The organism is Streptomyces sp. NPDC089799, from assembly GCF_040684755.1.
In the GTDB taxonomy this organism is placed as follows: domain Bacteria; phylum Actinomycetota; class Actinomycetes; order Streptomycetales; family Streptomycetaceae; genus Streptomyces.
In genome coordinates this window covers 54644-169986 of record NZ_JBFBGR010000003.1, presented here as the reverse complement: position 1 = coordinate 169986, position 115343 = coordinate 54644, and the positions used below count along the sequence as shown (strand labels likewise).

At 70.5% G+C, this 115343-nt stretch carries 89 protein-coding genes, 9 pseudogenes and 1 riboswitch (1 of these 99 cut by a window edge); of the genes and pseudogenes, 51 read left to right on the top strand and 47 right to left on the bottom strand.

Annotated elements, in window-relative coordinates; translation table 11 throughout:
• A protein-coding gene (locus tag AB0O36_RS03925; RefSeq protein ID WP_365103638.1) for a hypothetical protein crosses the window boundary here: on the bottom strand, positions 1-67 show its 5' portion. Its footprint begins 530 nt before the window's first position; 67 of the gene's 597 nt are visible here — the first part of the coding sequence; it begins with the start codon at positions 65-67; its stop codon lies off the left edge, out of view.
• Between the two features lie 103 nt (positions 68-170).
• On the opposite strand from AB0O36_RS03925, the gene trxA reads away from it, so the two are divergent.
• The gene (gene trxA / locus AB0O36_RS03920) at positions 171-584 is read left to right on the top strand and encodes a thioredoxin (RefSeq protein WP_365103635.1); all 414 of its coding nucleotides are present in this window, start codon (positions 171-173) and stop codon (positions 582-584) included.
• A gap of 41 nt (positions 585-625) precedes the next feature.
• Positions 626-2083 carry an NAD(P)/FAD-dependent oxidoreductase gene (locus tag AB0O36_RS03915; protein WP_365103633.1) on the top strand — a complete coding sequence of 486 codons (1458 nt, stop codon included), beginning with the start codon at positions 626-628 and terminating at the stop codon, positions 2081-2083.
• A 184-nt stretch (positions 2084-2267) separates the two neighbouring features.
• On the opposite strand, the gene AB0O36_RS03910 is transcribed toward AB0O36_RS03915, so the two are convergent.
• Entirely contained in the window at positions 2268-3623 is a 1356-nt protein-coding gene (locus AB0O36_RS03910; protein ID WP_365103970.1) for a phosphoribosyltransferase, read from the bottom strand.
• Positions 3624-3727: 104 nt separating this feature from the next.
• Entirely contained in the window at positions 3728-4492 is a 765-nt protein-coding gene (locus tag AB0O36_RS03905) for an NPP1 family protein (RefSeq protein WP_365103968.1), read from the bottom strand.
• 366 nt (positions 4493-4858) lie between these two features.
• On the opposite strand from AB0O36_RS03905, the gene AB0O36_RS03900 reads away from it, so the two are divergent.
• Together AB0O36_RS03900 and AB0O36_RS03895 are read left to right on the top strand one after the other, a co-directional pair.
• Positions 4859-6079: an RNA ligase gene (locus AB0O36_RS03900; protein WP_365103630.1), complete on the top strand. Its 1221-nt coding sequence runs from the start codon at positions 4859-4861 to the stop codon at positions 6077-6079.
• A 4-nt stretch (positions 6080-6083) separates the two neighbouring features.
• Positions 6084-7001, top strand: coding sequence for an AAA family ATPase (locus tag AB0O36_RS03895; RefSeq protein WP_365103628.1), 918 nt, complete (start codon positions 6084-6086; stop codon positions 6999-7001).
• Positions 7002-7016: 15 nt separating this feature from the next.
• Here AB0O36_RS03895 and AB0O36_RS03890 read toward each other — a convergent pair whose 3' ends face one another.
• The 4 genes from AB0O36_RS03890 to AB0O36_RS03875 form a co-directional block, all read right to left on the bottom strand.
• On the bottom strand, positions 7017-7652 hold the full coding sequence (locus AB0O36_RS03890; protein ID WP_365103625.1) for a VOC family protein: 636 nt from the start codon (positions 7650-7652) through the stop codon (positions 7017-7019).
• Positions 7653-7759: 107 nt separating this feature from the next.
• Positions 7760-8074 (bottom strand): DUF2087 domain-containing protein, encoded by a 315-nt coding sequence (locus AB0O36_RS03885; protein ID WP_365103623.1) that lies wholly within the window; start codon positions 8072-8074, stop codon positions 7760-7762.
• 64 nt (positions 8075-8138) lie between these two features.
• Positions 8139-12758 carry a caspase family protein gene (locus tag AB0O36_RS03880; RefSeq protein WP_365103621.1) on the bottom strand — a complete coding sequence of 1540 codons (4620 nt, stop codon included), beginning with the start codon at positions 12756-12758 and terminating at the stop codon, positions 8139-8141.
• Entirely contained in the window at positions 12755-13675 is a 921-nt protein-coding gene (locus AB0O36_RS03875; RefSeq protein ID WP_365103618.1) for a hypothetical protein, read from the bottom strand. Before AB0O36_RS03875 ends, AB0O36_RS03880 begins: the two co-directional genes overlap by 4 nt.
• Before the next feature lie 317 nt (positions 13676-13992).
• Positions 13993-14133: riboswitch (cobalamin riboswitch) on the top strand.
• Between the two features lie 41 nt (positions 14134-14174).
• Here AB0O36_RS03875 and AB0O36_RS03870 point away from each other — a divergent pair.
• The 3 genes from AB0O36_RS03870 (at position 14175) to AB0O36_RS03860 (ending at position 17073) form a co-directional block, all read left to right on the top strand.
• A complete protein-coding gene (locus AB0O36_RS03870; protein WP_365103617.1) occupies positions 14175-15182 on the top strand; it encodes an ABC transporter substrate-binding protein in 1008 nt (335 codons plus the stop codon).
• Between the two features lie 134 nt (positions 15183-15316).
• Positions 15317-16306, top strand: coding sequence for an iron ABC transporter permease (locus AB0O36_RS03865; protein WP_365103965.1), 990 nt, complete (start codon positions 15317-15319; stop codon positions 16304-16306).
• Complete coding sequence (locus tag AB0O36_RS03860) at positions 16303-17073, top strand: ABC transporter ATP-binding protein (RefSeq protein WP_365103615.1); 771 nt, start codon at positions 16303-16305, stop codon at positions 17071-17073. The genes AB0O36_RS03865 and AB0O36_RS03860 overlap by 4 nt, the downstream gene beginning before the upstream one ends.
• A gap of 61 nt (positions 17074-17134) precedes the next feature.
• Here AB0O36_RS03860 and AB0O36_RS03855 read toward each other — a convergent pair whose 3' ends face one another.
• The 6 genes from AB0O36_RS03855 to AB0O36_RS03830 all read right to left on the bottom strand — a co-directional run bounded on the left by AB0O36_RS03855 (position 17135) and on the right by AB0O36_RS03830 (position 21746).
• On the bottom strand, positions 17135-17797 hold the full coding sequence (locus tag AB0O36_RS03855; RefSeq protein ID WP_365103612.1) for a hypothetical protein: 663 nt from the start codon (positions 17795-17797) through the stop codon (positions 17135-17137).
• Positions 17794-18249 (bottom strand): DUF6114 domain-containing protein, encoded by a 456-nt coding sequence (locus tag AB0O36_RS03850; protein ID WP_365103610.1) that lies wholly within the window; start codon positions 18247-18249, stop codon positions 17794-17796. Before AB0O36_RS03850 ends, AB0O36_RS03855 begins: the two co-directional genes overlap by 4 nt.
• Positions 18240-18848: a DUF6230 family protein gene (locus tag AB0O36_RS03845; RefSeq protein ID WP_365103608.1), complete on the bottom strand. Its 609-nt coding sequence runs from the start codon at positions 18846-18848 to the stop codon at positions 18240-18242. The genes AB0O36_RS03850 and AB0O36_RS03845 overlap by 10 nt, the downstream gene beginning before the upstream one ends.
• 176 nt (positions 18849-19024) lie before the next feature.
• Positions 19025-19852, bottom strand: coding sequence for a MerR family transcriptional regulator (locus tag AB0O36_RS03840; RefSeq protein WP_365103605.1), 828 nt, complete (start codon positions 19850-19852; stop codon positions 19025-19027).
• Between the two features lie 29 nt (positions 19853-19881).
• The gene (locus AB0O36_RS03835) at positions 19882-21150 is read right to left on the bottom strand and encodes a methyltransferase (RefSeq protein WP_365103602.1); all 1269 of its coding nucleotides are present in this window, start codon (positions 21148-21150) and stop codon (positions 19882-19884) included.
• A 242-nt stretch (positions 21151-21392) separates the two neighbouring features.
• Positions 21393-21746 (bottom strand): tetratricopeptide repeat protein, encoded by a 354-nt coding sequence (locus AB0O36_RS03830; RefSeq protein ID WP_365103600.1) that lies wholly within the window; start codon positions 21744-21746, stop codon positions 21393-21395.
• 104 nt (positions 21747-21850) lie between these two features.
• Between AB0O36_RS03830 and AB0O36_RS03825 the strand changes: the two genes are divergently transcribed.
• The 5 genes from AB0O36_RS03825 to AB0O36_RS03805 all read left to right on the top strand — a co-directional run bounded on the left by AB0O36_RS03825 (position 21851) and on the right by AB0O36_RS03805 (position 27614).
• Positions 21851-22819 (top strand): pirin family protein, encoded by a 969-nt coding sequence (locus tag AB0O36_RS03825; RefSeq protein ID WP_365103597.1) that lies wholly within the window; start codon positions 21851-21853, stop codon positions 22817-22819.
• 846 nt (positions 22820-23665) lie between these two features.
• The gene (locus AB0O36_RS03820; RefSeq protein WP_365103595.1) at positions 23666-24946 is read left to right on the top strand and encodes a hypothetical protein; all 1281 of its coding nucleotides are present in this window, start codon (positions 23666-23668) and stop codon (positions 24944-24946) included.
• Positions 24943-26085 carry a hypothetical protein gene (locus tag AB0O36_RS03815; protein ID WP_365103593.1) on the top strand — a complete coding sequence of 381 codons (1143 nt, stop codon included), beginning with the start codon at positions 24943-24945 and terminating at the stop codon, positions 26083-26085. The genes AB0O36_RS03820 and AB0O36_RS03815 overlap by 4 nt, the downstream gene beginning before the upstream one ends.
• A 352-nt stretch (positions 26086-26437) precedes the next feature.
• Complete coding sequence (locus AB0O36_RS03810; protein ID WP_365103591.1) at positions 26438-26680, top strand: hypothetical protein; 243 nt, start codon at positions 26438-26440, stop codon at positions 26678-26680.
• Positions 26681-26804: 124 nt separating this feature from the next.
• A complete protein-coding gene (locus AB0O36_RS03805; RefSeq protein ID WP_365103962.1) occupies positions 26805-27614 on the top strand; it encodes a transposase family protein in 810 nt (269 codons plus the stop codon).
• 48 nt (positions 27615-27662) lie between these two features.
• On the opposite strand, the gene AB0O36_RS03800 is transcribed toward AB0O36_RS03805, so the two are convergent.
• Positions 27663-28514: an IS5 family transposase gene (locus AB0O36_RS03800; RefSeq protein ID WP_365103585.1), complete on the bottom strand. Its 852-nt coding sequence runs from the start codon at positions 28512-28514 to the stop codon at positions 27663-27665.
• 240 nt (positions 28515-28754) lie between these two features.
• Between AB0O36_RS03800 and AB0O36_RS03795 the strand changes: the two are divergent.
• Positions 28755-30130, top strand: a pseudogene (locus AB0O36_RS03795) (IS1380 family transposase).
• A 278-nt stretch (positions 30131-30408) separates the two neighbouring features.
• Positions 30409-30944 (top strand): annotated as a pseudogene (locus AB0O36_RS03790) (hypothetical protein).
• Here the strand turns inward: AB0O36_RS03790 and AB0O36_RS03785 are convergent.
• Positions 30901-31503: an IS5 family transposase gene (locus tag AB0O36_RS03785; RefSeq protein ID WP_365103582.1), complete on the bottom strand. Its 603-nt coding sequence runs from the start codon at positions 31501-31503 to the stop codon at positions 30901-30903. The pseudogene AB0O36_RS03790 and the gene AB0O36_RS03785 overlap by 44 nt on opposite strands.
• A 19-nt stretch (positions 31504-31522) precedes the next feature.
• A pseudogene (locus tag AB0O36_RS03780) lies at positions 31523-31687 on the bottom strand (transposase); the annotation flags it as partial.
• 285 nt (positions 31688-31972) lie between these two features.
• Here AB0O36_RS03780 and AB0O36_RS03775 point away from each other — a divergent pair.
• The 18 genes from AB0O36_RS03775 (at position 31973) to AB0O36_RS03690 (ending at position 57596) form a co-directional block, all read left to right on the top strand.
• On the top strand, positions 31973-32221 hold the full coding sequence (locus AB0O36_RS03775) for a hypothetical protein (RefSeq protein ID WP_365103580.1): 249 nt from the start codon (positions 31973-31975) through the stop codon (positions 32219-32221).
• Between the two features lie 1098 nt (positions 32222-33319).
• Positions 33320-33820 (top strand): GNAT family N-acetyltransferase, encoded by a 501-nt coding sequence (locus AB0O36_RS03770; RefSeq protein ID WP_365103577.1) that lies wholly within the window; start codon positions 33320-33322, stop codon positions 33818-33820.
• Positions 33821-33838: 18 nt separating this feature from the next.
• On the top strand, positions 33839-35167 hold the full coding sequence (locus tag AB0O36_RS03765) for a hypothetical protein (protein WP_365103574.1): 1329 nt from the start codon (positions 33839-33841) through the stop codon (positions 35165-35167).
• 15 nt (positions 35168-35182) lie between these two features.
• The gene (locus AB0O36_RS03760; protein WP_365103572.1) at positions 35183-36475 is read left to right on the top strand and encodes a PLP-dependent aminotransferase family protein; all 1293 of its coding nucleotides are present in this window, start codon (positions 35183-35185) and stop codon (positions 36473-36475) included.
• Between the two features lie 54 nt (positions 36476-36529).
• The gene (gene dpgA, locus AB0O36_RS03755) at positions 36530-37648 is read left to right on the top strand and encodes a 3,5-dihydroxyphenylacetyl-CoA synthase DpgA (RefSeq protein WP_365103569.1); all 1119 of its coding nucleotides are present in this window, start codon (positions 36530-36532) and stop codon (positions 37646-37648) included.
• 119 nt (positions 37649-37767) lie between these two features.
• A complete protein-coding gene (gene dpgB, locus AB0O36_RS03750) occupies positions 37768-38385 on the top strand; it encodes an enoyl-CoA-hydratase DpgB (RefSeq protein ID WP_365103566.1) in 618 nt (205 codons plus the stop codon).
• Entirely contained in the window at positions 38342-39676 is a 1335-nt protein-coding gene (dpgC, locus tag AB0O36_RS03745) for a (3,5-dihydroxyphenyl)acetyl-CoA 1,2-dioxygenase DpgC (RefSeq protein ID WP_365103563.1), read from the top strand. The genes dpgB and dpgC overlap by 44 nt, the downstream gene beginning before the upstream one ends.
• 32 nt (positions 39677-39708) lie before the next feature.
• Positions 39709-41535, top strand: a complete 1827-nt coding sequence (locus AB0O36_RS03740; protein ID WP_365103560.1) for a condensation domain-containing protein — start codon at positions 39709-39711, stop codon at positions 41533-41535.
• 55 nt (positions 41536-41590) lie between these two features.
• The gene (locus AB0O36_RS03735) at positions 41591-41791 is read left to right on the top strand and encodes an MbtH family NRPS accessory protein (RefSeq protein WP_365103557.1); all 201 of its coding nucleotides are present in this window, start codon (positions 41591-41593) and stop codon (positions 41789-41791) included.
• A gap of 31 nt (positions 41792-41822) precedes the next feature.
• Positions 41823-43325, top strand: coding sequence for an AMP-binding protein (locus AB0O36_RS03730; RefSeq protein ID WP_365103555.1), 1503 nt, complete (start codon positions 41823-41825; stop codon positions 43323-43325).
• 32 nt (positions 43326-43357) lie between these two features.
• The gene (locus AB0O36_RS03725) at positions 43358-45223 is read left to right on the top strand and encodes a non-ribosomal peptide synthetase (RefSeq protein WP_365103552.1); all 1866 of its coding nucleotides are present in this window, start codon (positions 43358-43360) and stop codon (positions 45221-45223) included.
• 98 nt (positions 45224-45321) lie between these two features.
• Entirely contained in the window at positions 45322-46809 is a 1488-nt protein-coding gene (locus tag AB0O36_RS03720; RefSeq protein WP_365103550.1) for a lyase family protein, read from the top strand.
• Complete coding sequence (locus AB0O36_RS03715; protein ID WP_365103547.1) at positions 46806-47756, top strand: kinase; 951 nt, start codon at positions 46806-46808, stop codon at positions 47754-47756. Before AB0O36_RS03720 ends, AB0O36_RS03715 begins: the two co-directional genes overlap by 4 nt.
• Positions 47746-50034: a pyridoxal-phosphate dependent enzyme gene (locus AB0O36_RS03710; RefSeq protein WP_365103544.1), complete on the top strand. Its 2289-nt coding sequence runs from the start codon at positions 47746-47748 to the stop codon at positions 50032-50034. The genes AB0O36_RS03715 and AB0O36_RS03710 overlap by 11 nt, the downstream gene beginning before the upstream one ends.
• 2 nt (positions 50035-50036) lie before the next feature.
• A complete protein-coding gene (gene ltaE / locus AB0O36_RS03705) occupies positions 50037-51071 on the top strand; it encodes a low-specificity L-threonine aldolase (RefSeq protein WP_365103542.1) in 1035 nt (344 codons plus the stop codon).
• Positions 51072-51186: 115 nt separating this feature from the next.
• Complete coding sequence (locus AB0O36_RS03700; RefSeq protein ID WP_365103539.1) at positions 51187-55278, top strand: amino acid adenylation domain-containing protein; 4092 nt, start codon at positions 51187-51189, stop codon at positions 55276-55278.
• Between the two features lie 37 nt (positions 55279-55315).
• Complete coding sequence (locus AB0O36_RS03695; protein WP_365103537.1) at positions 55316-56653, top strand: MFS transporter; 1338 nt, start codon at positions 55316-55318, stop codon at positions 56651-56653.
• A 115-nt stretch (positions 56654-56768) separates the two neighbouring features.
• Complete coding sequence (locus AB0O36_RS03690; RefSeq protein WP_365103534.1) at positions 56769-57596, top strand: phytanoyl-CoA dioxygenase family protein; 828 nt, start codon at positions 56769-56771, stop codon at positions 57594-57596.
• A gap of 236 nt (positions 57597-57832) precedes the next feature.
• Here AB0O36_RS03690 and dpgD read toward each other — a convergent pair whose 3' ends face one another.
• On the bottom strand, positions 57833-58618 hold the full coding sequence (gene dpgD / locus AB0O36_RS03685) for an enoyl-CoA-hydratase DpgD (protein WP_365103531.1): 786 nt from the start codon (positions 58616-58618) through the stop codon (positions 57833-57835).
• A 353-nt stretch (positions 58619-58971) separates the two neighbouring features.
• Here dpgD and AB0O36_RS03680 point away from each other — a divergent pair.
• Positions 58972-59133 (top strand): annotated as a pseudogene (locus tag AB0O36_RS03680) (pirin family protein); the annotation flags it as partial.
• Between the two features lie 1003 nt (positions 59134-60136).
• Here the strand turns inward: AB0O36_RS03680 and AB0O36_RS03675 are convergent.
• From AB0O36_RS03675 to AB0O36_RS03660, 4 genes are read right to left on the bottom strand one after another with little or no spacing between them, the layout of a single operon-like run.
• On the bottom strand, positions 60137-60970 hold the full coding sequence (locus tag AB0O36_RS03675) for a tryptophan 2,3-dioxygenase family protein (protein ID WP_365103528.1): 834 nt from the start codon (positions 60968-60970) through the stop codon (positions 60137-60139).
• Positions 60963-61910 carry a diiron oxygenase gene (locus tag AB0O36_RS03670; protein ID WP_365103525.1) on the bottom strand — a complete coding sequence of 316 codons (948 nt, stop codon included), beginning with the start codon at positions 61908-61910 and terminating at the stop codon, positions 60963-60965. The genes AB0O36_RS03675 and AB0O36_RS03670 overlap by 8 nt, the downstream gene beginning before the upstream one ends.
• Positions 61907-63190, bottom strand: a complete 1284-nt coding sequence (locus AB0O36_RS03665) for an aminotransferase class I/II-fold pyridoxal phosphate-dependent enzyme (protein WP_365103522.1) — start codon at positions 63188-63190, stop codon at positions 61907-61909. Before AB0O36_RS03665 ends, AB0O36_RS03670 begins: the two co-directional genes overlap by 4 nt.
• Positions 63190-63996, bottom strand: coding sequence for an SDR family oxidoreductase (locus tag AB0O36_RS03660; protein ID WP_365103520.1), 807 nt, complete (start codon positions 63994-63996; stop codon positions 63190-63192). Before AB0O36_RS03660 ends, AB0O36_RS03665 begins: the two co-directional genes overlap by 1 nt.
• Positions 63997-64954: 958 nt before the next feature.
• On the opposite strand from AB0O36_RS03660, the gene modA reads away from it, so the two are divergent.
• The gene (modA, locus tag AB0O36_RS03655) at positions 64955-65767 is read left to right on the top strand and encodes a molybdate ABC transporter substrate-binding protein (RefSeq protein ID WP_365103517.1); all 813 of its coding nucleotides are present in this window, start codon (positions 64955-64957) and stop codon (positions 65765-65767) included.
• Between the two features lie 94 nt (positions 65768-65861).
• Complete coding sequence (locus AB0O36_RS03650; RefSeq protein ID WP_365103514.1) at positions 65862-67850, top strand: ABC transporter permease; 1989 nt, start codon at positions 65862-65864, stop codon at positions 67848-67850.
• A 255-nt stretch (positions 67851-68105) separates the two neighbouring features.
• Here AB0O36_RS03650 and AB0O36_RS03645 read toward each other — a convergent pair whose 3' ends face one another.
• The gene (locus tag AB0O36_RS03645) at positions 68106-68693 is read right to left on the bottom strand and encodes a molybdopterin-dependent oxidoreductase (RefSeq protein WP_365103511.1); all 588 of its coding nucleotides are present in this window, start codon (positions 68691-68693) and stop codon (positions 68106-68108) included.
• A 395-nt stretch (positions 68694-69088) separates the two neighbouring features.
• Here AB0O36_RS03645 and AB0O36_RS03640 point away from each other — a divergent pair, with 395 nt between their 5' ends.
• The 4 genes from AB0O36_RS03640 to AB0O36_RS03625 all read left to right on the top strand — a co-directional run bounded on the left by AB0O36_RS03640 (position 69089) and on the right by AB0O36_RS03625 (position 72698).
• On the top strand, positions 69089-69787 hold the full coding sequence (locus AB0O36_RS03640; RefSeq protein ID WP_365103509.1) for a M24 family metallopeptidase: 699 nt from the start codon (positions 69089-69091) through the stop codon (positions 69785-69787).
• A gap of 104 nt (positions 69788-69891) precedes the next feature.
• The gene (locus tag AB0O36_RS03635; RefSeq protein ID WP_365103506.1) at positions 69892-70020 is read left to right on the top strand and encodes a hypothetical protein; all 129 of its coding nucleotides are present in this window, start codon (positions 69892-69894) and stop codon (positions 70018-70020) included.
• A gap of 145 nt (positions 70021-70165) precedes the next feature.
• A complete protein-coding gene (locus tag AB0O36_RS03630) occupies positions 70166-71179 on the top strand; it encodes a hypothetical protein (RefSeq protein WP_365103504.1) in 1014 nt (337 codons plus the stop codon).
• A gap of 148 nt (positions 71180-71327) precedes the next feature.
• Positions 71328-72698, top strand: coding sequence for a hypothetical protein (locus AB0O36_RS03625; RefSeq protein ID WP_365103501.1), 1371 nt, complete (start codon positions 71328-71330; stop codon positions 72696-72698).
• 105 nt (positions 72699-72803) lie between these two features.
• Here the strand turns inward: AB0O36_RS03625 and AB0O36_RS03620 are convergent, their stop codons facing one another.
• Positions 72804-73193, bottom strand: a complete 390-nt coding sequence (locus AB0O36_RS03620; protein WP_365103499.1) for a gamma-glutamylcyclotransferase family protein — start codon at positions 73191-73193, stop codon at positions 72804-72806.
• A gap of 179 nt (positions 73194-73372) precedes the next feature.
• Between AB0O36_RS03620 and AB0O36_RS03615 the strand changes: the two are divergent.
• The 3 genes and pseudogenes from AB0O36_RS03615 to AB0O36_RS03605 all read left to right on the top strand — a co-directional run.
• Positions 73373-73505, top strand: a pseudogene (locus tag AB0O36_RS03615) (sulfite oxidase-like oxidoreductase); the annotation flags it as partial.
• A gap of 217 nt (positions 73506-73722) precedes the next feature.
• Positions 73723-74358 carry a molybdopterin-dependent oxidoreductase gene (locus tag AB0O36_RS03610; RefSeq protein WP_365103497.1) on the top strand — a complete coding sequence of 212 codons (636 nt, stop codon included), beginning with the start codon at positions 73723-73725 and terminating at the stop codon, positions 74356-74358.
• Entirely contained in the window at positions 74345-75661 is a 1317-nt protein-coding gene (locus AB0O36_RS03605; protein ID WP_365103495.1) for a Dyp-type peroxidase, read from the top strand. Before AB0O36_RS03610 ends, AB0O36_RS03605 begins: the two co-directional genes overlap by 14 nt.
• Positions 75662-75678: 17 nt before the next feature.
• Here AB0O36_RS03605 and AB0O36_RS03600 read toward each other — a convergent pair.
• Positions 75679-76661, bottom strand: a pseudogene (locus tag AB0O36_RS03600) (ATP-binding cassette domain-containing protein); the annotation flags it as partial.
• Between the two features lie 394 nt (positions 76662-77055).
• Here AB0O36_RS03600 and AB0O36_RS03595 point away from each other — a divergent pair.
• The 3 genes and pseudogenes from AB0O36_RS03595 to AB0O36_RS03585 all read left to right on the top strand — a co-directional run bounded on the left by AB0O36_RS03595 (position 77056) and on the right by AB0O36_RS03585 (position 79029).
• A complete protein-coding gene (locus AB0O36_RS03595; protein ID WP_365103492.1) occupies positions 77056-77475 on the top strand; it encodes a TOBE domain-containing protein in 420 nt (139 codons plus the stop codon).
• An 87-nt stretch (positions 77476-77562) separates the two neighbouring features.
• Positions 77563-78156, top strand: a pseudogene (locus AB0O36_RS03590) (molybdopterin molybdenumtransferase MoeA); the annotation flags it as partial.
• A gap of 27 nt (positions 78157-78183) precedes the next feature.
• Positions 78184-79029: pseudogene (locus tag AB0O36_RS03585) on the top strand (M24 family metallopeptidase).
• 222 nt (positions 79030-79251) lie between these two features.
• On the opposite strand, the gene AB0O36_RS03580 reads toward AB0O36_RS03585, so the two are convergent.
• From AB0O36_RS03580 to AB0O36_RS03570, 3 genes are all read right to left on the bottom strand, one after another.
• Positions 79252-79449, bottom strand: coding sequence for a hypothetical protein (locus AB0O36_RS03580; protein WP_365103490.1), 198 nt, complete (start codon positions 79447-79449; stop codon positions 79252-79254).
• Between the two features lie 129 nt (positions 79450-79578).
• Positions 79579-80211 (bottom strand): 5'-nucleotidase, encoded by a 633-nt coding sequence (locus AB0O36_RS03575; protein ID WP_365103488.1) that lies wholly within the window; start codon positions 80209-80211, stop codon positions 79579-79581.
• Positions 80212-80453: 242 nt separating this feature from the next.
• Entirely contained in the window at positions 80454-84188 is a 3735-nt protein-coding gene (locus AB0O36_RS03570) for an ATP-binding protein (RefSeq protein ID WP_365103485.1), read from the bottom strand.
• Positions 84189-84563: 375 nt separating this feature from the next.
• Between AB0O36_RS03570 and AB0O36_RS03565 the strand changes: the two are divergent.
• A pseudogene (locus tag AB0O36_RS03565) lies at positions 84564-84683 on the top strand (pirin family protein); the annotation flags it as partial.
• A 79-nt stretch (positions 84684-84762) separates the two neighbouring features.
• Here the strand turns inward: AB0O36_RS03565 and AB0O36_RS03560 are convergent.
• Positions 84763-86244, bottom strand: coding sequence for an FAD-dependent oxidoreductase (locus AB0O36_RS03560; protein ID WP_365103483.1), 1482 nt, complete (start codon positions 86242-86244; stop codon positions 84763-84765).
• 148 nt (positions 86245-86392) lie between these two features.
• Here AB0O36_RS03560 and AB0O36_RS03555 point away from each other — a divergent pair, with 148 nt between their 5' ends.
• Positions 86393-86692: a hypothetical protein gene (locus AB0O36_RS03555; RefSeq protein WP_365103480.1), complete on the top strand. Its 300-nt coding sequence runs from the start codon at positions 86393-86395 to the stop codon at positions 86690-86692.
• A 9-nt stretch (positions 86693-86701) separates the two neighbouring features.
• Positions 86702-87256, top strand: a complete 555-nt coding sequence (locus tag AB0O36_RS03550) for a hypothetical protein (RefSeq protein WP_365103477.1) — start codon at positions 86702-86704, stop codon at positions 87254-87256.
• A gap of 111 nt (positions 87257-87367) precedes the next feature.
• Here AB0O36_RS03550 and AB0O36_RS03545 read toward each other — a convergent pair whose 3' ends face one another.
• From AB0O36_RS03545 to AB0O36_RS03515, 7 genes are all read right to left on the bottom strand, one after another.
• A complete protein-coding gene (locus AB0O36_RS03545; RefSeq protein ID WP_365103959.1) occupies positions 87368-89554 on the bottom strand; it encodes a prolyl oligopeptidase family serine peptidase in 2187 nt (728 codons plus the stop codon).
• 70 nt (positions 89555-89624) lie between these two features.
• The gene (locus tag AB0O36_RS03540; RefSeq protein WP_365103475.1) at positions 89625-91406 is read right to left on the bottom strand and encodes an N-acetylglutaminylglutamine amidotransferase; all 1782 of its coding nucleotides are present in this window, start codon (positions 91404-91406) and stop codon (positions 89625-89627) included.
• 186 nt (positions 91407-91592) lie between these two features.
• Complete coding sequence (locus AB0O36_RS03535) at positions 91593-92324, bottom strand: UdgX family uracil-DNA binding protein (protein ID WP_365103472.1); 732 nt, start codon at positions 92322-92324, stop codon at positions 91593-91595.
• A 333-nt stretch (positions 92325-92657) separates the two neighbouring features.
• Entirely contained in the window at positions 92658-95303 is a 2646-nt protein-coding gene (gene lanKC / locus AB0O36_RS03530; RefSeq protein ID WP_365103470.1) for a class III lanthionine synthetase LanKC, read from the bottom strand.
• Positions 95304-95364: 61 nt separating this feature from the next.
• Complete coding sequence (locus AB0O36_RS03525) at positions 95365-95493, bottom strand: hypothetical protein (protein WP_365103467.1); 129 nt, start codon at positions 95491-95493, stop codon at positions 95365-95367.
• Between the two features lie 104 nt (positions 95494-95597).
• Positions 95598-96350: a hypothetical protein gene (locus AB0O36_RS03520; RefSeq protein WP_365103464.1), complete on the bottom strand. Its 753-nt coding sequence runs from the start codon at positions 96348-96350 to the stop codon at positions 95598-95600.
• Entirely contained in the window at positions 96347-97735 is a 1389-nt protein-coding gene (locus AB0O36_RS03515) for a right-handed parallel beta-helix repeat-containing protein (protein ID WP_365103461.1), read from the bottom strand. Before AB0O36_RS03515 ends, AB0O36_RS03520 begins: the two co-directional genes overlap by 4 nt.
• Before the next feature lie 23 nt (positions 97736-97758).
• Here AB0O36_RS03515 and AB0O36_RS03510 point away from each other — a divergent pair, with 23 nt between their 5' ends.
• Together AB0O36_RS03510 and AB0O36_RS03505 are read left to right on the top strand one after the other, a co-directional pair.
• Entirely contained in the window at positions 97759-99000 is a 1242-nt protein-coding gene (locus tag AB0O36_RS03510; protein ID WP_365103458.1) for a Dyp-type peroxidase, read from the top strand.
• 138 nt (positions 99001-99138) lie between these two features.
• A complete protein-coding gene (locus tag AB0O36_RS03505) occupies positions 99139-101328 on the top strand; it encodes an SdrD B-like domain-containing protein (RefSeq protein ID WP_365103455.1) in 2190 nt (729 codons plus the stop codon).
• 121 nt (positions 101329-101449) lie between these two features.
• On the opposite strand, the gene AB0O36_RS03500 is transcribed toward AB0O36_RS03505, so the two are convergent.
• From AB0O36_RS03500 to AB0O36_RS03490, 3 genes are all read right to left on the bottom strand, one after another.
• A complete protein-coding gene (locus tag AB0O36_RS03500) occupies positions 101450-101905 on the bottom strand; it encodes a helix-turn-helix transcriptional regulator (RefSeq protein WP_365103452.1) in 456 nt (151 codons plus the stop codon).
• Between the two features lie 1698 nt (positions 101906-103603).
• Positions 103604-103897 carry an AzlD domain-containing protein gene (locus AB0O36_RS03495; protein ID WP_365103956.1) on the bottom strand — a complete coding sequence of 98 codons (294 nt, stop codon included), beginning with the start codon at positions 103895-103897 and terminating at the stop codon, positions 103604-103606.
• A 35-nt stretch (positions 103898-103932) separates the two neighbouring features.
• Positions 103933-104826, bottom strand: a complete 894-nt coding sequence (locus AB0O36_RS03490; RefSeq protein ID WP_365103449.1) for an AzlC family ABC transporter permease — start codon at positions 104824-104826, stop codon at positions 103933-103935.
• A gap of 67 nt (positions 104827-104893) precedes the next feature.
• Here AB0O36_RS03490 and AB0O36_RS03485 point away from each other — a divergent pair, with 67 nt between their 5' ends.
• The gene (locus tag AB0O36_RS03485) at positions 104894-105463 is read left to right on the top strand and encodes an XRE family transcriptional regulator (RefSeq protein ID WP_365103447.1); all 570 of its coding nucleotides are present in this window, start codon (positions 104894-104896) and stop codon (positions 105461-105463) included.
• A 53-nt stretch (positions 105464-105516) separates the two neighbouring features.
• Here the strand turns inward: AB0O36_RS03485 and fabG are convergent, their stop codons facing one another.
• The 9 genes from fabG to AB0O36_RS03440 all read right to left on the bottom strand — a co-directional run bounded on the left by fabG (position 105517) and on the right by AB0O36_RS03440 (position 114951).
• Positions 105517-106236 carry a 3-oxoacyl-[acyl-carrier-protein] reductase gene (gene fabG / locus AB0O36_RS03480; RefSeq protein WP_365103444.1) on the bottom strand — a complete coding sequence of 240 codons (720 nt, stop codon included), beginning with the start codon at positions 106234-106236 and terminating at the stop codon, positions 105517-105519.
• A gap of 197 nt (positions 106237-106433) precedes the next feature.
• Positions 106434-107516, bottom strand: coding sequence for a branched-chain amino acid aminotransferase (locus tag AB0O36_RS03475; protein WP_365103441.1), 1083 nt, complete (start codon positions 107514-107516; stop codon positions 106434-106436).
• Positions 107517-107649: 133 nt separating this feature from the next.
• Positions 107650-109245, bottom strand: coding sequence for an acyl-CoA carboxylase subunit beta (locus AB0O36_RS03470; RefSeq protein ID WP_365103438.1), 1596 nt, complete (start codon positions 109243-109245; stop codon positions 107650-107652).
• Positions 109246-110001 (bottom strand): 4'-phosphopantetheinyl transferase superfamily protein, encoded by a 756-nt coding sequence (locus tag AB0O36_RS03465; RefSeq protein ID WP_365103436.1) that lies wholly within the window; start codon positions 109999-110001, stop codon positions 109246-109248.
• On the bottom strand, positions 109995-111005 hold the full coding sequence (locus tag AB0O36_RS03460; protein ID WP_365103433.1) for a fumarylacetoacetate hydrolase family protein: 1011 nt from the start codon (positions 111003-111005) through the stop codon (positions 109995-109997). Before AB0O36_RS03460 ends, AB0O36_RS03465 begins: the two co-directional genes overlap by 7 nt.
• A gap of 1 nt (position 111006) precedes the next feature.
• A complete protein-coding gene (locus AB0O36_RS03455; RefSeq protein ID WP_365103430.1) occupies positions 111007-111429 on the bottom strand; it encodes a thioesterase family protein in 423 nt (140 codons plus the stop codon).
• Positions 111429-113330, bottom strand: coding sequence for an acyl-CoA dehydrogenase (locus tag AB0O36_RS03450; RefSeq protein ID WP_365103427.1), 1902 nt, complete (start codon positions 113328-113330; stop codon positions 111429-111431). The genes AB0O36_RS03455 and AB0O36_RS03450 overlap by 1 nt, the downstream gene beginning before the upstream one ends.
• 158 nt (positions 113331-113488) lie before the next feature.
• Positions 113489-114712, bottom strand: coding sequence for a beta-ketoacyl-[acyl-carrier-protein] synthase family protein (locus AB0O36_RS03445; protein WP_365103424.1), 1224 nt, complete (start codon positions 114710-114712; stop codon positions 113489-113491).
• Positions 114712-114951, bottom strand: a complete 240-nt coding sequence (locus tag AB0O36_RS03440) for a phosphopantetheine-binding protein (protein ID WP_365103421.1) — start codon at positions 114949-114951, stop codon at positions 114712-114714. The genes AB0O36_RS03445 and AB0O36_RS03440 overlap by 1 nt, the downstream gene beginning before the upstream one ends.
• Positions 114952-115343 lie beyond the last annotated feature (392 nt).

Here is a 115343-nt window from a genome sequence, read left to right as displayed (position 1 = left end):
TGTAGAACCCGACGCGCGCCCCTGCGGTCACAGCGGCCTCGGCAGTACCGGGAGAATCGGCGGTCACACCGTTCATCCTGCCCCTCCGGGCAGGCGGAATGCGGGCGGCACCCCGTCCGTTCCATCAGCAGACGCGCAACGGGCGCACCCCCTACGGAGGTCGGAAGACAGTGGCCACAGTCGAGCTCACCAAGGACAACTTCGACAGCACGGTCCGTGACAACGGATTCGTCCTGATCGACTTCTGGGCGGAGTGGTGCGGCCCCTGCCGCCAGTTCGCGCCCGTCTACGAGCGGGTCTCGGAGGCCAACCCGGACCTGGTCTTCGCCAAGGTCGACACCGAGGCGCAGCCTGAGCTCGCCGCCGCCTTCGACATCCGGTCCATCCCGACCCTGATGATCGTCCGCGACCAGGTCGCCGTGTTCGCCCAGCCCGGCGCGCTGCCCGAGCCTGCCCTCGCCGACATCATCGGCCAGGCCCGGGCCCTCGACATGGACGAGATCAAGGCGAAGATCGCCGAAGCGCAGGCGGAGTCCCAGGGGCAGTCCCCGGCCGGCGGGGACGGCGGCGCGCCGGACGCCTGACAGGCGTGCGGGCCGGGGCCGCGGCCGAGAGACTGGGCCCCATGACCGAAGCCGAGGAGTACGACGTCGTGGTGCTGGGCGCGGGGCCGGCCGGCGAGAACGTCGCGGACCGGACCCGCGCCGCCGGGCTCACCACCGCAGTGGTGGAGAGCGAACTGGTGGGCGGGGAGTGCTCGTACTGGGCCTGCGTCCCCAGCAAGGCCCTGCTGCGCCCCGCCCTCGCCAGGGCCGACGCCCGCCGCGTCCCGGGGCTCGCGGCGGCCGTCCGGGGGCCGCTCGACGCGGAGGCCGTCTTCGCCCACCGCGACTACTGGACCGGGCACTGGAAGGACGACGGCCAGCTCGACTGGCTCGCATCGATCGGCGCCCACTTCCACCGCGGCCACGGCCGCCTGGACGGGCCGCGGAGGGTGGTCGTCACCTCCGCCGAGGGCGAGCGCCACGTCCTCGCCGCCCGGCACGCGGTGGTCGTCGCCACCGGCAGCCGCGCCGTCGTCCCCGATCTGCCCGGTCTGGCCGGGGCCGGGGCGTGGACCAGCCGGGAGGCCACCTCCGCCCGGCAGGTGCCGCCCCGACTCCTGATCGTCGGAGGGTCGGTGGTGGCCGCGGAGATGGCCACCGCGTGGCAGGCCCTGGGCTCGAAGGTCACCGTGCTGGCGCGCGGGGACGGGCTGCTGCCGCGGATGGAGCCGTTCGCCGGGGAGCTGGTCGCCGACGCGCTGCGGGAGGCCGGAGCTGACGTCCGTACCGGAGTGAACGTCGAGGCCGTCGTGCGGAACGGCCACACCGGGCCGGTCACCGTCGTCCTGGAGGGCGGGGAGCTGGTCGAGGGCGACGAACTGCTGATGGCGACCGGGAGGTCGCCGCGGACCGAGGACATCGGCCTGGAGACGGTCGGACTGACGCCCGGGGACTGGATCCCGGTGGACGACAGCCTGCGCTCCACCACGCACGACTGGCTGTACGCCGTCGGGGACGTCAACCACCGCGTGCTCCTGACCCACCAGGGGAAGTACCAGGCCCGGATCGCGGGCGCCGCGATCGCGGCACGCACCGGGGCGGGCAGCGGCAGCGGGGCCTCCGGGGCGCTCGACTCCGCCCGCTGGGGCGCCCACGTGGCCACGGCCGACACGGCGGCCGTGCCGCAGGTGGTGTTCACCGATCCGGAGGCCGCCGCGGTGGGCCCGACCCTGGCAGCCGCGGAACGCGCCGGGCACCGGGTGCGGGCCGTGGACCACGACCTGGGCAAGGTCTCGGGCGCAGGGCTGTACGCGGACGGCTACCGCGGGCGGGCCCGGATGCTGGTCGACCTGGACCGCGGGGTCCTCCTCGGGGCCACGTTCGTCGGACCGGGCGCGGCCGAGCTGCTGCACGCGGCGACGGTCGCGGTGGCCGCCGAGGTGCCGGTGGAGCGGCTCTGGCACGCCGTGCCGTCGTTCCCGACGATGAGCGAGATCTGGCTCCGGCTGCTGGAGGCATACCGCGACGCGGAGGAGTGAACGCCGGGCCGGGCGGAGTCAGGGCCGGGCGGAGGCAGACCCGGGCGGAGGCAGACCCGGGCGGAGGCAGGGGTCGGCAAGCGGACGGGGCCGCCCGGTGGAGGCAAGCCCGGGTGGAGGCAAGCCCGGGTGGAGGCAGGCCCCCGGAGGCGGCCCGCTGCCACGCGGCGCCCGCCGTGCTCCGTCAGGCCGCGGCCGCCATGCCCGTCAGGTGGCCGAGGAACCAGCCCCGGGCGAGGTCGGAGACCTCGTCCAGGGCGCCGGCCTCCTCGAACAGGTGCGTGGCGCCGGGGATGACCTCCAGCCGGTTCTCGCAGCGCAGCTGCCGCTGCGCCTGCTCGTTGAGGTCCAGCACGGTCGTGTCCCGGCCGCCCACGATCAGCAGGGTGGGTGCCCGTACGGCGGCCAGGTGCGGCCCCGCCAGGTCCGGGCGCCCGCCCCGGGAGACGACCGCGCCCACGCCCGAACCGGCGGGCGCCGCGGCCGCGGCCTGCAGGGCCGCGGCGGCCCCGGTGCTCGCCCCGAAGTAGCCGAGCGGGAGCGCCGTGCGGGACCGCAGCCAGCGGGTGGTGTCCAGCAGGCGCCCGGCCAGGGTCTCGATGTCGAACACGTTGGCCCGGCGGGCCTCCTCGGCCGGGGTGAGCAGGTCGAAGAGGAGGGTGCCCAGCCCCGACCCGTTCAGGGCGGCCGCCACCGCCCGGTTGCGGGGACTGTGCCGGCTGCTGCCGGAGCCGTGGGCGAAGAGCACCAGCGCCCGGGCGCCGCCCGGCAGGGTGAGGTCCCCGGCCAGGGAGACGCCGCCCGCGTCCACCACGACCGGCCCGGAGGCGAGCGCCCCCGGCGCGGGCCGACCGGTCCGGGGCTCGTCCCCGGCCCCTCCGGCCGCCCCCTGCGGACCGCCTTCCGGCCCGGTGGCCCTGGCCAGCAGCGAGACGACCTCCTCGTCGGGGGTCTGGGAGAAGTCCCGGTACCATTCGCCGACCGCGCGGAAAGCGGGCGGCGCGTACAGGCACACCACCTCGTCGGCCTCGGTGCGCAGCCACGCCACCGCCTCCGGCGGCGCGACCGGCGCCGCCAGCACCACCCGGGCCGCGCCCTGCGCCCGTACGACCTCGCAGGCGGCGGCCGCCGTGGCGCCGGTGGCGATCCCGTCGTCCACCACGATCACCGTGCGGCCCCGCACGGGGACCCGCGAGCGGCCCTCGCGGAACCGGTGGGCCTGCCGCACCAGGTTCTCCTGTTCGGCCTGCTCCACCGCCGCGAGCTCCTGCTCCCCGGCCCGGCTGCTGCGCACGATGTCCTCGCTGATGATGCGCACGCCGCCCTCGCCTATCGCGCCGAACCCCAGCTCACGGTGGTAGGGCACGCCCAGTTTGCGGACCACGATCACGTCGAGCGGCGCGCCCAGGGCACGCGCCACCTCGAAGGCCACCGGGACCCCGCCGCGGGGCAGTCCCAGGACGACGGGCGCCTCGCGCTCCAGGTGCCGCAGGGCATCGGCGAGGCGCACGCCCGCGTCCGTACGGTCGGTGAAGAACATCGTCTCCACCCCCAATCCCGCCCCCTGTCCGGAGCTGGTTCCCCGGCCGGTTCCCCCGCCGGTTCCCCGACTGGTTCCCCGGCCGATTCCTCTGGGACCGGCGTCTACCCGTACGGGTCGAAGGGGATGCCCGCCGGCTTGGCCTCCGCGAGGTGGGACTGGAAGGAGCCGTCCTTCAGCCCGAAGTGCGCGCTGCCGAAATCGGCCTGGCTGAGCTTGTCGCGGAGGGTGGGGGGATAGCCGTCCCAGCCGACGAGCGTGGGGAACTGCCAGGTGCGCTTGTGGTTCTCCGGCGGTTCGTCGTTGTTGTTCGCGGCGCGGAAGCAGTGCGTGCCGATGCCGTCCTTGTGGTAGACGATCTTGGGGTGGTTGCCGTCCCAGCGGATCTGGTCCCGCGTGTGGATGTTGAAGTCGCCGTGGGCGGAGGTCGCGACGTACTTCGCCTCGTTGTTCTGGATCCACACCACCACGTGCTCCCAGTCGTGGCGGTGGCCGCCGAGGCTGATGCCGGGCAGCGCCTGGTCCTTCTCGAAGTACAGCCCGTAGATGACCGCACACCACCCGTTGTTGCAGGTGGCGCGGGAGTAGCCGTTGGTGTTGTCGAGGTCGGAGGCGTCCCGGCAGCTGCCGTCGAGGGCTCCGGTGGGCTTGAGGCCGCCGTTGAGGACCCCGGTCGGGCCGATGGCCGGCGTCGGATAGCAGCCGTCGGTGTCGTAGTCGTACGCCGGCTGGAACGCCAGCTCCATCGCGCCGGCGTTGCCGGGGAGGGCCGGCGGTGGCGCGGCGAAGGCCACCTGGGGGACTGCGACGACCAGGGTGAGGGCGGCGCCGACGACCACGCCCGTCCTCCGTATGTGACGTCTGCGTATGTGACGACTCGTCCGCACGGCATGCCTCCGGCCGGATGGGGTTGGGGGGTGGCGCGCGGGGACCGGCGGCGGCCGGGCTCCGCGCCCGCAGCATCATTGGCGAACCGGGTCCGCGGGACAAGGGTTTGCGCAGCAATTGGCTGTGTGGGAAGGCGAGTCGGCGATGGAGAAGCGCATCCGCCCGCCCCCGCCCGGGGACCCCCACCGCCCGGGGTTCCACCCGTGGTTCCACCCGGGTTCAGCCCGGGGCCCCCGGTGTCCGAGCCCCCCGCTAGACTCCCCGCGCACGACGCCCCACCGCTAATTCACTGTCGGCGGCCCCCTCCCGCACGAGAGGATGAAGCCTCACGAACCGGGAGGAACCCCATGAGCCAGGTGACCCTGACTCTCCATGACCTGATGCCCGCGCAGGACCTGGCGGACGCGATCGAGGCCGGACACGTCATCCGCAAGTCGCACCCCGAGCTGCCGCTGTCCATCTACACCTACTCGCGCACCTGCCAGTACGAGCGGAACTGGACCCGGGTGACCATGCGCTGCCGGGGGCTCGTCGCCGACGACGCCACCGGCGAGGTCGTCGCCCTGCCGCTGCCGAAGTTCTTCAACGTCGGCGAGCACGAGTCCGGTCAGCCGTACGCGCCCGCCCTGCCGGACGAGCCGTTCGAGGTGTACGAGAAGGTCGACGGCAGCCTCGGCGTGGTGTTCCACTACGCCGGCAGCTGGCGGGTCGCCTCCAAGGGCTCCTTCGGCAGCACCCAGGCCCTCTGGGCGCAGCGCCGCCTCGACCGCGCGGACACCTCCGCGCTCGTCCCCGGCGTGACCTACCTCGCCGAGATCCTCTACCCGCAGAACCGCATCGTCGTCGACTACGGCGACCGCCGGGACCTGGTGCTGCTCGCCGCCTTCGGCCGGGACGGGACCGAGATACCGCTGGCCGGCGCGGCCGCGCACTGGGCGGGCATCGGTTCCGTGGTGACCGTGCACCCGGCCATGCCCCTCGACGACCTGCTCAAGCTGACCGAGACCAACACGCTGCCCGGCGGCGGCGCGGCCACCGGCACGGACGCGGAGGGCTTCGTCCTGCGGTTCGCCTCCGGCGTGCGCGCCAAGGCGAAGATCGCCGAGTACGTACGCCTGCACAAGGTCCTGACCGGTGTCACCGAACGCGACATCTGGCGCAGCCACGGCATCCAGCGGTTCGCGGGAACCTCGGCGAAGCGGCTTGCGCAGGGGCTCGGCCTGTCCGTCGCCGAACTGGGCGGCATCACCTCCCAGGGGGGCCGTCCGCTGGACGCCCTGCTGGAGCAGGTGCCCGACGAGTTCGACGCCTGGGTGCGCGGTGTGATCGCGCGCCTGGAGGACGCGGCGGCGGCCCGGCAGCGGGCCATCGACGAGGCGTACGGGACCGTCGCCCACCTGGGCGCCGACCGCGGCGCGTTCGCCCGCGCCGTGAAGGCGTTGCCGGTCGAGCCCGGCATCAGGTCCGCGATGTTCCTGCGGCTCGACGGCCGCCCGACGGACCTGCTGGTCTGGCGCGCCGTACGGCCGGAGACGGCCGACCCCTTCACCACCGACGAGGAGAACTGAACCAGTGCCCGTAGTACACGTCATGACGGGACTCCCCGCCTCGGGGAAGACCACGGCCGCGCGCCGGCTGCAGGCGGAGTCCGAGGGCAGGATGCGCCGCGTCAACCTCGACGACCTGCGCACCATGCTCGACATACCGGCGCCCGAGCGCGGCCGTTCGCACGCGCACGAGCAGACCGTGCTGGCCGTCCAGGACGCCGCCGTCCGCACGGCGGTCGAGGGCGGCTTCGACGTGGTCGTCGACAACACGCACCTCACCCCGCACATCCCCAAGCGCCTCAAGGCCGCGCTGACCGGCCACGACGCGTCCTTCGTGGTGCACGACTTCACCGGCGTACCGGTGGAGGAGTGCGTACGGCGCGACGCCGGGCGGGAGCGGCCGGTGGGCGAGGAGATCATCCACATCCTCGCCGACAAGCACCGCAAGGCCACCAAGGGAGGATGGCGGCTCACCGCCGAATGGCTGGGCTCGCAGCCGTCCGCCGAGCCCTACGCCGCCGACCCGGCGCTGCCGTCCGCGGTGATGTGCGACATCGACGGCACGCTGGCGCTGCGCGGCGACCGCGGCCCGTACGACTTCACGCGCTGCGACCTGGACCTGCTCAACGTGTCGGTGCGCCAGGCACTGCGCGCGTTCCGCAGTGCCGAGGGGGACCGCATCGTCCTGCTGTCCGGGCGCAGCGAGGACCACCGGACGATCACCGAGGAATGGCTCGCCCGGCACGAAGTCCCGTACGACGAGCTGTGGATGAGGGCGTCCGGGGACGGCCGCAGCGACGACATCGTGAAGGCGGAACTCTTCGACGCCCACGTCCGGTACCGCTACTCGGTCCGGGTCTCGCTGGACGACCGGGACCGCGTCGTCGCCCTGTGGCGCCGGATGGGCCTGCCGACCTGGCAGGTCAACTACGGCAACTTCTAGGTCCTGTCCCCTCGGTCAGATCGTGACCGGGCCGTGGGCGGTGGCGAACTCCACCGAGACCAGGCCCGGTTCCTCGTCCTCGACCCAGGTGACGTCGATCTGGTCGAGGGGGTGGTCGGCCGGTTCGCCGAGGAATTCGGCGATGGAGGCGGCGTCGCCGGCGATGGAGACCCCGTGGATGGTGGTGGAGGTGCGCGGTTCGGCGCTCGGGCGCTCCTCGACGGGGACCAGCCACTGCAGGAAGTAGGGCAGTTGCGGGTCCTCCAGCAGTTCCAGCACGCCGATCTGCTTCCACCTCAGGTCGAACCCGTCGGGGCGGACACGGTGGCCCTCGGCCGAGGTGCGGCCGAGGCGGGCCTCGACCGGGGCGATGTCGTCGACGGAGACCACCCAGCCGAGCCAGCCGCCGCCCTCGGCGGCACGGCGCGCGACCGCCTGGCCGAAGGGTGCGCGGTCGGCGGCGGGGTGGTCGAGTGTGGTGACGACCTCGACGTAGGTGCCGCCGCTGAGCGGGAGGATGAAATTGCGGGTACCGAACCGCGGGTGCACGCCCCCGTCGACGAACCCGGCGCCGAGGGCCGATCCGATCCACTGGATGGTTGAGACGAAGCTGTCGCGGGCCACCGCATAGGACACGTGATCAAGTCGCACTGCGCCATCATCACCCGACAACCCGCACAAATCCCCACGCCACGCCCGCCGCCCCGGCCCGATCCGCCCTGCAGCACCATGCGCACCGCACGTCCGGGGGACGGGCTCTAGGCGGCCGCGGCCTCCGGAGCCCGCCGGTAGCTGCTCCCGTCGCGGGTCCGGACGAGGTGGCCGGCGATGACGAGGTAGCGGCGCAGGGCCGCACTGTCCTCGTGGACGGTGCGGATCGCGTCGTTCACCTCGGCCTCGGTGTACGCCCGCTCCGGCGCGAACAGGGTCTCGGTGAGGTGTGCGAGCAGCTGTGCGCGGCGGGCGGGCTTGCGGGGGATCGCCTTCAGGCGCCCGTCGGCGGCGAACAGGTCGGACACGGAGCGGGCGGCGCTCGCCGGACGGGCGGCGGTCGTGGACTGCTTCTCGATCATGCCCGGAGCCTCGCCCAGGGGCACGGCCCCGGGCAATCCGTTTTCCCCGTCCGGGCCGGCCCGCTCACCCCAGCCCGAGCCGCCTGCGCCACGCCGGGTCGAGCCCGGGGCGTACGAGGGCGAGTCCTTGCTGGGTGCCGATCGCCATGTCCAGGGTGGGGCTGCCCGGGAACAGGGCGAGGCAGGTGACCAGTGCGGGCAGGGGCATCGACCAGACCTGCTCGCCTTCCGGAAGGTGGCAGAGGGTCACTCCACGGGTGTCACCGACCGCCACGAGGGCCTCGCCGTTCGGAGCGGGACCGGCCCACAGGATGGCGGTGGCGGAGACCGGGAGCCGGCGGACGGTCAGCGGTGCGGCGGAGTCCCATACGGACACCGGAGTGGGATGGGTGTCGTCCGTGACCCGGTGGTCCAGTGTCACCAGCACCGGGGCGCCCCGGGCCGTCCTGAGCCAGCGCAGATGGAACGCGTGACCGGCGATCGCGTTCCGCGGTTCGCTCCTGACGCCGGAGCCGGGCTGCCTGGCACCTCGGACCGGGAAGCGCGCACCGGTGGTGACGTCGGTCACCGAGGTCGCCCCGTCCGTGCCCTGCTGGGCGATCCAGCGCGTTCCCGCCGGGCCGTTGTCCGGTACGAGCAGGGTGGTGCCGGGCAGCAGGGCGATGCCGTCCGCCCCCACCGGGCGTCCCGTGTCGCAGTCCCAGAGCCGGCCGGTCACGGGGGCGGTCGGTGTGCGCTCCCGCCGGACGGCCGTCATCAGGACGGCCGTTCCCGCCTCCGTGGTGAACGCGGCCGAGACCAGGTGCTCCCCGGCCGGCGCGACCCGGAAGGGCAGACGCAGCCTGCGCGTGCCGGACCCGTCCGGGTCGTGCAGGCTCAGCGTGCCGGACGCGGGGTCGAACGCGACGACCCGGACGGAGGGCCGCTGCACGGTCGGCGGGAGCAGCCGGTACTCCGGGCCGTCCTGCTGGTACCCGCCGACCGTGGTGCGGTGCTCCTGGTTCCCCTCCGGACCCCATCGGCGGAGGGAGTACTCGGCCACGTAGGCGCCGCGACCGTCCGCCGCCTCGGCGGCCCGCTCCTCGCCGCGGAATTCCGAGGTCAGCGAGTACAGCCTGCCGTCGGCCCCCTCCACACGGTCCCGGAAGGAGAAGGGCTCCGTGCCGGTCGGCCACCGGGCCGGCGGCGCCGCCGACCGGTCCAGGGCGGACGCGTCGAGGCGGGCCAGGTACGCCCACGCGTCGAGCAGGACGACTCCGCGGGCACCGCCCCAGGTCACCATCCGATCGGGATTCCTCGCCGTCTGCTCCGGAATCGGCGAATCCACCACGTCCGTCCAGGTCCACAGGCGTGCCGTGCCGTCGTTGCCCACGACGAGGAGTTCGGGACCGGAGCCGCCACGGCCGGAGAGGACGTGGAGCGCGCACACCGAGCTCTCGTGGCCGTGCAGGGACACGCCGACGGCCGCCCCGCTGAGGGTGTCCACCACGGTCGGCTGCGGTTCGAACCCGGTGGTCACCGCGTAGGTGCGGCCGTCGTGCCGGAAGGGCGCCAGGGTGAGGAAACTGCCGCGCAGCCGCGGCGGGACCGCAGGCCCGGTGCGCAGGGACAGGGTCAGCAGCGACGACTTGTCGGTGACGACCAGGGTGGGGTCGTCGGGGGCGGGGTCGTCCGGGGCGTCGGCCGTGAATCCACCCACGAGGTACTCGGCGGTGGTCCGGACCGGGGCTTCGGCCGTCCGCCCCGTGTCCGCGTCCAACAGGGTCAGCCGGGTGCCCGGTTCGCACAGGGCGACTGCGGCCCGGCCGCTCCTGCCGCGCGTCTGACGCGCGATGGCCGCCCCGGGCCGTCCCGTGAGCAGGACCTGTGCACCGCCGGACCCCTCCAGGGGGTACGCGGTGACCGTTCCCCGTACGGGATCGCAGACCAGGAGCCGGGCCCGGCCGTCGCGGTCGTGGCACACACAGGCGGTGGCAGGCGTCGTGGCCCCCCGGGCCACTCGGGCCTCCCGGGTGGGCCGGGCCTCTTGGGCGTCCCGGGCGGCCCCGGTGGGTACCTGCGCCACCCGCCTCCCCGTGGCCAGATCGACCACCACGACCACCGCCCCGGTCCGGCACACCGCGACGTGCGTTCCGTCGTGGAAGGCGCCGGTGCCGAGCAGGGCGGCGAAACCGGTGGACCGCATGGTCAGGACGGCGGTCTGGTCGCGCAGGTCCCAGACCCGCAGAGTGCCGTCCGCGTCCAGCGTGACCGCTTTCGAGGGCGCGCGCGGGTCGTGCACCAGAGCACAGCCGGTCACCCGGGAGGGGTGCGGCAGCAGCCCGGACCGCGACGGCGAATCGAGCATCCAGAGGTGTACGAGCCGGCTGTCGGGGGGCTTGGCCACCACCGCCCTGCCGCCGGGCAGGACCGTGTCGTCGACCGACCACCGATGGTCGATCACATGGGTCGAGTACGCGGCGCCGGCGTGCCGTCCCACCACGCGGTGCGGTGTCACCGGCCGCGGGTCCACGGCCAGCCGGCGGACGGAGGCGGCCCGTTCCTCCGCCCCGGCCGCGAGCCCGTGCTCCCCGTACGTCCGGGCCACGTACGCCAGCAGGGCCGGCCGGTCCGTTCCGGGCTCGGCGTCGGCCAGCAGGTACGCCGCCCGTTCCACCGCCATCGACAGCAGCGGACGGCGCGTCGCGTGCCGCAGTGCCGCGAGCAGCGGCACCGGGTCCGCGGCCAGGACGAAGCCGGCGTCGTCGAGCAGGTCGTCGAGCCGGCCGGCCGCGGCGGCGTGCGTGGCCAGGTGCGAGCGTACGTAGGCGGGCGCCCGGGCCCACTCCCCGTCCGGGACCAGGCCGCGCAGGACCCGGACGAAGCAGTCCTGGACGTCGGGGAGGTCGCGGAACCTCAGGGTGCGGGCCTTGATGTGGTCCGTCAGTTCCTGGTGGTACGGGCGGAAGTAGGTCGTGCCGTCCACCGGCGCGTGCGAGAGGTACGAGCCGTCGCCCTCCAGCAGCAGGTCGACGTCCGCCTCGGCCAGCGGGATGCCGGACAGCTCGGTCGCGGCCCGCAGCCAGGTCCGGCGCGGCAGCCCGTTGCCCTCGCCGAACGCAGCCGCGGTCAGCAGCGCCATCGTCGCCGTGTGCCGTTCGCGCGGCAGCCGCCGCAGGTACGTCTCGAAGGCGCCGCCCACGTCGGAGGGCAGCTGCTCCGCCCAGCCGGGTGCCGACGTGTCCACCAGCGGTCCGCGCAGCAGGGCGGTCGCGGTCATCCGGGCCACCAGGAAGCACCGGTCCGCACGCCGGGCGGCCTCGGCCGCGATCCGGCGGGCGGCCTCCGGGGCGCCGGCGTACGGGGCGCCCGTGTCCGTCAGGACCTTCGCCACGTACGCGGCGGTGCTGGTGTCCTCGGCGTACGCCGGCTCGTCGAGGTCGACGACCGAGACCCGCTCCCCGATGTGCGGCAGCATCTCGCGCCGGGCACCGACGACCAGGCGTACGCAGGGCACCGCGCCCAGCGGACGCAGCAGGTCCCAGGCGATCCGGCGGGCCTCCGCCCTGTCGCCGCCGGGACCGGCCTCGTCGAGGGAGTCGACGACGATGCGGAGCGGCCGGGTGCGGCGGGCCAGCGCGGCCAGCAGGGCCTCCGGGCAGGAGGCCCGGGCATCGGCCGTCGCGGCCAGCCGGGCGAGCACGGCCTCCATGGTCTGGTGACGGGCGTTGACCGAGGCGTCGGCGTGCCCGTCCAGGACCAGCCGGCCCAGGACCGCGGACTTTCCCGAGCCCGGGTCGGCCGTCACCACCAGCGGCGCCCGTCCGCCCCCGCCGGCCAGGTGGGCCCGTACGGCGGCGAGCGCGCGTTCCCGGCCGGTGAAGTACGAGCCGGGGTCGTGGACGTGTTCCACGCCGCGGCCGCGCGGGTCGAAGTGGGCGGCGAGGTCGGAGTCGGCGGCGGCGGGCCGGCCGTCCGGGCCGATCTCCGCCTGCGGGTCGAAGGCCGGGTTGGGGAAGAACGGCGGCCGCCGGGACTGGTCGAGGGAGGAGCAGGCGGCCCGCTGCGGGAGCCCGTCGGCGGCGAACGAGGCGGTGATCCGCTCGGCCAGCGCGGCGGGGGACAGGTGGCGCTGGGAGGGGCCGTCGCCCTGCCGCCAGGCTGCGGCCAGGCGGCCGGTGAACGCGCCGTCCTCCGAGGTCTCGCGCTGCCGGGCGGAGGCCAGCAGCCAGGTGCCGGAGCCGGGCTCGTCGCCGCGCGGGCGGAGGGACACGATCGCCTCGGTCACGCCGGCGATCTCCGGGCCGGCGGCAGCGGCGTGGCAGGCGTCCACGACGAACAGCACGTTGCGGACGGGGGATTCGGCCAGGATCTCGGCGAGCGCGGACAGCGAGAGCCATGATCCGGGCCGGCCGTGCCGGGAGTCGGCGCAGGCCAGCCGGTAGCCGCCGGGCGCGCGGTGGCCGTGGCCGGCGTAGTAGAGGACGACGGCGTCCTCCGGCTCCAGGGCGGCCGTCTCGCACCAGTCGGCGAGGGCCTCCTCGAAGCGGGCCGCGGCCGGGTCCAGCGAGACCCCGGCCAGCACCCGCTCGTATCCGGCGGCCGTGAACAGTTCTGCCACCGCCGTCACGTCCTCGTGCGCCCGCGGCAGCTCCGGGTCCTGGAGGTAGTGGCGGGTGCCGGCGGCGACGAGGAACCGCCTCACCGGTCCGCCGTGCGGACGGTGCCGTCCGCGCGCAGCCCGGCCGCCACGGCCCGGCCGGTCTCCGCCGCGGTCAGGTAGCGGGTCGCGTCGTGCATGTGGCTGCCGTTGTGCACGAGGAGGTCGGTCACCCCGTCGCCGTAGGAGGGCCGCAGCTCGCGCACCAGGGCGACGATGTCCGTGGAGTCGGCGATGTTGGTCCAGGTCCGGACCGGCCCGGGCCAGACCGCCCGCCGGTTCCCGTCCGGCGCGGGGTCCAACCGGTCCAGCACCAGCGAGCGCATGCCCAGCGGCGAGCCGATGGTGACGAACGCGGGAACGTCCCAGCCGGTGTGGTGCGTCCGGTCGCACAGGGTCTCGTAGGCGACCACCGAGCCCAGCGAGTGCCCGACGACCACCTTCGTGGCCGGGGTGATGCGCGCGGCCACCCGGGCCCGGGCCGCGCTCCGGACCGCCTGGTCGGAGAGGTAGGCGGTGAGCTGCTTCAGGTCGCCGATCAGTGCCCGGTCGAGCACCCCGCGCAGGAAGGCCGCGCCGGTCAGGGCGTCCAGGGCCGACCGTACGGAGTTCAGTCGCAGGGCCCGGGACGCCGCCCACCCCGCCGTGCCGCGGCTTCCGGGGGCGTTGGGTGCGGGCACGGCCGGGTCGGTGCGGGCGGCTTCCGCCCACCACTCCATCAGCAGCCGGAACTCGTCCTCGGTCTCGATGTCGGCTGCCTCGTACGGGAATTCGCCTCCGGCACGGGTGCCGTGCGGGCGGAACAGGTCCCCGTAGAAGGCGACGGACACGTCGTCGGAGGCGGGCACCGGGCCGTCGGACAGTCTTGCGCCGCCCACCAGTTCGGGCACCACGTCCCGGGCCAGGGAATCCTCGCTCAAGTACTGCTTGCCGACACCGTGGACGAAGACGACCGCGCTCAAGGACCCTCCCGGGACGAGGAATCCAGACTAGGGCCCGGCGGTGGCGAGAGGGGTGATTACGGCACCGAAGCGCTGCTCCGCGGGGGCCGGGGTCCGGGGTCCCGGCCAGCCGGAGTCACTCAGAACGACGCCCCGCTCGACAGACATGCCCATCCCCTCGGTCGTGCTCGACTCCGCACGCCACCGGTCCGTGACAGCGGTTTTCCGTTCAACTGCACTGTGCGCAGGCATACTTGTGCCCACACGTGCACTTGAACTGTGTTCAGATGTGACCTTAGGTCAGCCGTTGAACGCAGTGCAAGTCGGGTCCCGGGAGGTGTCTGGCAGACTGGGCGAGTCACCACAAGGCGGTGCGGACCAGGAAATCCGGTGTGACTCCGGTGCGGTCCCGCCACTGTGACCGGAACTCCCCCGTGGATTCCGGGAGTCAGACCCTGACGCGCCGCCTCAGCAACCCGCTTGACGAGGGGACGAGGATCCCCCGGAGAGGCCCGCTTCCGTGAATTCCCGCTCCCGTAAGGCCGTTCTGCGCGCCGCGCTGTCCGCCGCGCTGCTCGTACCCCTGATATCCCTCACCGCGTGCAGCGGTTCCGGTTCCGGCACCGACGACGGCGCCGCGTCGGCCGGCTCCGCGTCCGGATTCCCGTACACCGTCACCAACTGCGGTGTGGAGACCACCTACAAGGCGCCGCCGCGCCGTGCCGTGACGATGAACCAGCACGCCACCGAGCTGATGCTCGCCCTCGGCCTGCAGGACCGGATGGCCGGGACCGCCTACCTCGACGACTCCGTACTGCCCCGCTACCGGACGGCGTACGACGGCATCAAGGTGCTGGCCAAGGAGTACCCCTCCAAGGAGGTCCTGCTCTCGGCCAACCCCGACTTCGTCTACGGCGGATACTCCTCCGCCTTCGACAAGGCGGCGGGCCGCGACCGGGCGGGCCTGGAGAAGACCGGCATCCGCACGCGGCTGAGCATCGAGTACTGCACCCGCGGCCCGGTCGGCATCGAGCAGCTGAACTCCGAGATCACCGAGGTGGCCCGCACGTTCGGGGTCCCCGGGCGCGGACAGGACCTGATCGCCGACCAGCAGCGGCGGCTCGACGCGGTGGCCGCGAAGGTCGCCACCCGGCAGAAGCCGACCGTCTTCGTCTACGACTCCGGCGAGGGCTCCGCCTTCACCTCCGGCGGACACGGCATCGCCAACGAGATCGTGACCCGGGCCGGCGGCACCAACGTCTTCGCCGACCTCAAGGACAGCTTCGGCGACGTCCCCTGGGAGGAGGTCATCCAGCGGAAGCCCGAGGTCGTCCTCATCTACGACTACGGCGGCACCAGCGTCGAGGAGAAGAAGCGGCGGCTGCTGGACGACCCGGCGCTGGCCCAGGTCCCGGCGATCAGGGACAAGCGGTTCGTCGTGCTGCCGCTGTCGTCCGCCGTGCTCGGCGTGCGCGTGGCCGACGCAGTGGAATCGCTGGCGGGCCGGCTGCACCCCGGGGCGTCGTGAACCGCCTCACGGGCAGCGGGCGTTCCGACTTCCGGCCGAGGGCGAAACCTGGTCCGAGGCCGGGTCTCCGGTCGGGCCCGACACCGGCTCTCCGGCCGGGCCCCGGGTCGAGGAGGTCCGGGCTCGTCCTCGGGCTGCTCGCCGCCGCCCTGCTCGCCTCCGCCCTCGCCGGGCTCGCCCTCGGGCCGGTCCGGATCGCCCCGGGCGAGGTGCTGGACCTGGTGCTCGCCGGCCCCGGCCGGCCGGACGGCGCGTTCGCAGCGATCGTCTGGGACGTCCGGATGCCGCGGGTGCTGCTGGGCGCGATGGTGGGAGCCGGGCTCGCCGTCACCGGAGCCGTCCTGCAGGCGCTGGTCCGCAACCAGCTCGCCGACCCCTTCCTGCTGGGCGCCTCCTCCGGGGCCTCGGCCGGTGCGGTGCTGGTCATCGTGCTCGGAGTCGGCGCCTCGCTGAGCCTGTCCCTGCCCATCGCCGCGTTCGCCGGCTCCATGACCGCCCTGATCGCCGTCTACGCCCTGGCCCGCCGCGGCGGCACCATGACCACCGGCCGGCTGATCCTCGCGGGTGTCGCCGTGCAGTACGTACTGGCCGCCCTGACCAGCCTGGTCCTGGTGCTCTCCGCCCAGCCCGACCAGGTGCGCTCCGTACTGTTCTGGACCCTGGGTGGACTCGGCGGCGCGCGCTGGGACGAACTGGCGCTCCCCGCCGCGGTGCTGCTCAGCGGCACCGCCCTGCTGTCGGCCCTGGCCAGGCCGCTGGACCTGCTGCTCGCGGGAGAGGAGGGCGCGCGCACGCTCGGCCTGGACACCGGTCGGTTCCGGGCCGCCGTGTTCGTGCTCACCTCCCTGGTCATCGGGGTGCTGGTGGCGTACAGCGGGGCGATCGGATTCGTCGGGCTGATGGTGCCGCACGCCGCCCGGATGGCCGTCGGCGCCGGACACCGGTCGCTGCTCCCGGTGTCCGCGCTCGGCGGGGCGGTGTTCCTGACGCTGGCCGACCTGGTCGCCCGTACCGCCGCGGCACCCGAGGAGATACCCGTCGGCGTGGTCACCGCCCTGCTCGGCGGCCCCTTCTTCCTGTGGCTGCTGCGGCGGTCCTCCCGGGCGGAAGGAATCGCCGGATGACCGGGACGGAACTGCGCGTCGAGGGACTGCGGTTCGAGACCGGCGGGCACACCGTGCTGCACGGTGTGGACCTGACCGCCCGCCCCGGTGAGACCGTCGGCCTGGCGGGCCCCAACGGCAGCGGGAAGACCACCCTGCTGCGCTGCGTGTACGGCACCCTGACGCCCACTGCCGGGCGGATCGCGCTCGACGGCACGGACGTCGCCTCGCTGGGGGTGAAGGAGCGGGCCCGCCGGGTGGCGGTGGTCCCGCAGGACGCGACCGGCACCCTGGGCCTGACCGTCCGGGAAGTGGTCGCCATGGGGCGGAGCCCGCACAAGCGGTTCTGGGAACAGGACGGCCCCGAGGACGCGCGGCGCGTCGCCGGGGCACTGCGGACGGTCGGGGCGGAGGGGTTCGCCGACCGGCGCTTCGAGGAGTTGTCCGGAGGCGAGCGGCAGCGCGCGCTGCTGGCCCGCGCGCTGGTCCAGGAACCCGGTCTGCTGGCCCTGGACGAACCGACCAACCACCTCGACATCCGCTACCAGCTGGAGATGCTCGGGCTGGTCCGGGGACTGCCCGCGACCGGCCTGCTGGTGCTGCACGACCTCAACCTGGCCGCGTCGTTCTGCGACCGGCTGTACCTGCTCGCCGAGGGGCGGGTGGTGGCCGCCGGGACGCCGGGGGAGGTGCTGACGGAGGAGATGCTGGACGCGGTGTACGGCGTACGGACCCGGATCGGCGTCCATCCGACGACGGGCGCGCCCAGCATCGTCTACCTGCCGTGAGCTGCCGCGGCCGCCTTGGCCGCAGTGGGCTTCCGCGGGCTGCCGTCGGTGCTGACGGCGGTCAGGGCGCCACGGTGATCTGCTGCGCCGGGTCGGTGGTGTCGGAGACCTGGTAGACCGCGTTGAAGACGGAGGCGGTCGCACTGGTCGGGCAGCCGAACCCGCCGGTCACCTTGACCGGCACCGAGGCGTTGACGAAGGTCAGCGTGGGCGGGGCGCCGTTCGCCCAGGTGGCGGTGACGGGCGCCGGGGCGGTGGGGGCGGCGACGACGGTGCAGGTGGCCAGGCCGCTCGTACGGACCACCAGCCCGCCGGTCGGGACGGTCATGGTGCCGGTGCTCGGGCTTCCGTTCTGCATGGCGACCGTCCACGCGCCGCTGGTCGTCACGGTGGGGGTGACGCCGGGCATGCTCGACGTACAGGAGCTGTACGTGGGCGCGGAGATGGGGGAGGAGACGGCGCCGGCCGGGTTGTGGTTGCCGGGCGCGGCGGGGACGGTGCCGGTGGCCACGGAGACCGAGCAGGTCACGGTGACGGAACCGGCCTTCAGGGTGGCCTTGCCGGTGAGCTGGGCCTTGAAGGCGTGGCCGGCCGGGGTGACGGTGGTCGACCCGGCGGCGGGTAACACGGGTGCCGGGGCGGCGGTCGCGGTGGCGGCCGAACCCAGGATCAGGCTGCCGGCGGCGGCCAGACCGAGGGCGAGCGCGGTGGGCGTGCGGGTCATGGCTGGGCTCCTTGGGGATCGGAGTGCGCGGGGGCGGCGGTGCCCGGCGCGGGGGAGCGGGTGGGGACGGGTGCGGCGTTCGGGGTGGGGGTGCGTGCGGTGCGCGGCTGCCAGCCGAACATCAGGCCGCCGCCGAGGATGCCGAGGAGGGTGCCGATCAGGAATCCGCCGAGGTTGGACAGCACCAGGGCGGCGGTGGCGATGAGCGTGGTGAGGACCCCGGCGAGTCCGCGGTAGTGCGGGGCGAACCATGCGGACAGGCCGAGCACGATCATCACCAGGCCCATCAGGACGGACGGGATGCCCGCCACGCCCTGGGTGAGCATCACCTTGAGCGGGGCGAGGGGGAGTGCGCAGATCTCCGCCCCGGCGAGGACGGCGGCGAGTCCGCCCCAGAAGGGGCGGCTGCGCCGCCACCGCCGGAAGCCGGCGGCGCCGCGGCTCAGAAGCATTCCTTCTTGCCCTTGCTGATGTTCATGCTGAGCCCGGAGAGTTTGAAGGTGCCCGCGTTGGTCGCCCACGCGGTCTGCCGCAGATCGGTGATGGTGACGGAGTCGGCCTGCTGGGCGAAGAGGTCCTGCATGCCCTGGGCCTCGGTGGGTCCCTTGTCCAGGGTGGAGGCGTCGCGGCCGATCTCGATGTTGGTGAAGGTGGCGTTGCCGGAGAGCTGGGTGGCGTCCACGAACAGGTTCTTCGCCTCCACCGGGGTCTTCTTGCCCGCGGTCAGACCGAGAGAGATGTCCCCGATCACCGGGAGCGAAGTGACCACCGACTGGCAGAGGTCGGTGAGCTTGGCCTCCCGGATGGCGGTGACCGCGACCGGGATGAGTTCCTCGCGGGCGTTGACGTCCACGCTGCCGTACTGGGCGAAGCCCTCGCCCGTCAGGCTCTGCGCGGAGACCTTGAACTGCTGGCCCGAGACGGCGAAGGAGGCGGCGAGGGCCCCTTGGGCCAGGGCCACGCCGAGACCGGCGGTGACCGCGACGGCCGGGACGGTCAGGACGGCGAACCGCCGCCATTTCACCCGGCCGTCGCCTAAGTGATGTTCCACGACATGTCCCCCTTGTGATCGTTACTGACCGGTATGGGTTGTGTCGTTGAATGTAAGAGTGCCAATGGCGGTTGGCAAGGTTGTTCGACAGCCGCTTTTCGGCCAACTCCTACCGGCGGGTCGCCTGCGGCCCGACTGCACGCCACCCCTGGCCGACGTGCTCGCGGCCTGCGGTTCTACGGCTCCGTACGTCCGGATTCCGGACCGCCGGCACGGCCGGTACGCAGCAGCGCGGCGGCCTCCGCGTCCACCCTGCGGGCCATGGCCCGGGAGAACTCCGCGGCCACCACATCGCCCGCCACCGGCCGCAGCGCCGCCACCGCCGCCGTGATGTGCTCCAGCTGCGCGGCCGAAAGCCGCCCCAGCCCCGCCGGCCCGACCACATGCCGCCGGAACAGGCCCACGAACCGGTCCGCCAGCGCCGCCGCCTGGCTCTGCACGAACTCGCCGGCGTCCAGGATCTCGGTGAGCGGCACCCCCTGCCGCACCAGCGCGGCCGTCGCGTCCAGCAGCCGCCGGCTCGGGAAGGTCACCGCGTCCCCGTCGATGCGTACGTACTCCAGCTCGGCGGCGCGCCGCGTGTGCTCGGGCCCGGCTGCCGGGCCGAACAGCTCCCGCAGCTCGGCCAGGCTCATGGTGACCGGCTCCTCGTGCACCCAGTCGCGGGTCATCTCCCGCTCCAGGCCGAGGAGCCGGGCGATCCCGCCGCCCTGCTCCCACGCCTCCAGCAGCTCGGCGATCCCGTTCACCGTGTAGCCGCGGCCCAGCAGACCGTCGATCAGCCGCAGCCGGACCAGGTGCTCCTCGGAGTACCAGGCGATCCGGCCCTCCCGGCGCGGCGGTGGCAGCAGACCGCGCTCCTGGTAGTAGCGCAGGTTGCGCACCTTCACACCGGCCGCCCGGGCCACGTCCTCCCGGCGGTAGCGCACCCCGCCACCTGCGCCCCCGCCCGGGCCCCCGCCTGTGCCCCGATCCGTGCCCTCACCCGCTCCCTCGCTGCTCACGGGGGCGAGCCTAGCCCCGGGACCAGGGGTTACCGGTGAGTGCCGGAAGATCGGCCGGTGCCCTGCTTCACGGCCTTGAGCACCACGAACTTCGGGTCGCTCGCCACCAGTTCGCAGTTCCCGAAGAGGCGGCGCAGCCGCGCGTGGTACCCGAGGTGTCGGTTGCCGACCACCCAGAGCTCGCCGCCCGGCCGCAGGGCGCGGCGGGCCTGTGCGAACATCCGCAGCGCGGTGGCGTCGGTCGTCGCCTGGTGGGAGTGGAACGGCGGGTTGTTCAGCACCAGGTCCACCGAACCGGCCGACACCCCGGCGAGCCCGTCGCCGACCCGGAACACGGCGCCGTCGCTCCCCTGGCCCGTACCGCTCCGGACGCCGGGGACGTTGGCCCGGTACGTCGCCTCGGCCGAGGCCACGGCCTGGTACGACTCGTCGGTGAACAGCACCTCGGCCTCGGGGTGGGCGAGCGCGGCGGCGGTGCCGACGATCCCGTTCCCGCACCCCAGGTCGACGATCCGGCCGGGCCCCATCGGTTCGCCGACCGGCAGGTGTCGGAGGAAGAAACGAGTGCCGATGTCCAGCCGGTCGGCGCAGAACACCCCGGCGTGGTTGACCACGGTCAGCCCGGCGGCCGCCCCGGCGTCCGCGTCCGCGGTGTACGTGAGCGGCCACGGGTTCGGACCGGCGTCCTGATCCGATCGGGTGCCGTGACTGCCGTGACTGCCGTGACCCGCCTGCTCCGCTCCCGGCGAGCAGAAGATCAGCCGGGCCTTGCGCTCGGCCAGCGAGGTCCGCGTCGGCCCGAGGATCCGCTCGAACAGGTTCAGCGTGGAGGTGTGGATCTCCTTGACCATGCCGGTGCCCACCACCACCGACCCGGCGTGCAGCGCGGGCGCCAGCCGGTGCAGCTGGTCCTCCAGCAGCGCGAGGCTCTTGGGCACCCGCACCAGCAGTACGTCGATCCGCTCGGGCGGGGTGTCCCGCGTGGAGAGCAGCCGTACGGCCCCCTCGGCCACACCGGCCCGCGCCAGGTTCGCAGAGGTGGCCTCCCGGCCCAGGAACGAGTCGGTGATCTGCGTGATCCGCCCGGCGGCCGGCCCGGCGAGCGCGGTCACCAGCGCCCCCCAGCGGTCCCCGAGCACGGTGATCTCGCCGGCACCCAGCGCCACCGGGTCCCGGTCCCCGGTCCCGGTGGTGAGGTGCCGCAACAGGTACTCGTCGGCGGCGTCCCAGGCGCGCAGCCGGTCGCGGGGGTCCTCAGGGAAGCGGGTGAGCTCGTACGAGCCGAAAGGCGTGGTCAAACGGTTCATCGTGCCCCCAGGCTATCCGAGCGGGACGCCAGGGGTCGGACCCCGGGCTCCGCACCGGGCGTGGGCAGGCGTTCGCACGGCTACGGAGATCCCTCCGGACGAAGTCCGGGGGAGGCTCGCACGCCGGAGCGCCTCCCCACAGGGCACTCCCGCCCGGCCGAAGCCACTGCGGGGCCGGCCCCGGAGGTTCGGCCCCGCCGCCCCGCCGCTCGGCGCCCCGGCCTCGGCGCGCGTCACTCCTGAGGGAACTCCCCGCTCATCGCCGCGGCGATCCGCAGGTACGGCGCGGCCTCCGCGGCCCGCCCCTGCCGCTCCAGGGTCCGCCCGAGCATCAGCTGCGCGTAGTGCTCCACCGGCCAGCGCTCCAGGATCCCGCGGGGCTCCGCCTCGGCCCGGCCGAGCTGGGCCGAGTGGTAGTAGGCGCGGGCCAGCAGCAGTCGGGTCGCCAGCTGCTCCGGCGCCTCGCCGGCCAGCGGGTCCAGGATGCGTGCTGCCGTCGCGTACTCCTTCGCCTCGAAGAAGAGCTGTGCCCGCTCCCACCGCTCGGCCGCCGTCCCGTGGCCCAGGTAACCCGTCGACTCGCTCATCCCGTGCACCGCCTTCCTCCCGTTCCGGTCCGATGGCTCCAACACGTGCCGAAACTTGAACATTCCACCTAACGCGACCCCGGCGACGCGGCTACGTTGTGCTCATGAGCAATCTCGATCGCCAGCCCGCTCTCTCGACCTGTGGTGGCCGCGGCTTCGTCGTCGCCGAACCCGTACGCGAACTCCTCAGCCCGCGACGGGTCGTGCTCGGCGAGTCATCCCACGAGGTCCGCCGACTGCTGCCCAACCTGGGCCGCCGGATGGTCGGCGCCTGGTGCTTCGTGGACCACTACGGCCCGGACGACATTGCCGACGAGCCCGGAATGCAGATCCCCCCGCATCCGCACGCCGGCCTCCAGACCGTGAGCTGGCTGCACGAGGGCGAGGTGCTCCACCGCGACAGCGTGGGCAGCCTGCAGACGGTGCGCCCGCGCGAGCTCGGCCTGATGACCTCAGGCCGGGGCATCAGCCACTCCGAGGAGAGCCCCCGCAAGCACGCCCGCTACCTGCACGGCGCCCAGCTCTGGGTCGCCCTCCCCGACGCCCACCGGCACGTCGAACCGCACTTCCAGCACCACGCAGAGCTCCCGCACGTCACGGCCCCCGGCCTGACGGCCACCGTCATCCTGGGTACCCTCGACACGGCGACCTCGCCCGGCACCGCCTACACCCCGATCGTCGGCGCCGACCTCGCCCTGGCCGCCGGCACCGAAACCCGCCTCCCCCTGGAACCGGACTTCGAGTACGCCGTCCTCTCCATGTCCGGCGAGGCACACGTCGACGACGTCCCGGTCCTTCCCGGCTCGATGCTCTACCTCGGCTGCGGCCGCACCGAACTCCCCCTCCGCGCAACCTCGGACGCCTCCCTGATGCTCCTCGGCGGCGAACCGTTCGAGGAGGAGATCGTCATGTTCTGGAACTGGATTGGCCGGTCCCATGAGGATATCGCACAGGCCCGCGAGGACTGGATGAATGGGTCGAGATTCGGCGAGGTGAAGGGGTATGACGGCCCTCCGCTTCCGGCTCCCGACCTGCCCCCGACCCACCTCAAACCACGCGGCCGAGTGCGCTGACCTGCGGTAACTGGAGAGAGGTGGCTCTGCGGGGCGCGAGTCATACGCCTTCCGGTTGCTGAAGCTTCGGCGCCTCCGATCGCGCCCCGCGCTTGCCCTTCGATGGTGCGGGGCCGTCCCCTTCTGTGGGCGTCCGTGGGCGGGTGTGTGTCTACGAATGCTGACCCAATGCTGACTTTCCTGACGCTGCATCAGGTGGGACTCCGGGCAGGTACAGACGTCGAAGCGGCTTCGTCGGCGATCGGCGCTTGTCTGGAAGTTGTTCCCGGCTGCGTGCCTCTCGGCTTCCCCACTGCGCTCCGCAAGGGCCGGACCGAGAGTCTGATCGCTTGGGTGTTACTGCTTGTAGGAAGCCGACAACCCCTGCAGCGGTCGTCGCAGCGGCGTCCTGTCCCGAAGGACATCGACCTCGTTCCTGGCTTCACTCGGGATGTCGGCATGGGCGGCCTGGAGCCGCTTGCGAACGGAGCGGCATCTCGGGTGGTGCCAAGGCGAGGCGTGAGGGTCAAGGAGCCTTACCGCCAGCGTGGAGTCCGATCTCTCGGTGGCAACGCGCATGCGAGTCAGCAGCCCGACCGGCGCCCGAAATGGGAACCCGGTCGGGCTGCGTCGTGCCGACTGCGGCCGCCGCATGTCACCTGGCCCACACTCCGCGTGAGCACATATGTGCAATGTGGTCGCGCAGTTGGACTCCGTTGGTGCATCGTCTTGGGGATGCCTTCACCGCGCGTCGGAGGGGCAAGGTCGTGAGAACCCCTCTGAGGGCTCGGCGTTGAGCGTGCGGCTTACCGGAGGGCTGACCGAGCGGAGTGTGTGCTCGGCGTCCGTTGCGAACTTGGGGGTCGGATGGACAGGTTTGATGAAGGTCTGCGCTGCCAGGATGTTCACGCTGGCTTGCGCAACGTGGACCCAAACTCGGGCACGCTGACGCCTCTCGCGGACACCCAGCTGATCGGCATGGCAGCAAGCCTCGCCGCTCTTATCCGCGGCCAGGAGGTCATCGCTGATGCGCAGGCGCTCCGCGCCTTGGCTGCTGAGCAGCTTGACGTGAGTCATTTCGCTTTCGACTCCGTCGTCATGGCGCTTGACGAGCTGGGCTTCGTCGAAGGCGTCCAGCGGTCTGGCGGCAAGATCGTGAAGTTCACTGAAAATGTTCCGTACTACGACAACCTGTACGCCAAGCTGGGCGAGGCATGGAGGGACAGGCAGCCGTCCGAGGCGGAAGAGCAGATGATCCTCCTCGTTGACTCCCTTGCCGAAGGACCCATCCCTCAGGAGGAGACCGCCAAGCTCGTAGGGCTGGATGCAGCAGCCCTTCCTGGCCTGCTTGAGCTGGGTGAGCACTCCCAACTCGTCAAGCGCATCCAGGTGCCGGACGGAGACGTGCTCTACTCGCCGTTCTTCGGTTTCGAGAACCCTGAAGTCATGGCTGAGCTGATCCGTAACCACGGGGCCGGAGAGCTTGCGGATGCGTTTGCCGACGTTCGCGCTGAGCAGGGGCTCCCGGTGGGGAACGAGCAGCCTCTCCTTCAGGACGCCATTGCCCGTGGCCTCCTCATGGCCCCCGCTGTCGAGCGTCCGAACGGCGTTCTGCAACCGTTCGCGACGATGCCGTACATCCTGGATCACGAGCTCCTGCGGGGCCGGAAGCCGATTCTGGATAAGGCTCTCGCCCTGTTGGCATGCCTGCGGTGCGGACAGCACTTCGGTGGCAGCACCGACCTGCCGCCGAATGCTCTCATTGCCGTCATCGACAAGCTTCTCGACAAGAACCGCGGGTTCCTAAACCCGCACTCGTCACACCAACGTCAGTACCGGCTCGTCCATGCAGCCGGCCTGATCAAATTCGCCCCGGACTCGCGGCCGGGCGGGTCCTGGGTGACGCCGCAGTTCATCGACACCCGAGACAATCGGGAGGCTCTGCGGATCGCACGGGACCTGATCACCTACGGTGAGCAGCTCAAGGGCCGCGTGGGTGATGAGCAGGCCCGACGAACGCTTTCTCTGGGGCAGTCCTTTACGGCGCCCATGCAGACGATGCACCGGACCCGACCCAAGGCGCGCACGTCAGTGAAGCAATGGCAGAAGGTCATTGATGCAGCTCTCGGAAGGGGACGTGCGCGATGACCGAACTGGACCTTGGTCTCAAGGTCGCCTCTCGGCGGCTCCTCTGGCGGATGGGCTATACAACCCGCCTGGACGTGCAGCTTCGGGGAGTCGGCCTCACTAGCGATACGCTGGCGAACGGACCTCGTGGGCGGAGAACAAGTGCCCCAGAGGGGTTCACGGACCTGGACGTACTCGGTTACTCCATCGGAGGCGGCTTTCGCGTTCAGACCGCCATCGTCGACTGCAAGACGTCGAGTAAGGGTTCCACCAACCGCATGTTCTGGGTGCGTGGAGTGGCCGATTTCTTTACCGCCGATGCCGCCTACATGGTGCGCGAGAAGGACCTCACCACGGCCGCAAGGCAGCTCACCTCCCGCCTGAGAATCTCAGCACTGAACAGCAGCGAGGTCGGAAGCCTGGAGCAGCTGCATCCGATCGACCTCGACCTGGAAGCTGAGCCGCTCGCCTGGCTATTCCAGGAAGAGAGGGCAGTGAAGGTGCTCCGCGCCTTCGGAGGGCTGGACAAGCGACTCAAGTCCCTCCTCGAGTACCGCGAGTTCACGTACTGGATCAACGAGCAGTACCGCAACCCACTGCAGATGGTCGACGAGCTTGCGGCGGTCGCTGAGCACCTCGATCCCCGCAACCCCACCCACCTGGCACTCGTACTCGACTGCTCTTGGCTCTACCTGATTTCACTGAGCCACGCGGTGGAGAGCATGCGGGCGACCCACGTAGCTGATCACGATCTCGGCCTACAGGAACATCTCTTTGGGGGACCTGTTGGACTCCGTGAAAAGCAAGGGCTCTCCCAACTGCTAGAGACGATCAAGCAGAGTGGTGCCCTGCCCGAGCGGGTGCACGTTGGCCTGCTTCCCGATTACTACCCCCGTCTGCGTGAGCTTGCTGTACGGGTTCTCACACGACCCGACGCCGTGATGCCGGCCTTGCGTATGCTGGAGCTGGCAACGTCGGTGACAGCCCTGGGGCACCGCATCGAGAAGGCCGAGGACATGGGAGGGCTGTACGACGAGGTCGCTGCCAAGCGCGCAGCGGATGTCGTGGGCTTCCTGGTAGGTAGCGCCAACCTGAGCCCTGGTTTCCGTGCACGCGCTCGATCCCTTCTCCTGGGGGAGCCTGTACCGGAGGGGTCTTGAGTAATCGAAGAGGACACTGAGGTTTTCTCACACCAAATGATCTTCGTCGTGTCGAGGCGGGAACGGGGCTTGACTGGCTGCCGAGCCCTGGTTGCGGACAGGCCTGACGCCGAGCTGCGGGCGAGGGTTGCCGAGTTTACGGGGGATTGACACTTCTGCGACCAGGTTGCGCGTGGCGTACAAGCCACTCAGCAGTGTGACTGCCACCATGGCGACGGCAGCCGTATCGGCCCTCCTCCGGTGCGGTAGCAGCCACCGTCCATGGAATTCGTGTCCCGCAACGGAAGGCGATCTCGTCGTGTACATGATGCGCGAGGTGTACAGAGCCGAACGAGGGAAAGCGCCGGAGATCGTGGCAGCGTTCAAGACCCTCACCAAGGTCTTTGAAGAAGCCGGGTACACGAATCGGCGCATCTACGTCGACTACGCCGGCCCCATGGACACGGTCGTCTGCCAATGGGAATTCGACAGCCTCGACCAGTACTTCACCATGGAACGAGGGTCCTTCACGGACGAGAACGCGCAGTCGCTGATCAACACGCTGAACAGCAACGCGACATCCGGCTACAAGGAGATCTACGAGGTCATCCAGTAGCGGATCATCGAGGCAGGCCCCGACACTTTCAGCCGGGGCCGCCCACCCGTGAATGGACACACGTGAAGCCCCTGGTAGGACAGGTCTCCCTCACAAGATCGTCCGCTGAACCAGAGGCTTCATGTTGGTCACCTGTAGTGCCACGCTCGACGTCCCGCGCCACGTTGTCGAGTTTCTCGCCCGCCACCTGGCCGCTCACCGGCGCCGGATCGGCACCCCGAGAAGGTCCCGCGCGCTCGGGCCGTTCCGCCAGGCGGTGCTCGTGCTGCGCTGGTTCCGTGAGCGTGGTTGCGTGCACTGCCTGGCCCGTGACGCGGGTGTCTCCCAGGCCACCGGCTACCGCTACCTACACGAGGGCATCGACGTCCTCGCCGAGCAGGCCCCGGATCTGCACGACGTCCTCGCCCGCTGCCGGCGCGAGGGCACGACGCACGTGATCCTCGACGGCACGCTGATCGAATCGGACCGCCTCGCCGGCGTCCGCGACAACGGCAACGACCTGTGGTTCAGCCAGAAACACAAGGCGTTCGGCGGCAACATCCAGTTCCTCGCCGCGCCGGACGGCACCCCGCTGTGGGTCTCCGAGGTCGAACCCGGCAGCGTCCCCGACATCACCGCTGCCCGGATCCACGCCCTTCCCGCGCTGTACAAGGCGGCGGCCGACGGCCTGCCCACCCTGGCAGACAAGGGCTACATCGGCGCGGGCATCGGCATCCGCATCCCCGTCCGACGACCAAGAGGCAAGTCCGAACAAGCACTTCACGTGGACACCCGCATGTTCAACACCCTGCTGCGACACGTGCGGGCTCTGGGCGAGCGGACCGCCGCCGAGCTCAAGCAGCGGTGGCGAACTCTGCAGCACGTCACGCTCAGCCCCAGCCGGATCGGCGATATCGCGCGCGCCGCCCTCGCCCTCAACGGAATCTGGAAGTGATCATCGTTGAGAAAACCTCACTGAGCCTTAGCGCGACCGGCAAATGGATCACTTGAGGCGTCGGGTGGTGGGCCGACCGTCCCAGCGGTAGCGGATCGTCGAGCGTCGGATGAGCATGCGGAGCGTGACGAAGGTGGCGGCGAGGTAGAGGTAGAAGTCCACGACCGCGCCGCTCCTCTCGGTGCAGCGCCGGAGCTTGCCGTAGTCGTTCATCCACGAGTGAGTGCGTTCGACCACCCAGCGTTTGCCGGCCTGGATCGGGGCCGGCACTCCCTTGCGTGCGATCTTGGCCGTGAAACCCACCTCGGCTATCAGTGCACGCGACTTGGCACTGTCGTAGCCGCGGTCGAGGTTGACGTTGACGGTCTCCGGCATCGCGCCGACCTGCTCCTTCGCCGCGTCCAGGGTGGGCCCGAGCAGAGGGGAGTCGTGCCGGTTGGCCCCGTCGGAGACGATCCCGAGCGGGACACCGCAGGCATCGGAGGCTACGGATCGTTTCAGCCCCTGCTTGCCCCGGTCCACCGGTGACCGCCCGGCCTTGTCGCCGCCGGACGGGGCCTTGGTTATGCAGCCGTCCACCGAGATCTCGCTCAGCCCGAGGCCGATTATCCGGTCGTAGGCCTCAAGCGCCAGGGCGTGGACCTTCTCGGATATCCCCAGTTCAGCCCACTGTTTGACGCGCCGTCGGATCGTACGGTCGGAGCATCCGGGAGTGGAGATGCGCTCGTAGCCTGAGCCGTGGACCAGCGCGAGCACGACGTGCTCGAAGACTGTCCGGTCGGCGATCCGGCGCCGGCGGCAGCCCAGCGGGTGGTTCGCAGCGAACTCTCCCCGGGCGGGCAGGAGCGCAACGAACTGGTCCCAGAGGGGTTCGAGCATGCAAGATGGCAGCGCGGGCACGGCCGTCCTTCGTGATCACTGAGCGTAGAGAACTCCATGATCACGCGGACCCGTGCCCGCTCTGCATCCACCCCGCTCGATCACTCGCCAACGGCTGCCTATTGCCGGTCGGTCTTAGCCTCGGGCTTTCACGTGGCTGGGTGTCCGATGCATGACCGGAAACGCGAAGAGTGCTCCTGACCTGCAACGATGGGACTTGTCTAGGGTCCAGGTCGTCGCGTGGAAAGAAGCACTCCTCAGGTGAAGAAGCGTATCGGGTCCTATCCGCGTGTCCGCATCGAGGGCGGTGGCCGGGCGGTGGTCCCAGGCCGGAGGGGTGCTGCTGGTCGAGACGGTCCGCAAAAGCGGCCTGGACACCGCGATATCGGCGGCGCTCGCGCCGTGGCGGCGGCCTCGGGCGGTGCATGATCCGGGGAAGATCCTGCTGGATGTGGCCCTGGCGGTCGCGCTGGGCGGGGACTGCCTGGCGGATGTCGCGATGCTGCGGGCCGCGCCGGCCGTGTTCGGTCCGGTGGCTTCCGACCCGACGGTCTCCCGGCTCATCGACAAGCTCGCCGCGGACGGACCGAAGACTCTGACCGCGATCCGGTCGGCGCGGGCCGAAGTACGCGAGCGAGCCTGGAAGTTGGCTGGCACCTTGTCACCGGACGCCACCGGACGGGTGACCGTGGACCTGGACGGGGTGCTGGTCCTTGCCCACTCCGACAAGCAGGACGCGGCCGCGACCTGGAAGAAGACCTACGGACATCATCCGCTGATGGGCTTCGTCGACCATGGACGCGGCGGCACCGGAGAGCCGGTGGCCGCGCTGTTGCGGCCCGGGAACGCGGGCAGCAACACCGCCGCCGATCACATCACCGCCACCCGGCTCGCCCTGGCCCAGCTTCCCAAGCGATATCGACGAGGCCGCTCCACCTTGATTCCGCACCGACTCCGGCGGCGGCACCCACGAGTTCGTGGCCTGGCTCGCGAAACGGGGGAGGTGGCTGTCGTACTCGGTCGGGATGACCATCACCGACGCCATCCACCAGGCCGTCCTGAAGGTTCCCGCCTCCGCCTGGACGCCCGCCGTCGAACCGGGTGGAGAGATCCGCGAAGGCGCCTGGACCGCCGAACTCGACGGTGACGTCCTGAAGGGCTGGCCGAGGGGGATGCGGCTGATCGTCCGCAAGGAACGTCCCCACCCAGGCGCCCAGTTGCGCTTCACCGACGCCGACGGACTGCGGCTGACCTGCTTCGCCACCAACACCACCGACGTCCCGATCGCCGCACTCGAACTACGGCACCGCCAGCGAGCCCGCGCCGAGGACCGGATCCGCAATGCGCGCGCCACCGGCCTGCGGAACCTGCCTCTCCACGACACCGCGCAGAACCGGATCTGGCTGGAGATCGTCCAGCTCGCCCTCGACCTGCTGGCCTGGCTGCCGATGCTCGCCCTGACCGGCAACCCGAGGCTCTGGGAGCCCCGCCGCCTGCGACTGCGGCTGTTCTCCGCCGCCGCCCAGCTCGTCACCACCGGCCGCCGCCGGCACCTGAGATTCACCCACCACTGGCCCTGGACGGATGTGATCACCAGCGCGATCCAGCGGCTCGACGCACTCCCGAACCCTGGCTGACCAGCAACAACGGCCCACCCCGACGAACTCGAACCGCCCACCGGAGCCGTGGAACCCGGCGCACACCCGACGCGACAGCCGGGCCCTCGGCCTACCCGTCACTGACCCGACAAGCCGAAACGGACCGCCGGAGAATCCGACGGTCCGTCACGAAAGATCGAGGTTAGTGGCTGTTGTCGTTCCGAACCTGAGGGCGGTGTTTTCGCTGGTCAGGCATAGGGTCGGTGATTCGGTGGGAGTGGTGGCGTGTCGTGTCGTCGCTCCCCGGGAGGTTGCGGATGCCGTCAGTCGTCGGACTGCTGGAACAGCACGAGCTCGCCGCTCGCCGTCGAGTCGACGGGTTGCGTGAGGAAGCCGATCGCATCCAGGCCGAGCTGGCCGCGGCCGAGCAGGAATGGCAGGAGTGGGCGATCGCCCGCAGGCGAGTGGGCACGGTCCTGGCTCCGGACGGCGGCAACATCGCTGATGAGGAGGCAGCCCCGGCCCACGGGACGCGGACGCGGGCTCGGCGCCCAGGCAGGCGGCGAAACCGAAGTCGCAGGTGCCGGTGTGGCGTGAGGGGCTGGCCTGGTCGGTGCTGTCGGTGGACCATCAGCGCATCCTCGAGGCCGCCGCGGACCGGCACCGGCTCCATCACGGGCCGCTGCCCTGCCAGGAGTTGGCCGTGATGTTCGGCCTGGACGCGGTGCCGGCCAAGGTGGAGGCGCTGCGGTCGAAGGTGAAACGCCTGGTCGCGCGGGGCTGGCTGGCCGAACGACAGCCGGGCCAGTTCACCCTCGCCCATGGCCCGGCCGGGCAAGGCCGCGCGTCATGAGCAGGGTCATCGACCAGTAGACCATCGCCTCGGCGCTGGCGGTGCGGCGTTCGAAGTCGCGCACCAGACGGCGGGTGCGCATCAGGGGGGCGAAGAACCGCTCGACGATCCACCGCTTGGGCAGCACCACGAAGCCGCGCATGTCGTCGCTGCGCTTGACGATCGCCAGGACCAGCGCGAGCGTGGTGAGGCAGTAGGCGACGAGGCTGCCGGTGTAGCCGCCGTCGGCCCAGACCAGTTCCAGCCGATGGTGCACGTCGGCGACCTGCCCGAGCAGCACGCGGGCGGCGGTGCGGTCGCCCGTGTCCGCGGCGGTGACCATCACGCCCAGCAGCAGGCCGAGCGTGTCGACCACGACGTGCCGCTTGCGCCCGTTGACCAGTTTGCCGCGGTCGAAGCCGCGACTGTCCGATCCGGCGTCCGCCTTGACGGACTGCGAGTCGATCACACCGGCCGTCGGTGCCGCGTCCCGCCCTTCTCTCTCGCGGATCCTCGCGCGCAGCCGGTCGTGGAACTCCTTCAACCAGGCCGTGGTCGCGCCAGCGGCGGAAGAACGCATACAATCGGTCCCATGGCGGGAAGTCCCCGGGCATCGCCCGCCACTTGATGCCGTTGTCCACGAGGTAGCGGATCGCGTCCAGCATCGCGCGGTGGCAGTACGCCTCCGGCTGCCCGCCCCGGCCGCGCAGCCAGGCCGGCACCGGCAGCAGCGGCCGGACCTTCTCCCACTCCGCATCCGTCATGTCCGACGGATACCGCCGAACACGTTCCGGGTGATCGGCTGCGTTTCCGAACCGGTGGGCGACACAATCACACCCCGGAGACGCCGAGTTGAACTCCACCGGCGCGAGCACATAGAACTGCGGCAACAGGGTCTCCTGGATCGCGGTTGGCTTCGCAACCCCGAGCTACCAAGAGGCCCTGCCTTCATGCCCGCGGCCAGCGGCGATCACCCGATCGAGACTCCCGTTCGACGCACACCCCTCAAGATCGGAACGACAACAGCTTCTAAGGCCGGGGAGCATGCGTTGGCGACACAAGTGGTGTCCTGGATCATTGCCACGCAGGCCCAGCTCGGATTCCTCGAGCAGGCACATGTGGGGCTCGCGATGCCCACCGACCAGCACCGGGCCAGGGGCGAGCTCTGCAGTGTCCTCGCGGTGTTCCGCCTTGCCGAGCACGACCCCGTTGCAGCCTGGGCCGCGCTCGAACCCGTGCTGGAACGAGCCGCGCCCGTCACCCGCACCTCGCCTTCACGCCGGTCGCCCTCACCGTGACGGCTGCGGTGAGTGCGGCGGCTTCTTGAACTTGGCGGGTAGGTGGCGATGGAGCCGCGTCGCAGGCTCATAAACATCAACGGAAGATGGCTGGAATCTGGCACTGCATCAAACATTGAACGCAGCCGGACGACGGCTCAGAGCACTCCTGGGCACGCTGCCTCATCGTACGGAGGCGCGCACATGTTTGCACTTGCAGATAAATCAGCGGTGGCGGCCGCCTCTCGATCCCCCGCAACCCCAACCCACTTCCCTGTCCCAGCGGTTTGCGGTGTCCGGCATGTGATCGGCCTCCGCCCCGCTCTGGGCTGAGGTGGCAGGGCGAAGAGAAGGGAGAACGGTCGGGAGCGGGCCCGAGCGCCTGGGACCTCGCCCGGATGAGGCAGGGTGGAAGATGGCCGGAATTACGCCCCCAGGGCGGAAAAAATTGCAGCTCATGTGCCGGATGGATGTGTCAGACTTCCATCCGATGCGGGCTCGGACGCGCCGTTCCCCACAGCCGTAACGCAGGACCGGGGAGGGCGGCGTGTCCGAGCCCGCATCGTGACGGCCCCTCGGCATGGCCTGTGGACCAACTGGCCATGCCGAACCTGCTTCGTGGTGACGACCTTCATCGGTCGGGTCGCGGCAGGACGGGGGCCGCGACATGTGAGGCTAATCACGCTACGTAACGTGTTGCTCGTGCTAACTTCCTGTTCGTAGATCGTTAATGATCTTCAGGTCGGCCGAGCTGGACCTTGCCGGCGCCAACCATGAAGGCGCGGCAACCCACTTGAGGTGGGGTCACGGAGTGCTGACGCAACGGGGAACGGGGACTGTCATGCGAATTCTGGGTGAGCGGGTCGTGAGACCGGCCGACGTCGCGCTGAGTGCGCGACGGAACTGAAGCACGTTCAGGCCCGGTGCCGCATGCCCTGCGGATGCCGGTGCGCGCATCGGTGCCGATTCGTGGTGCCCGATGCCTACTGGAGCAGCCCAACCCCGCGATGGCGAGGGTGTGGACGGCTGCCGTCGAAGCGGACATAGGTCATGTCGCCATGCCCGGCGACCATCGAGGTCCTCCGTCCGCGCTGGGACGAAGCTTTGGGAGTGAACTAGTTGAAGCAGCTTGGACTTCAGCCGACTCAGCAAGTGGATTTGTGCCGAATGGTCGAGTTTGAGACCGAGCCCCACACTCGCTGCTGGCTGGGCGAGACGGGTGAGCACTGGCACCGTCGATCCATCTCCGATGAAACCCAGGAGCACCTCACGGCCATGCTGGACGGGGCCGCAGTCATTGGCTTCGTCGTCCTTGCCGGACTGGGCCGCGTTCCGTCGGTCATCGAGATCCGCCGAGTGGTCATCGGAGCCGAATGGCAGGGCGCCGGCCACGGCCGTGCACTGCTCCGAGCGGCCATCGAACGCGCCCGTACGCTGCACGGCGCGACGATGGTGTGGCTTGATGTCAAGCCAGGAAATCAACGAGCCCGCGCCCTGTATATGCAGGAGGGATTCCGAGAGGAAAGGCTCATTTCCGATGCGATGGAAGAGCCCGATGGCACTTTCTCGGACCTGATCATCATGACGCTGGACCTCCCACTGACTGAAAGCAGTCAGTGAGCTTGAAACGAGGGTGTCGTGCAGGATTCAATGACGGCCACATACAATGCGGCTTGCCGCGAGAGTGAAAGAGGAGCGTTCGACCTCACACGGGGTATCGTCGAGCGCCTTCCCTGGGTGGAGGAGAATCGACTCCTGCCCCGCCCGTTCTTCGTATCGCAGAACGAGATGCTCCGGTGCGTATCGGATCTGACGGATCTGTTCCACATCATGACTCAGCTTCCTGACCGCCTGTTCGGCGGTGACCGGGACGCGTACTGCAAGGCGCTTGGGCTGGAACCTGAAAAGATGGCCATGTTTCAGCGATTCGCCGGCCCTCCGGATCTGTACGGCCGCGCTGACCTGTACCACGATGGCCAGTCGTTCAAGTTGCTGGAGTTCAATATTCACAGTGCGTTGGGTGGTGTGATCACCTCCGAGGTATCTATCGACCACCTGCGTAACGAGCGCTTCCGCGAATTCTCCGTTGAACGAGAACTGACGCATGTCCATACCGGGGAAAATCTTGCACGGTGCCTTCTCTTGGCAGCCTCTACGATTGTCACGGGCGGCAGCGCTACCATAGCCTTGATAGAGGGAAACGGGGAGATCGAAAAATATCTTCACGAGTACCGCTCTCTTCAGGATTGCCTCCGTAAATTTGGAGTGGACCTGATCCTGGGCACTCTCGAAGAAATTGAGAACAGAAACGGAAAACTGTTTCTCCGGGGTCAACGGGTCCACGTAGTTCTTCGTTACTTCAGTGATCCCGATGTATTTTGTGATTCCCGCAGCGTGCGAGCCGTGGAAGAGATAATTCGATCGCATGAGCTGGGCAACGTGGTCCTTTGGACGACACCCCAGAGCGGCCTGTTCCATAACAAACGTTGTCTCGCAATGCTGTCCGGGAGCGCCGACGGCCCTGCCTTCTCGCATGCCGAGCGCCTGCTCATCGATCGGATGATTCCCTGGACGAGGATTCTCGATTCCAATTCCATCGGGGTGCACGAAGCCTGCATGGAAGACCAGGAAAACCTCATCGTCAAACCTGGTTCCAGTCATGGAGGCCAGGGGTGCGTCGCCGGATGGGAAGTCTCACGGGACGAGTGGCGTCAGGTCCTCTCGGCAGGAGCGGCGGCCGGTCACGTCGTCCAGCGTCGAGTGATTCCAAGGCCCGAGGAAGTCATTGATCCCGTGTCGGGTGCTGCCACGTCTTGGGATGCGGTGTGGAGTCCGTTTCTCATGCCGCATGGGTACGCAGGAGCATTTGTTCGCGCTGTTCCCACGGGCGTGAACGGTGTGATCAACATGGGGTCGTCCGGGGGTACCAGAACTGCAGGAGTGTTCGAGTATCCAGTTAATTCGTGAACAGGCGTTGGAGTGATGAAGCAACTGAAAATCGATGAGTTGAGTCGATCCGTCACCGCACCCATGAGCGAGTCCATCAACTTCCTCAACGAAGTGGCGCTCGACTTTCCTGACGCGATTTCATTCGCGGCCGGCAGGCCGTACGAAGGAAACTTCGACCTGGATCTCATCCATCACTATCTGGATACCTACTACGCACACTCGGTCGACCGCCAGGGCGGTGATGAGGCTGCCGCACGTCGAGAGATCCTCCAGTACGGGCGAACGAAGGGCATCATCAACGAGCTGGTCGCGGAGAACCTCCGAGTCGATGAGGGTATTTCCGTCGGTCCCGAGTCGATCGTCGTCACGGTCGGATGTCAAGAGGCCCTCACGACGACCCTCATGACGCTCCGTCGTGAGGAATCCGATGCGGTTCTCGCAGTCGCCCCATGCTACGTCGGACTGTACGGTGCTGCCGAGCTGGCCGGAATCAAGGTCCTGGAAGTCGGATCCGGCCCCCACGGAGTGGACCTCGACGATCTGGCCACGACGGTGCGGGAAGCGAGGGGGGCGGGTGTGCGCCCCAAGGTGCTCTATCTCATTCCTGACTTTTCCAACCCGAGCGGCATACGCATGAGCCGTTCTGACCGCGAGTCCCTCATGCGGCTGGCCCGTGAGCTGGAAATCTTGATCATCGAGGACAATCCGTATGGAATTTTTGACGATGGCGAGACTCTGCCGACCCTCAAGTCGATCGACCGCCACCAACAGGTCATCTACCTTGGTACTTACGCCAAAACAGGGATCCCCGGCGCACGAGTCGGGTTTGTGGTCGCGGATCAGGAACTTGTGCTTCCCGAGGGACGCCGAGGACTCCTGGCGGACCAGATAGCAAAGATCAAAGGGATGGTGACTGTCAACACCTCTCCGATCGCCCAGGCGATCATCGGTGGGAGGCTGTTGACGGACGGATTCGACCTCCGTCGGTCCAACCGTGCGGAAGTGGATGTCTATCGGCGTAACCGGAAACACCTCTTGGGTTGCCTCGCCGAGCGATTCCCCTCCTCAGGTACCTCTGGCGTCACTTGGAACGAGCCGACCGGTGGATTGTTTTGTCTGGTCACTCTTCCCTTTCCTGCGGGAGATGATCTGCTGCGCGTCAGTGCGGAAGAATTCGGTGTCCTATGGACCCCACTCCACCACTTCTATGCAGACGGCCGTCCGCGCCGGGAGATCCGTCTGTCCTTCAGTAACCTGACCGAGTGTCAGATCACTGAAGGGATAGCCAGACTGGCTGCCTTTGTGGCGGACCAGAATCAGCCCTGAAGCACTGCAGTCTTCCCGACTCACATCGAGGAGGAGCCAGGATTGGATACTCGGATGACCTACGCGAACACGCTGCCGCATGCCGGCGTGCTGGCCGATGCCCCACCCACGGCAATCGACACCCCGGATTTGGCGACCATCGCTGGGGTGGGAACCGCGGTACCGCCCACCGCCTACTCCCAACGCGAAATCCTGGACATATTCCAGATCGAGGATGCGAAGATCAGGTCCGTATTCCTGAACGGGGCCATCGAGCGGCGGAATCTGACGTTGCCCCCCGAGGGGCCGGACGGCTCCAGGGTCCTGGAGGAGCAGGGTGAACTGCTGGCCAAGCACAAGAGCCAGGGCGTCGCCATGGGGGCGGCCGCCTTGCAGAAGTGCCTGGAAGCGGCAAACGCGACGGTGGCCGACGTCAAATACCTGTGTTGTGTCACATCGACAGGTTTCCTTACGCCGGGCTTGAGTGCATTGCTGATCGAGGAGACGGGCATCGATCCGAGCTGCAGCAGGCTCGACGTCGTCGGCATGGGATGCAACGCCGGCCTCAACGCCTTGAATGCGGTAAATGGCTGGGCCAGGGCGAACCCGGGCGAGCTGGCTGTCATGCTGTGTGACGAATCGTGCTCGGCTGCCTACGTATTTGACGGTACGCTTCGGACATCTGTGGTGAACAGTCTCTTTGGCGACGGTGCCGCCGCAATCGCTGTGGTCGCCGGAGAGGGGTCTTCGCGAGGTCCCCGTATTCTTAAATTCTCCAGCTACATAATCACCGACGCGATCGATGCGATGCGCTACGATTGGGACTCTTCCCAGGATCGCTTCAGCTTCTATCTCGATCCGCATATCCCCTATGTCGTAGGCGGGCATGCCGAACGAGTGGTTGATCGACTCCTGGCCGGTACCGGGCTGGGGCGGACCGATATCGCTCACTGGCTGGTGCATTCCGGCGGCAAGAAGGTCATCGACTCGGTCGCCGTCAATCTCGGTCTGACCCGGCACGATGTCCGTCACACGGTCAGCGTCCTCCGCGACTACGGAAACCTGTCGAGCGGGTCCTTCCTTTTCTCCTACGAACGGCTGGCTCAGGAGAAGGTCGTGAACCCCGGCGAATATGGCGTGCTCATGACTATGGGCCCAGGATCGACCATCGAATGCGCGCTCGTTCGCTGGTGAGCCGTCACTGAACCGAACCGAACCGAAACGAATCGAGAGGCGTAACAACTGCTATGACCATGCCTAGCCCGGACCAGGCGGAATCTTTTCGGATCCTCAGCGTCGACGGATGCCAGCCGTTGAACGCCAAGGCCGTTGCGGCGGTCGCTGAGTTCTGTCAGCAGATCGAGGACGGACCGCGCCCGGTCGCGGGGATCGTGCAGCTGACGGGATCTCCGTCGGACAACGCATCGGACGATGTGACGCTCGCCCTGGTCAACAAGTGGGAGCGGGCTCTGCGGAGGCTGGAGCGACTGCCCGTACCCACGGTCAGCGTGCTCGCCGGCGACTGCGGGGGCACGGCATTCGAGTCGCTGATGGCCACCGATTACCGCATCGCCGTGCGCACCGCCAGCCTCGTCCCGCAGCGGGACTCCGAGGGCATGTGGCCCGGCATGTCGCTGTACCGCATCGCCAACCAGGTCGGTGTCGTCGCCGCACGACGAGTTTCCGTGAGTGAGGGCCCGATCGAGGCCACCCGCGCCCTGGAGCTGAATCTGATCGATGAAGTCGTCGAAGACATGACCGCGGCCCTCGACCGAGCCCGGGAAGTGTCGGGTTCGGCATCGCGCGAATACGGAGTGCGCCGACAGCTGATCTTCGACGCTGCCCATACGTCCTTCGAGAACGCGCTGGGCAGTCATCTCGCCGCCTGTGACCGAGTACTGCGACACGCTGCCGAGCCGCTGCGTGGATAGGCGCAGCCGGACCGAGGCCTCGCGCGTGGTCCTGGAGGCGGCGCAGCGGGAACAGGCGGTGCTGGCAGCGCTTCCGGACAGGCCGAAGCGGACCGCCGCCCAACAGGAAGAGGCCATCGAGGCGAAGAGCTGGGCACGCATGGCTCGACAAGCCTTCCTACAGGAGCATGCGGAGACCCTCTACGAGGATCTGACCGAGGGACGTCGCCTCGATCTGCGCCTGCCCGAACTGATGGAGGCCGCAGCGGACGCGGTACCGGGTCTCGTTCCCTCGCGCGAGCACATGGCTCTGGAAAAGGCCAGGCTGCAGGGCGAGAAGGAGGGGCGCGAAATCGATCAGGGCCTCCTGATCCGTGCGTTTCTCGCATCGCCCACTGCCGGGACCCACCTGGCGGAATCGATGCTGAGGCCGACCGAACGGGCCCTCAGCCTGCTACCGGAATTCCAGGCCAATGGGACGGTGGAGTTGCCCTCCGTCCACTTGGAGCGCCGGGGTACCGCCGCCCACCTGACGATGTGCAGGACGGATTGCCTCAACGCCGAGGACAACCAGCAGGTCGCTGACATGGAGACGGCCGTGGACCTCGTGCTGCTGGACAGCCAGGTCCACGTGGCTCTCGTACGGGGCGGCCCGATGACCCATCCGCGGTACCGCGACCGCCGTGTGTTCAGCTCCGGAATCAACCTGAAGAGCCTGCATGCGGGCGAGATCTCGCTCGTCGACTTCCTGCTCAAGCGGGAGCTCGGCTACATCAGCAAGATCATCCGTGGTGTTCTGGTCGAGCACGATCGGTCGTGGCAGTCCCGGACGATCGAGAAGCCCTGGGTGGCCGCTGTGGACACCTTTGCGATAGGTGGCGGTACCCAACTTCTGTTCGCCTTCGACCAGGTGCTGGCCGGTGCGGACTCGTACCTCTCACTGCCGGCGGCGCAGGAGGGCATCATCCCGGGGGCCGGCAACTTCCGGTTGGGCAGGCTGGCGGGGAGCCGTACGTCACGTCAGGTCATTCTCTCCGGCAGGAGGATATGGGCCACGGAGCCGGACGCCAGGTTGCTGATTGACGAAGTGGTGGACCCGGCGGAGCTGGGCGCTGCTGCTGAAAGGGCGCTGGATCGCCTGGACAATCCTGCGGTCTTGACCAACCGCAGAATGGTCAACTTGTCCGAGGAGCCGCCGGACTCGTTCCGCGCCTACATGGCGGAGTTTTCATTGCAACAGGCCGTCCGGCTGTACAGCGAAGACGTCATCGGGAAGGTCGGGCGATTCGCCGAAGCCGGACGCTCTCGGTAGCCAGAGTTCGGCAAAGTATTTTGGAGTGCGAAGTGACCCTCTCCGGGCGCGATTCAGATGAAATTATCAGGCGAATACTCGCGAGGAACGAGCGAGCTTTCGAGGGCGATCGCATCGTTCGTCAGAGCCGTCGCACGGGTGTGCCGGCTTCCGCCGCCCAGCGGCGCATCTGGTTCCTCCACCAGCTGGACGGAGACACCCCGTCCTACAACACGCCCTTGATGGTCCGGCTGGAGGGGAAGCTGTGTCGGGATGCTCTGCGACAGGCCCTCAATGCGGTCATCGACCGGCATGAAGGACTTCGTACGACGTTCGCGACCGTGGACGACGAAGTCGTCCAAGTCATCGCTCCGAGGCTCGAGATAGCCCTGCCGTACGTCGACCTGAGCGGCATTCCGGCCTCAGAACGGGAGGCCGAGCTCCAGAAGCAGGTCGAGGCAGAGGCGAACAGGCCGTTCTCGCTCGAATCGGAGCCGCTCGTCCGCGCAGCGGTCTGGGGCCTCACTCCTTCGGAGACCTGTCTCCTCATCAATATCCACCACATCGTCAGCGACGGCTGGTCGGAGGACATATTCCTCAAGGAGCTCGGCGACCTCTACTCCTCGCACAGCGTGGAGTCCGAAGGATGTGGGACGGCTCCCCGGGGCGCGAAGGACGAGGACTCTCTCGGCTACCTGGACTTCGCGGTGTGGGAGTCGGAGCGCATGCGGTCCGGTGCGTACGAGAGTCAGCTCTCGTACTGGTCTTCCGAACTGAGTTCCCTGCCCGGTGAGCTCGTACTGCCCTTCGACCGGTCACGGCAGGCCGGCGGCTCCACGAGGCTCGGCGGATGGGTCGACGTCGACGTGCCGCCGCAGCTACCGGCACGTCTGTTGGAGTGGCGGGCTCACACGTCCACCTTCGACGTGCTCACCGCGGCCTTCGCGGCGATGCTCCACCGGTGGTCAGGAGCGGATGACATCGTTATCGGGACACCCCTGGCCAACCGCGCCCGACCGGAGTGGGAGTCGGTCGTCGGCCTGTTCGTGAACACCGCCGCGATCCGGCTCAGCGTCTCTGCCGCGGATACGTTGTCGGAGGTACTGGCCCAGGTCAAGGAAAAGACCGTGCAGGCCCTGGCCCGGCAGGAAGCGCCGTTCGACCAGGTCGTCGACCTTCTGGGAGTGGATCGCCGGGCCTCGGTGAATCCGGTCTACCAGGTCATGTGCACGGTGAACCGGGCGCCGGCGAAGCCAGTTCTGCGCGGACTCGAAATAACGGAGCTGCAAGAACTGCGGACGCGAACGGCCAAGTTCGATCTCGAACTCAAGTCGTCCCATTGGGACGGGGGACTGAGGGTCTGGTTCGAGTATCCAGCGTCCCTCTTCGACCGGTCCACGGTGGAAGGGCTGGCCCGGGACTACTCGGCTGCCCTCTCGGCAATCCTCTCGCCTACCCAAGTCTCGGTCGGGGAGCTCAGGGCGACACACCGCCGACCGGTGTCCATGAGTGGCGAACACCTGTCGTCCGTTCCGGAGTCCGTGTCGTCGGCGGCGGAGGCAGATCCCGAAACCCTTGCTCGGCTCCTTTCCCTCTGGCACGAGGTCCTGGGAAATATCCCCATCGACAGGACCTCGCACTTCTTCGATTCGGGCGGGAACTCCCTCTTGGCCACGAGGCTCGTCCTGCGGGTTCGCCGGGAGTGGGACATCGAACCCACCGTAAGCGTGGTCTTCGACAAGCCAGTTCTGAGCGACCTGGCTGCTCACATCGATGTGTTGGTGCGGGAGGCAGGGGAAGAAGCCGCTTCCATTGAGGCAGAAATCGCTGAACTCAGCGAGGAGGAGCTCGACCTGCTCCTCGCAGCCGATGACCTGTAGGAACCGGGCACGGTGCAGACGTACGCATGACTGAAAGTGCGGAAAGGGCAGAAGTATGAGTGACGACCGTTCGGGCCAGATCTTCGAAGTCGTGACGAACCACGAAGAGCAGTATTCGATCTGGCCGGCGTCGAAGGAAGTCCCCGAAGGCTGGCGACTTGTCGGGAAGCGGGGCACCCGTGAGGAATGCCTGTCCCATGTGAGCACGGTCTGGTCGGACATGCGTCCGCTGAGCGCCCGCCTCGATCGATCCTGATCACAGTCACGATTCCTCTGAGGGGTTCGATATGTCATTCATGAAGACCCTCGTCGCCGCGATAGAGAACCACGGATCTTCCGTGGCGGTGGTCGAGCAGGACCAGCGCTTCACGTACAGGGAGCTCGATCGGGAATCCGCAGCCATCGCAGCAGGCCTTCGTAGCCAGGGAGTAGGGACGGGAGACATCGTCGGTGTCTTCGCCACCCGCAGCTGGAGACGGTGCACGGCGGTGCTGGGGGCCTGGCGGGCTGGTGCGGGCGTGCTTTCCCTGGACCCGACGATGCCTCCCGCACGGATCGAGCGGATCCTTCGAGGCGCCGTTCCCGCGGTGCTCGTCCACGAGCACCCGTCCACGGAGCTTGACACCCACATCCCGCAGCGGACGTGGGAGGACCTCAGGAAGGCTCCCGCGGATCACCGCCTGGTCGAGGGGGAAGTCGCCTATGCCATTGCGACATCGGGTTCTACGGGTACTCCCAAGACGGTGGTCGTTCCGTGGGTGACCCTCGCGGATCTCGGACGCTGGCACCTCGATCACTGGCGGCACGAGGACCTGCCGCACACGCTGCACTCCGCGTCGATCGGCTTCGACGTCATATACGAGGACATGGTCGCCACATGGCTGGCCGGCGCCGAACTCGTCATGGTGAGCGAGAGCGAGCGGCGGGATCCGTTCGCTCTGGTCGACCTCGTGAACTTCCATCGCACGGCACGGCTGTTCTCCCCTGTGGGTTCGCTGCACAGCCTTGCAATGGTGGCCGAAGCCCTGCCGGCGAAACTCCCCACACTGCGCGAGATCGCCGTGGCCGGGGAGCGTCTGGTGATCAACGAGGAGGTTCGGGCATTCTGCCGGACCTCCGGGATCGAGCTGGTCAACCAGTACGGACCCAGCGAGACGCACGTCGTCACCCAGTACCGGCTCGACGGAGATCCGGTGCGGTGGCCCGACCACCCGCCGATCGGGCATGCCGTGGTGGGAGCCGAACTGCTCTGTCTTGACCAGGGACAGCTCCGTCCGTTCCGGCAGTCCGAGACCGCAGAGCTCGTGGTCGCGGGCGACTGCGTGGGCCTCGGCTACCTCGGGGACGAAGTGCTCACCGCCGAGCGGTTCAGGACGCTCGAGCACCGTGACGGGCGAAGCCTTCGTTGCTACATCACGGGGGACCAGGTCTCCTTCGACGGAACGGACTTCCACTTCGTGGGGCGCCTGGACGATCAGCTGAAGGTGAACGGGTACCGCGTCGAGCCGGGTGAGGTCGAGGCGGCGATCCTCTCCGTAGCGGGGGTGCGGCGAGCCGCTGTCGTAGGCATCAAGAGCAACGGCGGCCTGAGCCTCGCCGCCTATTACACGCAGGAGCCGGAAACCCGGGTATCGGCGACGGACATTCGCCGTGCCTGTTCCTCACTCCTCCCTTCCCACATGGTCCCGGCGTCCGTCAACGAGATCGAGCAGTTCCCTCTCACGCCCAACGGGAAGATCGACAAAAAGGCTTTGCTGGCGATGCCAACGACGCCGCGTACCCAGAGTTGAAGACCGGAATCGAGAAAGAAGGAGTCAGGACTTTGGTCGGAACAGAGACGTTCGGGGATGCTCCGGCACCTGGCTATCTGCACCAGATGTTCGAGTCCCGGGTGGACGCGGCGCCGCATGACCTCGCGGTGGCCTTCGGGGACGACGTGCTCAGCTACATGGAGCTGGAGGTCAGGGCCAATCGCATCGCGAACCACCTCATCGGCCTCGGAGTCGATGCAGACGAGCCCGTGGCGGTCTGCGTGGATCGATCGCCGGCCCTGATCGCCGCCCTGCTCGGAATCCTCAAGGCGGGCGGCGCCTACGTGCCCGTCGACCCGGAGCTGCCGATGCACCGGGTCGACCAGATCATGCGTCAGGCCGGCGCACGGTTCTGCCTGACGGAGCAGCGCTACGAAGGACTCTTCGGCGAGTCCGTCACCGTCTGCCGCCTCGACGCGGACGAGGCCGCGATCTTCCGTGCGGCCGCAATCAGGCCCCGGGTCACCCTGACGCCGCAGAGCCTGATCTCGGTGTACTTCACGTCGGGTTCCACCGGCGTGCCCAAGGGTGTGGCCTGCCCCCACGGCGGCTGGTCCGACCGTATGGAAGTCATGCAGCGAACGCACCGGATCAAGCCGGGCGAAACGGTTCTGCACAAAACCACGCTCAGCTTTGACGACGCGGCATTGGAGCTCTTCTGGCCACTGGCCTACGGAGGCACCGTGGCGCTGCTCGCTCCCGGGCAGCACCGGGACCCCAAGGCGATCCTTGCAGCGGCCGCGCGGCACCGGACCGTCCTCCTCCAGGTGGTGCCCAGCATGCTCACCGCGATCCTGGACGCGGCCGATGCCGATGCGGTCGATCTGCCCGACCTGCGCAGCGTGGTGTCGAGTGGTGAGGCACTGCTGCCGGCGACGGTGGAGCGGTTCGTGGCCTCGATGTCGGCGATGCTCTACAACACCTGGGGTGCCACCGAGGTGTCCATCGACTCGACCAGTCACACCTGCTCCGCGGACGACGCCGGAGCTGGAGCGGCTGTGTGCATCGGCCGGCCGTTTCCACCCCACACGGTCCACGTGCTCGACGGAGACCTCGAACCGGTCGGTCCGGGCGAGAGCGGAGACCTGTTCATCGGCGGTACCGGGCTGGCGCGGGGCTACGTCGGAGATCCCTCGAAGACCGCGGACAGCTTCCTTCCGGACCCTTGGTCCCCGGGCGGACGCATGTACCGGACGGGTGACCGGGGCTACCGGGACCACGATGGCAATCTCCACTACCTGGGGCGCGCGGACCACCAGGTGAAGATCCGGGGCATGCGAGTGGAGTTCGGTGAAATCGAGTCGGTCATCACGCGGCACCCGAAGATCAAAGAGGCCGTCGTCGATGTCCACCGGTCTGCCAATGGCTTCACTCGACTCGTTGCCTACGCGACATTGATGCAGTCCGGTGAACCGGTCGAGGTGCCGGAACTCAGGGATCACATCTCTTCTTACCTGCCGCACTACATGCAGCCGTCCTCGATCAGTTTCCTGGAACGCTTCCCGGTGAATTCCAATGGGAAGATCGACAGGCGGAAGCTGGGCGAGCTGGACCTGACTCACACTTTCCGCGACGAGGACCACACCGCACCGGAAGGCCCCGTGGAAACCACGGTGGCCGAAATCTGGAGCAGTCTCCTCGACCTGGAGGATCCGAGCACGACTCAGGACTTCTTCCATCTCGGCGGGCAGTCGCTTCTCGCGGTTCGCCTCGTCGCCAGGATCGGTCAGCGGTTCGACGTCGATCTGACGCCCAAGGATGTCTACGACAACCCCACCATCGCGCGCCTCTCGGCAAAGGTCTCGCGGCTGCTGGAGGAAAAGATCCTTTCCTTGTCCCCGGAAGAGCTCGACGCTCTTCTGGATGGGCGTCCCTGAGGCATGTGGCATTCCAGTCTCTCGACAGGCCACGAGAAACCATCGATTTTGTTGCGGAGGTCCTTGACATGACGATCCCTCGGACTTCGGGGAACGCGATGAGCGGGCGCATTGCCGGCGGCCCCAGCCAGTTGCTGCATGACGAAGTCCTGCAGCCGCAGTATGAGTACGAGGCCACTCACCTGCTGCCTTGGTACATCCTGATCGAAAAGGTCCTTGCCGTGGAGTACCTCCGCATGGGACTGGTCAGCGATAAACAGGCGGCCTCTCTGGGGCAGGCCTTGGACCGTGCCCGAACCGAGCTGCCCGCTGCGGATCCGCAGGGAAACATGTCGGATATCGCGTTCGCGTTGGAGCGCTACACCGAAGCGACACAGCCGGAGACCGTGATCCACTGGCACGTCGACCGGAGCCGCAACGACCTGCAGGCTTCGGCCCAGATTCTCTTCGCATGCGAACGTCTGCGCTCCACCGCCGACCTGTTGATGCAGTTCGGGCGCGCAGCTCATCGCCTCGCCATGCAGCATCGTCACCACCCCATGCCCGGTTACACCCATTTCCAGGCCGCTCAGATCGTCACTCCGGGCTTCTACCTGGCCGCCCTCTCCGAACACGCCCTGCACACGTCGCGACGACTGCTCGCCACGTACGACTCCACAGCGCTCAGTCCGCTCGGCTCCGGCGCGATGGCGGGGCAGGAACTCGCCTGGGACCGCGAACGGATGGCCGGCTTGCTCGGCCTGCCGGCCCCGCAGCCCCATGCGTGGACGGGCGTCGCTTCACGGCACTGGGCCGCCGAGATCGCGGCCGAGCTCTCCCTCTTCGGCCTCGGCGTCAGCCGGTTCAGCACCGATCTGCTGACCTGGGGGAGCAGTGAGTACGGATTCATAGACCTCCCCGACTCGCTCAGCGGAATCTCTTCGGCGATGCCGCAGAAGAAGAACTTTCCGGTGCTGGAGCGCATCCGTGGCCGTAGCGGGCACCTCAGCGCCTTCCATTTCGACATGGTTCTCGGCCAGCGCAACACCCCGTACACCAACCTGGTGGAGGTGTCCAAGGAAGCAGGCGCTCACCTGAAGAGTGCCTTCGACACGACGGACTCGCTGCTGCGCCTCTTCACCGCGGTGTTGGACCACATGTCCTTCGACGTGGACCGTATGGCCGCCGCCTGTGAGAGGGACTTCTTCGGCGGTTTCACCCTGGCGAACCTCCTGACCACACGTGAAGGGATTCCCTGGCGCACGGCACAGGTGATCTCCGGGCAGTACATCGTCGCGGCGATGAACGCCGGCAGGACCCCGCGGGAACCGGATGCCGCGCTGCTCGTCGAGGCCGCCCGGTCGAACGGGCAGCAGGTCCGTCAGCCGGAGGGACTACTGGGTGACGCCTTCGACGTCGAGGGGAGCCTGTACGGCAAGCGAACGTCGGGATCGGTGCACCCCGACGCGGTGCTGGAACTGCTGGACCAGCAGCACGCCGAATTCGAGCGCCTCCGAGAAGAGTGGCAGCAGCGGGTGGACTTCAGCGCGGTGGGTGCCCTCGAAACGGACCGCCTGCTCGGCCTCGGAACGGAGGGCCCCGCGTGAATACGCCAGTGCTGGAGCCGGACGCGACGGCGACGGGCGTCGGCCGGTCGTTCGGCACCTTCGGAGAACTCCTGCAAGGGGTGCTGCCGGAGGAGGACCAGGACTTCCTTGTGACGTTCCCGATCGAGCGCTGGACGACGGCAGTCTTCCGTCCGAATGCCGGATCGCATGAGGTGACGGTCCGCCCGGCCTACAAGGAGAAGTCCCGGCTGCTCGTCAAGCACATGCTGGAGGACCTGGAGGTGCCGTGGGGAGGAGAGCTGACCCTGCACAGTGACCTTCCGGTGGGCAAGGGATTCGCGAGCTCTTCTGCGGACCTCGTGGCGAGCGCCCGGGCCGTTGCCGACGCGCTGGGCCGGCCGCTCGATGCGGAGAGCATCGAAGGCTATCTGCGGTGCATAGAGCCCTCGGACGGCGTCATGTATCCCGGAGTCGTCTCCTTCTACCACCGGTCGGTCCGGTTGAAGGAGGAACTCGGCGTACTGCCACCCCTCACGATTCTTGCTCACGACCAGGGCGGCGAGGTGGACACGCTGGGATTCAACCAGATCCCCAAGCCCTTCGACCACGAGGACAAGCTGGAGTACAGCAGGCTGCTGGCCGTGCTCGGTGCCGCAGTCCGCGAAGGAGACCTGCGCACCGTCGGTCAGGTTGCGACGAAGAGCGCCTTCATGAATGCGAAGCTGCGCCCTCACGCTGCGCTCTCCGCCATGGAGAGGGTCTGCCGGGAAGTCGACGGTCTGGGACTCGTACTGGCCCACAGCGGAACCATGCTCGGCATCCTTCTGCCGGAGCAGGACCCGGAGCACTCGACCAAGATCGCGCTGGCTCGGCGCCTCCTCGCTTCGGTTCCCGGAAGCCTGGAGACGTACCGCTCTCTGGGGCCGGACACCATTCGACAAAGCTCTCGCCCCCACACGTTCGAAGGAACGGCTCATGCTCTTTGACAGCGTCCACGCATCAATCGGTCATACACCGTTGGTCCGGCTTCGGATGGAATCCTCTCCGGGTACCGAGGTGTACGCGAAGCTGGAGATGCAGAACCTCTTCGCCATGAAGGACCGCGTCGCTTACCACATCGTCCGCGAAGCCAAGCGGACCGGGGCGCTGGCCGATGGGGCTCCCCTGGTGGAGAGTTCGTCAGGAACGATGGCCCTCGGCGTCGCCCTGGTGGGCGCCCTCCTCGGACATCAAGTGCACATCGTCACCGACCCTCGGATCGACCGCTTGACCCTGGCCAAGCTGCGCTCGCTCGGCTCAACGGTCCACGTGGTCCCGAAAATGACGTCACAAGGCTGGCAGAGCGCGCGATTGGAGCGCCTCGAAGAGCTGATGGCGGAGCTGCCGGGTGCGTTCTGGCCCCAGCAGTACAGCAATCCCGACAACCCCGGCGCCTACGCGGCGGTGGCCGAGGAGATCCTGCAGGACCTGGGCACGGTCGACGTGCTGGTGGGCGCCGTCGGCAGTGGCGGCTCACTCTGCGGTACGTCCCGGAGGATGCGGCGTGAACTGCCCTCGCTGCGCGTGGTGGGTGTCGACTGCGTGGGCAGCGTGCTGTTCGGCCAACCCGATCGTCCGAAGCGCTACCAGAGCGGACTGGGCAACAGTCTGTTGCCGGCGAACCTCGACCACGATCTGGTCGACGAGGTGCACTGGCTCAATGATCACGAAGCCTTCGCAGCGTCCCGCGATCTCGTACGGGACCAGGCGGTCTTCGCCGGCAACACCGCCGGGTCGGTGTACCAAGTGCTGCAACAACTCGCCCGTGAGGCGCCGAACGGATCACGCATCGTCGGGATCTTCCCCGACCGAGGAGATCGCTACACGGACACCGTCTACAGCGACGAGTGGTGGACCGAGAGCCGACTGGCCGAGATGGAACGCGCGACGGAACCCGAGTGGGTGGAGTACGGGACCCCCGTCCAATCCTGGTCCAGGGCGGTCGTGAAGCAGCCGAACGACGACCCGCGCTACCTGCTCTTCATCGAGTCCAACACCACGGGCACCGGCATGGCGGCGCTCGGTCTGGCGCGTGACCTGGGTCTTCGGCCGGTGCTCCTGACGGGACGCCCCGAGCGGTACGTCGGCTTGGAGGAGACGGGCAGCGAGGTCGTGACGTGCGACACCAATCAGCTGTCAGAGGTGCGTGCCGCGATCCAGAGCCGATTCCGGCGCACGGACCTGGCAGGCATCACCACGACCAGTGACTTCTACGTTCCGACCGTGGCCGAACTGGCCCAATGGCTGGGGCTGCCCGGAAACCCCGCGGAAGCGATGACCCTGTGCCGGGACAAGGCGGCGCTCCGGGCCCGCCTGGAGGAAGCCGGCGTCGGTCAGCCCCGCTTTGCCGTGGTCGGCGAGGACGCTGTGCGTGCAGCCGTGACGGACGCCGTGTCCGTTACGGGAATCCCCTGTGTGGTCAAGCCGGTCGACGACTCCGGATCTAACGGTGTCCTGTTGTGCGGGTCGGCCGAGGAGGCCGCTGCCCATGCAGAGCGGGTGCTGAGCGTCCAGGTCAACGTGCGCGGCATGCCGACCGCCCGCGAGGTGCTCGTCGAACAGTTCCTGGAGGGCCCTGAGTACAGCGTGGAGATGTTCACGGGAGCGGACGGCCACCACTGCGTCGGGATCACCGAGAAGACCGTCGGGGGCGACCCGTACTTCGTGGAGAACCAGCACGTCTTCCCGGCACCGCTCGACGAGCGGATGGCCGAGGACATCCGGTCAGTGGTCGGACGGGCGCTGGACGCCGTGGGCGTGCGTCTCGGTGCGACTCACACCGAGGTGAAGATGACGGCGAGCGGTCCGGCGATCGTGGAGATCAACCCGCGGCCGGCCGGTGGCATGATCCCCGAGCTGATCCGCCTGGCCACCGGAGTGGACCTGCTGGAGCAACAGCTCCGTTCGGCTGCCGGGATGCCGGTGTTCTGGAGCGGAGCGGCCCACGGCGCATGGGCAGGCATCAGGTTCCTGATCGCGGAAGAGAGCGGTGAGCTGCTCGACATCCGCGGGGTCGAGGACGCGCGTGCGGTGGCAGGCGTGTCGCAGGTCCGTCTGCTCGCCACCCCGGGCAGCCGTGTCCGGCCCGCCCGTAACTCGTACGACCGGCTCGGGTACGTCATCGCGCGGGCGGATTCGGCGGACGGCGTGCGCGGCGTTCTCGGCGACGCCATGGAGCGCCTCATCACCGACATCAAACCCTCGACGACCGCAGGAGAGAAGTAACCATGATCGAGCTGCGCAGTGACACCTTCACGTTGCCGACTGCCGAGATGCGTCTGGCGATGGAGCAGGCGGAACTCGGGGACGACGTGTACGGCGAGGACCCCACCGTGCTGGCGTTGGAGGCGCTCGCCGCCAAGGTGACGGGAATGGCCGCCGCCTGCCTGATGCCCAGCGGAACCATGGCGAACCTCGCCGCCATCATGGCCCACTCCCCGCGCGGTTCGAAGGTCCTCGTGGGCGCCGAGAGCGACATCTACGTCTACGAGGCCGGCGGCGCGACGGTGTGCGGAGGCGTGGTCTACGAGCCGATCCCGAATCAGCCGGACGGAACGCTCTCACTGGAGGACCTCGCCAAGGCGTTCCCGGACGACATGGAAGATCCGCAGTTCGCCCTTCCCTCGCTGATCTGCCTGGAGAACACGCAGAACCGGTGTGGCGGATCGATTCTTCCGCAGGAGTACCTGGCGCGGGTGGCCGACTTTGCGGCGGCGCGCGGCGTCGCCGTGCACATGGACGGCGCACGCCTGTTCAACGCCGCCGTTGGAGCGGACGTTCCGGTGGCCGACATCACGCAGTACGCCGACTCCGTCCAGTTCTGCCTTTCCAAGGGGCTGTCCGCACCCATCGGTTCCATCCTCGCCGGCGACGCCGACTTCATCGTCCGCGCACGAAGGATCCGGAAGATGCTGGGTGGTGGGATGCGTCAGGCAGGGTTCATCGCCGCTGCCGGGATCGTGGCCATCGAATCCGCCTCCAGGCTGTCCCAGGACCATGCGCTGGCGCGCCGCCTGGCCAGGGGGCTGGCTGAGATCGACGGCATCGACGTCCAGCCCGACTCGGTTCAGACGAACATCGTGATGTTCCGGGTCGGTGAGGACCGGTTCACGTGGCAGGAGTTCGTGGACGCGTGCAAGCTCCGGGGTCTCGCCGTCGCCGAGCTCGGACACGGCCGGATCAGGGCCGTGACCCATGCGGGCGTCGAAGAGCAGGACATCGAGGACGCACTGGAGATCGTGCGCGAGCTGCTGTCCGCCTGAGCGGTCCGGCCCCCTTGCCCGAGCCGCCGGATCCAGCACGGCGTTGTGTCGGGCCCCGACGACACAACGCCTGACCACCACAGAACCTCACACCGGGGATACCAGGAGCAGCAGCATGCACAAGGCATCCGTCGAGGACAAGCGCAAGGCACTTCTCGCGCGCAGACTAGGACAGCACCGCGGACAGAGCGGTGGCACGCGCGCCGTCGTCCCGGTGCCTCGCGACGGCATACTCCCTTTGTCGTACCAGCAGGAAGACTTTTGGTTCCTGCACCAGATGGCCCCGGAGCACGGCGTCTACAACATCGCGTACGCGTACCGCCTGAACGGTGAGCTCGACGTCAGCCGTCTCGAATACGCGGTCACGGAGCTGGTTGCACGCCACGAGCCCCTGCGCACACGCTTTGCCGAATCGGCGGGAGTTCCTCACCAGATCATCGAAGCCGCCCCGGATCCGACCGTGTTCCAGGTGGTGGAGCGTCCCGGTATGGACTCCTCGGCGCGTGACGCGTACGCGCAGGGCTTCGCCGAGGAGGCGGCGAACGCGTTGTTCGACCTGTCGACCGGACCGCTGTTCCGGTGCTCATTGGTGCGGTTCTCCGATACCGATGCCCTGCTGGTCATCGCCGCCCATCACGTGGTGACGGACGGGTGGTCGTTCGCGATCCTGTTCGAGGAGATCGAGTGCCTGTACCGAGCCGGTGCGTCCTCCGGAGCACCGGTGGTACCGGCGCCCGCGATCCAGGCGGTTGATCACGCCGCTTGGCAGCGGGACCGCTTCTCCGACGACTCGATGGCCCGTCAACTCGTTTACTGGAAGAACCAGCTGGCCGGAATGACGAGTCTGGAGCTGCCGACTGACTTCCCGCGCCCCGCCGAGGCGACGTGGAGCGGAGCCCTGGTCGAGCGGAGGTTCGATGAGAGCCTGGGCGGAGACCTCGAGCGCCTGGCACGCGCCGAGAACGCATCCCTGCTGGCCGTGCTCCTGGCCGGGTTCCTCACCGTGATGTCCCGGTACACGGAGGAAGAGGACCTTGCGGTCGGCTCCGTGTACAACGGCCGCTCCCGTGCCGAACTCGAGTCGACCGTCGGGCTGTTCGTCACGACCCTGATCCTGCGGGCGAATACGGGTGGTGACCCGGCGTTCCGGGAACTGGTGGCGCGTTGTCACGAGTCCGTGGCGGGTGCCCTCGGCAACCAGGACGTGCCGGTCGGCAAGATCGTGGACTTGCTGAAGCCGGTACGGGATTCGAGCCGGAATCCGCTCTACCAGATTGCCTTCTCGATGGACACGGAGAGGACGGCGGGGCCAGGCCTCACCCTTGAGGGCATCGCCGTGCAACCCGTCCAGCTGGCCACGAATCAGTCCCGCCTGGACATGACCGTGATCGTGAGCCTCGACGGGAAGGGCGCCATGGGCGTCCAGATCGAGTACAACACGTTGCTCTTCGAGCCCGCGCGGATCGAGGGGCTGGCCGAGCAGCTGCACCACGTTCTCGCCCAGGCCGTGCGGGCACCGTCCACCCCCATCGGCGAGCTGCAACTGCTGACCGAAGCGGAGCGCGTCCGGGCCGTACACGGATGGAACGACACGGACGTCGACAACGGTGCGGACGTGTGCCTGCACGACTGGATCGCCGAACGGATCAGCCGGACGCCGGCCGATGCGATCGCGCTCAGATTCGGGGAGGCGGAACTCGACTACGGGGAGCTCGACCGTCGCAGCAACCAGCTCGCGCATCACTTGGTCGAGCTCGGCGTCGGCCCGAACGTGCTGGTCGGTGTGGCACTCGAACGATCCTTCGAGCTCGTGATCGGTCTCCTGGCCGTCCTCAAGGCCGGCGGCGCGTACCTGCCGCTCGACCCCGACCTCCCCTCCGAGCGGCTCCGGTTCCTGCTGGCCGACAGCGGCGTACCGGTGGTCCTAGCCCAGCAGCACATCAGCGGCCGACTCGGGGACAGCAGCGCGCACGTCGTGACGCTCGACGGGGACTGGCCGGGCCTCGCGGGACGCTACCCGAGGTCACGCGTGGACCCCGGCACCACGCCGGGTGACCTCGCCTACGTGCTGTACACGTCGGGCTCCACCGGTGCTCCCAAGGGGGCGATGGTGGAGCACCGGGGCATCGTGAACTGGCTCCGGGCGATCCATGACGTCCTGGGTCTGCGTTCCGAGGACGTGATGATCCAGAAGGCATCGCTGACCTTCGATTCCTCGGTCTGGGAGGTCTTCGGTTCGCTCACCGCGGGATGCACGCTGGTCCTGCCGAAACCCGACGGACACCATGACCGGAGCTACCTGACGCGCCTGATCGCCGACGAAGGCGTGAGCGTGATCCATTTCGTGCCGTCGATGCTGCGGCACTTCCTGGAGGAACCCGGGGTGGCCGGGTTGCGCAGCGTCCGGGCGGTCTTCTGCGGTGGCGAGACCCTCGGCGCCGATCTTCGGAACGAGCTGTGGAGCAAGCTCGACGTCACATTGACGAACGTCTACGGCCCCACGGAGACCGCGCCGACCGCGACGGCCTGGACATGTCCCCCGGGCGATGCCGATCAGACCGTTCCGATCGGCCACATGATCGCCAACATGCGCGGATACGTCCTGGACCGGGCCGGACAGCCCGTTCCCCCCGGAGTTCCCGGGGAGCTGTACCTGGCGGGCGTCGGTGTGGGTCGCGGATATCTCAACCGACCCGACCTGACCGCGGAACGTTTCGTGCCGGACCCCTTCGCGACCCGGCCCGGGAGCCGTATGTACGCCACGGGGGACATGGTGCGCCGACGGCCCGACGGGGCACTGGAGTTCCTCGGCCGACGAGACGGCCAGGTCAAGGTGCGAGGAATGCGCATCGAGACCGGGGAGATCGAGTTCGCGCTTCGCCGGCATCCGGCCGTCTCCGCGGCGGCGGTCGCCGTACGGACCATCGCGGGCGGGGAACCTCAGATCGTGGCGTACGTCGTAGCGGTGCCGAGCGTCGACCTCGAACCGCAGATCCTGCGCGAGCACGCGGCCGCCCTGCTGCCCCACTACATGGTGCCAGCACGCTTCATGACCATGGAGGAGCTCCCCCTGACCATCAGCGGGAAGCTCGACTACGGCAAGCTCGTAGATCCTCCGGCCGAATCCCGCGTCGTGCGGTTCCCGCCGACGACGCGCACGGAGCGGATCCTCGCCTCCCTCTGGGCATCCGTGCTCGGCCGGTCCATGGAGGATATCGATTGCGCGGACACATTCTTCGAGCTGGGGGGAACCTCGCTGAACCTGATGGCGCTCATCGCGGGGATCCGGTCGAGGGTGGGCGTAGAACTGTCTGTGCGGGACCTCTATGCGGCGCCGGCCCTGCAGAACATGTCGAAACTCGTGGAGAGTCGCACCGGGCTCTCGGACCATGACAAGGCTGCGGCCTCTCCGCTCGTTGCGATCAAGCCATCGGGGAGCCGGGTCCCGTTCTTCTGCGTGCACGCCGTGGGCGGGTCGGCGGTCCCGTATTTCCCGATCGCCGACCTCCTTCACCCTGATCAGCCGTTCTACGGGCTGGAAGACACGTCGGGCCTGCTCCCGGCCGCCGCCTCGATCCCTGACATCGCGGCCGAATACGTCCGCCATGTGCGCACCGTTCGACCCGTCGGCCCCTACCTCTTGGGCGGTTGGTCCATGGGAGGCGCCGTGGCCTTCGAAATGGCGCGGATCCTGGCCGGCGAAGGTCAGGAGGTACGCCTCGTAGCGCTCCTGGACTCCTGGGTTCCACCGGGTCACGGCGAACTGCCGGCCTTGACCGAGCGCCTGGAGGCGTACCTGCACGACGTCGCGGCGATGCAGGGAGGCGCGGCGGAGCAGTGCACACTCCCGGCCCGGACCTCCGACGAGGATCTCGTCGGATTCGCCGTCGAAGTCATGAAGGGTGCCGGGCTGGCGCATGGAGAGATCGGCGATGTCCTGCGCGATCGCATCCATGTGTTCCTCCGGAACCAGGAAGCGTTCCTGACGCATCGTCCTGCGCCGGCCGACCTGGCCGTGGAGCTCTTCGCCACCGAGCACGCCCAGGACGAGGCAGTGGCCGAGCAATGGCGCGCCGTCGCTCTGCGGGGCGTGACGGAGCATGCCGTTCCTGGTGATCACTACTCGATGTTGAGCAAGACCCACCTGCCGTATCTGGTGCGATCCCTGCAAGCGCGTCTCGATGCGGCGGACACGCTCAGCCGCTGAACGGCCGGTGAGCGACCTAAATTTTAGGAGCATTTCTGTGTCAGATTCTCTGGACTCTTGGGAAGATTCACCGGGAGGTCTCCACAAGCCGACGAAGAAGAAACGGAGAACGCTCCTCTTCGCCAGTGATTCGATCTACCGGCTGCGGGACTTCCGTCTGCTCTTCTTCGGCTCGGCGATCAGCATGTTCGGCACAGAGGTGGGAAATCTCGCGGTGCCCCTGGTGGCGGTGATGTCACTGGATGCCACCGCGGGCCAGGTCGGCCTCCTGTCGGCCATGTCCACGGCGGCGTTCCTGCTCATCGGGCTGCCCGCAGGTGCTTGGGTGGACCGTCTGCGGCGCCGCCCCGTCATGATCCTCGCCGACTTCCTGCGTGCCGCCCTCTTCGCCTCCATTCCGCTGGCCTGGTGGCTGGACGTCCTCTCGTTCGGCTGGTTGATGTGCGTCGTGTTCGCCTGCGGCGTCCTCTCCGTCTTCTTCGACCTCTCGTCCCAGAGTTTCGTCCCCTCGGTGGTGAAGTCTGATCGACTCGTCGACGCCAACTCCCGTTTGGGCTCACTCGATGGATTCACCAGCATTGCGGGGCCGAGCCTCGGAGGCCTGATCGTCCAGGCCATCGGTGCCCCCCTCGCGGTATTGATCGATGCAGTGAGCTATCTTTGGTCGTCGTTGTGTATCGCGCTCATCCGGCACCGGGAAGAGAAAGTACGGCGAACCGAGGAGAAGCGCCTCCTGCGCGATGTCATCGAGGGTGTGAAGTTCGTCTGGTCGCACCCCTTGCTCCGCGCCCTTTCGCTTTCGGGCGCGATCACAAATTTCTCCTACCAGATCATCATCATCATGATGCCGGTCCTCTACCTGCGTGAGTTGGGCTTGACCGCAGGGTCGGTGGGAGTGTTCCTGGGCTGCGGTGGCGTCGGCGCACTGCTCGGCGCCCTCACCGCACGCAGTGCTGCGGAGAAGGTGGGGCACGGACGCCTACTGTGGACGCTGGACCTCGTCTCCGTGCCGTTCTGCCTGCTCCTGCCCCTTTCCGACAGGGGAACCATGCTGTGGCTCTCGTGCATCGCATGGGGGGTCATCGTTTCCCGCAACGGCATGAAGAACGTCATCGTGGTGAGTTTCCGGCAGACGGTCACGCCGGCTCGTCTGCTCGGCAGGATGAGCGCCACCATGCGGTTCATCCTGTTCGGCGCCCTCACCGCCGGCTCCGGCGTGGCTGCCGTCGTGGGAAGCCAGTTCGGCGTGCGGGCCGCACTGTGGGTCGGGTCGGTGGGGCTGGCCATGACGTGGATCCCCATCGTGCTCTCACCCCTGAGGGCGATGCGGTCGCTCCCCTCGGCCGTGCCGGACACAGAACCCGCTCCTGCCTGACAGGAACGGGCCTCGAGGGCGCGGGCGGCAGAAATGCCCACAGGTGCTTCCGCCACGAACAGTTGCTGCAGGGCCGCCGCGCACGGCGCCAATCAACGAACAAGGAGATACTTGCATGTCTGTTTTCACGGATTCGAGTGCGGGCCTTGACCTGCTGAAGTCCCGTTACGACCAGGAGGGCCACTGCGTCCTGCCCTACCGGTTCAGTGATGAGTCCGTCGACCTGCTGCGCCGGCGAGTGGCGGAGATCAGCAGCCAGACGAGGCCTGAGGTCGTTCACGAGAAGGACAGCGCCCTGGTTCGGGCCATCCACGGGTGCCACGAGTTCGACGAGGTCTGTGCGGCACTCGTCAGCCACCCGACGCTGGTGCGGATCGCGGAGGGCCTGATCGGTGGTCCGGTGTACGTCTACCAGTTCAAGGTCAACCTCAAGCAGGCCCGTGAAGGGGCCGCCTGGCCCTGGCACCAGGACTACGCCTTCTGGCGCGAGGAGGATGGAATGGAACGCCCCGACGCGGTCAACATAGCCATCCCGCTGGACGATGTGCATGAGGACAACGGGCCGCTGCTCGTCGTTCCCGGATCGCACACCCTGGGGCTGTTCGACCTTCCCGAACGCTCGGAGGAGAACTCGGACTGGCGGCAGCACGTCTCGAACGATCTCGCCTACACCGTGAGCACGGAACGCGCCGAGCGGCTGATCGCGGAACGGGGGAAGGCCTGGATCCTCGGGCGGGCCGGCAGCCTGCACGCGTTTCACCCGAGCATCGTGCACTCGTCGTCGAACAACTCTTCCGAGGACCGGCGCGCGTTGCTGCTCATCACTTACAACGCGGTCGACAACGCGCCCCGAAACCCCGTACGGCCGGACTTCCTCGTGGGCCGTGACACGAGGCCGATCCAGCCGCGTGACGACCACCGCCTCGTCCTGGACCCCCAGTGACGCGGAACGGGGAGGGACGTGCGGCGTCCGGGGGACGGGCCTGGCTGGGCAGGCTGAGGCGCGGCATACGTCGTTCCACGGACTTCCTCTGTTGTCCGGTCTGCCTGACGGCGCACGCCCGGGGTCTGCGGCCCCGCGGCCACGGCGGTATCGCCGAGGTTCCACCGGGCTGATATACCCGCCGGTGGGCGGCGGACGTCACGGATGTGCGTGCGCCGCCCACCGGCGACCGCTGGTCAGCGCGCTTCCCACCGGGGGGCGCGCTTTTCGGCGAACGCCAGGGGACCTTCCAGGGCGTCTCGGCTCAGCATGCGACGTTCCTCCCAGGGATAGCGCGCCGCGAACGCCTGCTCCAGGGACATGTCGGCGGACTTCGTGGCGGCCTCCTTGATGGCCCGTACGGACAGCGGCGCACACCTCAGGATGTCGGCCACCCAGCCGTCGACGCAGGCGTCGAGGTCTTCGGCCGGTACGACGTCGTTGACGAGACCGAGCTCGAACGCGCGCTGTGCGTTCATTGGCCGCCCCGTCAGCAGATGGCCCATGGCCGTCTTCCACGGCAATTGCCGGGACAGCCGAAACACCCCGCCCGCTCCGGCCATGAGGCCGAGTTTCGCCTCGGGCAGAGCAAAAGTCGAGTCCGTGGAGCAAACGACGATGTCGCATGCCAGCGCGAGTTCGAAGCCTCCACCCATGGCATATCCCTGGACTTTCGCGACGACCGGCTTGGCCAGGTCGAACCGCTCCGTCAGGCGGGGCCAGCCCGCCTTGCCCCGGCTGCCGAACGTGGCAGTGCTTGCCGTTCCCTCCTGGACGCGGCCGGCCAACTCCTTGAGATCCTGTCCCACGGAGAAGGCCCGATCGCCCGCACCGGACAGTACGGCCACCCATATGTCGTGGTCGGCTTCGAAGTCGTCCCAAACTCCGGCGAGTTCCTCATGCATGCGCAAGTCCATGGCATTGAGGACCTCGGGTCGGTCGAGTGTCACGCGGGCAATGTGTCCATCCTTCTCGTAGCGCACCCTCGAGAGTTTCGGGCTGGGCTGGGCGGCTGACCGATCGCCCGCGTCGTGGCTATTTGACATGGCGTCAACCATATCGAACCGGTTGTCGTGGAGGATTTTCTGGACAGGTCGGGAAACTGGGCTCGCCTACCGTTCGCCGAAGGTGGCGGCCGTGCGCTGGTGGGAGTGGTCCCATGTCCTTCGCCACTTCCACACCGACGCGGTCGCCCTTCGGAGTCTGCCTGGGCGAGTAAGGAGGTGGGGAGGTATGCCCCGACCAGGCAGTCTGCGGGAGATCCTTCCATGCTGACTTTTGCTGACTTTTAAGACCGTAACGCTCTGACCTGCGGAAACGTCGAGCGATTCAATGGTTCTGGAACTGGGTCTCAAGAAGTCATGAAGAGGTCGTTCAGGCCCGTGAGGACTGGATGAACGGAACCCGGTTCGGTGAGGTCAAAGGCTATGACGGGCCCCCGATCCCGGCCCCCGAGATCCCCCCAACTCACCTGAAACCACGGGGTCGTGTGCGATGACTATGTGATGGTTCGGGATCGAGGCCGGGGCCTCGCCGAAGGTAGGCGACGCCCGGTTCGCTGTGCTGTCCCGACCAGTGCGAAGCAAGTGTGAGGCGGAGCAGCAACCCGGGAAGTTTCTCATGTGTGACTCTTCGCGGCACGGTGTGCCAGGACCAATGCTGACCCTGGACAACTTGATTCTGAGCGCGGCGGGCTGACGCAGCCGGTCCTCAAACCCCTGCCGAGTCCGCCATCATTGGCCGCCTCCGTCATGGCGGCCTGCCCAGCGGTGTGGTGGTGCCTCGCCGTGTTCGTCCCGGAGGACGTTCCCCCGACGGGCTCCGAGGGCGGCCAGGCGGGTGGCTCCGGACGCATTGTGCGAAGTCGACATTGGCACAGTGGATCCGAACGATGCGGTCCGTGCCCGAGGGGTGGTACCCGAGGCCCTTTCTGCACCGACTGCCCTCGCCGACTGTGCTGCGATCTTTTGGCTGTCGGTCGTGGCGTGAGACAGCGGCGCCAGGTCAGCTCGCGGTCGCCGTTCGAACCCCGAAGGCGACCAGGACTGTCCCTGCCCTGCGGCTCATCCCACGCCGGAACCGGGGTGTGCCGATCGCCGTACGTGCGGTGGCGAGCGCAGTCGCCCAGCACAGCAACCACACCAGCAGGACCGTCATGTGCGCGAGCGCGAGGGCGGCGATCCGCGCTGCGACGGGGCTAGGGAGCGTGGGGAAAGATCGTGAGATCTCCCCGCACCATGAACCAAGACCCGCGGCTGCTCGTCTTGCGGGCGGCATGCCGGGCGGAGTCAGGACAATCGACCCAGCTGCGCGACGACCACGCTGATCCATCCGTATCCGGAACCAGTCGTCCCGCGCGGAGACGGCTCCCCGCAGAGGGGCCGCCAGGTCCCCCTGCGCGCAGATCGGGGGGTCATCGCGCAGGGGGCCCAAGCCGCTCCGGGAGCATGTGCGGGGCACCGTCGTGCCTCCAGGCGCCCCTCGCGGGCCGCAGCCGACTTTCAGGGTGCCGTCGGAGCCCCCGGTAGTGCCGCGGTGCGGGCCAGCCAGAGCTCCGGGAAGAAGCGCCGGTGCACAGCCGCCCGCAGATGGTTCACGCCGCTGCTGCCGCCGGTGCCCGGTCCGGCGCCGATCTGTCGCTCCACGAGCAGTGCGTGGCAGGCCCGCCACTCCGTCCACACCTCGTCCAGATCGACGAGCACCTCCGCCAGGTCCGCCAGTTCGGGCAGGTGCGCGGGCTGCCGGGGATCATTCCCGGTGTCGGTGGCACCGGTCAGAGCCGCCAGCCGTGCGTAGGCCTCTTGCCGGCCCTCTTCCGTCGCCGTCGTGAAACCGGTCTTGTCCAGCAGCCGGACGAACGCGTCCCACACCGTCGGCTCGGCGAGCCGGGCCCGCAGCCGTTCCCGTTCTTCCGGGCGCAGCCCGGCGATCAGGTGGTCGCCGTACGGTCCGCGAACCCAGTCCGAGCCGGCCAGCGCCGCGATCTCGACGTACTGCGCCGACTGCGCGCCGCTGCTGCTGCCGAGCACGCCCCGGAAAGCCCGGAACTCCCGGGGCGGCATGGTGCGCAGCGGATGGATTCCGGCGATCAGCGCCCGGGTGATGACCACGGCCCGTGCGAGCCGTGCCCGGGCCGCCCGCGGGTCGTCGTCCAGCATCCGGTCGCGGGCGTCGGAGAGTTCGCCGATCAGCTGGCGGAACCACAGCTCCTGCACCTGGTGGACGACGATGAACAGCCGCTCGTCGGGGACGCCGTCGGCGAGCGGTACCTGGAGCGCCAGCAGCTGGGGCAGCTTCAGGTAGTCCGGGTAGGTGACCTCGCCGGTGTCAGTCATCGGTGTCCTCCGGCGCGCGCAGACCGTACGAGGCGAATGCGTCCGCCGCGCCCGGCAGATCGAACGCGTCGACCTGGGCGCAGAGCCGGAGCGTGGAGCGGGAGACCGTCTGGATGCGGCCGATGCCGGCGTCTCCGCCGTAGCAGTCGGTGATGACCGCCTCGATCCGGTCCTCGTCCAGGCCGGCCAGCCGCAGCGACACCCGGACCGGCTCCACGTCCCAGTCCAGCGCGGCGCGGATCATCGCGGGCAGCGCCCGGGCGGCCAGGATCCGGCGGGGCCGGTCAAGGCGGGCCCACAGCTCCAGGAAGAAGGCGGAGAAGAACCGGTGGTGGCGTCCCTCGTCCTTGGCGTGGTCGCGCATGAGGTCGCGCACGGTGCTCACCACCGTCGGGTCCTGCGGCACCTCGTTCAGCACGGCCGTGATCAGCGTCTCGAAGACCACCGCCTGCAACTGCCCGGCCAGCAGCGGGTCCTCGGGCAGCAGCCGTCGCCCGCTGTCCTGGAGCGCCGTGACGAATCCGCCGTAGTCGACGTCGGGTACCTCGATGCCCGTGACGGCCGCGATCTGGTCCGCCAGGTCCAGGCTGTAGAGGGCGTGGTAGCCCTCGTCGCAGTAGACCTTGAAGGCGTCCATCCGCAGGGCAGAAGGGAAGTGCATGCCGGTGTTGCCGTTGGCGACCGGCTCCGCCGCTCCGTTGACCACCCGGGTCTCCAGGTGGGTGGTCGAGTGCAGGAACTGGTAGAGGTGGCGCACGGATATCTCACGGATCCGTTCCGGGGCCAGCGCCTTCACCTCGGGGTGGTCCAGGTGCGAGACCAGGGCGTGAGGGAAGAAGACCCGGCCCTGTTCGGTCTCCGCGTGGAAGATACGTCGGACTCCGCCCCGCACGCCCGCGCTCTCGTACCAGCGGTCCAGGGGGCTCGGTGCGCTGCTCATGGGCGGCTTCCGTTCGGTGAGGGGGAGGAAGGGGAGGACGGGGAGGGCGACGGGGCGGGCAGATGTGCCGCGATCCTGTGGACCGCCTCGGTGACGAGCGTGGCGTCGACCGCGTGGCACAGCCGGAACCAGCCGGGCTCCGGCGAGCGGAACGCCCCTCCGGGCAGGATGCTGACCCTGGTGGTCTCGAACAGTTCCGCCCACAGGCGCTGTTCGGCGTCGAAGCCGCTGCCGGGCAGCCAGGCACGCAGGTCGAGCCAGACGGAGAAACCCGCGTCGGCCGGGGCGTACGGGATGCCGTGCTCGTCCAGCAACGAGCACAGGTGCGCGTACGAGGAGGCCAGCCTGTGGCGTCCCTCCGCGAGGAAGGAGGTGGTCCAGGCGGGGTCGGCCAGCAGCTCGGCCAAGGTGTTCTGGGTGGCGGTGGAGACGGGCGCGAAGTAGGCCATGGCCCGGGCGGCGGACCGGACCTGGGGGTTGCGGGTGTGCAGTACGCCGGTTTTCAGGCCGGGCAGGGCGAAGTCCTTGGCGAAGCCCCAGACGACATGGGTGCGGTGCGCCCAGTGCGGGTTGACGGCCGGGTCGGTGGCGCTGGTGAACTCCCGGTCGCCGAAGGCCGAGTGGGCGTAGATCTCGTCGGAGATCAGGTCGACGTCGTGTGCGCGGGCCACCCGCAGCAGTGCGGCGAGGGTCTCGGGCGGGTGCGTTTCACCGATCGGATTGGACGGTGAGGAGACCGCGACCGCGCGTACCGTGACGCCCGTCGCGCGGGCTTCCCGCAGGGCGCGGTCGACGGCGGCGGGTGCCAGCCGGAAGCCGTCGGTGGGGGAGAGCGGGGCGGGCAGGATCCGGGCGCCGGATCTGCCGCCGAGGTCGGTGTCGAAGGCTCCGTAGTACGGCGCGGGCACCACGATCGCCTCGCCCGGGTCGCACAGCACGGACGCGATGGCGTCCAGGGCCCCGGTCGCGCCGCTGATCACGACCAGATCGTCCGGGTCGAGCACGGTCCGGCAGGTGGTGGAGAGTAGAGCGGCCACTCGCTCGCGCAGCACGGCGGTGCCGTGCAGGGGTGCGTAGCGGGCGGTCTGCTCGGTCATCGGGGGAAGCGCGGCGAGCCGGTCCCGCAGCAGGTCCCAGAGCAGGCGGTTCTCCGCGGTGCCGAGGTTGAGGTAGCCGTCGGGGCGTGCGTCGGGGTGGTAGGGCTCTGCCTCGGCGCGGAAGTGGGCGTCGGCGATCGCCGGGGTGTCGGCGAGCAGCCGGGCGGCCTGGCGGGAGACCATCACGACCGCCCGGTGCCGGCGCCGGCGGCGGCGAGCATGCCCGGATTGACGCCGAGGCCCATGGAGGCGTCGATGACGGCGCCGTGCAGTGGTGCGGAGTGCTCACCCGCGAGCCAGCGGACCTGTTCGGCGATCTCCTCGGAGCGGATCATACGGCCGCCCGGAAGCCGGGTGACCAGGGCGTCGCGCTCACCGGGCGACAGCCGGTCCAGGGTGCTGGCCTGGAACATCGTGGTCTCCACGACGCCCGGGCAGAGGGCGAAGACGTGCACCGGGGTGTGCGCCAGCTCGGCGGCGAGGTGCCGGGTCAGGTAGGTGAGGGCGGCCTTGCTCATCCCGTCGGCGGGGTGGAAGCCGGGGAACTGGAAGATCCCGCCGCCCACGCTGGAGATGTTGACGATCTTTCCGTAGCCGCGGTCCAGCATCCCGGGCAGCAGCTGCTCGATGAGCCAGAGCGGGCCGACCGCGTTGATCTGGAAGAACGCCGACGCCAGGTCGTGGCGGGGGCCGTCCGCGTAGTGTTCGACGGTCTTGGAACCCACTGCGGCGTTGTTCACGAGGATGTCGACGGGACCGGGCAGCCGGTCCAGGAGCCGCTCGTGGTCCTCCCAGTCGCCTTGGTCGAAGGGGAAGGCCTCGACCTTGGCGCGGCCGGTGAGGGCCAGCTCCCGTACGAGGTCCTCGGCCCGGTCGCGGCCGTTGCGGTACGTGAACCAGACGGTCCGGTCCGCGTCCTGGGCGAACCGTTCCACACAGGCCCGGCCGATTCCGCCCGAGCCCCCGGTGATGAGCACATTTCGGGTCAACTGCGTCCCCTTGAATCATGGATGAGGCTCTGCCGCGGCGTGCGGCGACGTGAGCAGAGCATGTGCCAGGTGAGGGGCTGCGCGAGCATAGCATCAGCTAGTCGTTGTTGAGATTCCGCTTGCATTTGCGGTCTCTGTCGCCAGGTGCCCGTGTCGATTTCGAGGGGTGCGTTCACATGGCCGGGGGTCGGAGCCTGGGGGCTTCGCCCGGACCCCGACGTCAGAGCGGCGCCCTCCGCTTGCCGCCTTCCGCTTGCCGCCGGCCGCGACCCTGTCGCGAGATGCTCCGAGGAGCTCGACGTTCGCGTGCAAGAAGCAACTCCGCATCGCCGCCCCCTCCGAGCCGGCGGACAGGGGTAAGTGCGAGGCCATGAAGGACTACCTGCAGCGGCTGCAGCCCGCCCGCAACTGCGTCCACGAGCATCCGCAGGAATGGGCGAACGTGTGGGCGCGGGACACCGGCGTGCCCTACCAGGTGGCGCTGGAGGCTGTGCACCGTATGGCGGGCACGACGGTGCGGGTCGCCGTGGAGGAGGCCGCCGTCGCTTCCGAGCAGCAGATCGCCGTCCGTGCGGGCCGCGGCGTCCGGACTCCGATCGGCCGGCACGCCCACACCGGCGGCGGGAGCAGCACGCTCCGGCCGCCGGTCCGGTCGGCGGTCGGGAGCTGTTCGTCGGCGACCGCTACGTGTTTTCCGATCGCGTCCGCCACCCGAATGGCCGTGCGGCCATGCGGTCTGCCGGTTCCCCGGACGTCGCAGAATGCTCGGCCCGGCTGCCTTGCGGTGTGGCGGGCTTCAAGCCTTTCGCACCACCCCTCGTCGGGCTTCGCAGCTCTGCTCGCGAAGTGCAGATGCGGTGTTCCGCCCCTCTACTTGTGGCATCTGCGTCACGCGCAAACCATTGCGCCGCGCGTTTGCAGATTCTCCGGTTTCCGTTCCCGAGGAGCTGACAAGACCATGCCGAGCATTCACCTTCCGCGTCGCGCTGCCATGGCCCTGCTGGCCGGCTCTCTGCTGATTCCGGCCCTCGCGGGTTGTGGCAGCGACACCAAGGACAGCGGATCGGCAGCGAGTCCGAGCGGGAGCGCCTCGTCGACGGCGCCGGCGGCGAACCTGACGGTCCTGGCCGCCTCCTCCTTGACCGACGTCTTCCAGACCGCGGGCGCCGCATACGAGACGAGCCACCCGGGCACCAAGGTGAACTTCTCTTTCGCCGGCTCGCAGGAACTGGCGGCACAGGTGCGCCAGGGCGCCCCGGCGGACGCGCTGGCGACGGCCGACACCAAGACCATGGACGGACTGAAGTCCGAGACCGGAGATCCGGTCATCTTCGCCAAGAACCGCCTGGTCATCGCCACGGCTCCGGGCAACCCCCACAAGATCGAAGGCTTGAAGGACCTCTCCGACCCGAACCTCAAGGTGGTCCTGGCGGCCCCCGACGTACCGGTCGGCCGCTACAGCCGTGAGGCCCTCGACAAGGCAGGCGTCACCGTCAAGCCCGTCTCCGAGGAACCGAACGTACGGGCCGTCCTGTCCAAGGTCGAGCTGGGCGAGGCCGACGCGGGCATGGTCTACAAGACCGACACCACGGCCTCCAAGGGCAAGACCGACGCCGTCGAGATCCCCGACGACCAGAACGTCATCGCCTCCTACCCGGCGGCCGCCCTCAAGGAGTCCAAGAACCCCCAGGCCGCGTCCTCCTTCGTCACGTGGCTGACCAGCGCCGAAGCGCAGCAGATCCTCCAAGCCGCAGGTTTCCAGCAGCCCTGACCGGCGCCGAGTGGTCCGTCCGGCCCTGCGGACGGTCCTTTCACCGGTCTCCGAGCCCCGCCGGGTGAGCAGACCGGTCCCGTGGAGGAGGAAGATGCCCACGAGCGTGCGCCCCGACAGCGCCACCCCGACCGCTCCTGCCGGCCGCGCCCGGCGCCCCGGCAGGCCGCGCCGCGCCGGGACCCGGCCGCCCCTGGCCCTGGTCGTTCCCGCCTTCCTCGCGGTCGCGTTCCTGGCCATCCCGCTGATCGGGATCCTGGTGCGGACCCAGTGGTCCGAGCTCGGCGCCCACCTGACGACCCCGGGCGCGCTGGAGGCACTGCGCCTCTCCCTCTTCGTCTCCTTCTGCGCACTGGGCCTGTCCCTGTTGCTCGGGGTGCCGCTGGCCTGGCTGCTGGCCAGGGTGGACTTCCGCGGCAAGACGCTGGTGCGCTCGCTGGTGCTGCTGCCGATGGTGCTGCCGCCCACCGTGGGCGGTGTCGCCCTGCTGCTCGGTTTCGGGCGGCGCGGCCTGCTCGGGCCCTTCCTGGAGGACACCTTCGGCCTGACCCTGCCGTTCCACACGTCCGGCGCGGTGGTGGCCGCCACCTTCGTGGCCATGCCGTTCCTCATCATCAGCCTCGAAGGCGCCCTCGGCGGGCTGCGGCCCGGCTACGAGGAGACCGCGGCATCGCTGGGGGCCTCGCCGCTGAGGGTGTTCCTGACGGTGACCGTGCCGATGGTGGCACCCGGCCTGATCGCGGGCGCGGCCCTGACATGGGCGAGGGCCCTGGGCGAGTTCGGTGCGACCATCACCTTCGCGGGCAACCTCCCCGGGGTCACCCAGACGCTGCCGCTGCAGGTGTACCTGCTGCTGCAGGACTCCCCGGAGGCAGCGACCTCACTGTCCCTGCTGCTGCTCGTGATCGCCATGGTGGTGCTGATCGGCCTGCGCGGACGATGGACCAGCGACCACGCCGTACGGGACATCCACCACAGGACCGTCACCGACGACCCGGTCGCAGACGCCCCCGAACCACACGTGCCCGAACCGCCGGCCGAGGACGCGCGCTGGGCCCTGCACGCCAGGGTCACCGGGTTCAACCAGCTGACGCTGGACGCCGAGCCGGGCACCACCATCGCCGTGGTCGGCGAGAACGGCGCCGGCAAGACCACCCTGCTGCGCGCCCTCCTCGGGCTCACCCCGCGGGCCCACGCCGACCTCCGGCTCGGCGACACCGACACCACCTCGCTGCCCTTGCACAAACGACAGGTGGCCTGGGTGCCACAAGACGGTGCACTCTTCCCACACCTGACCGCCCTCGCCAACACCGCGTACGGGCTGCGCGCCCAGGGCACGCCCAAAGCCGAGGCCCTGCGGGCGGCGCAGCTCTGGCTGGACCGGCTCGGCGTGGGCCACCTCGCCCGCCGCAAGCCCGCCCAGCTCTCCGGCGGCCAGGCCCAGCGGGTCGCACTCGCCCGCGCGCTGGCGGCCCGGCCGCGCCTCCTGCTCCTCGACGAACCGCTGGCCGCCCTCGACCAGACCACCCGCGCCCGGGTCCGCCACACCCTGCGCACGCACCTCGGCGGCTTCGGCGGCGTCTGCCTGCTCGTCACCCACGACCCCGTCGAGGCGGTGTCCCTGGCCGACCGGGTCCTCGTACTCGACCACGGTCAGGCCCTCCAGGACGCGCCACCCGGTGAAGTGACCCGGCACCCCCGCTCACCGTGGGTGGCGCGGATGCTCGGACGCAACGCGTGGCCGGGCACCACCACCGAGACCGGGCTGGAACCGGATGCGGGAGGGAGCCTGGTCGTCGCCGAACCCGAACGGGCAGGAGTGCGGGCCCTGGCAATCGTCGCGCCGGAAGCCGTCTCGCTGCACACCGCACGGCCCTCCGGCAGTCCCCGCAACGTATGGGAGGGAGCCGTCAGGGAGATCACCGCGGCGGGAAGCCGGCTGCGGGTGCTCATCGCCTCCGAAACCACCGCGGACACCGTCGCGGAGGTCACGCCCCAGGCCGCCGCCGAACTGGGCCTCGCCGACGGAGTACCGGTCTGGTGCAGCGTGAAGGCCACCGAGATCACCCTCGTCACCCTGTGACGGCACCGCTCCCGGGCATGGAGGGCCAACCGAAGCAGCGGCGCGCAGGACGGCATTGTTCGGTCGATCAACCACTGCTCCCGACGTCCGGCCCGCTGTTAGGTTCACCTGGCCGACGCGGGCCGCACCCGCTCAGGCCGACGGTGACGTGCCCCCGGCTACCGCGATGGCCTCGGGGCGCGACGGCCGGGTGGGCAGGGGCAATCCGTTCTTCCCCTGCGCACCCGGCCGCAGCCGGAGCGGGGGACAGCCCGCTCACCCTGCCTCGTCCTCCTGATAGGAGTGCCGGCTGCCCGTCCAAGGGTCGGCGATGTTGTGATAGCCGCGTTCCTCCCAGAAGCCGCGCCGGTCCTGGGTCATGTACTCGATCCCGCGCAGCCACTTGGGGCCCTTGTAGCCGTAGAGGTGCGGCACGACCAGGCGCAGCGGGAACCCGTGCTCGACAGTGAGCGGCTCCCCGGCGTGGTGGGTCGCCATGAGGGTCTGCTCGCCGTAGAAGTCCGCGAGGCGCAGGTTGGCGCTGTAGCCGTACTCGGCCCAAGCCATGACGTGCGTGACCTCGGGAGCCGGTGGCGCCAGTTCGAGCAGGAGGGCGGCGGGCACTCCGTAGAACTCGTGCCCGAGCGTGCTGGTGCCCGAGGCGCAGTGCAGATCGGTGGTGACCGTCGCGGTGGGCAGCTCCAGGACCTCCTTGAAGGACCACGAGTACGTCGTCCCGCTCGCGGTCGCGCCGAACACCTGAAGGTTCCACCGATCGGGCCGGAAGCGGGGCACCGGGCCGTAGTGGGAAACGGGCCACCCCCTGACCACGCGCTGCCCCGGCGGCAGGACCGGAATCTCCACGACGTTCTCCACGACCTCAGGGGGCTGGCATATGCAAGCGAAAAGAGCACTCCATGGTTGCAAATCCCAACCATTGTGGCAGATCGGCCCTTGGTCGTTCCGCCAGGGCCGCGCCCCGCGCAGTGAACCGTCTCGTATTCGGATCCAGTGGTTCCGCTCGGGGTGCCGTTGATTGGCTGAGGGCACACCGGCCCGGAGCAGGCGAGCGGCTTCCCCTGCCCCGAGGACCTGACGAGGTGCCCCGACGCGCGATGGTATCGGTAGTCAGCGCGCGGGGGCCCGGTCTTCTCGCCACGCCCCGACCCTGGGGCACCGCGCGCCCGGCCCAGGGCCGGTAGCGCCGGGCAGCCGGACCCGCGGTGATGCGCGGGACCGGCACGACAAGGGAGCACGCGATGGTGGCACTGGACCGGATGGACGCTCAGCTGCGCACCCTGCACCTGACCGAATCCCAGCGCATGGCCCAGTACGTGTTCGACGCGGTGATCGCCTCGAACGTCATCGTGCCGGGACGCCGGGAGGGAGAGGCCGACCAGCGGATCGCCCGCATCGCCGAGGAGGAGTTCGGACTGCGCGCCGGTCTGATGGGAGGACGGTTCGTGCGATCCGGCCCGAACACCGTGCTGGGGGGCGGCTGGCCGGACCGGGTGATCGGCGCGGACGACGTGGTCGTCGTGGACTTCGAGCCGCTGCTCCGCCCGTACGAAACGGGATTCGCCCGCACCGTGGTCCTCGGCAACTGCCCGCAGCGCCGCCGTCTCGTACACGACCTCACCGCCGTCGCCACCGCGGCCCAGGACATGTTCCGCTCCGCGGCGGCGATCACCGGCCGGGAACTCCATTCACGGATACAGGCCCTGGCCACCGCCGCCGACCGGTCCCTGGGTTCCTGGCATGTTGGACGCATGACGGGCACCGTCCCCGGCCCGCGGAATGAGGCGCGGCCAGCCCAGTTCATCTGCCCCGACAACAACCAGCCCCTGCGCCACACCTTGGACAAGGGGTGGCGAGCCCGCTGGATCCTGGAAATCCGCCTCATCGACGAATACCACGGTACTGCCGGCACCCATACCGAACTCCTCGGCATCAACTGACGAACCCGCCGACGCCGGAAGAGGGAACGCGCCGACCGATGACCACGCGATTGCCGTCCTCTGCGTGCGTCGCTGCCACTGCTGTTTTGGGTGGTGGTCTTCCCTTGATTCCGGCGACCCCGACGACCATGCTGTGGGGATTCTCCGGGAGCCTGGACTGGCCCCAACTGATGTTCGGCACGGGGATGGTGCTGGTCCCGGTACTGCCGGCCGCCGAGGTGCTGGGGTGGTAGCCGGTGCCGCGCAGCGACCTGGTGAAGACCGCCGGGCCATGACGGTGTTACCGCTGATCAGCCGATCGTGTCAGTGCCCGATCGCATACTGACGCCCATGCAGATATCGGTGCACACACTCAAAAGGGCCTGGCACCAGGTGGTCGTGGGATCTGACGTGCTCGACGAGGCGATGCTCCCGCCTACCGGTACCTCTCCCGACCAGTATGAGCGGCGCGTGGGCGAGTTGCGCAGCGGTGGTCTCTTCCTGGTCCTGGACGAGACCGGCACGGTGCGCGGCCACACCGGTCCCCACCAGGAGGTTTTTGTTACCCAGGATCTGGATCAGGTGTTGTATTTCGCCGCCGAGGACGCGGTCCGCAGGCTAGCGGAGCACATCGCGGCCAGGTCCCCGGGCCGCGGCCCGGTGGCCAATCTCGTCGTCGGGCAGGCCGCGCTGCTGGACCGGATCAACCCCGCCTGGGGCAGCAGATTCCGCAGCGGCGGCATGGACGGGACCCAGCCCTCCACCGCGTGCGGACGCGACCCGCTGGAGCGCCTCGCCTGGATCGCCGACGGTTGGCGAGAGCGCGACCCGTACAGCCACCTCTCCTTCTTCCGTGGTGAGAGCGTCAACGCCGAACAGATCGCCCTGCTCCACGGAGCCGACCCCACTCAGATCGCCGCCGGAACCCGTTTGGCGGATCTGCGCGACATGGACGGCGGGACCTTCGACTACTGGGACATCGTCCAGGACACCTGTTGCTTCGGGCAGGGCGGCGGCTGGGCGTTCCTGATGTACCACCAGACACCCGGCCTCGGGCCCGATGCTCAGGCTCTCGCGCGTCTCGGCGTCACCGAGTCGGTCCAGCTGAACGCCGTCCCCGCGAGGGGCATCTACACCTTCGAATACATCCGAGACGGCCGTCGCGTCGACGACGGCTGGGGCGCCCGGGAATTGAGGTGGTACGACCGCGGCCGCGCCCCCTTCTTTCGAGGCGGCCGGCTCGACTTCCTCAACCAGGCCATACGCCGCGCGGAACTCGACCACCCCGGACTGACCGACGAGTTCGAGCTGTACTTCCACGCCCTCGAAGACGCTTTCGACCTCCAACTGCCCCGGCAGGACATTCAGCAGGGAACAGTCCGGGCCGCACAGTGGGCACGCCACGACAGTTGACAGTCCTGCGGGGAAGGGTTGCCAAGAGCCGTTGCATCTCACGGCAGCCCGGCACCCGGTTGTCAGTGGCCCAAGGCAAGATGCGCACCATGTGACGGCCTGTCGGATCGTGGGGTTCGAGGCCGTCGGCTGTCAGAGGAGGGGTGCTGTGCGTAGGCCGGTCACAGGCGAGGTGCACGTTCACTATGGTCAGATCTACGTGTCGAGCGACCCGGACGATCCGATCCCGAACCTCTCCGAGACGTTCGCAGGCCAGAGCGGGGGACTGTGCGGGGCGGCGGTCCCAGGTGCTCTCTTCCTGATCACCGGCCTGCACACGGGCAACGTCGGCTTCGCCGTGGAAGTGCACGACGAGGAGCCTCTGCTGGACCCGGTCTGGGAGGACGTGGTGGAGGTCTCCTTCCGCCCGGTGTCGCAACGCACCAGTCTGGTCCAGTGGGCCGGTGAAGCCGCCTGGGACCTGAACCTCGCCCGCGCCGACTACCGCGTGCGCTATTGCGCCCAGGGTATGGACGAGGGGCGGGAACTCGACACCCGGATGTCGGGGGAGTCACATGGCGAAAGCTACCTCCTGCAGTTCTGGCCCGCGCCGCCCCGCGCGGACCGCGTGGTCCGCCAGACCTCGCAGCAGGCCGCCTACTGGCACCGCCACGCGCGCGCACTTCCGCCGCCCCCCACGCCGGAGCAGCGCGCCGAGACCGAACGCCTGGCCCGTCAGGCGCAAGAGCTGGCCGCCGAGGAGCAGCGATTGCGCTTCGAGCTATGGCAGTGGGGCGGCCGACTGCCGAGCGAGCGACTGCGCGGCGTCGGTGGCGATGTCCACGGTCTGCTCCCCTTCGACGGTGACCTGGTCCACGCGCTCGATGGCGCGGATTCCGGGGTCCAGCGCGCGATCGCGGTGCTGGCCGCCCGACGGGCCTGCGAGGCGGCGGGTCTGACCGGCGTCTCGTGGGTGGCCCAGGCGCTCACGGCGTTGACCGAGGGGCGTCCGCTACCACCGCCGTTTGACGACATGAGCCGGATGTGGGAGACGCTGAGCAGCGATCCGCAGGTCCCGAGTCGGTCGGTGCTCGAGGCGGTACCTCCGGAGCGACCGCCCTACCGCGTGCTGACATTCCCGGCGGGGGCCGGGTGGACGCGGACGGCGCTCGTGGTCATGGAACCGGAGGACAAGGGGCCCAGGCGGCAGGACCCGGGCCGGGGACTGAGCGCGCTCCTACCGCCGGCGCCCGGCGGCGACAGGCCGACACCGGCCGGGGATGTGGGGGACGGCGCCCCGGCGGAACACTCCTCCGACACGGTGCACTCGTCCGTCTTTGCGGGCGACCGCCGGAATGTGGGCGGCCCCCTGCCGATCTTGCAGGCCTACTTCGCTCTTCCCGCCGTACTCGCCGCCGCCGAGCCCGACCCCCTGAAGGCGTCACTGAACGCGGTGTTCCAAGCGGTGAGCACGTACGGTGAGCACTACCCAGAGCTGCTGGAGGAGATCCGGTCGGCGTGCGCCGGTCAGGAGGAGTAGGCAGCCGTTCGCCCTCATGGGTTCTTCGATGCACGGGGCCATGTCGCAAGCGCGGCTTGCAATGGGAACCTCAACCGGGGTCGGTTCGCGAAATGCCGTGCGCAGTCAGCAGGCGGCGTCCGGCCCGCCATCGCGCGCGGGTGACACGTTCGCGCTCAGGTAGGCCCAAGCCGTGGCGCCCGAGCCGAGGGTGACCCGCGTGCGTACGTAGTCGTCGGTCTCGTAGTCGTCGGCGGCGGCGAACTCCGCATCGGTGAGCCGGAATACGGTGCCGGCAACGGCGTCCTGCTGGGCGGCGGGAGTGACCACAGGGTGCAGGTCGCTACCGCTGACCGAGATTACTTCCGGATCGGTGATCCGCACATGAGTGACCCGGTGGCCGGGCAGTGTGCCGGGTTCGCCCTCCAGCAGTCTGCCGAACCGGTCGAGTTGCACCTGCGGGGACTGCAGAGTGCCGTATGAGAACAGCAGGCCAGTCAGTACATCGGTACTCACGAGAACTCTCCTTCCTGGCAGATGCTGCGGTGATCGTCTCTTGCTACCGACCGGTCGCTGCGGCTCTGACATGCCGGACGGCCGCTGCGCCGCATGCTGGGGGAGGGGTGGCGGGCCCGATGGATCCTGGGGATCCGCGCGATTGACAAGTACGAAGGCGTTCCCGGGATCCACTCCGAACCCGCCACAACGGCGAGCCGCTCACCGCCGAACACGGTTTCCCGCTGCGCCTGGTGGGGGCGCGGCTCCCGCAACATCGCCGACCCGTGGACGGAGCAGCGTCACTCGTACGAGGAGGGCGACGGCGCGTAGGCAGGCAGGTGCGGGTTGTGGAATCCGACCGTCTCCGCGCATCGGGTCTGGAGATTCCGGAGAGATTTCGAGTAGTGGCTGGCAGGTGCGGTTTGTTCGATATCTTACTCCCTGCATTTACCAGCTGGGTCAGCTGATCAAGCCCGCAGACGCGGTCGAGCTCAACAGGGTTCGTGCGGTGATCGTGGCGAGCCCAGCCCTAGAGAGGAGCCCCCTCGTGGTCCGTCGCGCATCGCTGCCCGTTGTGGCCGCCGTCGCCGTTCTGATGCTCGCCGGCTGTGGCGACAACACTCCGGCGAAGGCCACCGGCTCGCCGGCCGCCTCGTCGCCCGCCGCCGGAGCCGGCGCCTCGGGCGCGGCGTCCCCGTTGCCCGCGCTGAAGCCCGGCGAGGTGCGGGTCGCCGGCCAGGTGGACAAGCCGTACACCGTGACGCTCGCCTCGCTGCGTGGTCTGCCCCAGGTGTCGGTGGAGGTGGAGTACACCAGCGCCAAGGGTCAGCAGAAGCACACCTACCAGGGCGTCCTGCTGCACGACGTACTCAAGGACGCGCAGCCGCGCTTCGACGCCTCGAAGAAGAACGGCCAGCTGCGCGGCGTGGTGGCGGCGACCGGCGGCGGCGACTACCGCGCGGTGTTCGCCTGGGCCGAGCTGGACCCCGGCTTCGCCAAGTCGCAGGTCCTGCTGGCCGTTTCGGAGGACGGCAAGCCCTTCGACGACGCCGCCGGCCCGCGGCTGGTGGTGCCGCAGGACAGCAAGGGCGGCCGATACGTCTCCGAGCTGAACCAGCTGTGGGTGGGCACCGTGGACGCGGCCGTCGACGGCACCGGCGGAGCCTCCGGTGCCGGAAGCTGACCAGCAGCCGGACGCGACGGGCAGCGAGGAGCGCGGCCCGCGGCCCGTTCCGGCCGCCGATGCCGACGCATGCGCCGAAGCGGCATCGCCCTCCCCGCCGCGTACGCCCGGGGAAAGGCGTACGCGGGTCTCCCGGCGGCTGCTGCTCGGCGTGGGAGGACTGGCGACGCTCGTCGGAGGCGGGGCCGCCACCGCCGCAGTACTGCGCGGCGGCGACGGGAGCACCGGTCCGGCCGTCGTCCCGTTCCACGGTTCCTCCCAGGCAGGGGTACTGACGTCTCGCCAAAGCCACGTCCGGCTTGCCGCCTTTGACCTCGGGGCCCGCTCCGACCGGGGTCGGGCCGCCGCCCTCCTGCTCCGTTGGACGGGAGCTGCGGAACACCTCACCCGGGGCGAGGCCGTGCCTCCGGGGCTCGAGCCGCCCGGGTCGCGGGCGGTCGAGACGGGGGCGCTGGCCGACACCCGTCCCGCGCGCCTCACCCTCACCTTCGGCCTCGGCCCGAGCTTCTTCGACCGCACCGGATTGGCCGCCGCCCGCCCCGAGGCTCTCGCCCCCCTGCCGGCTTTCCCCGAGGACCAGCTCGACCCCGCTCGCAGCGACGGGGATCTCCTGGTGCAGATAGGTGCCGACGACGCCTTCGTCACGGCCCACGCCCTGCGCACCTTGCAGCGCCTGGCCCACGGCGAGGCGAAGCTGCGCTGGACCATGACCGGCTTCACGGCCGCCGATGGTCGCCGCAACCTGATGGGCCAGATCGACGGCACCAACAATCCGGAACCCACGCGCGCCCTGCTCTCCGGTGAGGGCGTACCGCCATGGCTTGTGGGCGGCTCGTACGTCGTCATCCGGAGGATCCGGATGCTGCTCGACCACTGGGACACCCTGCCGCTGCCGCACCGCGAACAGGCCCTCGGCCGGCGTGCCGCCGATGGAGCCCCGCTGACCGGCGGCACAGAACGTACATCCGTCGACCTCGCCGCTGTCCGCCCCGACGGGGTCCCGGTCATTGCCGCCAACGCCCACATCCGGCTCGCCGCATCCGCCTCGAACAACGGCGCCACCATGGTCCGGCGCAGCTGGTCGTACCACGACGGCCTGCGCGCCGACGGCACCCCGGACGCCGGACTCCTCTTCACCGCCTGGCAGCCGGACCCCCGCACCGGCTTCATCCCTGTCCAGCAGCGCCTGTCCCGCGGCGACGCCCTGTCCCGCTACCTGGTCCACGAGACGTCCGCGGTCTTCGCCGTGCCCGGCGGAATCCGTTCGGGCGGTTACGTCGCCCAGTCTCTGATGGAAGCCTGAGTCCGACTGGTCGGGCTTCAGAGCATGACGAGGGTGACCTCCGTGGCCTTCACGCTGCACCACACTGGTGTGCCATCGGCGATGGTCAGCTCGGCGGCCGCCTGAGGGGTGATCTCCGCGACGACGTCGGCGGCGGCCGGAGAGGTGACGAGGACGCGCAGCCGACTGCCGGCCGGCTCCTCGCGGTGCAACGAGACGGATTCGGGGGCGATGATGGCCAGGGCCTCGGAGCCTTCCGCCACCGGATCCGCGACCACCACGGAACCGCCGGCGGCCATCTTGAGCCCGTCCACCGTCGTGGTCCCCGGCCATGCGTTGCGGCCGAGCATGCGGGCCACCCAGGGGGAGCGCGGATTGCGGGCGACGTGCGCTGGCGGCGCGTCCTGGAGGGCACGGCCGTCGGACAGTACGAGGACACGGTCTGCCAGGGAAACGGCCTCGACCGGGTCGTGGGTGACGATGAGACAGACTCCGCCGAAACCTGCCAGGTGGGTGCGCAGAGTGTGGCGGACCCTAGCCCGGGTCGTCTGGTCGAGCGCGGCCAGGGGTTCGTCCAGGAGCAGCAGCCGAGGCTGGGCAGCCAGTGCTCGGGCGAGCGCTACCCGCTGGGCCTGGCCCCCGGACAGCTGAGCGGGTTTCCGTCCGGCGAGGTGGCTCACGCCGAGCCGGTCGAGCCACACCTGAGCCCGGGTCCGGGCCTCGGCCCGCGACACACCCTGTGCGCGCAGACCGTAGGCGGTGTTGCCGAGCGCGGAGAGGTGAGGGAACAGGGCTCCGTCCTGGGGCACCCAGGCCACGCCAAGGGATGTCACGTCGTCTTCGCCGAGCCGGAGTTCGGCGTGCCCGGCGGTCCAGCGGCCGCGCAGCGCGATCAACACCGCCATCGCTACGGCGAGCAGAAGCAGGGACGGGGAGGTCGCGGCCTCGGGGAGTCCTGGAGCAGCAGGTAGACCTGGAGCGGCAGGGTCTGGGTGACGCCCGGCAGGTTGCCGGCGAACGTGCCTGGCGTCGCCGCAAGGCTCGGAGAGAGAACACGGGGACCTTTTCTCCAGTTCGGTTATCCGGCCCCGCGCAAATGCGGTATGGGTGGGGAGGCCAATACTGTATTTGCCGCAACAAGACCACTAGTGGCACCGTATCTGCAATTTCCTGGCGTTGTCCCATAGCGCGGGACGACTCGCTCGCACAGGTCTAACGTCCCAGGTCAGAGGTCTGAGAGTCCTCGAAATCCGAGGTCTTCGGCCCTCCTCGGATACGCCAGGAGGTTGCGGCCATTTGGCTGGTGAATGCGATGGGTGCGGTCCTGTCATGATTCTTTATCCGATAGTGTCGGGCGTGGCGCAGGTCACAGAAGTGCCTGCTGCTTCGATTCCGACTTTGTGAGGCGTGTTTCCATGAGCCTGTCCATCCGCAACCAGATCGCCGGCACCGTCACCGCTGTCACCACCGGCGAGGCCATGACGACGGTGAAGGTGCGCCTGACCGGCGGCCAGGACATCACCGCCGCCATCACCACCGACGCCGCCAAGGACCTGGGCCTGGCCGAGGGCTCCTCCGTCAAGGCGCTGGTGAAGGCCACCGAGGTCGCCCTCGCGACCGGCCCCGTCGAGGGCCTCTCCATCCGCAACCAGCTCGCGGGCACCGTCACCGACGTCTCGACCGGTGGCGCCATGGGCTCGGTCAAGGTCTCCGTCGAGGGCGGCGAGCTGACCGCGGCGATCACCAAGGACGCCGTCGAGGCCCTCGGCCTGTCCTCCGGCACCTCCGTCGTGGCGCTGATCAAGTCGACCGAGATCTCCCTCGCCTCCGCCTGATCGTCCGACATCAATCCGAGGCCGCGCACCATCGATGGTGCGCGGCCTCGGGGCTTGCGGCCTCGAGCTCACGGTCGCGGTCCGTGGATGGTGAGCGGATCGGAGCACCGCGGCAACCCTTTCGGCGGCGCCCCGAAACGCTCTCGGTCGAGGCTCGTGCTCATGTCTGCCGCGCCCGTCACCGCCCCGCCGATCTCTGCCCCCTGCGAGCCACCACGGCACGCGGCGGTGTCGTGGCCCGAGGCCCGGAGGCGCGCGCACAGCGTGCCGCGCCCACTGGTCGCGGGTATCGTCTACCTGGCCGAAGCCCCAGGGTTCACTCCGGCCGAGGAACTGGCCGCCCTGCACCCGCTCCCCTCATTCGACACCGCTGCCATGGACGGCTACGCGGTGGCCGGCCGCGGCCCGTGGCGGGTCCGGGCGGCCGTACGGGCGGGCACGGCCTGGCCAGGTGAGCTCGGGGCGGGGGAGTGCGTTGAGATCTCGACTGGAGCACAGGTCCCGGCGGGGGCGTGCGCCGTTCTGCCACTGGAAGCGGCGGCGCCCACGGGTGACCAGTGGGTACGCGGCCCCGTACTTCCCACGGGAAGGCACATTCGGCGCGTGGGCGAGGACGCTTCGGCGGGAACTCCTCTCGCGCCGGCAGGTACACGGATCGGCCCCGCGCTGGTCGGGCTCGCCGCGGCCTGCGGCCACGACTCACTGGCCGTGCGGCCGCGCCCCCAGATCGGCGTGCTGATCACGGGGGACGAGCTGGATGGTGCGGGCGTACCCGGCCCGGGCCGGGTACGTGATGCTCTCGGACCGGCCCTCCCGGCACTGATCGCCCAATTCGGCGGCGACGTCACCCACCTGTGGCACGTGCCCGACCGGCCGACGGGGCTGCTGGCCCGGGCCGTGCACGCGATGCACGACGCAGACGTCGTGCTGGCGGAGCAGCGGGCCGCGGGGTCTCGTCGCCCCGGGGCGCGGTGAGCGCGAGGCGAGTGATCTGATCCGCGACCTGGCCAACGAGATGCTCGGCACCACCGAGCACTGGCACAAGCGGATCATCCGCTCCGGCCCCAACACCCTCCTGCCTACCGGGACAACCCGCCGGACCGGGTCATCGGCCCCGACGGCGTGGCCTGCGCCGACTTCGGCCCGATCTTCGAGGGGTACGAGGCGGACTTCGGCCGTACGTACGTCTTCGGCGGCGACCCGCACAAGCACCGCCTCTTGGAGGACCTGTCGCGGATCTTCGGCTCGGGCCGAGCCTTTTTCGCCGCCGATCCGGAGATCACCGGCCGACAGCTGCACGCCGAGGTCGAGCGCCTGGCCGCCGAGGCCGGCTGGACCCTTGGCATCCGGCACGCGGGCCACCTCGTCGGCGAGTTCCCGCACGAGACGAACGACGGTGCCAAGGTCGAGTCCTACATCACCCCGGACAACGACACCCCGCTGCGCCGCACCGACCGAGTCGGCCGGACCTGCCACTGGATCCTCGAGCTGCACCTCGTCGACCGGGAGAGAGCCTTCGGAGGCTTCTACGAACAACTCCTAGACCTCGCCTGATGGCTTCACCCCCGTGCTCGGTGACAAGAGGCGCGGTCAGGACGCGTTGCACGTGACCGATGGGCACGCGCTGACCGAAGATCTCATCCTCGTAGTCGGGATGTTTCTGCCGCAGCCGGACGGGATGGCCTGCCGCGATCAACTCCCTGTTGTTGGCCCTGTCGTCGACCTCCATCGTTGCGCCCGAAACCATCTCCTCGACCACCCCTCCTGTCAGGTCGACTACGCAGCCAGGTTGGCATTGAGGATCTTCGCTGCTTGGCCGATGGTGCCGGGCATGAGGTGGCGGTAGGTCTTGAAGGTGATCTCGAGGTTCGTGTGGCCCATCCATTCGGCGACGTCGGTGATGGGGATGCGGTGGGCGAGGCAGTTGGATGCGAAGAAGTGGCAGAAGCCGTAGAGGACCATGCCGTCGGGCATGTCGAGCTTCTGGCTCTGTTTGATGCGGCGCCATTGGTTGTTGAGTAGCTAGCCTGCGTAGGGGGCGGGAGCGGTCGCGAGCGCGCACCGTGGCACGTCGGTACGCAGCTTTCGGTGGTTCCGTCTTGATCAGGATGTGTTGACGACTCCAAACGGTACGTGAACGCTTGGGGTGGCCGGCGCCGTGCCGTTGAGGTGGGAGACCTGGTCGTCGAAGAAGACCTGCGGATCGAGCGCGCGCATCACCCCGGCCTTGTCGATGCCGTCGAAGTCGAAGGCGATGCGAAGCTCCTGGTCGGCGTCGTCATCGGCTCGTTCTGTTTTGAGTACGTGCCCGGCCGGCATTCCGTCGGCCACCGCTTCGCGAACGCCGGAACCGTTGGCGGAGAGGAACAAGGACATGTGCAGTGCGGGCATGAACCGGTGTGCGGATCGTCCCTGGTGGAAAATGGCCCGGCTGATGTGCAGGCCGTACGCCGCGATCGAGCGCATGACGCGAAGCCCGGTGTCCGGATCGTTGCGTGACAGTACGATGACTTCGACCAGCGGACCGACGGGATCCGAGATGTCGTTCAACGACAACAAGCGCCGGATGAAGGGGAAGGCCACGCCCTTGCCCAGGACATGGTCCGCGTGGGTCTCCTGGTAGGCCCGGTAAGCGTCCTCGCCCTGCTCCCGGAAGACCGCATCGCAGTCGGTGAGGTCGAACAGGGCGCTGGAGGCAATCCCGATGACGAGGCGGTCGGACAGGTCGTGTCGCACTCGTACCTGTCGATGCGCGCCCTGGCGTAGATGGCTGCCGCACGGTCCCAGCCGCACGCGGTGCACCGCTTGAGGACCACTCGGTGACCTCCCCCATCGCCTCATGCTCCGTGCAAACGCGGTGGTTGGTCCGGTCTTTCACGCGATTGCATGTCCCGTCGGCCGCGACAGCGCCATGCTCTCGGGCGGCGGTTTGTGGCGTTGCGTCGCGACGGGTGTGCAGTCCACCGCATCGTCGGCGGTTACTCGCCGTCCGGCGGCCATGTGGCGCGGTCGCTGAGGTGGTGGAACTCCGTCAACTCGGAGGCCAGGACGTCGAAGTGCGGGAGCGGGGCCCACAGGCTGCGTTCGCCGATGACGTAGAGGCGGCGCTTGGCACGGCTCGCGGCGACGTTGAGCAGGTGTGGGGTGCGGGCCGCCCAGTCGCGGGCACCGGGACGACCCCCGCCGAGCACGAGGACGACGACGTCGGCTTCCTTGCCCTGCGCCCGATGGACGGTGGCGCAGCGCTCCTGGATCAGTTCGGACGTCCAGCCTTCACGGCTGCGGCAGACCTTCTGGCATTCGGCGACGAGGGCCCGGAAGGGGGCGATGACACGCACGCGCTCGACGCCGACGCCGTGCCGGTGCAAGACGTCGAGGACGAACTCAAAGGCTCTGCGGTCGCGTTCGCCCCAGGCGGCGTCGGACGGGCGGGCCGGGTCGTCGGTGTTGAGCCAGCGGCTGGGTAGCAGGCCGTCCCGGTCTGCTTCGGGGAACGCCTCGTGTTTGGTGCCGTGGACCATGAGGCCGCCGTACGCGACCTCGTTGCTGATCGTGAACATCGGTTCTTCGCAGCGGCGGTGTACGCGCAGTGGCGAGCCCACCCAGACGTGCTCGTCGTCGGTGCCCGGGGCGGGCAGGTAGGTGCCGTAGCGGTTGGTCCGGTCGGCGACGGCCTGGGCGGAGGTGGCCGAGGGCAGCCAGTGCTCGTCGACGGCGTGGGCGCGCAGCAGGCGGCGCTGGAGGGCCGTGGGCATGGTGACGACGGGTTCCAGCTGGAGCGGATCGCCTACCAGAACGGCACGGCGGGCCCGCCACAGTGCGCCGACGGCAGCCTGCGGGGTGGCCTGCCCGGCCTCGTCGACGAGGACCCAGCCGATCGACTCCCGGCCGAGGCGGGCGAACATGCTGCCGATGGAGGAGAACGTGGTGGAGACGACGGGCACGAGGAGGAAAAGGGTCTGCCAGGCGCGCTCGACCTCCTCGTCGGGGACGTGTCCGTTTGAGCCGGCCATCAGCTCCATGAGGACCTGCAGGTTGCCACGGACCCTCTTCGCGGCGCCGGCGACGAAGGCGCGGTGCAGGTCGAGGGCGCGCAGGAACAGGTCGCTGCGCGCGGTGGACCATGCCTCGTCGGACCAGGGCGAGCCGAGTTCCTGGTCGGCTTCGTCGAGGTACGACCAGCCGAGCGGCAGGGACCGCAGCGTCCGGGCCGCCTCCCGCAGTTCGCGGTGGCGGCCGTCGAGTTCGGTCACGGCGACGTGCAGGTCGAGGCGGGCCGAGTCGGCGACCTGCCGGGCGTGCCGGAGGGCCGTGGCCGCGGAGGCTTCCCGCCCGCCCGCGGCCCGTTCGTACTCGCGCGCGGCGGCGAGTCCGGCAGCGGCGTCGTCGACGGCGGTGCCGGACCGGGCGTGCCGGTCGGCGGCCAGGGACTCGGCGCGCACGGCTGCGGCGACCCGCTCCAGGGAGTCCTCGAGCGCGGTCCGCTCCTGGACGAGCAGGTACGCGATCTCGGCCTGGGTGTGCTCTTGCTGCCGTTCGGCGGCCTGCCGTTCGGCCGTGCTCTGCAGCAGACGGCGAAGCCCGCCGCGCAGGCCCCGCTCGACGACCGGCGGCGCGTCGTGGCGTGCGGTGAGCGCGGTCACGTACTCGCGGTGGTGCGCGGCCAGTTCGCGGGCGGCCGAGAGGTCCGCGCGGGCGGTGGCCAGCTCCTGGCGGGCTCGCGGCACGTGCCCGGAGGCCGTCCGGTGTCCGGCCTCGGCCACCGAGGTGGCGGTCCGGGCGGTGGCGGTGGCGGCGCCGGCCCGGTCCAGGACTGCCGTGGCGGCGGCGACCTGCTGGTCGGCCCGGGACACGGCGGCTTCGAGATCCGCGATCCGCTGCCCGGCCGTCGGCGACTCGACGGCCTCCAAGGACCCGGCCAGCCGGGCGCGCTCGGCGCGCAGCTGCTCGACCTCGGCCTGAGCGGCACGGAACGCGGCGACGGCCTCGGTCCACGGCGGCACGGGCCGGGCGGGCCCGGCCGCCGCGGCCGCAACACCGTTTGCCGGGGCGTCGGGACGCGGGCCGCCGGGCGGAGGCTTCGGCGGAATCCAGTCGCTCAGGACGGCCTGCATGCCGCGCAGCGGCGGCTGTCCCGCGGCGGAGCGGGCGTCGGTCTCCTTCTGGGGAAGTCGGCCCCACCAGAACCGATCGCCGAACTCCTTGCGGTTGGCCTTGTTGCCCAGCACCGCCGCGACCAGACCCCAGGCAGGTGCGCCGAGGAGTGCGGAGGCGAGGTCGGAGAAGTGGTCGGTGCCGGCTCGCCAATGCTCGCCGAGCGCGCCGATGCCGGGCAGTTCGGCGGTGACGTTCTCGACCGCTCCGTTGTTGGAGGAGGTGACCACGATCTCGAACCCGGTCAGCCGCGGGTCGAGCCGTGACACGAAGCGGGCGTGCCTGCCCTGGCGATCCCTGCCCCGCCATGCCGGACCGGTGAACGCCTGCCCAGGACGGTCGAACGTGGCCAGTACCGCCGCCCGCTCGACGACCAGTGCAGCGACCAGGTCACGCAGCATCGTGGTCTTGCCCGTGCCCGGTGGGCCGTTCACGGAGAACATCCCGCCCTCGGTGCCCGCCCGGTCGGCGAGCATGCGGTCGACCGCGAACTGCTGGCTCAGCGCGAGCGGACGATCCGCCGGTGCGGGCCAACGGCCGGCCGGAACCAGGTCCGGAGCCACCCCGTCCAGGACGACCCCGCGCTGTCGGCGCACGTCCCTCCGCGCTCCCACGGCCACGGCGTCGAGCTCGGTCAGGTAGGCCTCCAGCGCCGGGCCGATCCCCTTGCCGACGGCCGCGGACACCCGGGCCAGATCGGGTGGCAGCAGACTGTTCAGGAACGGCTGCGTGGCGGGGACCTTCGCCCGTGGGTCCCGCGGCCGGCGGACCAGCCGGCTGCGCACTCGGACCACCCGCGGCCGCAGGTGGTCCTGAACCCCGCACAGGTCGGCGATCTGAGCGGTCAGCGCGACCAGATCGGCGAACCCGAGCGCACGGGCACCTGCGTCGGCCCCGCGCCCCGCCGACGTGTCAGGGCCGTCGGCCGGCGCCCGTTCGGGGACGCCCCCGGTGCTGTCCGGCCGCCCGGACGCCACCTGTTCCTCTGCGGTCCGGCGCGCCGCGACCCAGTCCGCGGCGCGGCGAACCAGGGGCTCCGCCGCGCCCTGCAGCGCGGCGCCGGCGACCTCCCCGAACAAGGCCCCGACCGCGCCGACGGCAGCGCCGCCCAGGATCTCGGCGAGCAGCCGCTGCCAGCCCCCGCCGCCGGCCCCGCCCGGCGCTCCCGTTGCACCCTCTGAGCCGGACCACCGCTCGTACGCCGTTCCGGCAGCCGAGGCGGTGGGGCCGTAAGAAATCGGGGTGGCCGTGAGCTCGTCGATCGCCCCGCCGAACGCTTCGTCGAGCTCCTCGAATCCGTCCAGCCACCCCGGCGCGGATGGCCCCGGATCGAACAGACGGCCGGTCGCCCAGGCGCACGCGGAGACCACGGGTGTGTCCTCGATCGGCCGGCCCTCATCGTCCAGGACCAGCGCGAACATCGCGCTCTGACCCGACAGCACCAGTTCGGACTGCGGCACGCCGGGATCGGGATCCGTCCCCGCGGGCAGTACGGCGATCATTGCCTGCCGGAGCAGCTCCAGATCAAAGACCCCGCAGTAGACCTCGTGCCGCCACATCCATCCGTGTGGCGCCCGCCGTGACCCCGTCTCCGGATGCTCCGGAGCCCACGGCAGGAGCGGTGGTACCCGGCCCGGCTCGGGCGTCAGGTCAACCACGTACTCGTCCCTCGGCCCGGAGCGCGCGGCGGGGCGCCGACGGGGCAGCGCCGGAATGGTCGGCGGACTGAACAGCTCGATCGCGCGCCAGCACTCCAGCAGGGCCTCCCGCCGACGGTCCTGCGCGTGTCCGCTCCGCACCCCACTGCCCCCGTGTCGCATGCGCGGCATGGTGCCGCTCCTTTGAAGATCAGCCGTTTCGCCGAATCTACCGGACCGTCAGCAGCGCGTACCCCGACGCCGGAACACCAGGTCCCGGAGGGCCGGTTCGCATTTCTTGTCACGTTCCGGAATTGGATCGGCCGCTCCCACGAGGAGATCGTCGCGGCCGGTGCAGCCTGGATGACCGGCACCCGCTTCGGCGAGGTCAAGGGCCGCGACGGCCCTCCGATCCCACGTCAGCCGGCGAGTCGGCGTCGTGTTCGGATACGGGGGCGGTGTGCCGGGCCACGGCGGCGGTTCAGCGGTCCCGTGATCAGGCACGGTCCCGGCTTTCCAGGCGGTCCAGGTGGCCTTGGGCGAGCTTGGCGAGGGCGGGGCCGTGTTCGTAGCCGAGCGGGGCGAGCTCGGGCGGGATGACGTAGCCGTCGGGCATCCGTGCGTACGTCTGCTCCATGAGGTGCCGGTAGGCGTCGGTGAGCAGGCCGGGCCAGTCACCGGTCAGGGGCGGGCGCATGCGGGACTCCGCGGCCAGCGCCGCGTGGTGGGCAGCGGCCTCGTCGATGGCGCCGGCGGTCGTCCGGTCGCTGATCGGTGCCCGGTCGGGCCGCCACGGGGCCAGCCAGGGGCTGGGGACACCGTCCAGGATCTCGGCGGCCAGCTCCTGGGCGATCAGTGGTGAGGCGTGGAGGCCGTCCCGGTGCGTGCCGGTGGCCACCCACAGGCCGGGCCGTCCGGTGCTGCCGAGGAGAGGGTGTCCGTCCAGTCCCAGCGGGCGGTTGCCGTGGTGGACGCGCTGGATCCTGGCGTCGGCCAGGCCGTGGTGCAGCTGGCCCAGGCCGGCGTCGAGGAGGAAGCGCAGGGCGCCGGCGGTCGGCGCGTCCCCGGCACGCAGGGCCGGTGCGGCGGAGGCGCCCAGGTACCAGGTGGTGCCGTCGGCCTGCGGGACGGCGTGCAACCCGCACGCGTACGCGCGGTTGGGCGTGCGCAGCACCACCGGTGGCGCGGGACCGGCCGGCCGGAGGGTGACGGCCGTGCCCTCGGCCGCGACGACCGGCAGGACGGGCAGTTCCGGATCGATGCCGTCCAGGAGCGGACCGGACCAAGCTCCGGCAGCGACCACGACCCGCGGTGCCCTGAACCGCCCCTCACGTGTGCGCAGTTCGTACGCGTCACCGGCGGCCCGCACGGTGCCGGTTCCGGTGCGGCGTACGTCCGGCAGTGTCAGGAGCGCGGTGTCGAGGGTCTCCAGCCAGCGCCGCGCGTGCAGGAACTCCTCGCGGGGCAGGAAGACCGCCCGCAGCGCACGGTCGTTGTCCAGTGGTCGGTGGTCGGTGGTCGGTGGTCGGTGGTCGGTGGTCGGTGGTCGGTGGCCGGGGACGTCCGCGGGGCGGATCTCCTCGAAGGGCAGCCCGTGGCGGGTGCCGGCGTCGTGCATCGCCTCGAACGCCGATTCGTCGAGACGGCCGGAGACGGTGTTGAGCAGGACGTACGTACCCGCCCCGTACCCGTCGCCAGGGGGCTCGCCGGCCTGCTCGCGTACTCCTTCCCGCCATGAGGGCCAGCGTGCGGCCGCCTCCACGGCCATCCGCAGGCGCAGTGCGCCGTGCCGGGTCCGCAGGCCGGCTGCAGTCACCTCGCCCAGGACGCCGAGCATGGCACCGGCGGCCTGCGAGGCGCCCGGACCGCGCCGGCCCGACAGCACGACCCGCAGCCCCGGCTCCACACGTGCCAGCGCGTACGCGAGCGACCGGCCGACGACCCCCGCGCCCACGACCACCACATCGACCTCGGCCACCGGGCCCCCTCCCGCAGCGTCCGCGGGCGGTGGAGGAAAAGGGAGGGCAGTTGGCCGCGGACCGCGAACTGCACAGCCGCGAACAGCGGCATGACGAACTGCAGCTTCGGGAGCTCCCCACGGAAGCCAGGCGGGAGTACGTCCAGTTGTGGAACCGGGAACAGGAACACTTCGTGGACGCCCCGGCGATGCCGTCGCCCGGGCCGACCGGCTGGTTACCCACCTGATGCGGGACCGCGGCTATCCGACTGAGGGGTACGACCAGCGCCTGCACGACCTGTCCGTGGAGCACGGCCGGACCCTGGAGCACTACCGAAGTGCCCACGAGGTGCAGGTGCGCAGTGCGGACGGCCAGGCCACCACGGAGGAACTGCGCGGCGCGATGGTCCACTACCGGGCCCTCTTCGACGAGCTCCTGACGCCCGCCGGCTCCGGCAAGAGCGAATGAGTGAACACCATGCGACACACCACCCATGACCGGACCGGCGAACTGACCACCGAAGACCTCGCCAACCCGTCCGCGGGCCGGGCCGAGCGGGACCCGGGTGCCCCGGCGGTGTACCCGGGCGAGGCCACGGGCGAGACGGCGTACGAAGGCGAACGCGCCGACAAGGACAGGGCGGACGCCGCCGAGCCGGATGCCATCGAGGCCGACGCCGAGGCCGGCACCGGCGCGGAGGCGGCAGGGCAGGCGACGGAGGCCGGTACCTCCTCCGGTACTCCGGCCGAACGACCCGCCACCGAGCAGCCCCTGATGCCGGAGTCCGAGGCAGCCGGCTTCCGCGACCAGTGGACCCGGATCCAGGGCGGCTTCGTGGACGACCCGAAGGAATCCGTCCGTGAGGCGGACGCCCTCGTCGCCTCCGTGATGCGGCACCTGGCCGGCACTTTCGCCGAACACAAGGAGTCCCTGGAACGCCAGTGGCAGAGCGGTGGCGAAGTCGCCACCGAGGACCTCCGCCTCGCCCTCCAGCGGTACCGCTCCTTCTTCAACCGTCTGCTGAGCACCTGAACGAGTCCGACGCCCTGCTGTTCGGCCGGCCCGCCGACGCCCGCCCGCCGACGCCCGCCCGCCGACGCCCGCCCGCCGGTGCCCGCCCGCCGGCGCCCCCGGCGAGCCTCGTCAGGGGGCCGGGCCGACTCCGAGGTGCCGCTCCAGCCAGTCAGCGGCAGCACGCCGGTAGAGCCTCCTGTTGTCCGCCCGACGGAACTCATGGCCCTCGTCACGCAGCGTCAGCTGCCGTGCGGGCACTCCGCGTGCGCGTGCCGCGCGGATGAACTGCTCCGACTCCGTAGGCGGCACGTTGGTGTCGTGCTCGCCGTGGACGGTCAGCACGGGGGCGCGCAGTTGATCGATGCGGCTCATCGGGGACAGGGCGCGCAGCAGCTCCCGGTCGTGCTCGGGGTGGCCGTACTTGGCGGTGGCGGACTGGGCGATCCACGGTTCCGTGCCGGCGAAGAAGGTGGCGAAGTCCGACATCCCGCAGACGGCGACACCTCCGCGGAAGAGGTCCGGATGCCACACGAGGGAGGCCATGGTGAGATAGCCGCCGTAAGAGCGGCCCATCACCCCCAGCCGCACGGGGTCGGCGTAGCCGAGCGCGACCACGTGCGCGGCGCAGTCGGCGACGTCGTCGATCGCCGCGAACCGGCCGGCCCCGAGGTCGGCGTCCACGAAGGAGCGTCCCCAGCCGGAGGACCCGCGGACGTCGGGTGCGAACACGTCCAGGCCCCTGCCGAGGAGCTCGTGGTAGAGCGGGCTGAACACCGGCCGTTCCTGTTCCTCGGGACCGCCGTGGAGGTGGATGACGCAGGGGGCGGGCCGGCCCGGATCCCCGCCGGGCGCCCGGTAGTACCAGCCTCCCAGTGTCAGCCCGTCGCGAGCGCGGCAGCGCAGGGGCACCGGCCGTACGGGAGGCCGCCCGGGCGGCACTGCGTCCTCGTCGCGGGCCGACCAGCCGGCGCGCGCGGGCACGAGGCCCTGGTCCAGTTCCCAGATTCCGGGCCTGCGCCGGGAGCCGGCCAGTGCGGCGAACAGGCCGCCTCGTTCCAGGGGCGCGATGCGGGTCACGACTTCGTGCGGCAGGACCGGCCGGTGCCGCGGTACCGGACCGTCGTCCTCGTCGGTGAGGGGGAGACCCACGCTTTCCAGCTCGGTCGCCCCGTGGACGTTCCAGGCGAGGAGCGCCCACCGGCCGTGGTCTGGCACGCTGAGCAGGTCGAGGGCGCACCCCTCGCGTTCGGCCGTCACGGACACGGCCCGCCCCGCGCCCTCCTCGTCCAGCCGGACCCTCACAAGCGCCGCGAACTCGCGGTCCGTGTCGCTGCGCAGCCACACGGTCCGCGCGTCGGCGGAGAACCTCCCGATCCACGGGTCCCCGTCGGCGACGTGCAGGGAGAACGGGGTGCGGCCGGAGGCGGTGTCGAGCACGAGGGCCTCGCGCCGGCCTCGCGGTCCGCGGCGGACGAGCGCGAAGCGGCCGTCAGGGCTGGTGTCGCACACGCGCAGCGACGCCGCCCCCTCTTCGGCGTACAGCAGGACGGGCGCGCGTGCCCCGTCCGGGTCGACCAGGTAGGCGGCCAGCCCACCGCCGTGGACCTGGCCGCCGGTGGGGGCAGGGCCCTGGCCCGTCAGGGCCCGGGGCGCGGCCACGCCACCGAGGAGGGTGGCGGGTCCTCCGCGGTCGGCCCAGGCCGCGCCGGGGCCCCGCGCGCCGCCGACCGCCGGCACCCCGTCGACGTCCACCGGGAGGTGCCCCGCTCCGGTGTGCTCGGCGCCGGACACGGAGGGCTGGGCGACCGTGACGGCCACGCCGGTACCGTCACGGGTCCAGCACCCCAGGTGTGCGGAGCTTCCCGGCTCTGCCCCGGCGAGCACCTGCCGTCCGGTGCCGTCCGGGCGCACCACCAGGACGCGGGTGTGCTCGCCGCCGCCCGGCGCCGTGGTGTAGGCGATCCAGCGTCCGTCGGGCGACCACGAGACCTCGGTCACCGGGTCGGGGTCGCCGTCCAGGGCGTGGGCTTCGGTGCTCCGGGCGGGGCCGCTCCACAGCTGGGGGACGCCGGCCCGGTCGCAGATGAAGGCCACGTGCTCCCCGGTGGGGTCCGCCGAGGGGTACCAGCACCCGTGGGCGGTGAGCAGGGTGGGCGGGTCGGCACCGAGGAAATGGTCGGGCAGCCGCACGGGCGCCGGCGCGGGTGATGCGGCGTCGGCGGGGTCCGCGTGGGCCCCCCTCGTGCCGGGGGGCGCCGCGATTCCGCCCGCCGTACCGGGTGCGTGATCCACGAGGTTCGTCCGCTCCAGGGGCATGGCCACCTCTCCCAGGCTTCCGCTTCCTGAGTGTTCCCACCACTCGGCCCCGCCACGTGTTCGCGTGGCATCACCGGATGCCGTGCGCCTGGAGCCAGATCTCCAGCGTCGCCACCTGCCACAAGGTGTTGGCTCCCCGCCTGGACCGGTGGCGGTTGGGCTCCGCGAGCAGTTCGTCGACGAGCCTTTCCTCGAAGATCCCCCGCCGTCGCGCCTCGGGGGCCGTCAGGGCGTCCCGTACCCGCGCCAGTACGGGCCGGGCCATGTGGCGCACCGCCGGCACGGGGAAGTAGCCCTTGGGGCGGTCGACGATCTGGAGGGGCAGTACCTCGCGTCCGACGTCCTTGAGGACGGCCTTGCCGCCCTGCGCGAGCTTCAGCCCCGGAGGGCAGGCTGCCGCCAGCTCGACGAGGTCCTGGTCCAGGAACGGCACTCTGGCCTCCAGGCCCCAGGCCATCGTCATGTTGTCGATGCGTTTGACCGGGTCGTCCGGCATGAGGGCGTGCACGTCCATGCGCAGGGCGGCGTCCAGGGCGGTTTCGGCTCCGGGGGTGGCCATGTGGCGTCGGACGAAGTCCGTGGAGGCATCGTGGCCTACGGCGAGGTCCGGACGGATCATGGCGGTCAGGTCGGCGTGCGGACGGTCGAAGTACACGCGGGCGTAGGCGTCGTCCGCTCCGGTCCGGGGGGCGGAGGCGATCTGCGGGTACCAGTGGTAGCCGGCGAAAACCTCGTCCGCACCCTGACCGCACAGGACGACCTTGACCTCTTTCGAGACCTGTTCGGACAGCATGTGGAACGCCACGGCGTCGTGGCTGACCATGGGCTCGCTCATGGCTCCTATCGCGGCCTCCAGGGCGGTGGGGAGCCGGTCGGAGGGGATCAGGAACTGGTGGTGGTCGGTCGAGAAGCGCCGGGCCACGAGGTCCGAGTACAGGAACTCGTCGCCGGCCTCGCCGTTCTCCTCCTCGAAGCCCATCGCGAAGGTCGGGATCTCGTCGTGTCCCTCCTCGGCGAGCATCGCCAGCATCAGGCTGGAGTCGAGACCGCCGGACAACAGCACCCCCACGGGGACGTCGGCGACCGTACGTCGCCGCACCGCCGTGCGCAGCGCCTCGTGTACGGCCTCGCGCCACCGGGCGGGGTCGTCCCCCAGCTCGGAACGCCGGGTGTACGAGGGCTGCCAGTAGCAGTGATCGTGGGAGGTGCCGCCGGGCTCGACGATCCGGACGGTGGCCGGCGGGACCTTCCGCACGCCGGCCAGCACCGTCCGGGGTGCAACCACCGTGCCGTGCCAGCTCAGGTACTGGTGGAGGGCCACCGGATCGATGGACGTGTCCACTCCTCCGCCCGCCAGCAGGGCCGGGAGCGAAGAGGCGAAGCGGAGCCGGTCGCAGTCCTCGGTGACGTAGAGGGGCTTGATGCCCAGCCGGTCACGGCTGAGGACGACACGGCCCGTGTGGTGCTCGGCGACGGCGAACGCGAACATGCCGACGAAGAATTCGACGCACTCCCAACCCCACTTTGCGTACGCCTTGACGACGACCTCGGTGTCGGAGTCCGAGAAGAAGCGGTATCCGTCCTTCTCGAGTCGCGCGCGCAGCTCGCGGTGGTTGTAGATGCATCCGTTGAAGACCACCGTGAGCCCGAGCCGGGGGTCGACCATGGGCTGCGCGCCGCGCTCCGACAGGTCGATGATCTGCAATCGCCGGTGGCCCAGGGCGACGGCCCCCTGGGACCAGATTCCTCTGCCGTCGGGTCCCCGTGGCTCCATCGCATCGGTCATACGTTCGACGGCGGCCAGGTCCGGGCGCCGTCCGTCGAACCGCAGCTCTCCGCTCAGGCCGCACATGGGGCACCTCCGTGCGCCTCCGCGCGTCGGGACGCCGGGGGGACCCCGCTCTTCTCGGTGGACCAGGTCGCGTACACCATGCTTCTGCACTCCTGCTCCGGCTCGGACACCAGTGCGAGCCGGCCCGAACGGGCGATCGGCATATCCCGCACCTGCCCGCACCTGGGCCTTTCAAGCGGGACGCACTCACCCGGCGGGATGCCGGGGCACCCGCGCGCGGCCGGAATCGGCGCCCAGCTCCCCGAGGAACCGCGCCGGCGCACGGGTTCCCGGGCCGAGGGCGCGGAGCGCGACGTCGTCGGCCCGCAGGACGGCGGAGGGGTGGACCGTGGCCAACAGCCGGCCGGGGGCCATTCCGGACTGCTCGCCGGAGGGGTCCGGCATCGGCAGCAGGACACCACGGCGCTCGCCCACCCGGAACGACGACCCGAGCAACGCCTTCCCCGCCGTCCCTCCCGGCACCACCAGCACCTCGGGGGCGACCAGTCGCAGTTCCTCCGCAAGCCAAGGCCTGCACGCGGTCATCTCCCGCAGGTTCGGAGCCTTGTGGATGCGGCGCTTGCCGCGCGGGGCCTGGGGGTACTTGAAGTGCTCGACCACGTTGGCGAGGTACGCGTTCTCGTCACCCAGCCCGGCCTCGTCGAGCGCCCGGCGCAGCAACTGCCCCGCCGGACCGACGAAGGGCTCACCCTTCACGTCCTCCTGGTCTCCGGGCTGCTCCCCGACCGGCATCAGCCGCGACCTGGCCGGGCCCTTTCCGAAAACCGTCTGCGTGGCAGCGAGGAAGCGGGGGCACCCGTGGCAGTCGGCTGCCGCCCGTCGCAGGGCCCCCAGCCCGCCGCGCGTGGGCAGGCAGGGCGTGGCGTCGTAGCCTTGGCCGCTGCCCGCGGCTGAAGCAGCACCCGCGTCCGCGTCCATGACCACCGCCTTCGAGCCGTGGATGCCGTTCGTCCGCAGTCCGTCCGCACCGGGCCGGGACCGGTGGCAAGAGCACCGGTCCCGGCCCTGTTTCGGGTGGCTGGTGGTTACATCGGCTCGGGGAAGATGTCGCTGATGCTCCAGGAGACGCTGAAGCAGGGCGGGAAGGAATGCTCCTCCGGTTCGGTCTCCAGTGCCTGGAGCGCGAGTATCTCGCTCATGGAAGCCCTCCACTTTCTTGTCGGGTTCTGTCGGTCGGTCATTACTGCATGCCTGGGAACGGAGTTGTTCACCGCCGTGCCCAGGCGTTCATGGGGTGCCCGCCCGGTGCGGTCAGCCGGCTGCCGGGATCCGGGGGCGGGCGTGATCGGTCTCCGTCAGCAGTGGGCCGGTCAGCAGGCGGTGGAGGGCCAGCAGGACTCCGGCCCCGCCACTGGACAGGTCGGCGGTGAACCGCTGCGAACCCGCTCCGAGGAAGCGGACACCGCGCCGGTACGGGACGGCGTACTTCAGCAGTCCGGTCGCGGCGCGTACGGCGTCCCTGCGGGCGGCGTCCGTGCCCGTGAGCTCGGCGTGCTCGGTCAGGAACCAGGCCAGTCCGGCCAGCCCCCGGTACAGGCCCGCCTCCTTCGTGGTGCAGGAGACCCGGATGCCGGCGACCAGCCTCGGCAGCGCCGCCGCGCTGCGCTCGTCCGGCGCGCTGGCCACGTAGCGGGTGAGCACCGCCGCGACCCCGGCCGCGCCCGTGGCCAGGTACGGCATGGCCCGGGTGAGCCGTGCGTTGTCGGACAGGGACAGGGCGCCGTCGTCCAGCGGGAACGTCCGGTCCAGCTCCTGGTGGAGCAGCACGCGGCCCGCCTCCAGGTAGCGGGCATCGCCGGTGGCGCGGGCCAGGTGGTGGAGGAAGAGGGCGAGCCCGGAGCGGCCGTGCAGCAGGCCGCGGGCGTCGTGCTCGCCGAGGGCGGCCGACAGGTCGGGGACGCGCAGCAGGGCCTCGCCCGCCGCGGCGGCCCGCTCCAGGTGGCCGCCCTCCCCGGTCAGCCGGTGCAGGGCGAGCCAGCCCAGGCCGACCCCGGCCCGCCCGCCGGCCAGCGTGGCGCAGGAGGTGGTGAGCGGGTGGTCGTCGGCGTCCCGGAGCAGGTCGACGGCCTCGGCCTGCCTGCCGAGGCCGGCCAGTACCGGGGCGATGCCGGCCGAGCCGACGAGCAGGCCGGGGGGCAGCGCTTCGCGCTGCGCCAGCGCGTCGCGGCGCAACCGTTCGGTGATCTCCTCCGGTACCGCGGCCCCGGCGCGGTGCAGGGCGTGCACCACCCCGGCCGTGCCGTAGGCCAGGCACACGTTGTTGGTCCGGAACGCCTCGGGCGAGGGAGGGAAGGCCCAGTCCGGCCGGCCGGCGTCGGCCATCTCCAGCAGCCCCGCGGCCACCTCCTCGGCCAGCCGGGCCAGGCAGCCGCGCGGATCGGTGTCCGGCTCTGCGGGGGAGGGCGGGCGGCCGGGACCGTCCGGGTCCTGCACGTGGTCTTGTGCCTGGTCTTGTACGTGGTCTTGTACGTGATCCTGCGCCCGGTCCCCCGTCAGGTGGAAGGCGGTCGCGCGCCGCCACAGGTCCTGCGGTGGTGCCACGTCCGCCAGGTCGCGGTGCAGCAGTGCGAGGTTGGCGGGCGCGTGTTCCGCGATCTCGTGGAACGGCGCCAGGAAGGCGAACGCGACCGCCGACACTCCGTACCGGTCCTGCAGCAGCGGGTCCGTGCCGGCCCGGAGCAGGCCGGGCGGCGGCGTGAACCCCGGGGTGCCCATCCCGGAGGGCGCCGCGGACAGGGCCGAGGCCGCCTCGAAGTCCACCAGCCGGACCCCGCCGGACGGCGTGACCATGACATTCCCCAGGCTGAGGTCACCGAACCGGTAGCCGGCGCCGTGCAGCAGCTCCAGCGAGGCGTCCAGCCCGGCCAGCAGGTGCCGGCACGCCGCGTGGTACGCGGCGACGGACTCGGCCGTACGGTCGGCGCGGGCCAGCGGGGAGGACCGGCTCAGCCAGCCCACCAGCGGCTGCCCGGCGACGTACTCGGTGACGAGGAAGTCGTGCTCCCACTCGGTGAAGTGGTCCAGCGGCTCTGGGCCCACCCCGGGGGCGGCCGCGTGCAGCTCGCGCAGTACGCGGTACTCGTGCCGCAGCCGCTGCTGCGCGTCGGTCCCGTCGAAGACCAGGCCGTTGTGCGCGCGGGCCTCCTTGACGAAGACGGGGCGGCCGGTCCGCCGGTCCCGGGCCAGATAGGTGCCGCCGGCGTTGCTCAGGCGCACCGCGCGGGTCACCTCGTAGTCGCGGATCAGGATCGGGCCCGTGTGCGGCTGCTCCTCCTGCCCGACGAAGGGGTCCGTGATCCCCGCGGGCAGGTGGAAGGCGGGCAGTCGCAGGTCCGCGACCTCGCGGCCGGTGCCGTCGAGGACCAGTCCCTCCCGGGTGCCGTCGGCCAGCAGCCGGCTGCGGGCACCGAAGGAGCCGTAGCGGTAGTGGACGGTCCGCGAGTCGCGGTAGCGCCGGTCGGTGAGGACGTACGGCCCCTCCTCCCCGTCGAGCGCGTCGCGCAGGCGTTCCAGCAGTCGGCCGGCGGTCGCCGTGTCCGGCGGGTAGACGGCGCAGAACTTGCCCGACTGGGCTCGTGCAGCGTGTTTGTGATGGAGGAACAGGAAGAAGAGCCGGGCGCTCAGGTGCTTGAACGGCACGCCTTCGGAGAAGCAGATCCCGGCGACGGTGTCGAGCACGTGCTGCGCCCGGTCCAGCCGCGCCGACACGTGGATCTTCCAGCCCTGCTCGGCGAGTCCGGTCCGCGGACCGCCCCAGGCCGTCCAGATGCCCTGGGCGGCGCAGCGCCAGCGGGGCGGCACCTCGCCGGGAACGAACCGAGGACCGGGATCGGCCGCGCCGGTCAGCGGCACGTAGTACTCCCGGTCCGCGAGCGCTTCGCCGAAGCCTTCGAGCACGGATTCTCCTCGCAGGGTGGTGGTCGGCCCCAACGGCCGTGCCGGACGCTAGGACCGGCGGTTATGGAAACGATTCTTCGGCGGTATGCAACGGGTATCGGGCGGCAACGCCCCCGGTGCCGGTGCCGGTGCCGGTGCCGGTGCCGGTATCGGTGTCGATGTCGGTGTCGTCACCGGCATGCGCTTCCACCCCTCCCCGCCGGCCGGTCATCCGACCGGCGGCGCCCGCCGAACTACCCACACCCCCGCACCCCCCAAACCCATGTGTCGCTCGTGTCGCGCCTCGTCGTGCGATCAAGGCGCTGCGGCGGCGGCCGCCTCGGCGAGTTCGGCGACGGGAGCGGGCACGGGGATCGCCCTGGCCGGGGCCAGTTCGGCGGTCATCCACGACGTCTCGCCGGCGGCGCGCGCGCTGAAGCGGAGCAGGTTGCCTTCGCCGTCGATCCAGTAGCGGGTGTTTCCGGGCTTGTTCGGGTCTGACGACGCGCCGGGGCTGCCCGGTCCGGCGAAGACGGTGACGGGCGTGGTGCCGATGTGGTCGTCCTTGATCCAGCGGGCGCTGCTTCGGGCGAGGAGCTGGGCGTTGTCGGGGCGGTCGCTGCCGAGGCCCATCAGGAGGAGCAGGGCCGCGTCCAGCGGGGAGGCGTGCGGGGTGATGCGGTGGGGTTGCCATCCCCCTGCCGGCGGCTGCTCGGGCAGGCCGCCGGACCACCGGGGGAGGGCGACGACGGTGTGCTGGTTCCACTGGATGAGTTCGCGGGCGGTCAGGTTGCCCCCGCTGCCGACTTCCGCGTATCCGAGGCGGCGTCGCCAGTCCACGCGCCCGGTCAGCGTCACGGTGGTGCCGCGGTAGGGGATGGTCATGGTGACGTCGCCCGTGCCGCGCCGGTAGGTGGTGAAGCGGGCGAGTGCGGCGCGGTCGGCTTCGGCGGCGGTGAGGGGGCGCGCCAGGGCGGCGCGGTCGTCCGCGCTGGTGCCGGTCGTACAGCCGCCGAGGGCGAGCATGCACAGCAGGGCCGCCGGGAGGGCGGTGCGCAAGGGTGTCATCGGCGGTCCCGGCTGTGTGCGTTGAGGAGGGTGGGCTCCGGCAGGCGGACGGACGCCGGGTCGACGGGGGTCGGGGTCGGGCTGGTCGCGGCGGCGGGGGCGGTGGCCGCCCGGGGGAGCTGGGGCTGGTCCGGCGGGAGCGGAACGTCGAGGAAGGGCAGGCCGACCGGGGCTTCGGGAAGGTCCAGTCGCGTGCCGGGGCCCGGTACGGGAGCCGGGGTGACGGCCGCACAGGCCATGGAGGAGAGGAGACCGGCGGGAAGGGTCGGGCCGAGCGGGCCGGTGAAGCAGTTCCGGATCCCGGGGGCGTGCGGCGAGGCGAGGTAGGCGGCGTCGAGGGCGTTGTCGTCGAAGGCGTTGCCGGTCACGCGGTTACCGACGGGCGGAAGGTCCTCGGCCGAGGAGAGGATCAGCCCGGCCCGCGGGTGCCCCGTGATCCGGTTGTGCAGGACCGCGTTGTCCCGGCCCCCGGCGATGCCGATCCCGATGCCGTAGCCGCCGTCGGCCTGTTCGGGGGTGTCGGCGGCGGTGTTACCGGCGACGAGGTTTCCGGCGATGGTGGCCCCGGTCTGCGGGGTGAGCGCTTCGAGGTAGTCCGAGCCCACGGTCATGCCGACCCGGTTGCCGGTGAAGCGGTTGCCCACGATCCACAGGGGGCCGCTGGCGTTGGTGTTCTCGTAGCCGACGGCGTTGCGTTCGGCGGTGTTCCCCCGGACCAGGATCCCGCAGGGTTTGCACTGGCCGACGTAGATGCCGGAATCGGCGCTGCCGGAGGCGTAGCTGTGCTCGATCGTGCCGCGGCGGGCGTTGAACGCGTAGATCCCGTACAGCCCGTTGTCGGCGGCCGTGACGTAGCGGACGCGGAAGCCGTCCAGGGGCGGGTTCGCGGCCGGGTCGAGACGGTGGTAGCCGTCGCTGCCGCGCCCGATGCCCTCGCCCTCGTTCTTCAGGCCCGTGACGAGAACGCCGTTCTGCAGATGGCTGCGGACGGTGAGGTTCTCCACGCTCACGCCGGGGGCGGTGACCACGACGCCGTTGCCGCGCCTGCCCTCGCCGTCGATGACCACGCGGTTGCGGTCCACCCCCCGCAGAGTGACGTGCGCGGTCCGGACGCGGACCGTCTCGCGGTAGGTGCCGGGGGAGAGAAGCACCATGTCGTGCGGTGCGCTCCGCTCCAGAGCCGCGGCAATGGTGGGGGCGTCCGCCGGTACCCGGATGACGCCCGGCGCGCGGGGCGCGCTGTCGGAGCCCTGGCCGCTTCGGGCCGCGCACCCGGGCGCCGCGGCAACGGCCAGGAGGGTGAGGAGGATTGTGAGGCGGGGAATGCGCACGAAGGGGGCCTCGATCGGGGGGTGCCGGCTCAGCGCCGGGGCGGATACGAGCACATGTGTGTACGTAGAGTACTTGCGTGAACGCATTCAGTGACAATCGTCTCGTGGTGACCCGACGGGCCCTCCTCGCCGCCGTTCCCGCCGCCGCCGTGTCCACCGGCTGCCGGCCGGACGCGGGTTCCGGCGTGCGGGGCCGGCCGGTCGAAGGGGCCGAAGCGGCCGAAGCGGCCGAAGGCGCCGAAGCGGCCGACGGAGTCGAGGGGCTCGCGTCGACGGCTGAGGCGGCCCATCAGGAGGGGGTCGACCGCCCGGAACAGCCGCAGACGCACGTCGTCGTGTCCGTCTACGACCTCGCCGACCCCGACGGCGCGGGCCGCGCGGGCACCGGCCGGATGCTGAAGGCGCTCGGAGAGACCGTTCTGAAGGTGACGGAGGCCGGGAGCGGGCGCGGGAGCGCCGACGGGCTCACCGTGACGGTCGGGCTCGGCCCCGGTCCCCTCGCCGCGCTGGACCGTCGCCTGCCCGGTGCCGCGGAACTCCCGGCCTTCGCCCGGGAGGAGCGGACCTCGCGGACCTGGGGCGGTGACCTGTTGGTCCAGGTCTGCGCCAACGGCGCGGCGGCGGCCGCCGGTGCCGACGCGGATCTGGCCGGACTGCTGGAAGGCCGGGGCGCCGCCGCGCGCCGCTGGTCGCAGACGGGCTTCCGGCCTCCGGGCACCGGGCCGGTCCGCAATCTGCTCGGCTTCCAGGACGGCATCGAAATCCCCCGCGGCCGCGCCGAGTTGGAGCGGGACGTATGGCTGTCCGGACCCGACCCGGTAGCCGGCGGCACCATCGCCGTCGTACGCCGGCTGCGCATCGACGTACCGGAATTCCTCGCCCAGCCGGTGCACAGGCAGGAGGAGGCGATCGGTCGCCGGAAGGCCGACGGGGCGCCACTGGGCGGCGGGGCGCCGCTGGGCCGACTGGACCTGTCGGCGAAGACTCCGCAGGGGCGTTACCTCGTCCCCGCCATGGCGCACGCGAGGCGGGCCAATCCGAACGCCACGGGCAGCGGGAAGATGCTGCGCCGCGGCTACGCGTACGACAACGGCCCCGGCGACCGCGGACTGCTGTTCATCGGCTTCCAGCGGGAACTGCGCACCTTCACCGCCACCCAGCGGCGTCTGGACGAAGGCGATGACCTGATGGCCTTCGTCACCGCGACCGCCTCCGCCGGCTTCCTCGTGCTCCCCGGCTTCGACGCGGACCGGCCCCTCGGGGCGACGCTGTTCCCTGTGGAGGTCGGGCCCCGCGGCGGCGCCCGTTCCCGAGGGTGAAGGATCACTCAAAAGTGCGAAACATCCCTTCCGGGATTCCATTGAAGATCATCGAGTCGAGATCATCATCACGCAGTGTATCCAATGTCACCGATAGTGATGAGGAGTGCAAGCTTGCGTGCTCTGAGGAGGGCCGCGGTGGCGCTAGCCGCCGGATTGGCCCTGACCACGGGAATCCTCCAACAACCGGCCCTGGGCGCCGATCCGGACGACGGCACCATCCGCGTCAAGGTCGTCCGCGACTCCAACACCAACGGACGCAATGAAGCCGGCTCCGAGCGGGGTGTGGGCGGCATCATCGTCGAGCTGGAGGACATGGACGGTGTGAAGGTCACCGCCGTCACCGGCCCGGACGGGGTCGCCGTCTTCCCGCCCAACACCACCCTCTACGGCGGTAAGTACTACGTCCGTATGAACCTGCCGCCGAACTCCTTCCTCAAGCCGTCGTTCGGCGCCTCGGGCGGCCTCGCCTCCGAGGGCACCATCATCGACGTCAGCAACGGCGAGGACGCCGAGCTGACCATGGGCGTGCGCAACCCGGCGGACTGGTGCGAGAGCAACCCCCGCCTCGCCACCCCCTGCCAGGTCGCCGCCAACAAGTCCGGCGGCGTCCGTACCACCGTCACCTTCGACTTCAACGAGCGCGGCAACAGCACCTCGGGCAACACCACCACCCTCGCCACGCGCAATGACACCGGAAACACCTACGGCCTCGCCTACCACACCTCCCAGCGCCGCATCTTCACCGGCGCCCACGCCAAGCGGCACACCGTCTACGGCCCCGGCGGCCAGGGCGCCATCTACGTGACCCCCCGCGCCGGCGGCGCCACCACCCTCTTCACCACCGTCCCGAACGCGGGCACCACGGCCCACCAGGACCCGATCCGCTTCGACGGCCCCTTCGTGAACGTCGTCGGCAAGGAGTCCCTCGGCGACATCGACATCTCCGAGGACAACCGCCAGCTCTACGCCGTCAACCTCAACGACCGCCGGCTCTACACCTACAACGCCAACAACCCCACCGCCGCGGCCCCGATCACCTCGGTCGCCATCCCCGACCCGGGCTGCCGCGCCGCCTCCGACTGGCGCCCCTTCGGCCTGGGCGTACGCGACCGCGTCGTCTACGTCGGCGGCGTGTGCTCCGGTGAGTCCACCCAGAACGTCAACGACATGGAAGCCGTCGTGTGGACGTACAACCCGGTGAACGCCACCTTCGCGCAGACACCCGTGCTGCGGCAGAACCTCAATTTCCCGCGTGGTGCGGTCAACGTCAACTTCCCGCAGTTCAACCGCTGGTTCCCGTGGACCGTCGGCGCGGCCACCTTCCCGCAACAGCTCATTGCCCACCCCGAGCCGCTGTTGTCCGACATCGTCGTCGAGAGCAACGGCGACCTGGTCCTCGGCTTCCGTGACCGGTTCGCCGACATGACCGGCTACGAGATGCCCAACCCCAATCCCGCCTACGGCAGCGGCTCCACCAACTCGGGAGGCGACCTCAACCGGGCCTGCCTCAAGGCCGACGGAACCTTCGAGTGGGAGGGGGTGGGAGCCTGCCCGAACAACGCCCCCACCCGTCCCAACGGCGGCCAGCCCGCCAATGTGGTCGAGTTCTATCCGGGTGACAACTGGCCCAACACCCACCTGGAGACCGCCCAGGGCGCCATCGCACTCTCGCTGCGCGAGAACCGCATCGCCAGCACCGCCATGGACCCCACCAACCAGATCTTCACCGGTGGCAGCGCCTACTTCGACCGCAACACCGGAAGCCGCGGCACCAACACCTTCGAGCACGGCTTCTCCATCCAGAAGCTCAACGATCCGCTCGACGGCGGCTTCGGCAAGGCCAACGGCCTCGGCGACCTGGAAGTGCTCTGCGACGAGCCGGCCGTCCAGATCGGCAGCCGCGTCTGGTACGACCGCAACCGCGGCGGCGCTCAGAGCGTCGACGACGACGAACCCGGTATCCCCGGCGTCACCGTCCAGCTCCTCTCCGAGGACGGCAACCTGCTCGCCACCGTCACCACCGGAGCGGACGGCTCGTACTACTTCGGTCCCGAGCACGGCGTCCGCCCCAACACCACCTACAAGGTGCGCTTCGACAAGTCCACGGCCAACCTCAGCGTGATCAGGCCCCGCCCGCCGGCCAACCCCGCCACCCAGCTGATCTGGTCGCCCCAGAAGGTGCAGGGAGCCGGCCAGGACGTGGACTCCGACCCGGCACCCGACGGCCCGCCCTACGCGCAGACCGCCACCGCGGAGGTGACCACCGGCGCACCCGGCACCGTCGACCACAGCATCGACGCAGGCCTCTACGTCAACCGCCTCTGACCCCCTGACCCCTGACCCCTGACAGGCCATCGGCCATCGCCTTCCGGGAACCAGCCGTCCAGCGGCTCCCGGAAGGCACCGCCCGTGTGCAGGGCTGCCCGGCGGCGAGTCCGGGTGCCGCTCAGACCGGGTGCCTGTCGGACGGGCTGCTCGTCAGGTGGGACACCGGCAGGGTGGGCTGCCGGGTCGGCTGCCGGGTCGGCTGTCGGTCGGGGGAGCCGCCGAAGAGGGTGGCCCGGGAGGGCTTGCGCGCCGCGACGGGCTCGTCGGCGCCCCCGCTGAGCGTGCCCCAGGCGAATCCGACGATGCCGGCCTGGAGTCGGGACTCCACGTCCAGCTTGGCGAGGATCTGCGCGACGTGGGCCTTGGCGGTGCGTTCGGTGATCGCGAGCCGGACCGCGATGGTCCGGTTCGACGCTCCCTTCGCCAGCAGTTGGAAGACGTCGAATTCGCGTTCCGACAGCAGTGGCACCCGGGCCAGGACCGTGTCCCACGCGCGTTCGTGGGCTGCTGCGCCGCTGTCGGTGACGAGGTAGGAGCCCCAGGCGTGCGGGCTCCGGGTCTCTGCGGTGTTCATGGTGTGGACGGACTCCTGAGTTCGTGACCGGGGGTGGGCCGCCGGGGTGCCGGCGGTTGGGGGCGGGCCGTGCGGGGCCCGGGCGTGGTCGTGGGACGTTCCTTCAGTTGTTGTGCACCGGCCCGTGGCCGGGCAGCACGGACGCCCGGCTCGCGACCGGCCGGCACTCCGCGGGCATGTGGGGGAGCCGGGTGAGCGGGGTCGGGTGACCACCCCTCCGTACGCGTGTGCGTTCCGGCCGTCGAGGGCGCGCCGGCCGGAGGCGTGGAGGTGTGGGGGGCGTGGCGGGGCGTGGGTCGACGGTCGGAGCGTGGCGCCGTACGGCAGGGAGCCGGTCGGGCCGGGTCGGGCCCGAGTGCGGGGGCGGCCGGTGCGGGGGACGTACCGGGCTGACCGCACCGCACCGTCGGTGCGTCCGTCTTCCGGGGGAAGTGGGGGTGGAGCGGGACGGCATGCGGAGTCCGTGGACGTTCCGTGGAGCTCACGGCGGGGACGGGCACCGGCACGGGTCCGTGCACGGGTTCCCCGGGGTGGCGACGTCCTTGTCGCGGATCCGCGGGAGCCCGGCCCTGCCGGACGGTGGACGTCCCTCCCGGAGGCGCGCCGCAAGCGGGCACTCCCCGGCGGCGGCCGTTCGTGCCCCGGCTCGGGTCGGTCCCCGTGGGCCGGTCACCCTCGGGTGCGTACCGCCCGTCCGGCCGCCCGGGGGCGGGTTCCGGTGGGCCGGGGTGGCCGCTGCCGTGCGTTCCGTACGGGGGTGCACCGGGCTGGGCGCGGGGGTGGGTTCTGGGAGGCGGCGCGGGCGGCGGCCGGTTCTCGCCGGCCGAGGGCGCCCGGGGCCGATGCGCCGCAGGGGGCCAAGAGGCGGCCGGTGTGGGGCCGGCGCCTCCCGTCCCTCACCGGACGGCCTGGAAAGCGCGTTTCCAGGGGTGCGGCCGACCGGAAGTCGAGGGGTAATGCAGCAGTCCGAAACCGGATATCGCGGACGACTGCCGCGCGTATCCCGTCCCCCCGGGAGCGGTCGATCCCCCGCATTGTTTCAGCCATCCTCATGTCGATTATCGGCCATGCGTTTTCCGGCCGCGCGGAGATGTAATTCAAGACATCGCGGAGGTCGCCGTACGCGAATGGGGTCGAGGTGGCGGAGCGCCGCCGGAACGCTCGGGCCCGGAGGGGCCGGGATCCGTGCGGCGAGCTCGCCGCACCCGGGTGTCCGCCGTCGCGTGGACAGAACGTCCGCACCGGCAGAGGCGTTTCCCCCGGCCCTGCCGCGAGGCGCTCGTGCTGAAGGTCCGTCAGGTCACAGGGTTCACGACCCTCGCCCATGACAACTCCCTCGGGTGTCTTGAAGGATTGGGTGGCCCGGACGCAAGTGGTCGACGCGTTCACGGCGGGGAAAGGGGTTACTCCCTGGTCACCACGTATGTCACGCTACTCGACGTATTCCCGTGCAGGCAATGAGTGATCCAATATCTGAGACGGTATCCGGCTGAAATTCGTCTGCCATCGGTCCGGATATCTCACCTTGTCTCGTTGCGAAATCAACCAGAAATAATCCAGCCCGGTCCGCGGGCCCGGGGCGGCCCTTTCGGCGGGTCCTCCGGCTGCTCGGCGAAGGACGGAACGCCGATGCGCCCGCCGACGGTGTCGGCGGGCGCATCGGTGTGGTTCGTGGTGCTTCGTGGCGGTTCGCGGGATCTACGGGACTCCGGCGAGGCGCAGCAGCGCCGCCGTGCCTGCGGCGGCGAGCACCACCACGAGGAACGGTGCCTTGCGCCAGGCGAGCACGCCGCCGACCACCACTCCTGCGGGCCGTGCCGCACCGGCGAAGTCGGCGCCCTCGGTGAGCGCCGAAGTGGCGGCGAGGGCGGCCAGCAGGACGACTGCGGAGACCTCCAGCAGCTTCTCCGCCCGTTGCGGGAAGGTGATTCTGGCGCGCAGCGCCGGGCCGGAGAGGCGCAGCAGGAAGGTGCCGCCCGCCAGGGCCAGCATCGCGGCCAGGGCCGGCACCACGGGCACGGTGTCGCTCAACGGACCGCTCCTTCGGACGACTCTGAGGGCTCTGACCGCTCTGGCCGATCTGACTGTTCTGGCCGATCTGACCGTTCCGGCTGCTCTGAGGGCTCCGCCGCCCCGGACAGCCCGGACGGCTCGTCGGCGCCGTCCGCGCCGGCAGGACCGTCGGCGCCGGCAGGCCCGTCCGCAGAGGCAGGCCCGTCCGCCCCTCCCTCGGCTGCGGCCGCCCCTTCCTGCCGCGCCGAGAAGAGGACGTACAGCGGCAGTGCGGCGAGTGCGAGCAGGACCGGCAGGCCGGCGGGCAGGAACGCGACCGTCGCCAGGGCCAGGGCGCATCCCGTCAACGCGGTCCTGCGCAGGGCCCGTTCCTTGAGGGCGGGCAGGATCAGCGCGACGATCACCGCGGGGAACATGGCGTCCAGCCCCAGGGTCCCGGTGTCCTCGACCACGCTCCCGAGCAGGGCCCCGAGGGCGGCGCCGGCCGGCCAGGCGCCCAGGATGCCGAGGCCGCAGGCCCAGTACACGGCGCGCTTGCGCGGGAGGCCGTCCTGGGCGATGGCGAAGAGGACCGTCTCGTCGTTCATCAGGTGGGTGCCGAGCAGGCGTTGCCAGCCGCGTCCCAGCACGTCGGGGACCGCCAGGCCGAACGGCAGGTGGCGGGCGTTGACCAGGAGGCCGGCCAGGAGGGCGGCGATCGGGCTGCCGCCGGCCGCGATGATGCCGACGAACAGGAACTCCGACCCGGCGGCGAGGACGAGCGCGCCCATCAGGACGGGGAACCACCACGGGAAGCCGCCGGTGACCGAGACGGCGCCGTACGAGACGCCGATGACGCCGACGGCCAGGCAGACGAGGGCGATGTCCCGTAAGGGACCCCGGTCCAGTGTTCTCCATATCGAACGCATGGCGTTTATGATGAACACCTCAGTCCGTGTTCGTCAAGCCGAACAATCGACCACTGGAGCGAACGCCGTGTCCGATGCCGATCCCGCCCTGAAGCCCCCGCTCGAAGTGATCGCCGCCTCCCTGCGGGCGGAGCGCCTCCGGGCGGGGCTCTCCCTCACCGAGGTGGCCCGCCGGGCCGGTCTCGCCAAGTCCACGCTCTCGCAGCTGGAGTCGGGCGCGGGAAACCCCAGTCTGGAGACGCTGTGGGCGCTGTGCGTGGCCCTGGAGATCCCGTTCTCCCGGCTGCTCGCCGCGTCCCGGCCGCAGGTCCAGGTGATCCGGGCGGGCGAGGGCCCGGCGGTGGACTCCGCGCAGAGCAGCTACCGGGCGACCCTGCTCGCCGCCTCGCCGCCGGGCGCCCGGCGCGACGTGTACAGCATCGCGGCCGAGCCCGGCCCCCAGCGCTCCTCCGCCGCGCACCTGCCCGGAGTGGTGGAGCACGTGGTCATCAGCTCCGGCCGGGCCCTGGTGGGCACCGCCGACGAGCCGGTGGAGCTGCACCCGGGTGACTACATCTGCTATCCGGCCGACGTGCCGCACGTCTTCCAGGCGCTGGAACCCGGCACCCGGGCGGTGCTCGTCTCCGAACACAACTGAGCGCCGGACCGGACCCGCGGGGGTCCGGTCCGGCGCGCGGCGCCGCCGGCTGCTCAGTGGCCCATGCCCAGCCCGCCGTCGACCGGCAGGACGGCGCCGGTGACATACGCGGCCCCGTCGGAGGCCAGGAAGCGCACGGCGGCGGCCACCTCGTCCGCCTGGGCGGCCCGGGCGAGCGGCACGCGGTCGAGCATCGCGGTCCGCTGGCCCTCGCTCAGCGCCCGGGTCATGTCCGTCTCGACGAACCCCGGCGCGACCACGTTGCAGGTGACGCCGCGCGAGCCGAGCTCGCGCGCCACCGAGCGGGCGAAACCGACCAGACCGGCCTTGGACGCCGCGTAGTTGGCCTGGCCCGCCGAACCGAGCAGGCCCACGACCGAGGAGACCAGCACGATCCGGCCCCGGCGGGCCATCATCATCTCGCGCGACGCCCGGCGCACCACCCGGAAGACACCGGTCAGGTTGGTGTCGAGGACGTCGGTGAAGTCCTCCTCGGTCATCCGTATCAACAGCTGGTCACGCGTGATGCCGGCGTTCGCCACCAGCACCTCCACCGGCCCGTGGGCCTCCTCGACCTCCCCGAACGCCCGCTCCACCGCGCCGGCGTCCGTGACGTCGCAGGTGACCGCGAGGCAGCCCAGCTCCTTCAGCTCCGCGGGCGGCTCGCCCGTACGGTACGTCACCGCGACCCGGTCGCCCGCCTCGGCGAACGCACGCGCCACGGCGAGGCCGATGCCCCGGTTCCCTCCGGTGACCAGGACCGAACGGCTCATCTCTTCCACGCACCCTTTCCCGGACCGGGCCGCGCGCCACACGGACGGGCGGCCCGGTCCTGCGTACCTCTTGTCGTTCCGGTTTCGTTCCGGTTGTCGTTCCGGGGCCGCGGCCGCGGCCGCGACTCCGGGTCAGGCGTTCGGCTCGGGCGTTTGCCTCGGGCGTTCGCCTCGGACGATCGCCTCGGGTGATCGGTTCAGACGATCTTGTGGACCCAGCCGAACGGGTCCGGGCGCTGCCCCGTCTGGATCCCGGTCAGCTCGCTGCGCAGGTGCGCGGTCACCGGGCCGGGCTCCCCGCCGCCGACCGTCCAGTCGCCCGCCGTGCTCCGCACGAAGCCGACGGGGGTGATCATCGAGGAGGTGCCGCAGGAGAACACCTCGGTCAGTGCCCCGGACTCCGCGTCGGCCCGCCACTGCTCCACGCTGATGCGGCCCTCCTCGGCCTCGTAGCCGAGCTCCGCCGCCAGGGCCAGCACCGAGTCCCGGGTGACGCCCTCGAGCAGGGTCCCCGACAGCCCGGGGGTGACCAGCCGCGACCCGTAGACGAAGAACAGGTTGCTGGTGCCCATCTCGTCGACCCAGCGGCGCTCGGCCGAATCCAGCCACACCACCTGGTCGCAGCCCTGCTCGCGGGCCTGCGCCTGGGCGACGAGCGTGCCGGCGTAGTTGCCGCCGCACTTGGCCTCGCCGGTGCCGCCGGGCGCCGCCCGGGTGTAGTCCTGGGACAGCCAGACGGTCAGCGGCTTCGCGCCCGCCGTGAAGTACGAGGCCGCGGGCGAGGCGATCACCATGAACCGGTAGGCGGCGGACGGGCCGTAGAAGCCGATGGTGTGCTGCGTCGCGATCATGAAGGGGCGCAGGTAGAGGCTGTGGCCCTGCTGCTCGGGGACCCAGTTCCGGTCGGCGGACACCAGCAGCTCCAGCGCCTCCACGAAGGTCTCCTCCGGCAGGGCCGGCATCGCCATCCGGGCACAGGAGCGGTTGAACCGCGCGGCGTTGGCGTAGGGGCGGAAGGTCGCCACGGTCCCGTCCGGACGGCGGTACGCCTTCATGCCCTCGAAGACCTCCTGCCCGTAGTGGAAGACCTGGGCGGAGGGGTCGAGGACCAGCGGGCCGTAGGGGTGCAGGCGGGCGTCGTGCCAGCCGCGTTCCCGGTGCCAGTCGATGCTGATCATGTGGTCGGAGAACACCTCGCCGAAGGCGGGCGCCTCCATCCGCGCGACCCGCTCGGCGGCGGGCAGCGGGTCGGCCGGCTCGATGGTGAAGGTGATGGTCATGGCTCGCTCCGAGGCGTCGCAGGGGTACCGGTTCGGTGGTCGGTCGGGTCGGGTCGGCGTCCCCGCCGGTGGTGCCGGGACGGCCGGGACGCGGCGGCACCGGCCGCGGGTCGCGCGGTCCGGTGCGGCCTTGTCACAGAGGGGTGTTGGCGTGTTTGCGGTGGGGTTGGTCCGCGTGCTTCGTCCGCAGCATCCGGAAGGCCCGGATCAGCACCGAACGGGTCTCGGCGGGGTCGATCACGTCGTCGACCAGCCCGCGCTCGGCCGCGTAGTAGGGGTGCATCAGCTCCGAGCGGTAGTCCTTGACCATCCGGTCCCGGGTCGCCTCGGGGTCGTCGGCGGCGGCGATCTCCCGGCGGAAGATCACGTTGGCCGCACCCTCGGCGCCCATCACCGCGATCTCGTTCGTCGGCCAGGCGTAGGCCAGGTCGGCGCCGATCGAGCGCGAGTCCATGACGATGTACGCACCGCCGTACGCCTTGCGCAGCACGAGGGAGATGCGCGGGACGGTGGCCTCGCAGTAGGCGTACAGGAGCTTCGCGCCGTGCCGGATGACCCCGCCGTGCTCCTGGTCCACGCCGGGCAGGAAGCCGGGGACGTCGACCAGGGACAGCAGCGGGATGTTGAAGGCGTCGCACATCCGCACGAAGCGGGCGGCCTTCTCGCTGGCCCGGATGTCCAGCACGCCCGCCAGGGCGACCGGCTGGTTGGCGACGATGCCCACGACCTGGCCGCCGAGCCGGGCCAGTCCGCACAGGATGTTGGGGGCCCAGCCCTCGTGGACTTCCATGAAGTCGCCGTGGTCGACGATCTCCTCGATGACCTTCCGCATGTCGTACGGCAGCTTGCCCTCGGCCGGGACCAGGCCCAGGAGCGAGTCGCAGTAGCGGTCCTCCGGATCGGTGGCCACGGGGGCCGGCGCGTCCTGCTGGTTGTTCGACGGCAGCAGGGACAGCAGGTACCGGACCTCCCCGAGGCACGTCCACTCGTCCTCGTAGGCGAAGTGGCAGACCCCGGACAGCTCCGCGTGCACGTCGGCGCCGCCGAGCGCCTCCTGGCTGACGTCCTCGCCGGTCACCGCCCGGACCACGTCCGGGCCGGTGATGAACATCTGCGAGGTGCCGCGCACCATGAACACGAAGTCGGTGAGCGCGGGCGAGTAGGCGGAGCCGCCCGCGCAGGGCCCGAGGATCACCGAGATCTGCGGGATGACCCCGGAGGCGCGGACGTTGCGGCGGAAGATGCCGCCGTAGCCGGCCAGGGCGGAGACGCCCTCCTGGATGCGGGCGCCGGCCCCGTCGTTGAGCGAGACCAGCGGGGCGCCGGCCGCCATGGCCATGTCCATGATCTTGTGGATCTTCTCCGCGTGCGCCTCGCCGAGCGCCCCGCCGAAGATCCGGAAGTCGTGGGCGTAGACGAACACGGTGCGGCCCTCGACGGTGCCCCAGCCGGTGATCACACCGTCGGTGTGCGGGCGGCGCGCCTCGATGCCGAAGCCCACGGCCCGGTGTCGGCGCAGCTGCTCCACCTCGTTGAACGACCCGGGGTCCAGCAGCAGTTCGATGCGCTCGCGGGCGGTCAGCTTGCCCTTCTTGTGCTGGGCCTCGGTCGCCCGCTCGCTCGGGCCCCGGAGGGCCTCCTCCCGGGTGGCGTGCAGTTCGGCCACCCGCCCCCGGGCATCGGTGCGCGGCTCCGCTGCGCGGCCGGGGGATTCCTGCTGGACGGTCATCTACTCTCGCTCTCCTTCCGGGGAGTCCGGTACGGCCGCTGCGGCGGCGGGGATGGTCTCGGCGTAGGGGGCCGGCACGGCGACGGCGGTGAGGAGCACCTCGCCCGCGACCCGCCAGCGGCCGGTGAGCCGGGCCGGCAGCGGGGACCCGCCGGGGGCCGGCCCGCCGGGGGCCCTCCCGCCGGCCGGTACGGCGTCGGGCACGTCGGCGCGGAAGGTCCCCGCCGCCGGGTCGAAGCGGACCTCGGCCCCCAGGAAGCCCAGGAACCGGCCGGTGGCCGGGAACCACGCCTTGTAGACGCTCTCCTTGGCGCTGAACAGCAGCCGGTCCCAGCACACGTCGGGCCGGCGGGCGAGGAGCTCCGCCACGTGGGCGCGCTCCCCGGGGCCGGCGACGAACTCCAGTACGTCGGCGGCCAGCGGCAGGTGCGGCTCGGCGTCGATGCCGAGCGCGGCGATCTCTCCGCGGCGGGCCACGGCGGCGGCCGTGTAGCCGCGGCAGTGCGTGATGCTGCCGACCACCGCGCGGGGCCATCGCGGCCCGCCGCGCTCCCCGGCCGGTATCGACGCGGTGGGCGTGCCGAGCCGTTCCAGGGCGCGGTGCGCGCAGTACCGCCCGGTGGCGAACTCACCGCGCCGTGCGGGCGCGGTGCTGCGCAGGGAGGCGGCCTCCGCCGGGTGGGGCACGAACTCCGGGTGGGTCCCGGAGGACTCCCAGGCGGCGACCGGCGCGGGCAGCAGACCGGCGATCACCACCGTGCCTCCACGGCTTCCCCGGTCCGGGGCGCCGGCGCCGCCGCGCCGGCACCGGGCACCCGGGCGTCCGGCGCGGCGAGCGGTACGACGCCCGGTCCTGCGGCCGGTACGACGTCCGGTACCGCTGCCGGTACGACGTCCGGTACGACGGCGGGACGGCAGCGCTGGCGGTGTGCTCCCAGCCCCTCCACCTCCGCCTCGACGAGGTCCCCGGCGCGCAGGTAGGGCTGGTCGGGCCGGCCGAGGGCGACGCCACCGGGGGAGCCGGTCAGGATGACGTCACCCGGGTGGAGCACCATGAAGCGGCTCAGGTACCACACGAGGTGGGCCACGTCGAAGACCATGTCCGCGGTGTTCCCGTCCTGCATCAGCCTGCCGTTGACCCGGCAGGTCAGCCGGAGCGACTGCGGGTCCCCCGCCTCGTCGGGCGTCACCAGCTGCGGTCCGAGCGGCCCGAACGACTCGAAGGACTTGCCCTTCACCCACTGCCCGCCGCGCTCCAGCAGCCAGCTGCGCTCGGAGAGGTCGTTGGCGGTGGCGAAACCGGCGATGTGCGCGGCCGCTGCGGACCGGTCCGGGAGGTAGCGGGCGACCCGTCCGATGACCACCGCGAGTTCGACCTCCCAGTCGGTCCTCTCGCCGCCCGGGGGCAGCAGGAGGTCGTCGTGGGGGCCGGCCACGGCGGAGGGCGCCTTGCTCGCGACGATCGGCTCGTCGGGCAGGTCCATGCCCGCCTCGGCGGCGTGCGCACGGTAGTTGAGCCCGATGGACAGCACGTGCCCTCCGGGGCGGACGGGCGGCCCGACCCGCTCGGCGGCCGGGTCGGCCTCCGGCAGCGTTCCGCCCTCCCGCTCCAGCCGTGCGGCCAGGACGCGCAGCGCGTCCGGGTCCAGGTGGGCGCCCGTCCAGTCCGGCACCCACGAGGACAGGTCCCGGACGATCCCGCCGGGGCCGACGGCGCAGGGCCGCTCCCGCCCCGGCGGTCCGATCCGCAGCAGCCGCATGTCAGCGGGCCGCCGGGCTCTGCTCGAGGTACTTCTCGAAGAAGCGGATCTCCTTGTCGGTCAGCCGCCGGGGCCGGCCGGCCCGGTAGTCGAACGGCGCCATGACCGTGGAGGCGGTGGCGTAGACGGTGTCCCCGTCCCGGACCACGTAGTCGATGGCCACGGTCGCCGACTGGAGGTCGGAGACCCACATCTCGATGTCCACCGGCGCGTGCCGGTGGACCAGCTGCTTGCGGTAGCGGATGGAGTGCTCCACCACCACCGAGCCGTCCCGGAAGAAGGCGTCACCGTCGGTCGGCGCCATCCGGAAGACGAAGTCGACCCGGGCCTCCTCCAGGTAGCGCAGGTAGGAGACGTTGTTGACGATGCCGTAGACGTCCATGTCCGACCAGCGGATCGGGCAGGGGTAGGTGTGCCGTGCCATCAGGCCCGCTCTCCTTCCCCGGCGCCGGAGTCGGCGTCGGCGTTGACGTTGGCGTTGACGTTGGCGTCGGCCTCCGCGGGGGCGGCCGACGGGCCGTGGGCACCGGTCCGCGCCTGGAAGGCGGACACGTAGTCGTCGGCCGCGATCGGCGCCCGGAGCAGCTCCGGGGTGAGGCCGAAGCCGTCGACGATGGTCTGCACGTGAGGCAGCAGGTCCGCGCACAGCGCGTCCGTCTGCGCGGCGAGCTCCTCGACCTGCCCGGCGGTGAGCACGCCGTTCGCCAGGTACCAGCCCGCATCGCGGCCGACCTCGGTCAGCCCGTACAGCGCGGTCAGCAGGCCCAGGGCGGTGCGGGACTCCTCCGTGCGGGCGGTCTCGGCCGCTTCGGCCATGCACTCCAGCGCGGTGCGCACGCCGCGCGCCCGGGCCATCTCCAGACCGGTGTTGATGGTGGCGTTCCACGCCTCGAAGTAGGTCCGGTCGACGGAGTCGTCGGACATGGCCGTGCGGGCCCGGCGCAGCAGTTCCTGCTCCCGGTGGCGGACCGCGGAGACCAGGAACCCGGCGTCGCGCAGGTCGCGGCCGTGCGGGTCGGTCACGGCGGCCGGCTCGGGGTCGGCCTCGCCGGCGGCGATGATCTGCCCGGCCGTGGTGGCGAGCAGCACCTGGTTGTCGCCCTCGGCGGTGACCAGGCCCTGGAGCAGGGAGCCGTAGTCCGCGATCCGGTTGACGCTGAAGATGCCCTGGGCGCCGCAGCGTTCCCGGCAGACGGCGATGACGTCGGTCATCTCCCAGGTGGACAGCGCCTTGGTGATCGACACCAGGTGGTTGAGTTCCGCCGGCACGGCGTTCGGCGGGACCGAGGTGAACTCCCGCTTGGCGTGGTTGAGCAGCAGCGTCATCGCGTACGTGCGGGCCAGCGCGGTGAACAGCGCCAGCTGGTGGCTGCGGTACTCGATGATCGGCAGGTCGTTGCGGCCGGGGGCGTTGGTGAGCCGCTGCACGGCGTAGCGCAGGGCGACGTAGACGGCGGCGCGGCCGGCGCCGGTGGCCGCACTGGAGACGCACAGCCGGCCCGGCAGGATGCGGTTCATGGCCCGCAGGAAGCGCTTGCGCTGGTTCCCGGACGCGGGGCGGAACACGCCGTCCTCGCCGAAGCCGCCCATGTCGCCGTGGAGCAGGTTGCGGCGGGGGACGCGTACGTGGTCGAACCAGGTGAGGCCGTTGTCCAGGCCCTGGACCGGCTTCTCCGGGCACGGGGCGGCGTGGACGCCCTCGCACAGTGCCGTGCCGTCGCTGATGCGGACCAGGAACGGGAACACGCCGTGGTCCTTGCCGTCCGCCTTCAGGCGCGCCATCACCACGGCCAGCTTGGGGATGTCCCGGAAGCCGCTGTAGGACATGTACTTCTGGGCGAGCGCGTCCGGGGTGTTGAGGACGAACGTCTCGGTCGCGGGGTCGTAGACGGCCTCGGTGCGCAGCGCGGCCACGTTGTTGCCGTAGCCGAGTTCGGTGGCCATGTACGGGCTGAAGGAGTCCAGCCGGTCCAGCTCGTCGACCAGGTCCTTGGTGTCCTCGCGGTCGCCGTGCTCCAGCACGGTGCCGAACGCGAGGTTGTAGTGGACCATCAGCAGCGAGAACGTGGAGACGTCCACCAGCGAGGGCCATTCGGCCAGGGCGAAGAGCCGCCACGGGTCCGCCAGGATCTGCCGCGGGGTCTCCAGGGCGCCGTGCACGGCACGGGACCGCTCGTAGGCCAGCTTGCCGGCCTCGGTCATGTCCAGGCCCTCGCGCGGGTCGAACACGGGGTCCAGGAGGAGGTCGTGCAGGTCCTTGTGGCTCTGCTCGTACCTGCCGTCGAAGAGCAGCCGGGTGAGGTCGGCGGAGGCCGACGAGGTCATCGGGGGTCCTTTCGGGTTCGGGGGGTGGGGTCGGCCCGGGCGGGCGGCGCGGCGGGACGCCGGACGGCGGGTACGTCCGGCCGGCGTCCCGCCGCGCCGCGGGGGCAGCCGGTGCTTGCCCGGTGCTGCCCGGGGCCGTCAGCCGCGGTCAGCGGCCGTCAGGCGGAGGCGATCAGCAGGGCGGCGTTCTGGCCGCCGAAGCCGAAGGAGTTGCTCAGGGCCACCTCCACCGGGCGCCGGCGCGCGGCGCCGTGGACCACGTCCACCTCCACCCTCGGGTCGATCTCGGTGGTGCCCGCCGACGGCGGGACGACACCGTGGTGCACGGTGAGCGCCGCGAACGCGGCCTCGATGGATCCGGCGGCGCCCAGCGGGTGTCCGGTGACCCCCTTGGTCGAACTGACCTGGGCGTCCGTCCCGGCCACCCGGCGGATGACGCCCGCCTCGATCACGTCGTTGAGCGGGGTGGACGTGCCGTGGGCGTTGACGTAGCCGATGTCCCTGCCGGTCAGGCCGGCGTCGGCGAGGGCCGCACGGACCGCCAGTTCGGCCCCCTTGCCCTCGGGATGCGGGGACGTCACGTGGTGGGCGTCCGCGGAGGCGCCGTAGCCGATGACCTTCGCCACCGGCTGTACGCCGCGGGCCCGCGCATGCTCCTCCGACTCCAGCACGACCACGCCGGCGCCCTCACCGAGGACGAAGCCGTCCCGGCCGGTGTCGAAGGGACGCGACGCGGACTGCGGGTCGTCCAGGCGGCGGGACAGGGCCCGCATCCGGGCGAAGGAGGAGAGGTACAGCGGGGTGATGGGCGCCTCGGCCCCGCCGGCCACCACGATGTCGGCGAGACCGGAGCGGAGCAGCTCGCGGCCGAGCCCGATCGCGCTGGCTCCCGCGGCACAGGCCGTGCACGGGGCCATGCAGGGGCCGTTGGCGCCGATGTCGATGGCGACCTGCCCGGCGGCCATGTTCAGCAGGCCCATGGGGAGGGTCATCGGGGAGACCTCGGAGGGGCCCTCCTCGATCAGCACCCGGTGCTGTTCCTCCAGCGTCGCGGTGCCGCCGGCCCCGGAGCCGAGGATGACGGCCACACGCGAGCTGTCGGCCCATTCGCCGGCGGTGAGGCCGGCGTGGGCCAGGGCCTCGCGGGCGGCGACGAGGGCGAACTGGGAGTAGCGGTCCCACTGCCACGCGGCGCGCAGGCCCTGTCCCGCCGGGTCGAAACCGGGCACCCGGCACGCCATCGTCACCGGCAGGCCGGCGAGGTCGTCGTGGTGCGCGGCCGTCGGCAGGCCGTCGACCACCCGGTCCCAGCTCTCCTTCACGCCGACACCGGCGGGCGTGACGAGCCCGATGCCGGTGATGGCGGCAGCGAAACCGGTCATCAGACCGCGGCGCCCTTCTTCTCGACGAGGGCGACGATGTCCGCGACGACGGAGACCTCGGAGAGCTCCTCGTCGGTGATGGCGACGCCCAGGCGCTTCTTCAGGGCGGTGGCCAGCTCGATCTGGGAGAGCGAGTCGAGGCCGAGGTCGTCGAAGGTCGCGTCGGCGACGACCGTCTCGGGGTCGAGGTCGAAGCGGGCGACGAAGACCTCGACGACGGAGTCGTGGACGGAGCTCATGGTTTCCTCCTGGATTGGACGGGGTGCCGGTGCGGCGGTCGGGCCGCCGACGGGCGGACCGGCCGGGGGAACCGGCCGGAAGTCTGTGGTGCCGGCAGATCGGTCGACCGATCCGCCGAGGGGGTGGTGCGTGGCGCGCGGTGCGCGGTGCGCGCGGTGCGCGCGGTGCGCGGATGGTGCTCATGGACACGGGTGGGGCGGGGAGGGGACCGCGGCCGTTCCGACCGCCGTTCCGTCCCGCTGTTCCGACGGACGTTGCGTCCTGCCGTTCGATGGACGTTCCGTCCCGCCGGTCCGACGGACGTTGCGTCCCGCCGTTCCGACAGTCGGGTCGGCCGTCAGGCCACGAGCCGGGCGGCGGGTCCGCGGGCCCGGGTCATTGGCCCGGCCGT

Bases quoted from the DNA above. Each gene is read 5' to 3' on its own strand.
- AB0O36_RS03915 (WP_365103633.1), top strand. From the start codon at position 626: ATGACCGAAGCCGAGGAGTACGACGTCGTGGTGCTGGGCGCGGGGCCG.
- AB0O36_RS03910 (WP_365103970.1), bottom strand. From the start codon at position 3,623: ATGTTCTTCACCGACCGTACGGACGCGGGCGTGCGCCTCGCCGATGCC.
- AB0O36_RS03900 (WP_365103630.1), top strand. From the start codon at position 4,859: ATGAGCCAGGTGACCCTGACTCTCCATGACCTGATGCCCGCGCAGGAC.
- AB0O36_RS03885 (WP_365103623.1), bottom strand. From the start codon at position 8,074: ATGATCGAGAAGCAGTCCACGACCGCCGCCCGTCCGGCGAGCGCCGCC.
- AB0O36_RS03860 (WP_365103615.1), top strand. From the start codon at position 16,303: ATGACCGGGACGGAACTGCGCGTCGAGGGACTGCGGTTCGAGACCGGC.
- AB0O36_RS03855 (WP_365103612.1), bottom strand. From the start codon at position 17,797: ATGACCCGCACGCCCACCGCGCTCGCCCTCGGTCTGGCCGCCGCCGGC.
- AB0O36_RS03850 (WP_365103610.1), bottom strand. From the start codon at position 18,249: ATGCTTCTGAGCCGCGGCGCCGCCGGCTTCCGGCGGTGGCGGCGCAGC.
- AB0O36_RS03830 (WP_365103600.1), bottom strand. From the start codon at position 21,746: ATGAGCGAGTCGACGGGTTACCTGGGCCACGGGACGGCGGCCGAGCGG.
- AB0O36_RS03825 (WP_365103597.1), top strand. From the start codon at position 21,851: ATGAGCAATCTCGATCGCCAGCCCGCTCTCTCGACCTGTGGTGGCCGC.
- AB0O36_RS03820 (WP_365103595.1), top strand. From the start codon at position 23,666: ATGGACAGGTTTGATGAAGGTCTGCGCTGCCAGGATGTTCACGCTGGC.
- AB0O36_RS03815 (WP_365103593.1), top strand. From the start codon at position 24,943: ATGACCGAACTGGACCTTGGTCTCAAGGTCGCCTCTCGGCGGCTCCTC.
- AB0O36_RS03785 (WP_365103582.1), bottom strand. From the start codon at position 31,503: ATGCGTTCTTCCGCCGCTGGCGCGACCACGGCCTGGTTGAAGGAGTTC.
- AB0O36_RS03760 (WP_365103572.1), top strand. From the start codon at position 35,183: ATGAAGCAACTGAAAATCGATGAGTTGAGTCGATCCGTCACCGCACCC.
- dpgA (WP_365103569.1), top strand. From the start codon at position 36,530: ATGACCTACGCGAACACGCTGCCGCATGCCGGCGTGCTGGCCGATGCC.
- AB0O36_RS03735 (WP_365103557.1), top strand. From the start codon at position 41,591: ATGAGTGACGACCGTTCGGGCCAGATCTTCGAAGTCGTGACGAACCAC.
- AB0O36_RS03730 (WP_365103555.1), top strand. From the start codon at position 41,823: ATGTCATTCATGAAGACCCTCGTCGCCGCGATAGAGAACCACGGATCT.
- AB0O36_RS03720 (WP_365103550.1), top strand. From the start codon at position 45,322: ATGAGCGGGCGCATTGCCGGCGGCCCCAGCCAGTTGCTGCATGACGAA.
- AB0O36_RS03710 (WP_365103544.1), top strand. From the start codon at position 47,746: ATGCTCTTTGACAGCGTCCACGCATCAATCGGTCATACACCGTTGGTC.
- ltaE (WP_365103542.1), top strand. From the start codon at position 50,037: ATGATCGAGCTGCGCAGTGACACCTTCACGTTGCCGACTGCCGAGATG.
- AB0O36_RS03700 (WP_365103539.1), top strand. From the start codon at position 51,187: ATGCACAAGGCATCCGTCGAGGACAAGCGCAAGGCACTTCTCGCGCGC.
- AB0O36_RS03690 (WP_365103534.1), top strand. From the start codon at position 56,769: ATGTCTGTTTTCACGGATTCGAGTGCGGGCCTTGACCTGCTGAAGTCC.
- AB0O36_RS03675 (WP_365103528.1), bottom strand. From the start codon at position 60,970: ATGACTGACACCGGCGAGGTCACCTACCCGGACTACCTGAAGCTGCCC.
- AB0O36_RS03670 (WP_365103525.1), bottom strand. From the start codon at position 61,910: ATGAGCAGCGCACCGAGCCCCCTGGACCGCTGGTACGAGAGCGCGGGC.
- AB0O36_RS03665 (WP_365103522.1), bottom strand. From the start codon at position 63,190: ATGGTCTCCCGCCAGGCCGCCCGGCTGCTCGCCGACACCCCGGCGATC.
- modA (WP_365103517.1), top strand. From the start codon at position 64,955: ATGCCGAGCATTCACCTTCCGCGTCGCGCTGCCATGGCCCTGCTGGCC.
- AB0O36_RS03650 (WP_365103514.1), top strand. From the start codon at position 65,862: ATGCCCACGAGCGTGCGCCCCGACAGCGCCACCCCGACCGCTCCTGCC.
- AB0O36_RS03640 (WP_365103509.1), top strand. From the start codon at position 69,089: ATGGTGGCACTGGACCGGATGGACGCTCAGCTGCGCACCCTGCACCTG.
- AB0O36_RS03595 (WP_365103492.1), top strand. From the start codon at position 77,056: ATGAGCCTGTCCATCCGCAACCAGATCGCCGGCACCGTCACCGCTGTC.
- AB0O36_RS03580 (WP_365103490.1), bottom strand. From the start codon at position 79,449: ATGCCCGACGGCATGGTCCTCTACGGCTTCTGCCACTTCTTCGCATCC.
- AB0O36_RS03570 (WP_365103485.1), bottom strand. From the start codon at position 84,188: ATGTGGCGGCACGAGGTCTACTGCGGGGTCTTTGATCTGGAGCTGCTC.
- AB0O36_RS03550 (WP_365103477.1), top strand. From the start codon at position 86,702: ATGCGACACACCACCCATGACCGGACCGGCGAACTGACCACCGAAGAC.
- AB0O36_RS03545 (WP_365103959.1), bottom strand. From the start codon at position 89,554: ATGCCCCTGGAGCGGACGAACCTCGTGGATCACGCACCCGGTACGGCG.
- AB0O36_RS03540 (WP_365103475.1), bottom strand. From the start codon at position 91,406: ATGTGCGGCCTGAGCGGAGAGCTGCGGTTCGACGGACGGCGCCCGGAC.
- AB0O36_RS03535 (WP_365103472.1), bottom strand. From the start codon at position 92,324: ATGGACGCGGACGCGGGTGCTGCTTCAGCCGCGGGCAGCGGCCAAGGC.
- AB0O36_RS03520 (WP_365103464.1), bottom strand. From the start codon at position 96,350: ATGACACCCTTGCGCACCGCCCTCCCGGCGGCCCTGCTGTGCATGCTC.
- AB0O36_RS03500 (WP_365103452.1), bottom strand. From the start codon at position 101,905: ATGAACACCGCAGAGACCCGGAGCCCGCACGCCTGGGGCTCCTACCTC.
- AB0O36_RS03495 (WP_365103956.1), bottom strand. From the start codon at position 103,897: ATGCTGGCCCTGGCGGGCGGCACCTTCCTGCTGCGCCTCTCCGGCCCG.
- AB0O36_RS03490 (WP_365103449.1), bottom strand. From the start codon at position 104,826: ATGCGTTCGATATGGAGAACACTGGACCGGGGTCCCTTACGGGACATC.
- fabG (WP_365103444.1), bottom strand. From the start codon at position 106,236: ATGAGCCGTTCGGTCCTGGTCACCGGAGGGAACCGGGGCATCGGCCTC.
- AB0O36_RS03475 (WP_365103441.1), bottom strand. From the start codon at position 107,516: ATGACCATCACCTTCACCATCGAGCCGGCCGACCCGCTGCCCGCCGCC.
- AB0O36_RS03470 (WP_365103438.1), bottom strand. From the start codon at position 109,245: ATGACCGTCCAGCAGGAATCCCCCGGCCGCGCAGCGGAGCCGCGCACC.
- AB0O36_RS03460 (WP_365103433.1), bottom strand. From the start codon at position 111,005: ATGCGGCTGCTGCGGATCGGACCGCCGGGGCGGGAGCGGCCCTGCGCC.
- AB0O36_RS03455 (WP_365103430.1), bottom strand. From the start codon at position 111,429: ATGGCACGGCACACCTACCCCTGCCCGATCCGCTGGTCGGACATGGAC.
- AB0O36_RS03450 (WP_365103427.1), bottom strand. From the start codon at position 113,330: ATGACCTCGTCGGCCTCCGCCGACCTCACCCGGCTGCTCTTCGACGGC.
- AB0O36_RS03445 (WP_365103424.1), bottom strand. From the start codon at position 114,712: ATGACCGGTTTCGCTGCCGCCATCACCGGCATCGGGCTCGTCACGCCC.
- AB0O36_RS03440 (WP_365103421.1), bottom strand. From the start codon at position 114,951: ATGAGCTCCGTCCACGACTCCGTCGTCGAGGTCTTCGTCGCCCGCTTC.